Raw genomic sequence first — 115,343 nt, 5'->3', positions numbered from 1 at the left:
AAGAATCACATTTTCAGCCGTTTCTAAGCTAAACTCCTGCTCAGGAGTTGCTGTTGAAAAAACATGATAAAAATTGGGACTGACGCTGACTTTTGCACCAATACTGGCATTACCTGTTGGCTGGGTATTTAACCTTTTAGCAGTGCCTGCACTATGAAGAAATCCTGTTAAAACGCCATTTTCAATTAGCGAAATCTGACGAGTCGGAGTTCCTTCACCATCAAAAGTTTCTGCACCTACATTAGCTGGGTGCAACGCATCATCATAAACTGAAATTAGAGGGGAAGCAATTTCCTTACCTAAATCATCAGGAGTAGATAGACTTTGGTTGTCTAAAATACTTTGGGCATTGAACAAGTTAGAAAAAGCACCCAATAGACTTAAGAAAGCTTCAGCTGAGAAAACAACTCGATATTTACCAGTTTTGATTTTTTCATAATTCAAGTGGCTGATAGTTTTATCGGCGGTTTCTTTGATGCAACCATTAATATCTAGATTATCTAAACTCTGGTTGATTCTAAAAGCTCCTGCACTGCGCGGTTTTTTCCCTTCTTCCTCAGTTTTACTGTAAAGATAAACTGATGCTAAGGAGTGAGATTCAGTTCTCACCGCGCCGTCACTATTGAGATAAAATCTGTCAATATCTCTTTGTGACAAACCGTTATAAGGTACACCTTTAATTGCTGGATGAGCAGCCAGTAATTCTTTTTCAGCTACCAACAATTTTTCTATGAGTTCAGCAACAGGTGCTTGAGGTGCTTTATCCTGGGGCTTATTTGGAATAGGAATAGTAGCCTCTGGACTAAAATCAGGAACATTTTCTTTAACACCAAAGAAACTGGCTTCGTAAGCAGTTTTTAAAGCTAATTCCAGTCCCTTGGGGTCTACATCTGTAGTGCTGGTGACACCCATTGTATTATCTTCATTCCAGACACGAACAGTAACACCAGAGCGATTTGAAGCTTTGACTTGTTTTGGCTCACCTTGGTCTACTTGCACGCTAGTGTCATCTACTGTTGAGCCATAAATGTCGAATTTCTTAATACCAAGCTTACCAGCATTGTCCTTGGCGGAATTTGCAATCTCATTTATATTGGGCATAGTCAATTTTGGGTTTGGGATTTTCTCACTCCCTGCTTCAGCCTGGGAATGTAATAATGAAGGGCTTCTTCTTTTCTAGATAAAATAAGTGACAGAGCCACGAAGAAGGCGTTTCCAGGTAGAACCTGGAAGTTGACGAGATTATCTTCCACCGACGGTAATAGAATCAACCTTGATGTGGGGTTGTCCGACTGTGGTGTAAATACTGCCACTGACGGAACCACAAAAACCTGGTGCAATTTCCAAATCTTGGGAACACATGGAAATTTTATTCATAATTTCCTTTGCTTCACCAATTAGAATTGCTCCCTTTAACGGTTTGGTGATTTTGCCATTTTCAATTAAATAAGCTTCATCAACACTAAAGTTAAATTGACCTGTAGCACCAACGCTACCACCGCCCATCTTTTTACAGTAAATACCTTTATCAACAGAGGCAAATAATTCATCAATGCTGTATTCGCCAGAATCAATATAAGTATTACGCATCCGGCTAGCGGCGGCATAGGTATAATTTTGGCGGCGTCCACTTCCAGTTCTGGGGTGTCCGGTGCGTGAGGAACCTGTTCTATCTGCTAAGAAGTTTTTCAGAACGCCTTTTTCAATTAATAAGGTTCTTTGAGCCGGCATACCTTCGTCATCCATGTCAATTGTCCCGAAGGCATTTTCAGAGCGCCCTTCATCCCAGGCTGTCAAACTTTCGTGGGCAATTTTTTCGCCTTTTTTGTCAGCAAAGGGGGAGGTATTGCGTTCAATTTGGGTGGTTTCTAGTAGGTGTCCGCAAGCTTCGTGGAAGATTACGCCGCCAAAGTGATTGGCCATAATGATGGGATAAGTACCTGATTCCACGTAATCTGCGTAGAGCATTTTTCCAGCCGATTCTGCTATTTTCTCGGCAGCTTGTTGAGAATCCCAAGTTCTCAAGAAGTTGGCATCGCTAGTATTACCCGCGCGATCGCCAATTGAGCTACGATTAGCACCATCAGCACACAATAGGTTAAATCCTACTGATTGTGTAAGGCGAATATCACGAGCAAAAGTACCGTCACTAGCGGCGATTAAAACTTCTTGCCAATCCCGGAAATAGGTAGCACGGCGCGATTGGACGTGGCTAGCTTTTTGCTTCAGGTGGGCAGTACCATCAAGGAGGATTTCTCCCATTTCGCGGATGGAGCTACACACTGGTAGCCATGCATCTTTGCCTCTTTTGGTGGCGTAATCTCTAAGTAATTCTAGGTTGATTTCTGGGATGAAAGCCTTAGCAGTGGGTAGTTGCAATCCCAAGATAGAAAGACCTTTTTCTAAGGCTGCTTTCAAACCGGGAAACGACAGGTCATTGGTGCTAACGTAGCAGTCAGCTTTACCACGAAATATTCTGACTCCCGCGCCTGTAGACAGACTGGGTGAAATACTCGTGATAGCGTCATCTTCTGCAAGAGAACTAATATAGTTGCGACGCTCTAAAAATAATTCGATGAAGTCAGCACCAGCGGCGCGTCCTAGTCCCAGGAGAGTAGCCAGAGGGGCTTCCCAGGTTTCATCGAAACGCTCTGGTGTGGAGGAATATTGGAGTGTGGGAAGTTGATTCGAGAGAAGTAGCGTACTTGTAAGCATGGATAGCCTCGTCTGCTGGCGTAATTCAGAGATTTGACTGAAAAATTCTGGTGTGTTTAGTCTAACAAATGAGTCAAAGCCACAGTTGGCAGAAAGGCGTGTGGATTTCCCTCCAATTCAGCAAGACCTTGGAAAACTCACCCACAGACTAAAAGTTTGGGACTATATAAACAAAGCCCGCAAAGGCGGGCTGAGGTTTTGAAACTTGAGGGTATCGGTGTAAAAATTTAGTTATCGTCATGAGCTAGGAGTGGAAGGGGATAAACCCCACCTGTACCAGAAGATAGAAGCTTCGTGACGACTAACTCATATTAAATATGCAATCTTGTTTGCTGTTTAGCTTAATTCAATCCAGAGTATCACTCTAAGATTTATTTACGATTTACCATTTTCAATGGAACTCTTGCTGTTCCTTGGTCATTGACAGTCTGACCTAAATTTGAAGCTGGGGGTGTCGATGTTAGATTCTTAAACAGGAGTTTTAAGGTTCGAGTAATAGTTTTGAGAATTTTCATTTTGCTGGCAGTTGGCTTTTGGTCATATCTCAAAACCATTGGAATTTCTGCAATTTTAGGTTTGAGTACTTTAGCTTTCAGCAGTAAATCTATCATGCAAGCAAATCCACTTTCAGTAAATAGATTTTCCCCATAATACATATCTAGTTTACTGACGAAATTACGGTTATACAGCCTGTAACCGCAAGTATAGTCTCTTACACCGGGTACGCGGGCGGCAATTCTAAACAGCCAGCTGGCTCCGTAACTCATTATCTCTCTAAATCTTGATAAACCTATGACTTTAGAGCCTTTTCGATATCTAGATGCGATCGCAATATCATAGCTACCAGCTATCATTGTGTCATACATCTTGATTAAGAGTTCTGGTGGTTGAGTGTTGTCACAATCCATCGCAGCTAAAAAATCACCTTCTTTAGAGATTTCTAAGAAAGTCATGAAACCTGTTTTAATTGCTTGACCTAAACCAGCATTTTTGGGATGTTGGACTAATTTCAGTAATATACCTAGTGATTCAGATTCTTCTAAAGCTGTCTCGGCAGTTGCATCACTACTACCATCATCAACAAGAATCAGTTTTATCTCCATCTTAGAGATTTGCTGTAATGTCTGAAATCTTTTGAACAAGGGTCGGATTGATGCTTGCTCGTTGTATGCGGGTAAAAGAACAAAAAGACTCATAAGTACCTCGTGTAATTTTCAAAATATCATTTTCAAATTTCAAGAATTCAGTAATGTTGATTTCTTGAGAAATTCATCAACTTGTCGCACAACTGCGTTGTTATTGACGCTATCATTAACCAACTGTGAGGTATTGACGACGAAAAAATCATCGTTTTCTGTACTCACTTGTGGAACAAGGCTTGAATAATTTAAAACTTGTAGTGGCTGAACTTTAATAGCTCGATTAATGTGTGCTGCTACAATGTCATCTGCTTTTAGTTCAGGGAACATCAAGCGTATACCCTGGAAGAATACTTGGCGCAATTCATCATCTGGCTGTTTTAATAACGGGTCAGTGGAAAGTATATATTTTGGTAGGAATGTCATGTGATATCCTGCTGTTTCTTGCAAAGAAACTAAATTGCTCATACCGATGACTCCGGTAAAAGGAATATTCTTATCGGCAATATTTACTACGTAATAAGGCACTAGAGCCTTGCGAGTAATCAGTACCATGCATACTACACCCAGGTATTCTACTGTTTCACCAGTATCGGAAACTTTTACCAATTCATTAGCAGCAACCTGTTGCAGAATATTAACTGGGCCAGTAAAAATGACTTTATCAAAATGTTCTTTTTTACCCTGATATTCTACCCACATTCCACCTCCTGGATTAGGTGCAATATATTCCACTGCGACACCTGTGTGGATATGACCTCCAGCCGCATAAATTAATTTTTCTATATGGTCAAAAACAGTTTTGTAACCACCTGAGACATAACCAAGTTGTTCTTTATTTAATGAGGAATCTCGTGCTGAAAATAGTCGTTTGATATAAGCCCAGATAAAAACTGCTGATATTCGCTTATAGTTCTCTCCTAATTTAGATAGCAGCAAAGGTTTCCAGAGCTTTTCATATGTGCTTTTTCCACCGAGTTTTAATAGCCAATCTTCAACTAAAATCTTCTCTAAGCGCCGCCAGTTATTCAGGCGTGAACCATATAGGAGAGTAAAGGCTAATCTGATTTTACCTATAAGTCCAAACAGAGGAAAGCGCAAAAACTCTATAGTGTTACTAATAGAATAGAATTTTTTATTGTCGTAGAAACCTGTTAAACTTCGATGCCAACGCAGTTTATCTCCAAGACCAATATCTCGGAGAAAGTTTATCAAATGAGTATCAGAAGGGAGGATAACGTGATAAAAACGATCCCAGGTAAATAAACCGTAATCATGATAGGTGGTAAGTCCACCAAGCTGCTTGTTATTATCAAATACAGTTACTGTATGTCCTTGATTTGAAAGACGTTGAGCTAATACTAGCCCAGTTATACCCCCGCCAATAATGCCTATATTCATAAATTTAGATTTTTGTAGGAATGTTTTTGATATTTATCTCTCAGAAACTTTTAATTTTTATTATTAATAACCTAGTTTATGACATTTTTAACTATTAGTTAACAACAAGAACCACACCAGCTATGATAATAGAAATTCCTACCCACTGGCTAAATATAACCTGCTCTTTTAGAAGATAGTGAGAAGCAATTGGTATAAGTGCATACATTAATCCTAGAACTGGAAATGCTTGACTCAGAGGGATTATTCGCAATACATAAAGCCACAAGATAGTCATGAATGTATAGCAGACAAACCAAATCAAAAAATAACGAGAAAATAACAGATTTCGGATAGATGTGCTGCCTCCCTTCGTAGGGCTAGAAATGTAAAGTCCATATTTTAGTGAAAGGTTAGCTGTTGTTCCCAATAAAACTACAAACATTAAAAGCAGCCAAGTAATTATGTTCATTTGTCAATACTTTTTGTAGAATTTACCAGAGAAAACTCATATAGACTTTTTAAGTGGAATCACAACTAAAAGAACACCCATAAAAATAGTGATGACTCCCGCTATTCGAGTTAGTGTAATCTCTTCATTAAAAAAGTAGTATGAACCGAAAAGTATACCGACATAATTTAAACTAGTCAGTGGATAAGCAATACTTAATTTTACAGTTCGCAGAGCCAATATCCAATTTACTACTCCCAAGCAATAAACAGTAATAGCTAATGCTAATTTTTGAATAAATTCCCAAGTTAATAGTCCCTCATTTGGATGACTCATAGTATGCTTCATCAGCAATTGTCCAGAAATACTAAATAAAATGCTGATAAACAGGATAGTATAAGGAATTATTTTAAAGCTGGAAATTTGCGAGATAGATTTCATAGTACATTTGCCTCAATCAATATAGTAGGTATGAACCAGACAGTAAACAGCCCGTTGCTTTAAACGTTTTGTTTTGGATTTTGGTCACACCTTCTGTGCAATTCAACCTCTACTTCAGTAAATAGACAACAAAATTAGCAAGGCTATGTTGAAGGGACTGATATCAAAATAACCGTTGAAGCTTATGTCCTAGAGTTAGCAGCTAAATATTATGCGGCTTCCATGATGCTTGCTTGATGATGGCAACATTTGTATGATTCGCAATAGAGCGCCAGTTATGCTTCAAGACTACTTCTTAGTGCGATCGCAATATCTAGGGTATAAAGGATACAGATGTAGTGAAGGTTGAAGGCTTTGCCATAAATTACCTCTGAACAAAGTTTAGCAGTGTGTGTAGGCGTAGCCCGTCGTAGACATTGCTTATGCTTAACTTGAATTCGACCTACATGTGCAACAAATGGAGCTAAACGTATAAAAATGGATTGCCAGAATTTTTGATTAATCCATTTATTAACTTTCATTAGTTGTATCCTGCTGTAGATATCTTGTTGAAGAAGCTACTGAACTTCTCAAGCCATTAACTTAACTGGATTGATAAACGTTCTTAATTGGCTTCAGGAAAGTTTATTAATTTACTGACATACCATAGAACTTATTCTGGCTCACAGATGTATCCATAACCTCGACCGGGAACTAAGCCGATTCATAACAATTTTTCTCAAATCGAGTGTGTATATATGCTCTTTTTAGACATGGATACACAATAAGTAACAGAAGTCTGCTTGGCTGCGTAAATTGTAGACTCGACAAATCACTCTACGGTAATGCGCTTTACAGGTTTCTGGGGAATTTTACTGAATGTCTAAATAGAGCTTTTGACAACACTAACAACTAATGCAAACTATCGTTGGCTAATCAACTAGGAGTTGGCCTTGATTGCATTGTATTTGATATAGTTTTAGATTATCGAGTATTAGGTTTGCTTGATTTCTCTTGGTAATTTTAACTAGGTTTTGTTCTCCAAGTTTATTGTTACATATAATCACCTACTAGAATACCACGAGAAAAGCGTGTTGCAAATTTATCGTCATACTTCATCAAAACTTCATTTACCGAAAATATACTTAAACAAAAACTTCATGAAATCAAAACTTTATTTTATATGAATTTTGATTTTGAGGATTTTTACATTTATAAAGAACTTTCTGAATACTAAGAATTTGCAGAATTAGGGAATTAGGGAATTAGTATCAAACTCGATAAGTCTCAAGCTGAGAGTTTCCGAAAGCAAAATTTAAACTCGAACAATAGTGCAAGCCTTGGCAAGGCACAGCACAAAGTTACGCAAGATTACAAAAAAATATAGATGGCAATCAAGAGTATGAATCTTTGTGGTTGTGATTATTCAGTTTCTCTAATTTGTTTTCCTATTATTTGGACTCATTATCCTGCAAAAGTCTGTTGGTAGTAATGAAGACAATGATTAACAATCCAAACTGAATCTGCCAAGGCGCTAATACTAAACTTAAAATCAAGCTAATAGCAGCAAATACACCTGAAAGATATGCAATCTCATCAGTACTCTTTTTGAACAAGTAGCCAGTGGCTAAAGCAGTACACAATGGTATCAAGAAAAACAAAGGCATTTTACTAACCTCTGGACTAAAAGTTGTTGTGCTTATAAAACAAATTGAAATTGTTTTTGTAATTGTGGTTGATCTTACATCCAATCAGGTTTTAGCCACAACAGTCGTTTGAAATAAATATTATAGAAAATAAAGACTATGCAACGTTGTATATTACACCAATGGGAATAATTATTGCGATAGATGAAGCAAACAAAAACTTGGCGAAGAACTCCTTCTTCTGTCGTTGATGGTGTGCCAAGCTTGCTTTAAGTAGTAAGTTAAGAGAGGTTGCGCTAGCTTGCTTAGTCTGTAGAGAGTACACAATGCCTTCCGTGAAACTCCTTGTGGCGCTCTCTCGGCTCAGTTTAGCTGCGCTATGCTATACAAATTCTCATTCATATACACTAAATTGAAAGGTTTGAAAACTTGCGTAGGTGGGTTTTTTCTATTTCGCTAATTCCACTCTTGTGAGTAATCATCTGGTAAATTGACTGAAAACTTGGGCCTTGCGCCAAGATAAGGATCTAGCATATTACCTTTAGAAGTAGCATTTTCATTTTAGACACCTAATGCTGAACATTCCTCAACTACTGGCAACTGAAATAAACCTCAAACCCCATCAGGTGCAAAACGCGCTGGAACTTTTGGCGGAGGGTGCAACAATTCCCTTTATTGCACGTTACCGCAAAGAGCGCACCGATGAGATGAATGAAGTGCAACTACGTGAACTGGCTGATCGATATACTTATTTAACAGAACTGGAAGAACGAAAATCTGTAATTTTAAGTGCGATCGCTGACCAAGGTAAACTGACAGATGAACTTAAAGCCAAAATCTCATCCTGCTTACAAAAAACCGAACTTGAGGATTTATACTTACCTTATCGACCAAAACGACGCACCCGCGCCACCATCGCCAGAGAAAAAGGACTCGAACCACTGGCGGAATTCATCAAGTCGCTAAATGTCAAAAATGCTGCAACTGCTTCCCTGGAAGAAGAAGCGGCTAAGTATATTTCTGAAACCAAGGGAGTAAAAACAGCAGAGGAGGCACTCAAAGGTGCTGCTGACATTTTGGCTGAAGAGGTAGCTGAAAAAGCTGAATTACGCGCATATATCCGCGATTATCTTTTAGACGAAGGGGTATTTGTTTCCCGCATCAAAGATGATTATCCCGAAGGTACAACCAAATTTGAGATGTACCGTAACTATCAAATTAAGGTGAAAAATATTGCACCCCACAATATGCTGGCCTTGTGTCGGGGTGAAACTGAAAAAGTATTAAGTTTTGAAATTGCTTTCGATGAAGATACGGTACTTTACTATCTTGAGTCGAAAGAAATTAAAACCAAAGTACGGACAATTCGCGATTTTTATCAAGCGATGTTGAAGGATGCATTCAACCGTTTGATGAAAGTATCTCTAATGGGAGAGGTAATTTCTGAGAAGAAAGTCTACGCAGATATAGAATCAATCAAGACATTTGAAACTAATCTGCGGGAGTTGCTGCTATCTGCACCAGCAGGGATGAAACCAACACTGGCGATAGACCCTGGATTTAGAACTGGGTGTAAAGTTGCAGTCCTCGACCAAACTGGAAAATTTTTGGAATATCAAGCAGTATTTCCTCACCAAGCGGCTGAACAACGACTCAAAGCAGCACAAACTGTCAAAAATCTGATTGAAAAGTACAAGATTGAGTTAATCGCCATCGGTAACGGTACAGCGTCTCGTGAGACAGAGGAATTTGTCACACAAATATTGCAAACCATAGAGCGCAAACCAGTTAAGGTGATGGTGAATGAATCTGGCGCATCTATATATTCTGCAAGTAAAGTAGCGCTGGAAGAGTTTCCCGATTTAGATATTACCGTGCGCGGTGCTATTAGTATCGGCCGCCGTTTGCAAGACCCCTTGGCGGAACTGGTGAAAATCGATCCCAAATCCATTGGTGTGGGACAATATCAGCACGATGTCGATCAAAAGTTGTTGAAAAAGAAATTAGATGACACTGTAGAAAGTTGCGTTAACTACGTCGGCGTAGACTTAAACACCGCCTCCAAAGAACTTCTAACTTCCGTCTCTGGGATTACGGCAAGTGTTGCCAATAACATTGTCGCCTATCGTAACCAGAATGGAGCCTTTAAAAATCGCCGCCAACTCTTGAAAGTTCCGAAGCTGGGGCCGAAGGCCTTTGAACAAGCAGCGGGTTTTCTGCGGATTCGCGGTGGTGACAACCCATTAGATAATACAGCAGTGCATCCAGAAAGTTATTCTGTAGTAGAAGCGATCGCATCTGATCTAAATGTGCCATTAAATCAGGTAACACAAATCGCCGAAAAACTCAAAAAGACCAACCTGAAGAAATATGTTACCGATAGCGTCGGCGAACCCACACTGCGCGACATCCTCAGTGAACTAGAAAAACCAGGTAGAGATCCTCGTGCTGAGTTTAAGTATGCCACTTTCAAAGAAGGAATTAAGGAAATTAGAGACTTAAAAATGGGAATGGAACTAGAAGGAATCGTGACAAACGTTGCCAACTTCGGTGCCTTCGTCGATATCGGCGTACATCAAGATGGTTTGGTACACATATCCCAACTTGCTGATAGATTTATAGATGATCCCAACAAAGTTGTCAAAGTCGGACAAGTAGTCAAAGTGCAGGTGTTAGAAATCGACGAGAAACTTAAACGGATTAGTCTATCGATGAAAGCAGTTAAACAATAATTAGAAACAGCAGATGGTAGTTTATCAAGTTCGATTCATCAATCCTACACTTGGGTTAGATCGCACCATTCAAGTACCAGACGATCAATATATTTTGGATATAGCAGAAGAAGCTGGTATCCGCCTACCGTCTGGGTGTAAACAAGGCGAATGTTCTGCCTGTGTCGCCAAACTCATTAGTGGTGAAGTTGATCAAAACGAGCAAAAATTTCTGCGCCCAAGTGAAATACAGGCTGGTTATGTTGTTACTTGTGTAACTTACCCTTTGTCTCATTGCACTTTAGAAACCCATCAAGAACAAGTCTTATATAAATCAGCCCTTTACTATAAGCCTGAATCTGGAAAAAGTGATAAGTGTTGATCCGAACTTGATATAACTCCTAACATCTGCTTTCTTCAAATAGCTCTTTGCTGCACATGTCGCCCATCAAACCCTTGCTTAATCCAACTCAAACATTCATATTCAGACTTGAATAATTTTGGAGCTGCAATATTATTCAATAACTCTGGTGGATAATGGTCATAAAAACATTTGTTTCCTTCTTGGAAGATGATAATCAAATTATTTTTGTAAATGTAGCGAGACTTAAAATTATCCGATTGGGCAACAAACTCGGAATTTTGCTCGATATGTTCTTTAGCAATATCAACAATATTACTAACACCACTTCCATAAATTGCGGCTGGATTTTCCGCTTTATGAAATTGGCTTTTATGCCCAATTTCTGATAGCAATTTATATGAATAAATTTCGTAATTATCCGCCTTCCCAAAAACAAATGGAATGATGAGATATCCTTTGTACGAGACTGAATTCTCATAAAGAAAACGACTCATTTCAACCTCCTTTGGTGGAACTACTCTTAAAAACTTCGCTGAAATCACCATAAACTGAGTTGATTGGGGGGATGCTCTAGGTTATTCCAAGGTAGAGGTGGAACTGGTGTATCACTTTGTTCCAATAGCTGTTGGAAGTGACGCGCTATGCTAGGCGATCGCGCTTCTATTGGACAATGAACAAAGAAATAAATTCTCACTCCCATCTGCAACCATTGCTGAATCTGCTTTACCCACTCTTCCATAAATGGCTGATTCACTGATAAATTTGGATGAGAAATAAACCGAATCAGCGTAAAAGGCGCTGTCACGCTCAATTGCAACGGTAATTTTGGTTTACGCCGTTCCGATAGCAACTGGGGGTCATCATCTCCAGTATAAATGGGGCGCGAGTCTAACAGTACCCGTCCCACACCTAGCCTTTCTAAAAGCGCCGTCAAATTACTAGCATGGGGTTCCCTAAACCAGTCGGGATGCCGAACTTCCACCGCTAGGGGTGCTTCTGTACGCGGCCAAGCTTCCAAAAAGTTGGTCAAATCGTCAAGTAATACAGGTGCATAACTGGGTGGTAATTGGGCAAACATTGGGCCAAGATGCTTACCTAAAGGGCGCATCCCGTCCAGAAATTTTAAAGCACCTGAAATATAAGGTTGTAACAACCCTTGATGAGTAATATCTCGCGGTAATTTCAGGCAAAATTCAAAACCTGCTGGTGTTTCGGCAGCCCAACGGGTTACAGTTTCTTCGTTAGGCACGGCATAAAAGGTGGTGTTACCTTCTACAGTCGTCAAACGACGACTATAGAGCTGTAGAAAATCGGCAGTGCGAGTTCCTTGGGGATAGAGTTCGCCTACCCAACCTTTATATGCCCAAACAGCACAACCGATAAAAAAGTTCACAGTGCCTAAAAGCCTTGATGTATCTATTCAATTTTACAGGCAGGTTGTAGAGATAGATCAAGCTAGTACCGCAAGGCGGAATTAAAAATTAAAAATTAAAAATGAATACAGCATAAGGGTTTCGTTGATTTGGAATGATTGGTTTATTTCCGCCGTGTTGTACTAGTTAAGGAGGCAGGTGGCACTTACTCCCACTGCTTCTGCTTGTGCGATCGCTACTGTAAGGTAAAGTTGAAGATTACAGAAACAACCTACGCAAAAAGCCTAATAAGCGGATAGCCAAATCTATGTATACCTGAGTTTTACGTGCAGTCTCAATTTCCTCTAATATTTGCTGCATCTGTGCCCGATTTTTCGGATTGATTCCGATGATACTAACGTTTATAATCGCTGCTCTTACCTTATTGAGAGTAAGCTGGCATTCGCTAACTGCTAACTCAAACTTGTTTACTTCCTCCCAGTTTTTTTGATGTTGTGCGTTGACAAGTTCAAATTGAAGCTGGAACAGAATATTTCGTAATTTTTCTTCTGTATTATTGAGTTGTTCTAAGTCGATTTGTTTGTCAGTAACTTCTTGAAGATGAGAAATTATTTCCGCAAAAGGATCTAATATATTATTGGTGGTCATGATTTATATATTCAGTTAAGTTGTAAACATTGTTCATGACTAGTTTCACCCTAAAAATCATTGACATAATTGAGAGATTGGTGGTTGCACCTGTCTGTTTCTCAGAGATATGTCTTTTAGAAATTCCTTCAAAACTTCATCTTCATTGATCTCTTTTTCAAGAGTGTTAATCTTTGTAAGTATTGAACTATAGTCGTTTCCAGTGAAACTGGTAGCTACCCCAACAATCTGAGTAACTCTAGCAGCAATAACTTCAAAGTTAAGATTAGGGTAGTCATCAATTAGTTCTGAGAGTTTTCGTCCAGTGTCAGCTGCCACCAAAAGTTTAGAGATAGATTCATTCAAACTTTGTTGCTCATAAAAATTAACTTTTCGCCAATTATCTATCTGTTCAACAACTTGGCGCTTAATTTCTTCTGCTTCTGGTTGTGAGGATATATTTAAATTTCTATACTGTTCACCAAGATGCTTTAGCTTGGAACTGATAATCACCCGTTCCGAATCCCTTGGTCTTGGTGGTCTTTCCTGAATTCTTTTAGCTAAAAGTAGCATTTTTACTGTTAAACATCTTGCCGGCTGGGCAGTTTTAGCAACTATCCTTTTACTTTCATAATCAATTGTTTCCAGCTTGTTAAAGACCTCGACTGCTACATCATATTCTGCTTTCAAAGCATCAAGTGTTTCATCGACATCCGATGACTGGGTATTTAGTTGATTTTCTCCGGTGATAATTCTATTTACTTCTCTAGGAATTCCGAATTTAATATTGGTATCAGTTAGTAATCGTTCAATAACTAAATTATCATCTACAGGTAAATTATTCAGTTGATAGATTTCCTTCACCGATGTAATAGCATCAGCCGCTCGATCGCGAAAATTCTCGGCAGTTACTCGCAGCATTGTTCTTTTTTGAGGCGTACAACTGCTGACAGTGAAACTGATAGTACAAGCTACTATACAAAATTTCCATAGGCTGAATTTCTGGGTATGGAAAACTCTCATCAACATACTTAGCTGTGTCCAGATATAGTTAATACTTATTTGCCACTATTCAACAATCCAGTATGAAAATGATTAAAGATACTACTCACTAACCGTAGAGTATCACGGAATGCTCATAGTACTGGTTAAATTAAATACTTGTAACAGATGCTTTTTCGTGTCAGGCAAAAATTTACAAAACTTTTCATCATTGTGTCTTAATGATGGGCGAGGTTTATTTGTTCAAGAATTTTCCTCATCCCAAAGAAAACGTTCTAAAATTTAGCTGGCTTCTACCCAGCTTCTTAAGCTTGTTCCTGTTTGGCTCCACTGTCAAAGCTACTGCGATCGCTAATTGGCATTTTGCTCGCGATCGCAATTATGTAGCACTCTGTTTGCTAGAGTGGCGTGATATTAGATAATTGTGATTTTATTTGCGGCTTTAGTAGCTTTTTCTCTAGCCTCTTGGACAGTTGCACCTTTCGCTAAAGCTACGCCCATTCGCCGATAAGGATGAGCATTCGGTTTTCCAAATAATTTAATATCTACATCTTTTTCTGATAAAGCATCAGCTACACCACCAAAAGCAATAGAATCAGATTTTTCTGATGCTAAAATTACCGCACTAGCTGATGCCCCTAACTGTTCTATATAAGGAATTGGCAAGTCTAAAATAGCTCGCAGATGTAGTTCAAATTCATTGAGATTTTGTGAGATTAATGTCACCATTCCCGTATCGTGTGGTCTGGGAGAAAGTTCCGAAAAAATCACTTCATCTTTGGTAATGAAAAATTCAACACCAAAAATTCCGGCTCCTCCTAATGCGTCAGTGACTTTTATAGCTATTTCTTGCGCTCTTAATATCTTCTCTTCAGAAATTTCTGCGGGTTGCCACGATTCTTGATAATCTCCTCGTTCTTGGCGATGACCAATAGGAAAACAAAAAATTGTCGGTGCATTCCACTGTTTAATTGTCAGTAAAGTTATCTCAATTTCAAAGTTAATAAATTCTTCTACGATGACCTTTTGACTGTCTCCTCTAGAATTAGCGATCGCATAATTCCAAGCCTTCTCAACCTCACTTCTATCCTGCACTACAGACTGACCTTTGCCAGAGGATGACATAACAGGTTTAACAACATTACTAAATCCAATTTCATCAGAAATCGCAATCAATTCTTCTAGAGTTGTCGCATAACCATATTTAGCCGTTCTGATGCCCAATTTTTGATGTGCTAGTTCCCTAATTCTGTCGCGGTTCATTGTATAGTTAGTAGCAGCCGCAGTCGGTATAACTGTAATACCTCGCTGCTCAAATTCGATTAGTTTTTCGGTTCTGATGGCTTCAATTTCTGGTATAATAATATTTGGCTGATGTTTTCTCACTACAGCTTCTAAATCATCAGCACTGAGCATAGAAATAACTTCATAAGCATCAGCAACCTGCATCGCTGGAGCATTGGCATAGCGGTCAACAGCAATTACATAATTACCAAGACGTTGAGCTGCGATCGCGACTTCTTTGCCTAGTTCTCCTGAACCCAGCAACATCAATTTTTGGGGCAACTTAATACTCATTAACTTATCCAGTCAATTTCAATTCAATCATCTTATATTTTTTTGTGTTTTAATTACCATCTACTCAAGAATTAAATCTAGCTCCGCGTAGTTGTAATTCTTGACGTTGCAGATTATTTAAACCAGTACCTACGCCAAGATGACACTTGTCTACTAGAGTCTCCAACCAAATAGTCTCGTTAAGAGTTGCACCTTGTAAATCTGCATTTCTTAAGTCGGCTTTCGTAAAGTTTGCAAATAAAAGGTCTGCATTGATTAAACTACTACCTTGTAGATTTGCCCCTGATAAGTTAGCTCGAATGAAGTTTACACCATCTAAAATTAAACCAGATAAATCGGCTCCGATAAGATTAGGAAACTTTAGCTGACTTGGATCTTTAAAAAACCGCATTATACAGATGATATTTGCTTCATTTAGTCGTATTTTAGTTAAAAACTCATAACGAGCTATGCCCAGTTGCCTAAGAATTTGTAGACGCTGTGGGCGACTTTCTTCTAAAAACTGGATGGCTGTGTAGCGGAGGTCTTGAGTAGAGATATTTAACATGACTTTCAGATGCTTGTAATACTTATACCAATGCTACATGAAAAACAAGATCCCCGACTTCTCAAAGAAGTCGGGGATCTAAGGTGTCTCAACTACTTACTTAACGTCCCGCCAATAATGCTTTTGTCGCAGATTCACCTGCTAACCTCACCTGCCTTGTCAACTGGAAGTTTAACAACGCTAAAACAGTCAACTCGGCTAGAAGTGCCATAAAAATTGTTGTCGCCCCAGAATATTCTATCGCTGCCCAAGGAAAAGTTGAGAATAACCAGACAGTAGGATGTTTCCACGACGACATACCAATAAATTCTAGAATCATCGGTGGTAGGAACGTTACTGCACTTATAGTACCTATTGCCCAGAAAGAACGTTTAGGAGTTTTGAGCAAAAGTATCAATTGGGTGATGGTAGCGTAAATCATCATTAAACTGATAGACAAAGCTATAGTTAACAATACTTTCAGCCTGTCAAAATTATCACCTGCCCAATTTGGGCTATGGTCTGTATCAAAAACAGATGTAAGTGAAATCCAAACTAGCCAGGGAATAGTAATAATTGTCAAATTAATAGCGATCGCTACGAGTGCAGGGCTTTTTTCAGCCCAAATTAGATCCTGCCAAACATTTTTGTGACTAGAAACTCCCTGATGTCGATATCTTGCCCAATCTTGTACATCTTGACGGTGAGGGGAAAGAACTGCAATTAAGCTTAAAACCAACATCAAGTTGTATAGAACCAGAAAAATTAAATTTTGCCCTACCTGATTATACAAGGTGGAATTAATGTTCCAATGTTGTAAGCTAAATCCCCACATCATCACCTGGCAAAAAGCTACTAATAAATAACTTTGTTTCTTGCTGATTATTAAGGCTTGAGAATTACGAAAACAACGTTTAAGAGCTTGGAAAATTCCGTAACTGCACAATCCCAAGTTCAATAAATGAAAGCCAACAGCACTAACAATATTTGCCCCTAATGGTAAATAGAAGAATTCCAAACTTTTCAGAGGAGAAGCCTTGGACAGATTGAACAAATTAGGAAATAGATAATTTGTTGTATCCCAAGGGCTAAAGAGTCTAAACCAAGTAGTTGAATTATTTAAACTATTGCTATAAGACGATGCCAGTACCATCGTTGTGAACAAGAAAAGCAAAACTGCACCACTACCTAGCCAAGGCTGAAAACCGCTAAACCAACGAGTAACTAAGCCAAATAGTAATGCAGCACTGTAGAAGAAAATACAACTAGCAGCAAGAATTGCATAATAGCTAAAAATGTAACTAGATGCAATTCTTGCCGAACTTCCAGACCACAGATGTAAAGGAATTGCTGCTAAAATAACGAGATAAACTAAACTCGGAACTCCTAGTAACTTGCCAGTCAATATACTTGTTTCTGATTGAGGACTGAGACGGATGAAATTCAGTGTGCCGCGAGTTTCTTCTTTAGCTAAATCATTAATCAGCAAATAAGTTCCCGCCACTAAGAGGGTAAATACAAAAATTACACTCAAAGAGAGGAATATATATTCCCAGTGATCTCGCCACCATAGCTGCCAATCAATTTCGTTTTGGGGACAAAAATTCTTTGAGAAAAAATCATTCAAATCATCAATTTGAGGTTGATTTGATTGCTGATAAATCTGGTTTTGTCGTAGTTCATATACTTTGCGCAAACGACAGTATGTAGCAGTTAGCGCGTATTGATCATCAGGAAACTCGCGTAACTGATATAAAAAAACTACCATTTGTAGAAGTAAGGATGTTGCAACTGCGATCGCGACATTAAAAATTTTTAGGCGTCCTTTGAGTTCTCGGAATAGTTGCGGATTCCAATCGCCGATTTTGTCTATTAAATTGAGCATCATAGGAAAAAATTCTCCAAAAATGGAAAAGTGGTATTTATTGACGCATCAAGATGCTTGTTTGTGACCTAAGTTTAAGAAAATAGTTTCTAAGTCTTCTTGTATGCAGTGAAAATCAGTCAGAGGAATGCCCGCTTTAATTAGCGATCGCAACAACTCAGCACTATCTTCATCTTTGCCCGAAAAATTCACCCGCACGCTGTTTTTTCCTGGTATTACCTCCCACTCTTCTACTAAATGATGATGTTTAAGTTCACTCAAAAGTGTCTCTAAGTTTCCCAGAGTTGATATCACAATTTGCTGATGGGCAAGACGTTGGTAAAGTTGCTGTAGGGAAGTACTTTCTACCAAAAAGCCAAGTTCCATGATTCCCACAGATGTACAGAGTTCAGCTAAATCACTGAGAACGTGGGAAGAAATGATGACAGTCATTCCAGCTTCTTGTAAAGCCTTGATGATTTCGCGGAAGTGCATTCTAGCAATGGGGTCAAGTCCAGAAACAGGCTCATCCAGTAGTAGTAAAATCGGTTCGTGGATAATCGTTCGCGCTAAACTTAAGCGCTGTTTCATCCCCCGCGACAGCGTAGAAATCCGACTATTGCGTTTATTACCAAGTTGGATTAGTTCTAAAACTTCATGTAGACGTTGAGTGCGGCGTGGTTCTCGTAAACGATAAAGACGCGCAAAATAATCTAGGTAGTCCCAGACTGTTAAATCTTCATACAATGGGTAGTCATCGGGTAAGTAGCCTAGACGACGCTTGAGTTTGGGATTACTCTTGTCACGGAGTAGGCGATCGCCATTAATATAAATCTCACCCGTAGTTGGTTCTTCAGCAGTTGCCAACATTCGGATGAGAGTTGTTTTACCCGCGCCATTCGGCCCAATCAGTCCATATACTTCCCCCGCCTGGATTTCTAAATCCACATCATTGACAGCAACATGGCGATCAAATTGCTTAGTTAGTCCACGGGTACAAATTGCTAATTCTTTTACCATCGCTGCTGGGGTGCGGCTTGTGATTAACAGTTAACCTAACCTTTTTCTACAGCTTTTGTCAGGCTGGTTTCGGAAATTGAAACTGGCTTTATATAAAGCTGCTTTTAGTCATGGGCATTATTTACCGTTTCTTCACTAAAGTTTTCAATAATACCAATTCTTAAGTTTTGCTACGGGGAATACTAAAGCTAGAAATATCTAGGTCTTTTCAGTGAATCAGGTAAAAGCTGTATGGATTTTGAATCGATTATGAATATGCCTGCGATCGCACAAGCTATTGCTTATGCTATTGAAGATGGTAGGCAATGGGGACTATCTTTTGCCAACAATTTTTATTGGGTAGGTAATAGAGATAATATTGCAAACCTAATGATATTAGAGTCAACCGCTTGGTCAGTAGGCAACGGTATTTTCAGTGGATTCATAGGACTAGCAGGAATACCCACTGATATTATCCCTCTTCTGTCACTCTCCGAAAACATTTGCCTTTTCTAAAATCTAGAGCTTTTGTATAACAAGCGATTGCGCGATTATTTTCTAATAACAAATACAAGTCCTATTTTTTTCTAATAGTATAGCTTGTATTGATTGCCTCATGAGGCTTCTAGCGATCACTTTCCCGGAAAGTGACAGAAGAGGGTTATAGGAATCATATTTGATTTCTGAAAAAAACTACGAGATAATACGGACAGAATATTTGTCTAATAGCTAACAATGATAAACCAGCATCTACAAGCCGCGATCGCAGAACTACAAGAATTTATAGATGATCGCCCAGATGCGCGTGAGGTGAGGAAAGCGTTGGCAGTCAAATTGGTTTATCAAGGCTACAAGTATGAGGAAATTCAAACAATTTTAGATGTGTCACTGGGTTCGATAACAAGCTGGAAGCAAGCTTATGAGGAAGATGGAATTTCGGGACTGCGCCTGAACCACAAGGGAAAAAAAAAGTTACTTAACTGCTCAACAACGAGAAGAAGTTTTAAGTTGGTTGCAAACAAAAGAATGTTGGGAACTTGGTGAACTCGAATATAAATTGGCTTTTGAATATGATGTAACTTATGAGTCAAAGCGGAGCTATTATGACTTATTTGATGCGGCAGGAATTAGTTGGAAGAAAACTACTTCTTTAAATCCAAAAGCTGACGAGGACGCTGTTGCTGCAAAAAAAAAAGAGATTGAAACACTATTGGCAAGGCATCGGCAGGAAATTGAAGAAGGAAAGTTGAGAGTATTGCTGCTTGATGAGTGTCATTTAATGTGGGGAGATTTAAGTGGGTATGTCTGGGGAAAAAACTGACCAAGAAATAGCAGTGAGAGTTGTTAATATACGAGACAAACAGACATACTACGGGGCAGTTGACTATCTGGAGGGAAGCTTACTACTAAAAGCGTATAACGCAGGTAACTCAGAAAATACAATTGATTATCTACGTTATTTATTAGATCAGTCCCCCAATCAAAGATTACTTCTTTTTTGGGATGGTGCTTCTTACCATCGTTCACATCTGGTTCAAAACTTTTTAGGCGAGGTAAACCAAGATTTGTCTCAAGAGGAGTGGAAAATTCACTGCGTCCGCTTTGCTCCTAATTGCCCGTCACAAAATCCAATTGAGGATATTTGGTTACAAGCTAAAACCTGGGTGCGGCGTTTCTGTGCCTTGATTCCTTCGTTCTCACATCTCAAATGGATGTTTGAGTGGTTTATCCGGCACACTACCTTTGATTTTGCGACTCTTCAAATGTACGGAGCTTTTTCAGAAATCAAATATTAGTCCTATACATAGCAGTTTTTTCTACTTCTCGTCTTGCTTGTGCACTTTTTACATAATAGGACTTACGCAAGTGTCACAAAAAATTAAACCTTTTGGTTTGTAGTAAGGGCTACCCTACGGGAATGCTCCGCGAACAGCCCTGATTTTGAGGACTAAAGTCCTCACTACAAACTAAAAATAATATGCCAGTTGCGTAAGTCATGTATAAAAATCTGTTTTTGTGTCTGGTCATCGAAAGAGCGATTCAGACAACACACATCTAAATAAATAATTAAATAAATTAAAAACTCCATCGGTACATTTTGCTAGGTATGATATTTGATCTGTAAGCATTTACCTAGTAATAATCAGCTATGACCCAGAACTACCGCATTACACTACTCCCCGGCGATGGCATTGGCCCTGAAATTATGGCAGTGGCGGTAGATGTGCTGAAAGTCGTAGGCAAGCAATTTGATCTGAAGTTTGAATTTCAAGAAGCCCTCATCGGTGGTGCAGCAATTGATGCCACAGGGGAACCCCTACCATCTGCTACTCTCGAAGCTTGCCGTAACAGTGATGCTGTATTACTAGCTGCCATTGGTGGTTATAAGTGGGATTCCTTACCATCCAATTTACGCCCAGAAGCAGGTTTGTTAGGACTACGTGCCGGTTTAGGATTATTTGCCAATTTACGCCCAGCGAAAATTTTGCCCCAGCTAATCGACGCCTCGACTTTGAAACGCGAAGTTGTGGAAGGCGTGGATATTATGGTGGTGCGCGAACTCACTGGCGGGATTTACTTCGGTAAGCCTAAAGGGATTTTTGCCGCAGAAAATGGTGAAAAACGCGGTGTAAATACAATGGTTTACACCGAATCGGAAATTGAACGCATTGGGCGGGTAGCCTTTGAAGCAGCCCGGAAACGCGGTGGAAAACTTTGTTCGGTAGATAAAGCGAACGTATTAGAAGTCTCTCAGTTGTGGCGCGATCGCATCACCCAACTTTCACAAGAATATCCAGATATCGAACTCTCTCATTTATATGTAGATAATGCTGCTATGCAGTTAGTACGCGCTCCCAAGCAATTTGACACTATAGTTACAGGCAACTTGTTTGGTGATATTCTCTCTGATGCTGCTGCCATGCTCACAGGTAGTATTGGAATGTTACCCTCAGCTAGTTTGGGCGCTTCTGGGCCTGGTGTGTTTGAACCAGTTCATGGTTCCGCCCCAGATATTGCCGGACAGGATAAGGCAAATCCTTTAGCACAGGTTTTGAGTGCGGCGATGATGTTGCGCTACGGTTTAGACCAACCCAAAGCGGCAGATCACATCGAACAAGCCGTATTGCAAGTTTTAGAACAAGGCGATCGCACAGGGGACATAATTTCCCCAGGAAAAAATCTCCTTGGTTGCCGCGCTATGGGAGACTCACTCATTAAGGCTATTGAACAAAAATAATTTTGTCGAGCAACTTGGGCAATTTGGCAACCTTTGCTATAAGTTTCGGGTAGACTAAAGGGAAATCTAGCAATCAAATAACAGTCGATAGTGTACGCATTACGACAAGGACAAGCAAATTTTACCGCCCCGAAGAACCAATCGCCTCTGATTGATCCCGCCGTAATCAGAGCCGCTGGGCAGATTTACTACACTCACTGTGAAGTACATCCCGAAATAGCTGGGCAACCTTCCGGTGTAGCAATTAATCGAATGACTCATCGAGGTAAGGTTATTTTTACTAACCAACCAGTTCTCCTACCTCAAGAATGTTTTGTGCCCTTGAGCCAAATTGAATCGCACATTTATTAGTCATTGTCATTGGTCATTAGTCATTAGTCATTGGTCATTAGTCATTAGTCATTGACAAAGGACGAATGAGAAAGGACAAAGGACAAAGGACAAATGACAAAGGACTAATGACTGTATGGACATTTTGTTCGCCATTCCGGCGAGTGTAATAGTCTTTGCTTTAGGTGCATCTATTGGTAGTTTTCTCAATGTTATTGTTTATCGGTTACCTGCTGGGTTGTCAATTCTTTGGCCGCCTTCTCGTTGTCCTAAATGCTTAAACCAGCTAAAAGCTTACGACAATGTACCAGTATTCGGCTGGATTTCCTTAAGAGGGCGGTGTCGATATTGCAAAAGCAAAATTTCTGTCCGTTATCCTGTGGTAGAAGGGGTAACGGGCATAATTTTTTTACTGATTTTTTTGGTATTTCAAGTTTCGATTTTAACAATAGGCTATTGGGCTTTTTGCAGTTGGTTATTAGCGCTATCACTTATCGATCTAGATACAATGACCCTACCTAATCCACTTACTCAGTCGGGTTTAGTGCTAGGGATTTTGTTTCAAATGGTGGTTGGTTTTTTACCAGAAGCTAGTTTAGTAGCATTGGTAAATCACCTGATGATGGCCATAGTTGGTGCAGTATTGGGCTTATGGCTGTTTGATGCGATCGCCCTACTGGGTTCAATTGCCTTTGGTAAAACTGCAATGGGTGCAGGTGACGCCAAGTTAGCAGCCATGATGGGAGCCTGGTTAGGCTGGAAATATTTACTCTTGGCTAGTTTTATTGCCTGTGCGCTGGGAGCCTTAATTGGCAGTGGTGTTATTATACGTAGACGCAAAGCCGCAAATCAAGAAACATCGCGACAAAAGTTAGGACAAAAAATGCCTTTTGGCCCTTTTCTGGCTTTAGGATCTGTGATTACCCTCTTTAGCGGCGAAGCTATTTTGTCAAGCTACCTGCGGTTATTTTTTCCAGCGTCTTGAATTGGAGTAGAGAAGAAGCAAGGGGGCAAGAAAGGAGAGTTTTCCCCTCTGCTCCTCAATGCCCAATGCCCAATGCCCCATGCCCCATGCCCAATGCTCCATACCCAATGCCCATTCATAAAAAATATTTATAATTCGTGACTGTAACCAACATTACCCCATCAGCCCTTCACATTTTGATAATATTCAGCTTGTGACTTGTATTACCCTCTTAACGACGATTAACCGTTGGCAAGTACAACTAGTGCAAAAGATGCCGCTTGTTCAGAACCTAGCAATACGAATAATTGATTTGGGTAGGAGGGGGAAAGCATCTTATTTGGAGGTTGGTATTCTCATGGCGTTGTCAGTACGTCCATATAATTAAGTCTGCTGAAAAAAAGAGCAAGAGACTTGTATTGGCATAAGTATTTTCGTTAAGCTGGCAACCAAAGATCAAAATTAAGGTCTGAATTGCTTAAAAGCGTAGTTTAACGATGTAGTCATGAGTCATTAGTAAAGACAAATGACTCTTAACTAAGGACAACCCAATACGGTTTAACATCTTTTCGACCTCATACCCACTTAAAATAAAATAAAAAATGGCTAACAACGAAGAATCACGTGGTTTAAAGTCTCTATTTGATTGGTTTGCAAATCGACGGAAGTCAGGATCTACCAGCCTCGAACGCCAAGAGCGTGAAATTGCTGATGGTTTGTGGCATAAATGTTCTAAGTGCGGCGTGTTGGCATATACAAAAGACCTGAAAGCCAATCAGATGGTTTGTATCGAATGTGGTCACCACAATCGGGTAGACAGCGATGAGCGCATCCGTCAATTGATAGATCACAATACCTGGAAACCGCTGGATGAGCATTTGCGTCCAACTGATCCGCTAGAATTTCGCGATCGCAAACTCTACAGCGATCGCTTGCGGGAAACACAAGATAAAATTGGCTTAATAGACGCAGTTAGAACTGGTTTGGGTCAAATTAATGGTTTGCCCATTGCCCTTGGGGTTATGGACTTCCGCTTCATGGGTGGTAGTATGGGTTCGGTTGTGGGAGAAAGACTCACTCGGATGATTGAGCAAGCCACTCAACGACGCTATCCTGTAGTTATCATCTGTACCTCCGGTGGCGCCAGGATGCAAGAAGGTATGCTCTCTTTGATGCAGATGGCGAAAATCTCCGCAGCCTTACAGCGCCATAAAGACGCCCGATTATTATATATTCCAGTTTTGACCAATCCGACAACGGGCGGCGTTACCGCTAGTTTTGCAATGTTGGGCGATATAATTTTGGCAGAACCCAAGGCAACCATTGGTTTTGCTGGTCGGCGAGTGATTGAGCAAACCCTGCGGGAAAAACTACCCGAAAATTTCCAGACTGCTGAAGATTTGCTCCAGCATGGTTTTGTCGATGATATCGTACCCCGTACCCAATTAAAGAACACCCTAGCCCAGCTGATTGCTCTACACCAGCCTGTATTAACAACACCTCACATGGTGTTGTGGGAAACAATGTCCTTGACTTCTACCGCCGCAGAATAGCATGGGGCATTGGGCATCGGGCATGGGGCATTGGGCAGAGAAAAACTCTGTTCCCTGCTCCCTGCTCCCCTGCTTCTTTCCCTCTCATCCTCTCCCTGGCTCTTGGAGAAACATGAGTGGAACAAGGGCTACTAGTCGGAATAGACCAGAGAGGACAAACAAGGTTAGTAAACCTCCAGACTGGGCAAATTGGACGATGAAACTGCCTATAGTTGTGCCTAAAGCACCACTTACTCCAGCAACGGCAGCTGCGATCGCAAAATAGATAGACTGATTTTGAGTTGGTGCGATCGCTAATTGTATATTGTTGTTGCACAAGTCAATTGCCGCCCAAGTCCCTCCAATCAAGATGTGCAATAGTGGCAACCACAGCCAAATATCAAGGCAATTAACACTAATCCCCAGCCACAGCAGTGGTGTCGCTGCAACCAAAATCCCAATAGAAATGAGGATGGGACGATTACCTATCTTGTCTGCTAATTTTCCCCACAGGATGAGCATCAGCAAAGTTGCCCCCGCCTGGAGGCTGTTGTAGATAGTCACGTAACTTACATCTAAATCCAGCGTATCCAGCATATAGAGGTTAAAAAAAGGACTGCTGAGGTTAACAGCAAGTGTCCAAAAGCTGAAATACAGCAGAAATATCAAAAAGTTAGAGTTTTTCCAAACACTGTTAGCTAATTGGTTTTGTGGTGGATCAATTGATTGAGCGACTTCAGAAGATTCATCTTTTACAACCTCTGATTGAATCTCACTTGTTTGAGTTAACTTGCCATAATAAGTGTTTTGCGATCGCGGATTCATATCCACCTGGAAATATTGACACCCCAATCCCATAATTCCAAAGACAACGCTTACCAGTAGAACTAACCCATAACCTTGTAGAGATCCTCCATACCAATGTGATACAAGTAGACCGGCTATTGGTACGCAAACCAAATTAGTTAGACTAGCGGCGCTACTGCGTAGCCCAAAATACCTACCTCGCAATCGTCGGGGAACTATCATTGCCACCCAACTTAGCCACGATGCAGTTCCTAGTCCTCCCAAAAGATTACTGAATAGAACAATCAAGAGTGTCAATATGACTAGCTGTTGAGTATCAACCACTCCCCAACTGGCGCTGGCAATACCAATTACTAAAATTAGCCATAGCAGCCGACCAATTCCGTGTGTCCGAAGCGAATATTGAAAACGGCTGGTGCTGCGTTCCGACAAATAAGCACCCAACGGCTGAATAAGATTGACCAACATAGGGATAGAGCAAAGCATCCCAAATACCACTGGACTAGCACCTAATTCCACCAATAAATTGCTGAGTAAAATCCCGCCAGTTCCAAGGGAGTAAACCGATGCTAAGACAGAATCCGCAGTAGAAGCTTTTAAACTAGTGCGAATAGTATCCTTGGGAATTCGAGAGTTTGGAGAGATTGCTGTTGGTGGTAAGGCAATCTGGGGAAATTCCAGAGTCAGTGGCGCAGTTGTTTCAACCTGAACAGAATCCATAATCTATGTTTATGGGTGAAGTACCCTGGATAAATCCGGTTGCAGAGGAATTCAGTATGCTTTATAGCATTGCTGATAATTTTTCGTTATTTTAGCTTGCAATTCTCAACAAAAATTTCAAATAAGTAAAATTTCACTCCTTAGCAACAGAAGGTATAAGTAAGAAGAGAGAAACTGTTATCTGTCTGTGATTAAGAAAAGATTATTTAATTTTTTGGGATTGATGATGGCGATCGCGATCGCTATTATTGCTTGTCAAAGCTTACAATTACCAAGCAAACCCTTAACATCTACCGCAGTCACTATTAAACTCAGTGGTTGGGGAGGTTCTCCCGTTGAGCAAAAGCTCTTGAGACAAGTACTGCAAGACTTTGAGGCACAATATCCAACCATTAAGGTCAAATATGAGGTAATTTCCGACCAATACATGGATGTAATCAAAACTCGTTTGGTTGGGGAAGCTGCGCCCGATGTTTTTTATCTAGATGCGCTGGAAGCTCCTTTCTTGATGAGTCAAAATGTCTTGGAACCGTTAGATAGTTATATCACTACCAAATTTGACTTAGTAGACTTCGAGGATACCCTACTCAACAGTTTTAAATATCAGAACCAGATTTACGGTCTTCCCAAAGACTATTCCACCCTTGCTCTGTTTTATAACAAAAAAGCCTTCGCCTTTGCAGGCTTGAGTAATCCACCAGCGACTTGGGATGAATTACGTAACTACTCGAAACAATTGACAGGCAAACTTAACAAATACGGCTTTGGAGAAATTCCAGAATTAGCGCGTCAAGCTTATAAAATTAAAGCCTTTGGTGGACAACTTGTTGATCAAAATGGTTCTGCTACCTTTGCCAGTGAAGCAGGTTTACAGGGTTTAGAGTTGGTAGTAAACCAGTATCAAAAAGACCGCTCCTCTGCCCAAAAATCTGATGTGGGGACAAACTCAGGTAGTGAAATGTTTGGTCAGAGTAAAGTGGCAATGGTGATTGAAGGTAACTGGGCAATTCCCTATTTAACTGAAACCTTTCCGCAAGTAGAGTTTGGTACTGCACCAGTGCCTACTATTAATGACAAAAAAGGCACGATGGTATTTACAGTTGCCTATGTAATGAATAAGCAAGCACAACACAAAGCCGAAGCCTGGGAGTTGATTTCTTATCTCACAGGAAAAGAAGGAATGCAAAAGTGGACAGGAACAGGGTTTGCTTTGCCAACACGTAAATCAGTAGCAAAGAATTTGGGCTATGACCAAGATCCATTGCGATCGCCATTAGTAGCGGGAGTAAATTATGCTACACCGTGGCAGGTAGGGAAATATCCAAGTGCGATCGTTAATAACTTTGATAACCAATTCGTCAGCGCCTTGTTGGGACAACAACCATTAAAGCAGGCGATGCTGAAAGCACAGAATGAAGCTAATCAGCAGATTAAAGCGATGGATTGACTGAAAATCAATGTCTTTGCGGATGTCTATGTTTGCTTTGGTTAGTAGTTTTATCAGAATACGGGCACGAGAGCGATCGCTCTCGTGCCAATGCATCATATCCTTTTTATAGGTCTTTTTTTTTGCAATTCCATCAGCAGATAGGTGTTTAACTGGTAGTAGCGTTGGAGTGAGGCAGAGTAAGCAGCGCGTAGTTCTTCGTTAGCTATTTTGGCGCGTAAATCTTCAAATATTTCAATAGCTGCTTGAATATGTGTTTGGGCTGGTTGTAAATTACCCTGACTGGATTCTAGGAGAGCTATATGAAAGAGCATTTTGGCTTCCTCTTCCCTGTCCCCAACTGCACGGAGTATTGTTAAAGCTTGGTTGTAGTATTTAAGCCCTTCTTGTTTTTCTCCTAAAGAGTAATTGTAGACAGCGCCAATATTACTGAGGATAGTAGCTTCCCTTCTTCTCTCGCCCACTGCACGGAGTAGGGGTAAAGCTTGGTTGAAGTATTTGAGCGCTTCTTGCTCTTCTCCTAATGAGATGTAGACAAAGCCAATATCGTTGAGGGTGCGGGTTTCCACTTTTCTGTCGCCCACTGCACGCCCTATGGGTAAAGCTTGGTTGAGGTATTTGAGCGCTTCTTGCTTTTCTCCTAAATCAGAGTAGACAATGCCAATATTGATGAGGGTGCTGGCTTCCATTCCCTTGTCCCCCACAGCACGGAGTATTGGTAAAGCTTGGTTGAAGTATTTGAGCGCTTCTTGCTTTTCTCCTAAATTGTCGTAAACTTTGCCAATATAGGCAAGGGTGACGGCTTCCACTTTTGTGTCCCCCACAGCACGGCTTATGGGTAAAGCTTGGTTGAGATATTTGAGCGCTTCTTGCTTTTCTCCTAATGAGCCGTAGACACTGCCAATATTGTTGAGGGTGCTGGCTTCCATTCCCTTGTCCCCCACTGCACGGAGTATTGGTAAAGCTTGGTTGTAATATTTGAGCGCTTCTGGCTTTTCTCCTAAATCGTCGTAGACTTTGCCAATATTGTTGAGGGTTTCGGCTTCCCAGGGTTTATCATCAACTTGTTGCCAAAGCTTCAGCGCTTCTTGGTATTTTGCGATCGCTTGTCGCAATGATTCTGCTGTCCCTTGTTGATAAAGTTTCAATCCCTCTTGAAAAACACGTTCAGCAGCAGCACGAGTGGCATTTTGTTGAGTGGTTCCTGGGCGCTGTGCTATCTGCAACCCTATGTTTCTTGGTGTCGCCCCCATAGCATCAGCAAGCATTACCGTACTCAGCAACAAAGTTAAACTGTAGTGGGTCACTTTTGGTAGAAACCACCAGCAAAACCCCTGATTATTTGCACTCCCCATGATTTATCAGCCTCAATAAGTGATTATTTACAGCCTATCCCGTCGGCATCAATTCCGATTATGTTCACACATGCCTCATCTCGAAGAGACATAAAGATTCTTGCAAGTCTTGGACGAATTTTTGAATCGTGTCGAAGGTAATCCCGATGGATCTATTTCTTACTCTTGAGACTCTACCTTTTGGATAAACTTCTGAATTGCCTGTAAATACGAGTTACTTCCAGGTTGATAAATTTGGAAATGTTTTCCTTCTGGAATTAATAAAAGTTGTTTGGGTTCAGAGGCAGCATCATATAACTGCTGACTCATATAGGATGGAACAATGCTGTCATCAGTTCCATGAATAAATAAAACTGGAAGACGTAGAGAACGAACTTTAGAAATAGAATCAAACTTTTGTGTTAGCAGCAAATCGATGGGAAACATCCGTAACCAATCTCTATATTTTATTTCCTCTGCCATTGATGTAAAAGAGCTTTGCACAATTAATCCACTAGCTTCTGGATGTTTTACTGCCAAATCTATAGCAACTGCTCCCCCAAGTGATTCGCCGTAAATGACAATTTGCTCTGGAGGAATTTGTCGTATTTTTACTAAATAATTCCAGGCTATTTGACTATCTTGATAAAGCTGAGACTCACTAGGAAAATTCCCTTTACTACTACCAAAACCTCGGTAGTCAATCACTAACACAGAAAACCCCAACTGTCGCATTGCTTGAAGTCTGGCTATATGAGTGTAGTAACCCTTATTCGCAGCAGCACCACAAAAGTATAAAAATGTTTTAGGTGATTTTAAAATTTTTACAGGCTCATTTGGAATTAAAGAAACTTTCTCTTTTGGTAATGCTGCTGGAATCCACCAGCCATGTATATATTCATTAGAGCTGGTAATAGGTAAACGCACATCTTTGTAAGGAAGAAAAAAGTCGGGTGAACTAGGTAGCGTTAAAATTTGTGGAGTGGGGCGAAATATCAAATAACGCTGCCGAATAAACAAAATTAGACAAGTTGAAATGTAGGCGATCGCTACCACTCCTATACTCCTTAGCAGTATTTTTCGAGGATGAAAATATCGCATATTCCTAAAGTTCTTTTCCAATACTGCCAAAAGGTACGATGTCTACGACGGGCTACGCCTACGCGATTTTTGTTAGCCTACTGCTAATACAATCCCCATTCTAATTTCAGAGTTTCTAACTTAGGATTTTTTACACTCATTCTCCTACACTCTTCTAAAAAGTCTTTGACTTGTCCCTCGTTAAGACTTAAGCCGCCGTCTTGCAGATTGTTGATGTAAGTAATCACATCTGAAGTTGTTAAAGCTGAACTAATTTCTTCTAGAAGAATAGCATTTCTAACTTCCCGACAAACCAACTCAATATCTGATGAAGTAAATCTCCCACTTTTATCTGCCAGAATTTCAAAGTTAACTAGCTGATTCATATCAATTTTGGACAGGTAGTGTTTGAACAAATCCATTCTTTCCACTTGATCGGGTGGAAAAACAGGAATCTTCCAATCCAATCTACCAGAACGCTTCAAAGCACTATCAATGCCACTCAAATAATTAGTAGCAGCAATGACAATTACATCACTATTTTGGAGATTATTTAGTTCTATGAGTAATTGGTTGATAGTTGCTTTTTGGTCTGTATGTGCGTTGTCATTGTTACGATTAAATCCAATACTGTCTAATTCATCAATGAATAAAAGTGAAGGAGACTTTTTCTTAGCTTGAGCAAAGATATCGCGAATATTCTTTTGACTTTGCCCGATCCAAACACTGATAATATCGGCAGGAGAGAACTTAAAGAAATATCTTCCCGACTCATTAGCAAAGGCATTTGCTAGTAAAGTTTTACCACATCCCGGTAAGCCATAAAAAAGAATTCCACCAATTGAACTTTTGTATCCTTTAGATTGCAGCTTCAGGAGTCTAGTTAGTTTTTCTTTTTCTTCCTTTAGCCCTTGTACTTGGCTAAAGTCAAGCTTAAATTCTTTGACGCGGTTAGTAGTTGGATATGCTTGGACTAAACTAGGTTTTTGAGCCACATACTCAAAAGATGGATAGTTGATAGAATCAAATGATACTGGGACTAATTGGTGTTTTTCATAATCAGGAGCCATGATTACAACTTGGAAGCGATCGCCATAATATCCAGAAAATTTATATTCTAATATTTCTTTAGCTTTTTTCAGTTGGTAATAGTTGCGTGCTATCTCAAAACCGGGGATTACTAACCAAATACTTTCGAGTTTATTTGGCCATACTTTTGATTTTCTCAAAACTCTTTTAATTGAATCTAAAAAGAGATTATTATCCTGAAATTCTTGATATTTGAGAGTTTCTATCTCAATCAACACCTGATTTTTTACATAGACTTCTATGATTTCACTTTGGTACTCTTCATCATCATCCGATGTATTTTCATCTATTGTTTCCTCATCTCTGGAGGTAAACTCAACTTCACAGCCGATATTAGACAATCCATATCCGATACTTTCCAATGTTTTAATAGCAAAATATTTGAGATAGATATATTCTTTACTTTCCTGTTGCCACTTCAGGGTGTAAAAATGTTCAGCTTTCATCTTCAGTAATAACTGTGACTCAGCCTGTATCTGGGCTTTTTGTAATTCTAGAAAGTAATCTTGCAAAGATGCATCATCTTCCTCTATTTCATAATACGGAAGTTCCAGCAGGAGACGAAAATGGGCGTATACTTCCTCTTTATGTTCAATAGAGACTTCATTTGGATATTTACACCTGAGAGTAAAAGTAAAAGGAATTTTACTGGCAACTCTATCTACTAAGTATCCTAAAGCATCTTCTTGCTGATGAGCTTGGATTTCTAATACCGATGGACAATGAAATAAAATGAAAAACTGTTCAGAATTATATTTATTTGCATATAGTGATATCTGTTCAAACTGCTGATCAAATTTTTCAGAATCAAGCAATTCTAAACCAGTGTTGCCAAGTATAATACTGGTCATGGTTGAGCGATAAAACTGAAAAATACTAGCATCAGAGATAGGATTTTCTTGTTCATCTTCACAATCTTTATCTTCTGAGGCAATACTGCTAGGAATTTTCCTAGCGACAGCTTTTGGTATACTATTATAGCCGCCATACTGATATTTTCTAATTAATTCATAATTAAAGATTTTGACAACAATATCAGAGAAGAAATCTTCTACTTGTGGAATTAAAAAAATACCTACTGGCTGGTGAGAATCTAAACATGCCTGGAATCGTTCATATTCTTGTTCAGAGCCAAAATCAAACAAGTAGTAGAAAAAATCGTGTTTGACTGAAATTGCCTCTTTTAGTTTGGCTGAAATAGATTGAGATTCAGCAACTTCATTTATTGGTTCTACACCTTTAATAGAAATAGCTATTTTTGTATCTAACGGAATATGCAAATCCAACCGAGGATTTGCACAAAGCCCCAATTCATCAAGAGCAGTATTAAAATCATCTATGAATGATTGACTTCTACGCTGGTAGCCAAACTGTTCTATGATAGTTTTGACCCGTAGGCTTTTTTGAGTTTTACCAGTTCTCTGGAGTTTACTTTTAATTGTACGTAAGTAGTCTGTATATGACATTTTGTGAGCATCCCAAGGAAACTAAATATATAGTTCCCTAACTTACATCTCCAGCTAACTCACACAAGCAATGTCTTTATTTTTGTCCGAGAGTACTAGCGTGGCAAGCTTAAAATAGTGCATTAGACGTAGGTTGGGTGGAGCGGAGCGCAACCCAACATATATTCAGGATGTTGGGTTACGCAAAGCCTTCACCCAACCTACAATTTTTTTGCAACATTTTAGCCTTGCCACGCCAGTACGATAAATAATCATGCGCGACCCATCGCTACAGTCGGGTTAGTGCGAGATTAGATGGAGGTTCAGTAGTGTTTGAAATCAACAGACGGCGGATTAACCCCAGGTGGAATATCACCGAAGACTTGTCTGGGTATATGTTTATGATGCCCACCATTCTAGTTTTAGGAACTTTTGTAGTCCTACCCATTCTCTACGCCGTTTTTCTTTCCTTGCAAAAAGTTCAACTTCTTGGCGGTATTGAGTACGAATTCATTGGTTTTCGGAACTTCACGCGATTAGCTGAAGATGAAAGAGTTTGGATTGCTTTGAGAAACACAGCCGAATATGTAGCTATTGTTGTGCCAACTCAAACTATCCTGGCTTTAATTCTGGCGGTAACTCTGAATTCTGGAATTCGCGGTAAAAACTGGTGGCGTATCCTCTATTTTTTGCCGACAGTCACTTCTTCAGCAGTGCTGACACTCATCTTTATGTGGATTTATAACACTGATGGGCTACTAAATGATTTTCTCGCTTTTGCGGGGCTACCTACTTATAACTGGTTGGGTGATCCAGCAGTTGCGCTCAAAGGCATTATGATCATGAACATTTGGTCAACCGCACCGTTTTTCATGGTGATTTATCTGGCGGCGTTACAGGATATACCCCAAACACTTTACGAGGCCGCGGAACTTGATGGTGCAAATGGATGGCAGCAATTTATCCACATTACTCTTCCCTTACTTAAGCCTGTAACCTTCTTTGTGGCAACAGTGGGGGTAATTGGGACTTTTCAACTTTTTGACCAGTCTTACATCTTCTCTGGCGGTACTGGCGGGCCAAACAACGCTACCTTAACTGTGGTGCTGCTGATTTATCAGGCTGTGTTTCGGAATTTACAAATGGGATATGCAGCTGCGATCGCATTTTTGTTGGCAGCAGTGATTATTGCCATCACTTTGATTCAGCGGCGACTTTTTGGAGGTGAACGAATTTGACTAACATCTCTGGCTTATCCTGGCTCAAAGCCCTGTTGTATGTCTTGCTGACACTCTATGCCATCATTACCCTAATTCCATTTCTCTGGGCACTTTCAGCATCATTTAAGCCGCTAACAGAGATTGTCAGTGGTGAACCCAACTTTCTCCCCAAGAATTTTACTCTCGATAACTACAAGCAAATCTTTCTTCAAGAACCGCTATTTTGGCGCTGGTTGTTCAACAGTGTGGCGATCGCCATTAGCGTCACGCTTTTAAACTTGTTATTAAACTCAATGGCTGGTTATGCCTTGGCAAGACTGCGCTTTGTAGGCAAACGCTTTTGGTTCTTCCTGATTTTGGCTGTGCTGGCAGTACCAGCGCAAATCACCCTGATTCCAACATTTTTGATTTTGAAAGCGATCGGCTGGCTGAATTCTTACCAAGGCATGATTGTACCTAGCATGGTCAATGCCACTTTTATTTTTATGATGCGGCAGTTTTTTGTTAATTTTCCTAAAGAACTAGAAGAAGCAGCGCAACTGGATGGCTTAAATACCTTTGGAATTTTTCGATATATTGTCTTACCTTTGGCAAAACCAGCACTAGCAGCGCAGGCAGTGTTTGTATTCATGGGGAGTTGGAATAATTTTTTGCTGCCTATAGTTATCTTATTTGACCCAGAAATGTTTACCCTTCCCTTGGGGCTGAACACCTTTAAAGGTCAATACATCAGCTATTGGAACTACATTATGGCGGCTTCTATGGTCTTCACTCTGCCCGCTTTAGGTATTTACGCCTTTTTTAACCGTTACTTTATTCAAAGCGTCACCTTTACCGGGGGAAAAGGTTAATAGTCATTAGTCAAGAGTTAAAAATTCTTCCCCTGCCCAATACCCCATGCCCCATGCCCCATTCCCAATGCCCCATGCCCAATGCCCCATTCCCTAAACAGTATTTTGGGCAACAAATTGCACTCCTAACGTGATATTGGTATTACAGAGACTCAATCTCTATCTATTAGTTAACAAGCATTATGGGTTTTGCAGACCTATCGATCGCAGAGATAGCAGCCGACTACAGCATTCCTGTAGAAAAAGTGTTTTCTCTGTGCAACCAACTGGGAATCGCCTACAAACACCAAAAGACCCGTTTGGCGTTAGAAGATGCAAAGGCAATTATTTCCCAAATATCGTCTGAAACACACCCAAAAGGTACTAGCGACTTGGTGGGTGATAACGAGGTCAACTGAAGGGTGATCTCGGCTTTGGCTAATCACTGGTAGCTAATGGCAAAAAACAATGAGTCATTAGCAATTAGCAGCTTGGAGATTGAGAATCGCTTTCTTAGCTGTGTTGAGCGTCAAAATTTTTTTAAGGGGAAACATGTTTAGAAGACTAATTGGCGTTGTTGTGGCCACTGTTTTACTCTCGTTTCAGTTGTTTGTCGGTAGCGCGACAGCAGTGGAACTGGACAAAGCTACCCGAACAGTGCCATTAAATACTGAAGGTGAGGTCACCGTACTCAGCCTTAAACAAGTCAAAGAAGGCAAACGCTTATTTAATTACGCTTGCGCCCAATGTCATGCTGGGGGAGTTACCAAAACAAACCAGAACGTGGGACTAACTCCAGAGGATTTGGCACTGGCAACACCCAACCGTAATAACGTTGAAGGCTTGGTGGATTACCTGAAAAATCCTACTACTTACGACGGCGAAGAAGAAATTTCCGAAATACATCCCAGTATCAAAAGTGCAGATATTTTCACAGCAATGCGAAATCTGACAGATGATGACTTGGAAGCGATCGCTGGTCATATTCTCTTGCAACCCAAAATTGTTGGTACTAAGTGGGGAGGTGGAAAAATCTATTACTAAATCTCGGAATTAGTACTGAGTCATTGGGAATTGGGCATTGGGAATTGGGCATTGGGCATTGGAAATTGAAAAGAGGCAGAGGGGAAAACTCTTCTCCCCATTCCCCATTCCCCATTCCCCATTCCCCATTCCCCATTCCCCATTCCCTAGTTTTCACAACAGCACAAAATGTTCCTTTTTGGCACACAAAAAATTTTGAAAAACCATGATATTCCTAAAGAAAAAATAAAAATCTCTTATTTAACTGTTTACCTTGATTCACGGGCTTTTTGGGCTATGGCAGTCTAGTATTTATTACTGATTGCACAGCTTTTTGCCATAAATTGCTCCCCATTATTAAAAAAAAATTGTATCTATGACAGATTGTCATATTTGGTGTTGATTTTATTTAAAATAGAGAAAGGGAAAAAAATTAGATGTTAGGAGAGAGCTATGAAATTAATTTCGGCAAGCTGGCGACGCCTTAGTTTAGCTGTATTGACAATCCTTTTAGTTGTTAGCAGCGTTGCTGTTTTTACTCCCAGTGCTTCGGCTGAAACCTATCAGGTGAAATTGGGTAGCGATAAAGGAATGCTCGCATTTGAACCGAAAAAGTTGACTATCAAACCAGGTGACACAATTGAATGGGTGAACAATAAAGTTCCTCCCCATAATGTTGTGTTTGATGCTGCCAAAAACCCCGCTAAGAGCGCTGATTTAGCGAAATCTCTGTCTCATAAAAAGATGTTGATGAGTCCTGGTCAAAAGGAAACAACTACCTTCCCCGCAGACGCAACACCTGGTGATTACACCTTCTACTGCGAACCCCACCGTGGTGCTGGCATGGTTGGTACAATCACTGTCGAAGGCTAGAAACATTGTCGTTGGCAAAGATGATTTCTCAGTGAAATTAGCTCATGGCAACACGCCACACTCCTAGAGTGACGCACAAAATGTATAAATGGCGGTAACGAGTCCCATCTTCTCCTAAGACGCTAAACAACCTGTGGCGAGGAGGAGTGAACTAGTTACCGCCAATTTTGATCAAATTTGACTTAATCGGGGATTAATCACGTTTATACTCTTGCTGGAGGCTTGTTGCGAGGAAATTCTGTTGAGAATACTTTTATTAATCTTACTGTCGGCGATCGCTCTATTCAAATTGACATTCATTAGTCCAGCACTCGCTGCCGAACCATCTAATGGGGCTAAAATTTTTGAGGCTAACTGTGCTTCTTGCCATATAGGTGGCGGTAACATCCTTATCAGCCAGAAAACCTTGAAAAAGGAAGCATTGTCAAAGTACTTAGAAAATTATGATAGCGACTCAATCCAGGCAATTATCCACCAAGTACAAAATGGTAAAAATGCCATGCCTGCCTTTAAAGGCAAGTTAAGTCATGAGGATATTCTTGAGGTAGCTGCTTACGTATTTCAAAATGCAGAACAAGGCTGGTAAATTAGCATACCGTCTAGTTCTTGTGGGGTAAGCATCTTGCTAGCTTTAGGCTACGGGCGGGCAAACACTCACCCCACAAGAATTTAGTTGAGTATTCTTTTATATATAAATTCTATTTGATTGCGTAAAAAAACTTAGTACACATCCAATACTACTCGGTTAAGCATTTTGAACCCAAGGTTTGGTTTTGGGAAAGGGTTACTGGGTTTGGGTTAAAGGTTTTAATTTCCCTTTCCCCCCGCCCCTTATCCCTAGAGGGGGCCCCACCTTCCCCTTTCCCCCTTAACCGACAAGTATTGAGTACAAATCTTTTTTCTTTCTTATTTCCTATCCCTCACTACGTAAGTTAGTTCAGGAATCAAATCCCATTTTTATATGACGAACTAGCGATCGCCAGTTCGTCAACTGCTAAAAACGAAACCCTAAAAATGAATGATAAATTTACAATTTTTATCATTCATGGCTTCTAGCTTGTTTATTAATCCAAAACCACCCACTGGTGATTATTTTTCTGGATTAGACTTTTGCCTGTTTTCTTTCACTTCGCGCAACCGTTCTACTAATTTTTGATCAGATTCAGTAGAGGATGTAGCCTGACCACTATTTACTCTCGGCAGCACTAATGGTTCGGAAGTGGTAGATGTTGATGAAGGTGTGGGCTGATTATTTCTGATTCGTAGTTCAGATAATGGTTTGGGAGTAGTTGTGGGTGCTAACTCAGGCTGATTGCTATTAACTCCTGGTGCAGCTAATGGTTTGAGAGTACCTGTCGATGTAGGTTTGGGCTGGTTATTTCTGATTTGCAGATCAGGGAATGGTTTAGAAGTAGCTGCTGGTAAGGGGGTAATAAGCTGATTGTTATTGACTCCCGGTGCAGATAATGACGAGGGCTTTTGCTCTTGAGTAGCCCCAGTGCTATTGCTAGTGTTGTTTTGGAAAACGAGGTTAAAGGGATAGGAACTGATTTGTTTATCTCCCTTGGGGGATTGCTTATTAAAGTATTCTCTTGCTTTTGATTGCAATTCAGGGGAAACTAACTTGTCTTGAAATTTGATATCTAAGACCTTGCCATCAGCATCTACCACTAATACGCCCAAAACAGCACCTTCAAGATTCGGCTTATCTGTGGGTAATATTTGGCGGATGACTGATTTTTGTTCAGCGTTAGGGTATTCTTGCTGGACTTCTTTTCTCAGGTTTGCGTAAGAGTCTAGCTGTGCAATTGTCTGTTGAGTTCCCTTCAACGATAAATTGGCTGTCTGGGATGTGCTTACCCTAGTTCCGATTAAAGTATTCCCACTCCTTGGAGCTTGTTTTAGAGAATTTATCAGCTGATTTTGAGTTATTTTGGACGCATCATTCGCCGATGGCGTCATTTGTGCAGTCGTATTTACCTGTGCTGTTGCAATGGGGGCAGTGTTAGATAAGTTTGGAGATTGGGCATTCCGCAGAATATCATCAGGTACTTGTTGCGACTGCAATTCTGGCAACCTATTTACAGCTAGGGGCTTAGGTGGCTCGTATTTGCTGCCACTGTCACTCACGCTAGGAACCGATGGAGAGAATCTGGCGCCAGTATTGAATTTAGAACTGTCAAATTTAGAGGCGTCAAATCGCAAATTATTACTAGGAATCATCCGCAAAGACTGCCTTGTAGGCAAAGAGGAGACTTGATAGTTATTCGATGATGGGGGTAGCGGAGGCAGTACTAGCTGACTGGATGGCGGTGGCGCTAATGGAGGTAATCCAGTTTGGGCACTAAAGTTTGGAGCAGAAAGTGGCGCTATTGGAGGAAGTTGTTGTAAACCAATTTGGGGAGTGCTTTGGGGCAACCGATTCTGGTCGGCTTGGCTCAATGCCAAAAGTCCGACTGTTTTGGATGATGCTGTTTCTTTGGGCTTGTTAGACTCCATAGGCATCAATGGCACAATCATCGCGATCGCACCGTGAATGCCAAGAGAAGCTATAGCTGCTATCCCAATTGGCTGGCTTAAGATATCTGGTATATTTTTCAGCAGGGAGACGTAAGACATAGCTGTTATCGTTCACTCGACTCAGTTGCAGTTGACTAGCGATTTTCTCTTTCCGACTATATTGCAATATTTTGCAATATATGCATCCATCTAAGGAAATAATAATTTCCTATCTTGGCAATCAAAACGCTAAAATTGCCATTTATTCAAATTTTTAATTGATCAATGACGGTGTATCATATTTTTCAATTCGCTCTTGCTAATAGAGATATTTGAAAAATTACTACCTTTGATTTTTTTTATTGTTATGGCGCACACAATTAAAATTTATTTATATTTGGGATATTTATAAAGTTTAAGTGAACCCACAAGTCTGATTACATCAAAACATTTGCTTAAGTTGCCTGGTTTTTTTACTCAACTACGCTCTTGTAATAGATGGCACACTTGCTTGTCCGAGACTAGTCCCTATGTGAAAATACTATCACATCAGCAGCCCCTAAAACTGTTGCAAACTGTACAATTTTATTGACATTCTCGCCCTAAACCGCACTAAAGCAATTTGGGTTTTTATCAAAGGAGTTAGTCAGACATCGCAATTCTAGCTTCTGAATCATGACGACTTCTTCATCAAAGAAGTTCAAACCCTCAATATTGCATCCAAGATTTAAAATGCCGTTACCGACAGTTATTTTGCCTGGATATCTGGAAAGCGCGATCGCTTACCGCCAACTAGAACAATCTCTACAGCAGTTAGATTTTCCCACAACTACAGTCCCACTGCGACGGCGTGACTGGCTACCCACTATTGTAGGAAGACCTATAACGCCAATTTTGCAACAACTAGATCGCACGATCAACCATACATTGCAGCAATATAATGCTACTCAAGTTAATTTAATTGGTCACTCAGCCGGAGGTTGGATATCCCGAATCTACATGGGAGGAAAGCCCTATTTAGCACGCGGCGATGTCAAGCCATTTCTTTGGGAAGCGCATCCCCTGGTTGCTACTCTCATCACCTTGGGTACACCCCACATTAGCCAAGAACGCTGGACGCGCTTCAATCTTGATTTTGTCACTCATAATTACCCAGGAGCCTTTCACAAAAACGTTCGTTACGTTTGTGTGGCTGGGAAAACTATCTTTGGAGAAAGACGACGCGGTAGTTGGTTAGCTTATAGTAGTTACCAATTAACCTGTGGTAAGGGTAACACTTGGGGAGATGGAATCACACCCATTGAAGCTGCTCATTTAGAAGGAGCAGAAAATCTGGTGATTGAAGGTGTGAGGCATTCTCCGAGAAGTCCTGGGATTTGGTATGGTTCACCAGAACCCTTAAAAGCTTGGGTGCAATATTTAATTTAAAAAACTCATCTTTTTATGAGAAATGCAACATTTATTAATATTTCTTAGCTAAAATATAACAAGAATAAATACCTAGTTAAGAACAGGAGGGGTGAGCTATGCAAAGCACCCAGTTCGATAGGATTTTGCGACGAGTAGCGACGATAATATCGGTCGTGATTCTGACTCTGTGCCTAATTTATATCTCTACCGGAATTTTGCTTTCTTTTTACTATGAACCGACAGCAGGCGGGGCTTATAACTCCTTAAAGATGATTAATACACAACTGCCATACGGCTGGTTGTTTTGGAGAGCGCATGATATTGCTGGTAACGCGGTAATTGCGATCGCTCTCATTCAACTTGTGGTGATGTTTTTAGGTCGGCAATTTCGTAAGAGTTGGCTGGCTGCTTGGATTAGTGGGATTTTGTTGACCTTAAGTGCGATCGGGCTGAATTGGACAGCCATGATCCTAGATTGGACTCAGGAAGGATACTGGCGTTTTAGCATTGAGCTAGGAACCATCGAAGCCATTCCTTTGATTGGTAGCCAACTGCGCGACATCCTGACTGGCGGTGGAGCCATTAACACAATTACCGTCGAACACCTTTACACAATCCACAGTTATCTGATTTCGGTAGCGACGCTAATTCTTGCCATAGTGCATTTGTCTGCCTTACTCTGGCAGGAATCGCAAATGCATCAAGCTGAGTGGGAAGTTGGGAGTTAGAACACCAATGACTTCTGAATTAATTCTTACGAAATAGGTCTATTAAAGATGGCAGATTCACATGACATACTCCATGAAAATGAGGTCAGTGAATTTGCCCACTCTATCAAAGAGACTTTGGGGTAGATGTTCATCTAACTCCAAAAAAACAGCGTTTTCTTCCGATCTTCCCACTGTTGCGCCTCCGTTGGAGGCTCACGTTAATTAATAGCCTCTTTTGTAGACGCTGTATGTTACCTCCCCTATGGGGAAACACTTAGCGATTAAAAATTAATTTTCAAGTAAGATAGATATTTATTCACATTTTACTTATAATTTTGCTGCAATAAATAACTAAAATTCATAATTTATAAAAAACTTTAAATATTTCGCTGTAATTGAAAAATATATAGCATTTTTCTTCATAAACTCTTGATGTTCATATCATTGATTCTGCCATTGTAATAACAGTTGAAGTGATAGATGTTAGAAGGGTGGTTATAAAACATAACTTTTATAACTTGCTAAATAATGGACTGCTAAAAGACTAACAATCAATCTCACGTCAATTATTACGAGAGAACTGACAAAGAAGCTTATGTTGAAAACAATGAAAAGATTCTTAAAATTTTCTATTGCTCTTGCAAGCCTTACCATATCATCATTTCCTGCAAATGCTCAAATTTCAGAATCAGTAAGTAAAAATATCAGGTTTTTTATTACTAGTGAAAAATTATTGATTGCTGCGAATATTCAAAGTGGCTCTGCTTGCTCTTTAAACCAAGGTATTTCAATTACGAAAATGTCTGGGTTTAAAACGATTAATAGAGATAATGGCAATGTAAGAATTTCAGGCAAAGTAGAAAGTTTTCTTTCAATGAAAAAAAATCAGCTATCACCAGTATCTGGTAAATTTCAGACTAATGCTAGAGTCCGCAGCGCTGACTGGTTAATTAGAAATACAGAATATTTTCCAGAATTTCTTAGCCAAATGGAAGACTGCACAACTGAAGGAGGATTAAAAAGAATGCAATTAGACGCTCCTTCACCTTGAAATATATACATACATTTGAATTTTGAATTGTTATTCTCCCCCTGCTCCCGTCTTCCCTTATGCCCCAGGGGTGTCAGTAGTGAAAAGTTGAGATATTTTGGCGAGGGGGACTTCTTCAACTTCTGGTAACTTTTCTAAAGAGAGGCGAGTAGACTGGGTAGCACCAGATAAACGTTTTAAAAGCTTAGGTCTAGGATCATGCAAAAGGTAGATAATGCGATCGCCAACTTCCCAATCGTATTTTACTGGTACTACCTGTAAGCGTTCTTCTCGTTCTACTAATAGCGGTATCAACGCCCCAGTCCTAATCATTTCTTGGATATGCTCATTTTGACTAGAAAATTCTGACTCAGTTAGGGTAGTTGTTCCTAACTTGACTCGTCCATCATTCAAATATTCATTCCAAGTCTTAATTGCTAAGTCTGGGATAAAAGCTTGATTAACTTTATTACTAACAGAAGTACTCGCTTGCGAATTACGTGGGAAAACAGCTAAGACACGTGGCGGATTGAACTCCTCAGATGCTCGTTGAGCCAAAACAAAATTTACCTCGCCATTGCTTGTCATAGCCAAAAAAGTACCCATAGAGGCAAGTCCAGCCTCTTCCAGAACAGCGGCATCCAGCGCACTGCTGGCAATAACCCGAAGATTTTGCGCCTCAGCTTGAACAAGACATTTGGGATCAGTATCAATCATCACTACCTTTTCACCCCGTTCTTGAAAGAACCGAGCAATTAAAAGACTTAAGGGATTACAACCCACAATCACTGCCCCAGTTGCATCTTTTGAAGTGATTTGCAGCCATTTAGCAACCCAGCCAGCTGTTAGACCTTGGCAAACAACAGTCATGATAATTGTCAAGAATACCAGAGCTTTAATGGAATCACCGCCGTTAATGCCGCGCTGTGTCAGCGAAATCGCAAAAAAAGAAGCTACGGAGGCAGCAACAATTCCTCTAGGAGCAACCCAGCTTAAAAATACTTTCTGTCGCCAGTTTAGGTCACTGTTCCAGGTACACAACAGAATATTAATCGGGCGAACGACAAACATTAATACCAAAACAGTGAATAAACTACCCCAACCCAAAGCAAACACACTAGCAATGGATAAATCAGCAGCTAATAAGATAAATAGCACCGAGACGCTGAGAATTGTCAACTGACCCTTAAAGCTCCGTAACAGACGTTCTTCCGGGACTGAGGAGTTAGCAAAAACTGCTCCTGCCATGACTGTTGTCATTACTCCCGATTCACTACGGATCATTTGCGATAAGGTAAACAGGCTCCAAAGTATTGCCAACACCACTAAGTTTTTTAGCTCAAATGACAGAAAACTGGCGCGTTTGAAAATCAAACTCATCAGATAACCGCCAGCACCACCAATTGCCGCACCAACACCCAGGCGCATCAGCAAACCGGCGATCGCATTAATGGGGTCAGCATCGCCGTTTAAAATCGTATCGAGGACAACGAAGGCGAGGATAGCGCCAACAGGGTCAATTAAAACCCCTTCTCCTTCCAAAAGTGTTGCCACTTGCCGATCTACATTTATTTGTTTAAGCAAAGGGCCAACCACGGTTGGGCCTGTCACCACGACTATGGAAGCGTAGAGAAAAGCTATGTTCCAAGGAAATTCACCCAGCCAGTGAGCAGCCATACTCCCACCAAGCAGTGTGATCAGCGTTCCTAGGGTGACGAGCAATTGCAGGCTAACTGAAACTCTACCTAACTCTCGCAGATCCAAGTTAAGTCCGCCTTCAAACAAAATTATTGCCGTTGCTAGGGCAACAATAACTTCCAGCCCAGTGCCCAGCGAATGGGGATGCAATAGCCCTATGCCATCGGAGCCAAAGAGGATGCCCAACAGCAATAACAAGACGATGCTGGGTATGCGAAAATATGCAGCCAGCACTTGGGCGCTAATGCCTGCAAAGACAGCGATCGCCATCTGTAGGGTGATATCAAAAGATGCTTCCATGTTGTAGATTTTGAGCGATTTATTTCAAAATCTTTTGTAAAAAACCGTAGATATTAACTTTACAGGGTACAACATCATACCTTTTGTCCATTGCTGAATTTAGCGTTTTTTCGATCTGTGTATCCCCCAAACTTCTGAGCACAGGATGCCTCAGCATCCTGTGGCTTACCGCAGAAGCTTCTACGGAATTTTTTGTGCGTCTCCATATCTTTGTATCTTTTTGAAGCTTTTACTCCACCCAGTTTACCTGCCACAAACTTTTTTTGGCAAAACCTGTTGACAAAGGCAAGAAAATTGGTTAATTTATAAAAGGTCTGAGTCCGATGCCCCCATCGTCTAGAGGCCTAGGACACCTCCCTTTCACGGAGGTAACGGGGATTCGAATTCCCCTGGGGGTACTAAAAAAGTAGAAGTGTGTATTTCTGCGAGGCTATAAACAAAAACGATCATCCAGAGTTACTCCTGAATGATCGTTTAGTTACACATACGGTTCTTTACTAGCTAACTCTTCTACACGTTGGTGAATAGCCAGAAGATTTAAGCGTAGGTCTTTACTCAGGCGATTTTCAATGATTCCCACTGGCATAGTGAGTTTAGGCCAAACTTGAATTGTGTAGCAAAGATTTGTTCCTACATACTCACCGAGGGAATAAGGCTCTAAGCACCAGCTACCAGAAAAGCCTTTAAAATCTCCCTCTACCATCCGGAAATTAATTTCTTTGGGGAAGCATTCTTCCAAATCCAGAACCACCCGCGCAGAAAAATTGAAATTCAGTAAGCGCTGGGAGCCTACTTGCTCAAGTCTAATTCCACCATTAGGATGCTCGATTAGACGACTCTTGGCGAGGTTGGGGAGAAAGTCAGACAAAGCTTCATAATCTGTCAGAACCTTCCAGATTCGTTCTACTGGTTGGGGAATTTTAACTTTAGCGCTGATTTGCCGCTGTCGTTCTGCTATTTTCTCAATTTGGACTTCTATCTTAGCTGCCAAAGCGATTTTATCAGCAGTCAAATCCCCTTGGAGGTTAATGTCATCACTAGGAGACTGGAAATCAGGGTTCTCTGTTGTGTTCTGTTTTTTAGTCACTTTCAGAATTATGGTTTGCTTTCGTCAGAGAATTGGGGCAGAGTCAGGGTGAAGCAAATTTCGCTCTGTTCAGAATCCGAGATTTGGACACTTTCAACAGCGATCGCTCCATTTAAATGCTGCACTAAAGACTTGACTAGAGCAAGTCCCAAGCCAGTCCCCGGAGTCCAACGCCCTTTTCCGCGACGAAACTTGTCAAAGATATAGGTCGCTTCTTCTTCAGAGATAGCACGTCCTGTATTCGTCACCTTCATGATAACTTGATCAACAAGTTGATCAACTTGGTGAGCAGCTTGCAAGCGGACGATAGTATCATGCTCTGAGTATTTACAGGCATTCGTTAACAATTCTTGCAGGATGCGGTCAAAACTCTCCAGTTCAGTTTGCAGTTTGAGAGATTCTTCTGGTAAATCTACAGAAATTTTTAATCCCTTCTCTGCAAGTTTTTTCTCAAAAGATGCTGCTATATCTAGGATTCTAGTATTTAAATCTATAGATTCTAATTGCGGGGCTTCATGAGGCGACTCTAGTTTCTGGAGTGTCAACAAGTCATTAATCAAGTTGATTTCCTTTGTACATTCCTGCTCTAGGATATCCAGATATCTAACTTGACGCTCTGGTGCTATTCCTGGCAAACGCAAGTTACGAATTGACATCAGCATATTTGTCAGAGGATAGCGCAAGCGATCGCTCATGTTGCTCAAAAATTCATCTTTTAGTTCGTTGAGTTTCCGTAGCTGCTCAACATACTGGCGTGTTCTTTCATGCAATTTCGCTTGTAGTTCCAGACTACTCTGGAGTTTTGCCGTCCGCTCATCTACCAAAGTTTGCACTTGTCGCAATGTCTGTGACTGAATTATGGCGTTACTCACTTGAGCGCAAACCATTTCCACAAGATTTAATTCTGCTGGTTGCCAGCTGCGAATCACAGATTGCTGTAGCACTAAGAAACCCAAGATTTTACCTTGACTCTCTAATGGCACTAAAAGTACCGCTGGCAATTCCCCTATTTCAAATAATGGAGCCGCTGTCAAGGTATCGTTTTGGTCTGTATAGTCATCGAAGATTACTGCTTTTCCAGAATCCATGAAGGCACGCTGGCATAAACCACAGTCTGAAAGCAAGAAAGACTGAGCTAAGGTGCTTGGTTTACTAGTACCGAAATTTTGTGTTTCCCTAGCCCATTCACCAATCACAGTAGCTTTCGCTTTGGGAATTTGTTTTTTAGCTTGAGTCCTAAATAGTGGATCTGTATATTTTAGTGATATGAGTAAACCCCGATCTGCCTGTAGAGATTCGGCAGTTGAGGTGATAACTAACTGGAGCATTTGATTAAGCTCCAAGTTGCTGCGACTCAATATAGTTAATTGCTTGATCAAGTTCTGATGCTGCTCGCTCTTTTGCACATACTGCTTTTGATGAGCAATGAGTTGAGCTTGTGCCACTCTCGAAAAAGCGATCGCGCAAGCCGACTCCACTTCTGTGAGTAATTGTTTTTCTGATTCACTCCATTCATAGGGTTGGAATTTAATCAGATTAATCACTCCATTATTATTGCCACCAAATCTGGTGGGAATTGCCAAAACAGTTTTTATTGGTAGTGGCAAATATTGACACCCAATTACCAGACTGTTCTGAATGATAGAAATGTCTTCGATAGTCAATGCTTGGGCAGCACATTGCAGCACTGGCGAGTGCATGAGTAACTGTTCCATCGAAAACATTTCTTCGGGATGTGGCAACCCTAGATACTCATCAGCACACCAATTAGTAGTAGTTGCTTCGGATGTCTCACCCGTCACGGAAACCAAGCAGCAGCAATCTACTTGAAAAGCAACTCCTAGCAATTGGGCAATATCTTGGAGCATTAATGCCGTCGTCGATCTATTGGCAATGATTTGGTTAATCTTTTGTACCAACTCACGGGCAGGTTCTTCCTGATGCTGCATCAGCTTGACTTGGTAAGGTTGTAGTCGATCTATGTCATCTACGTAATGTGGCGGCGATGATAAAGGCTTTTTCATTATTGGCACGCCCTCGGATAATAACCCAATTGTTCTTGCACCCAACTTCTTGGCATATTTTTCACCGTTAGTTGTGTTGCTACACCCTGATAATTGACAAATATTGTATGAATACTTTCTCTCACCTGTTATAGCCCTTTTCTATCTCAGATGGCCAAATTTCCACTGTATCAAGCAAATTGCTACATTGGTACATAAGTAAATAGAATACTTAAGATATCCTATAAATGCTTCAGTTAGCTTATTTTTTACTGCTTTATGTTGAAATAATTCACTAACTTTATCTTCTCTGTAAGTATACACAAACCGTAATTTCTCTGGAATTCCAGCAAAATTTCCCTTTAGCTCACGTAAAATTACTTAAATTATTTTATAAATTTTTATTACAGTTTGAAAAAACCTAGTAGGTTTAACAAGTTACTCTTTGATCTCCGTAACTCTCAGTAAAATATTAATGAACCTAAAATTTGAATGCAGCCCAATTATTAGTAATAATAACTGGGCTGCATTCATCTGATTATCAGACTATCCAGCCAAGCTCTCGACACTCAGAGGAACCATATCGCCATTCCTCGTCAGTCCTAACAACATCGGTTGTTGGGGTTGAATTAGTTGACCTGTAAGTACACAGCGTTCTTCCTGCTGAGCTGTGGCAGCGATGCTAGCTCGAATGTCCGCTCGCGAAAATCTAGGCTTCCACTCACCTGATTTTTGCTGGACATAATTCCAAAGAATATCTCGGATCAGAGCTTGATATCCCTGATTCCCAGCGATTTCTTTGAGTTTATCTTTGAGTTCCCGCTCTAGGCGGATGCTGGTAACTTCCATGTCGGTGGTTGGGGTGCGAGCGATCGTATGCATTAGTTTTTCTCCTTAAAGGTATAGACAGGATAGTAATACAAGTGTAGTATGTTTAAAGGAATGTTCAATAGGTGAAATTTTCTGTGAAATCCATTTACCCCATATCTACTTCAATTTTGTGTACCACCAATCGCCGATCCGGTTGGGAATCCGCTGTTATGGAAGTGGAGTATTTATTTATGGGCGATGGTAGCCGAGATTATGGGCAAATCACAGAGGGTAATCATGATTTTAGACATCTCAGCATTAGTGCGCTGATTGCAAAACCAGAACTAGATGAACAAGGCGGGGGGTACAGACATAGAAATACTGTACCGATATAAGACCAGAAAATTTTCCGGTCAATTCTAACCCCCGCTTCACCGAAAACTTGAAGCGGGGGTTTTTTTATAAGGAGTTAAGCTGTGACGATATCTTCCATGCGCGGCGCGATCGCAATGCAAGTGTTAGAGCAATCTGTGGTGGTGTTTTCTCAAAATTACTTGCCACTATGTCGGATCAATATCAAGCGGGCAATTGTGCTGTTAGTAACCAACAAAGCCCAACCCCTTGGTTTTACTACAGAAGCCGGATGGCAAGTTCACTCACCCAGTTTGGTAATTGATGTGCCAAAACACATTCGTTTGACAATCACTTCTAATGAGCGGATGTGGAAAGTTCCGCCAGTGAATCGGCGGGAAGTGTTGCGACGAGATCATCACAGTTGCCAATATTGTGGCAGCAGCAAACATCTAACGCTAGATCATGTGATGCCGCGTTCTAAAGGCGGTTCTCACACTTGGGATAACGTAGTCGCAGCTTGTGAAAGATGTAACTCCCGTAAAGGCGATCGCACCTTGTTTGAAGCTGGTATGCAACTGCATACCAAACCAAAAGCGCCAATTCACCCCGCGATTTCTTTTGCTGAACAGTTTTGGATAGATATGCAAGCAAACCTGGAATAACAGGAGAGCATAAGGAATGCTGAAATTAACTTACACTGAAAGCAGTTTTGATTTGGAATGTGTTACTCTGTCGCTAGAAGAATGGGTAGCGCAGCGAGTGATTTTAGCCCTGCGAGTTGGGCAAGGTTTATGCATTGAACCCACTACCGCTTCCTTTTTGCTTCCTGTTGATTTGCCAGGAGTAGAAGTACTCAGGGCTGAGGTAAAAAGAGATGACAGAGAAATCATTGCCCTCTGTGCGTGCGATACCGAATACATGGAAGTCACCCTGCGGGGTTCTTGGCTATCAGATAGTTCTAAGGATGCTGTCGGTGTGTTTGTCACCACTCTGAGCGATCGCGCTGAGTTCTTTTTGCACAAACTTTGGCAGGAAGCTCAAGAAAGCAGTGCTTCTGTCATGAGCGAATAAACGAAATAGTAGGGTGAGCATAACTTCTCACCCTTTATTATCGAACAGAATTTAGGAGTCAGGAGTCAGAATTCAGTTGGGTATTCTGACCGAAAAAGCGAGCCATTATCAATACAACCCAGCAATAACCTTTTCGTTGTTGCTGGGTTGCACCTGATCAAGCATTTTTCCTTGAAATTTAGCTGGGGCTGTCAAGGTAGGGTCTACTACTGGCGCATTAATTTGCCCTTTTGCTGGACGATCTTGAACTTGTGCAGCATGGATTTTGCTTATTGGCTGGTTCATCCCAATTGTGGGGAAGTGCCTGGAGCAATACTACAAGCTGTAATCATAGTGGCGATCGCGACAACACTAATTATCTTTTGTCGGTTGAGGTAGTTATCTGTCACTTCAGGCTTTTAAATAGTCATCCAAACTGTAGTTTGTTTGACTTTTAAGAGGGCTTAATTAACTTCAAATCTAAGTAAAGAAGCTTTTCTAGACAATTTCAAAAAAACTTTCTAAAACCCCTTGACACCTCTTGTAGTATTTTGTAGTATATTTGTAGTGAGGCGAAAGACAAAGCTTCTCAAGAGTCAAAGTTATGTTCTACATACAACTAAAGGACAGGCGTTGGAATAAACCAGAGTCCCCAGTAAACAAAGCTGCTTTTACTTGCAAACCATCGGCAGTAGAGGCAATAAATGAAAAAAGTTCTAAATTTGCACTCATCAAAACCACTGAATACATCCGTAATACACAACAGGCTTGCTACCTAGAGTTTCGGTTGTTTTCCTAACAGTAAAAAGTCAATTATCTGAACCTTGAAAACTAAATAAGAAATGGGCAAGTTCACCAACAAAATCTGTGCCTAAACTTTGAAGTTTTTAGGCACAGATTCCAAAAATCGGGGTGTAGCTCAACTGGCTAGAGCGTTCCGTTGTCTGCGGAAATGTTGCGGGTTCAAATCCCGTCACCCTGGTTGTAGTCCCGTAGGCGAATAGTTTAAGCCGTCAGCCTCTCAAGCTGAAAATTGCGAGTGCGAATCTCGTCGGGACTCCCAAGTGGTCAGGTAGCCAAGTTGGTAAGGCGTTGGTCTGCAAAACCGATTAGCGCGGGTTCAAATCCCGCCTTGACCTCTGTCGCAGCGTAGCTTAACCAGCAAAGCCCCAGGTTCATACCCTGGTATATGCGGGTGCAAATCCCGCCGCTGCCACCAAATGCAGGGATGGTGTAACGGCAACACCTCGTGACTCCAAATCCGATATTCTAGGTTCAAATCCTAGTCCCTGTGTCAGACAATTTTGGATTTTAGGTTTTAAATTTTTTAATCTAACAATTCTGCAAATTATGCCCTCGTGGACGAATGGTTAAGTCAGTGTTCTTTCAAAGCACAGATGCGAGTTCAATTCTCGTCGAGGGAATGATTTATGGGTCGGTGGCCGAGTCTGGCTGAAGGCGACAGTCTGTAAAACTGTTCTTTTTTGCACGCAGGTTCAAATCCTGCTCGACCCACTATGGAGAGGTGGCTGAGTGGCTAAAAGCGTCCTCCTGCTAAGAGGAAGCGGGCGTTAATACCCGTCGCAGGTTCAAATCCTGTTCTCTCCGTTTTGAGAGTGTGGTGTAACTGGATAACATCTCAGTCTACGAAACTGAAGATTTGAGGGTTCAATTCCCTCCGCTCTCGTTACATGATCTCTTCTCCTATCCCCCGGTAGCTCAGTCGGTAGTTAGCGCCTGTTTGAAAAACAGGAGGTCGTCGGTTCGATTCCGACCTGGGGGGCTTCGTTGCCTCATAGCTCAATGGTAGAGCAAGCGGCTGTTAACCGCGAGGTTGTAGGTTCGAGTCCTACTGAGGCAGCCATTCATTGCTGGGTGGACGAATTGGTAAGTCGCATCGCTCTGAACGATGAGGTCGCAGGTTCAAACCCTACCCTGGCAATAAAGCCCTGTGGTGTAATTGGCAACATAGCGCCCTTTGAAGGCGAAGATTCCAGGTTCGACCCCTGGTGGGGCTGCCAAACTCTGCTCCTGTAGCCCAATTGGAAGAGGTGGCAGACTTAAAATCTGTTTTGTTGTGGGTTCGACTCCCACCAGGAGTACCAACGGGATGTAATTCAGTGGCCAGAAGCCATGCTTTGGGAGCATGGAGTCGCAGGTTCAAATCCTGCCATCCCGATATGCCCCTGTGACGGAACTGGCATACGTGCTGGAATCAGAGTCCAGGTTTTGCAGCTACCCTTCGGAAAGCCGCTTCACGTCTACAAATTCTGTCAGGGGCACTAAGCTCTCGTGGCGGAACGGAAGACGCACGCTTACCGAGGATCTAGTTTTTTGTAGGTTCAAATCCTGTCGGGAGTACCAAAATATCTGAGTGTGGCGTAGGTGGGAGCGCGGAAGTTTTGGAAACTCCAGGTCGTAGGTTCATCCCTACCACTCAGACTTTGCCCTTGTAGCCCAACGGAAGAGGCGCTTCGCTTAGAACGAAGAGGTTACTGGTTCAAATCCAGTCAGGGGTATTGGTGAATATGCGGGGATGAAGCAAGAGTGGCTTGGAAGTCTCATAAGCCTCACATCAGCAGGTGCAATTCCTGCCCCCGTCACCAGCTCAATTGGCAGAGCAACTGACTTGTAATCAGTAGGTTGCAGGTTCAATTCCTGTTACCAGCTTGATGCGGGTGTGATGTAATCGGTAGCATCTGAGTGCGCCATACTCAGTGCGTGTGTACTCTTCGAGAACGCTACGCGAACAAGTCCCTCCACTCGCTTGCTTAGTCCTGTAGCTTCAACGGTAGAGCAAGTGCCTTACAAGCAAGAGGTTGCAGGTTCAAATCCTGCCAGGACTACCAAATATTGGGAGTGTAGCTCAATGGAATAGAGCTTCGAGCTTCTACCTCGAAAGTTGTGGGTTCAAGTCCTACCACTCCCGCCTAAACAAGTCAAAAGTCAAAAGAATGAATTTAATATTTCTCTTTCTTTTTGTTTTTACTTTGATCTTTTTACTTAATTTAATGGGGTCATAGCTCAAATGGCTAGAGCGCCTGCCTTGCAAGCAGGAGGTTATGGGTTCAATTCCCATTGATTCCACTGATGGTGTCTGAAGCCAAAGTGGTAGAGGCGCTGGTTTGTGGAACCAGTAATAGCGGGTTCAAGTCCCGTCAGACACCCTTGAATGGAAGATGCCGCTGAATGGACGGCAACTGGTCTTGAAAACCAGGGTATGGGCAACTGTAGGGGTTCGATTCCTTCATCTTCCTCTTTTTCCACCTGAAGCCGAAAAGCGAGGCACTGTGCTGATAACACAGAAATAGGAGGGGCAGTACCTCCCCGGTGGATTTATATCTAGTGTTCGTGTTAACAACGTTTGCGATGTAAGTATACGATCGCACTTGCTCATTTCTTTATCTAAACTCACCAGGGTGGTTGGCATACCGGCTGTGCAGCGGGCTTTTAACCCGCAGAAATAGGTTCGACCCCTATACCACCCACTAAACAATTAAAAATTTAAAATTAAGAATTAAAAATTAAGAATTGCAATTTTAGCTAGACTTTTGGCAATTGCTAATATGCAATTTGAATGCACATTGGGTTATGAATAGCAACTAGCGATCGCTAGTTGAGCATGTTGCAATAATATATCTTTATCCAAAGCATGTATGGGATATTGCGGTGTTACTGCCAGTAGTTTTTCAATTCTTTCTCTGGCTGCCTCCACTACTGATTCGTCTAAGCTACCCTTGGTAAGGGAATTGACGAAATCTTCAGCAATCTTATATGTTCTTTCAATAGATGATGAATTAATATTACGCGAAACAATAAACAGGTCGCAGCCTGCATGAAATGACTGCGCCACAGTACCAGCTTTCATAAATATCTCTGAGATAGCTTTCATATCTAAGTCGTCAGATACAACAACTCCCTTAAAGCCAAGTTCTTCTCTGAGTATGGTTTTGAGAATAGCTTGGGAAAGGGTTGCTGGCACTTCAGCATCTATCCTGGGAAATAAGATATGAGCAGTCATAATCAAAGGAATCTGTACTTCGATTAAAGCTCTGAAAGGTATAAGTTCTCGAAGTCGCAGGTCTTCTAGAGTTAAATTCAGTATTGGTAGCTCAATATGAGAGTCTTTGCTGGTGTCTCCATGTCCAGGGAAGTGTTTAGCGCATCCCAAAATTCCTGAATCTCGAAGTCCAAGGTAGTAGTCACGCGCACCTTGAGTAGCAGTTTCGGGAGTGTTACCAAAGGCGCGAGGCCCAATCACGGGGTTGTCGGGATGGGAAAAAATATCTGCTATAGGTGCCCAAGATAAATTGATGCCCAGTGATTTTAACTCTACAGATGTGGCTTTTGCTACTTCATAAGCGTGCGATCGCAACAACATCCCATGAGGAAAACGGGTAATTGGCGGTGGTGTACGAATTACACGACCTCCTTCATGATCCAGAGTCATGAACATTGAGTCACGTTCAGCATATTCTCGTATTTGGCTGTTCAAATCCTTGAAACTTTCCAGCCAAACCTGATATGGAGTGCCATCCAAAAAATTCTTAGCGAAAAAGATCACCCCAATCGGTTTTAATTCATTGAGTGCGCGTTTATCGTCATCGCTTAATGTAGTGCCAGAAATACCTAGAATCAGGTGATGTCCAAAGCGCTTTAGCTCCTGCGATACACTCATAATCTTTTACCTATAAGTTGTGAGGTAAACAACTGGGTTGTTCAACCTAGAGGACATAAACATTTATCCTACACCCTGAGGGGGAGAATAAAGTTTTCAAAGCAGTCTTTAACCAATACCCAGACATTTCCTCAAAGCAAATACACGAATTAGCAAAGAAATCAACTACTTTAAGACAACATTTGGGATTACCTTATTTTCAGTCAAAGGAAATACTTTTGTTTCCCTAAATCTTCTGCATGTTAATCATGTAAATATAGATGAAATGCACGCCGCAAAGCTATTACCAACAATGGTATTGGCAATTTACTTGGGCAGGTGCGCGTAGATAAAATTTCCTTTGCAAAAAGTTTTTTGGGGAAGCGATCGCACAATAACTGCCAAATGTAACGGATTGCAACGTATAATGAGAACGATAAAACGGTTAAGAAATATTGAAGAGCAGTAGGGTTACATGCGAGTAGCGATCGCGGGAGCGGGACTAGCAGGACTTTCCTGCGCGAAATATATTGCGGACGCAGGTCACACACCCATTGTCTTGGAACGTCGCGACGTTCTGGGCGGTAAAGTGGCCGCGTGGAAAGATGCTGATGGAGACTGGTACGAAACAGGACTGCACATCTTTTTTGGGGCATATCCCAACATGTTGCAGTTATTCAAAGAACTGGATATTGAAGATCGGTTGCAGTGGAAAGAACACACAATGATCTTCAACCAGCCGGATGCACCAGGTACTTACAGTCGCTTTGATTTTCCAGATTTGCCGGCACCGATTAATGGTATAGTGGCAATTCTGCGAAACAACGACATGCTGACATGGCCAGAAAAAATCCGCTTTGGCATCGGGTTATTGCCGGTCATGATTCAGGGGCAAAAGTACGTTGAAGAAATGGACAAATATTCCTGGACAGATTGGCTGCGTAAACACAACATTCCAGAACGGGTCAATAAAGAAGTTTTTATTGCCATGGCCAAGTCGCTGAATTTCATTGGCCCAGATGAAATTTCGGCAACCATTCTTTTAACTGCCCTCAATCGTTTCCTCCAGGAAAAAAATGGCTCGAAAATGGCCTTTCTGGATGGTTCGCCAACAGAGCGGTTGTGTCAGCCCCTAGTAGATTACATCACCGAACGCGGCGGAGAAGTCCGCTTGAATGCCCCTTTGAAAGAGATTTTGCTAAACGCCGATGGCACTGTGAAGGGATACTTGATTAGGGGGTTGAATGGGGACGAAGATGAAGTTTTCACGGCGGATTTGTATGTATCTGCCATGCCAGTTGACCCTCTAAAGGTCATCTTGCCAACACCTTGGAAGCAAATGGAGTTTTTCCAAAAGCTAGAAGGCTTGGAAGGCGTGCCTGTAATTAACGTGCATCTATGGTTTGATCGTAAACTTACGCAAATTGATCACTTGCTATTTTCGCGATCGCCCCTCCTAAGCGTTTATGCTGATATGAGCAATACCTGCCGTGAATACGCCAACCCCGATCGCTCGATGCTGGAATTAGTTCTAGCCCCGGCAAAAGATTGGATTGCCAAATCCGATGAGGAGATTGTGGCTGCAACTATCGCCGAGTTAGAAAAACTCTTCCCTGACCACTTTGGAGGAGACAATCCAGCAACTTTGCTGAAATCTCATGTGGTGAAAACGCCCCGTTCAGTTTACCAAGCGACCCCTGGTCGTCAACAGTACCGTCCCTCGCAAACAACCCCCATTGCTAACTTCTATCTCAGCGGGGATTACACCATGCAACGCTATTTAGCCAGTATGGAAGGTGCCGTACTTTCTGGTAAGCTGACAGCGCAGGCGATTTCAGAGGCCCTCCCGGTAGCAAATTCCTCAAACCTGCAAACGCTCACCCGACCGCCCGCAACGAATGCTGCAACTGCCTGAATCCCCACCGCGCATGAAAACGCTGGTCTCTCTGGACGAGTCCTACGAACTTTGTCGTCACCTCATAGCCAAGTATTCCACGACTTTTTACCTCAGTACTTTGCTCCTGAGCAAAGAAAAACGTCCTGCTATTTGGGCAATTTATGCTTGGTGTCGCCGTTTAGATGAACTGGTGGATGGGCCCGCATCTGCTATCACCACGCCAGAAACCCTAGACCTATGGGAACAGCAGCTCGAATCGATGTTTGCTGGACACCCATTGGACAACTTCGATGTAGCCTTGGTAGATACCATTCAACGTTTCCCGATGGACATTCAACCCTTTAGGGATATGATTGCCGGTCAACGCATGGACTTATATCGCAGTCGTTATGAAACCTTCGAGGAGTTATACCTCTACTGTTACCGTGTTGCTGGCACTGTCGGCTTGATGTCAACAGCAGTAATGGGGTTGGATACTACCAGAAATATAGCTCCCTGGAACCGTGAAAAACAGCTATATATTCCCATCGAAGAAGAAATTGCCTTAGGAATTGCCAAGCAACTCACCAACATCTTGCGCGATGTGGGCGAGGATGCCCGAAGGGGAAGGATCTATATTCCCCTAGAAGATTTAGCAAGATTCAACTACACCGAACAAGACTTGTTCGAGGGTGTAGTGGATGAACGCTGGCGTTCCCTAATGCGCTTTCAAATTGATCGAGCACGACAGTTTTATAAAAAAGCAGAAAAGGGAATTTCCCACTTATCTTCTGATGGTCGTTGGCCTGTGTGGGCGGCTCTGATGCATTACAGTGGAATATTAAGCGTAATTGAACGTAACGATTATAATGCCTTCACTCGACGCGCCTACGTCCCCCAGTGGCAAAAGTTACGCTCTTTGCCCGTAGCTTGGATGCGATCGCAAGTCCTTTAAAAAATTAGTCATTTGTCCCTAGTCTTTAGTCCTTAGTGTTTTGTAAATAACCAATGACCAATGACCAATGACAAATGACTATTGACTCTTCCCAACAAACCTGCTAACATTGATATTCGTGAGTCAGGAGAGGTGGCTGAGTGGTCGAAAGCGGCAGATTGCTAATCTGTTGTACGGCAGGCAACTCCGTACCGAGGGTTCGAATCCCTCCCTCTCCGTTTTCCAGCCTGTGATACACGGTATACATTCTGTGTACAAAAACAAGTACTAATGTCGGGGTAAATACCTCTACTCCTGAAGATGGATGATATGATTTATCCTTTGGAGTCTTGATTAAGATACAACTAATTTATAAATCTAGTTTGAATCTTATTTTAGACTCCTAAATATCTGAGGAGTTAAAGTTATTTATGAGAAAAATTAGCGCCGCCTTAACCTTCGGTATCGCTACCCTAGCAACTGGGTTCCTAGTTGGGGCTTGTGGCGATAGTAGTACTCCCAATGGCACAGCTAACAGCGGAAGTACTGCAACCCCAGCGGCAAACTCAACTACCACAAGCAGTTCTAAAGGGCTAAAAATTGGTTCCCTGCTACCGACAACAGGCGACTTGGCTTCTGTAGGACAGCAGATGCTAGGTTCTGTCCCTTTGCTCGTTGATACAGTCAACGCTTGTGATGGAGTGAATGGCGAACCAGTTACCTTGGTGCAAGTAGACGACCAAACCGACCCCAAAGCTGGTGCTGCTGGTATGACCAAACTAGCAACCTTAGATAAAGTAGCTGGTGTAGTTGGTTCCTTTGCCAGTAGCGTTTCTAGTGCAGCAGTTTCCATTGCCACGCCGAATAAAGTGATGCTGGTTTCCCCTGGTAGTACCAGTCCTGTCTTTACTGAAAAAGCTCAAAAAGGCGACTTTAAAGGCTTTTGGGCACGTACTGCTCCCCCCGATACCTACCAAGCACTAGCTTTAGCCCAACTTGCCAATAAAAAAGGTTTCAAGCGAATTTCTACAGTCGTGATTAATAACGACTATGGCGTTGGCTTTGAAAAAGCATTTGTGCAAACTTTTGAAAAATTGGGTGGAACTATCGTTAATAAAGATAAGCCTGTCCGCTATGATCCGAAAGCCCAGACATTTGATACAGAAGCGGCGGCGGCATTTGCTGGTAAGCCAGATGCAGTACTGGCTGTACTCTATGCGGAAACCGGTAGTTTGTTTCTAAAAGCCGCCTATCAGCAAGGTGTGTCCAAGGGAGTACAGATTTTGTTGACAGATGGAGTAAAATCACCTACTTTCCCAGAACAAGTTGGCAAAGGTAGTGATGGTAAATATATTTTAACTGGAGCGATCGGTACAGTACCAGGTTCCGATGGTAAAGCACTAGAAAGTTTCAACAAACTGTGGAAGGATAAAAAGGGTGGTGCGCCAGGGGAATACGCTCCTCAAGCTTGGGATGCGGCTGCCTTATTGACGTTGGCAGCACAAGCTGCTAAGGAAAATACAGGCGTTGGTGTAGCTAGCAAAATCCGTGAAGTGGCTAATGCCCCTGGAACAGAAGTTACCGATGTCTGCGAGGGGCTGAAGTTGCTTAAACAGGGTCAAGATATCAATTATCAAGGAGCCAGCGGCAACGTAGATGTTGATGCTAATGGTGATGTGGTCGGTGTTTACGATGTCTGGACGGTAGGAGACGACGGACAAATCAAGGTGATTGACAAAGTTACCCCTAAGTAGAAAGTGAGGAGTTAGGAGTTATTAGTTATGAATTTAATCTTAATTACTCCTAACTCCTAACTCCTAACTCTTAAAACCCACTGAAGTTGTAACCAACTCCTAACAATAAGCCCACATCAGTTTGGTTGAAAAATCCTGCATTCACAGCGGCCGTTGCTGTGAATTGAGGAGTTAAAGGCACATCAATGCCACCAGATACTAAAAAGGCAAATTGCGAATCATCACCAGTTTTGTAAGCTGCACCCACTCCTACATAAGGTGCAATAGGTAAAGGCTCACTAAAAGCATCTGCTGACCGGAAATTAAAATCGTAGGTAATAGGGAGTAGAACTGTAGTATTGTCCCCAATTACAGCTGAGGGTCGCACAGATATAGAATTTGTTAGTCCGATTTTGCTGACTATTGCGAAGTTACCGTCGCCTAAAGATGAGTCCCCACCGCTCAAACCAATGTTAGCAGCGATGCCAACATAGCTGCTGCCGCCACGGGTACGTCTACCTAAATCAATATCCGATTGCGCCACTCTGGTATCAGATGGTTGAGCAGTAGTTTGAGAAGTCGATTCTACAAACTTAGATGTCAGTGTTACAGATGAGGTTGCCACTGTGCCTGGAATGGGTGTAGACGTTACACTGGCGTTTTCCTGTATCGGAGTGTTGGGTAACTGCTGTACCTCAGTTAAATTTGTTACTGTAAATTGCTCAGTTGTTTCTGTAGAGAGATTTTGCTTTGTAGTGTCTAGTTCTGCACTAAACTCGTTGGGAGATGCTACGGTTGCGGAAGGCTCAGTTAATGGCTGAGTGTTCAACGTGTCCACTGTCTGAGCAGTTGCAGATAAGCCGCTACTCAGAAATGCAAGAGCAGCTATACTCGGCAACCAAAAAACACCTTTACGAAGAAAAATAGTATTCACATTCACTCCTAAAACAATATTGCCACGAAAAATAAAGGTTTTTGTTGATTGAAGTCAACAAATTCGGGCAATACTCAAAATTTAACACCAAAAAATCGGTTTTACATCCTGCACTTTACTTGATTTCTCTAGTTAATATTTACTAGCAAAAAATTAAATACTATAACAATCCTGAATCATTCCTGAAAAACAATATCCCTCACAACTTTTACAAGTCGGAGATATGTGAGTTGCAATTTTCACAAAATTAAATAGGATTGCTATATATTGTGAATATCCTGAATTTGGCAGATGACAAAATCTGTCTTGGCTGAAAGATAAAGAGAGTATTTGTTGAAGAGGTCATCAGGATTGCGACCTTTCCCATATTCGCAGAGAAGGGGAGAAGTTTTTTCAGCATAGCTGCCTTGTCGCCTTTTAGCAGCTTGATTGTGAAGTGATATTACAAAGCTTGCAAAAATATTTAGAAATTGTCCACAAGGCAAACATAGTTCTAACGTAGAACCTATTAGGAGAGACTTGAGGCCAATATGATGAGCGAAAATAATATTCAAAAGTATCGGTTTGTCTGTACCCTGACTTTTGGTGATATCTACGGCCAAATAATTGTTTGGTTAATTACGATTACTCTAAGTTTGGCATCAGCTTTGGCGTTGATGGGTGCCAAGCGACCTGTGTACGCTTTAGCAACGGCGGGTCTTGTCGTTCTGCTATCGCTACCTTTCTTGTTGTTTGCGTTTGTCACTACCTTGTTAAATCATATTGAAGTCACTCCTGTAGGCCCGGGAACCAAAATGGAACCCATGCCAGGTAATGTGTCTCAGCAACAACCTGTACAAGCAACTAGCTAAAGAGTTAGGAGTTATCAGTTATCAGTTATGAGTTACTTTATCTGTCTCATAACTCTTCATTTTTAACTTTTCACTCCTAATTTCACATATTTGTCATAATGTCCCTGTCTATAGGCAGGGAATTTTTTTTGTAGAGATGCCGCTGTTGCAACGCACTACCTGATTAATCACATCTCTACAATAGAACAGCAGTGGTTTGCAGTCGGGGGCTAAATATGCTTGAACATGATGTGATTATTGTTGGTGGTGGATTGGCAGGGTGTCGCGCTGCTGTGGAAATTGCCCGCACTGATCCTAGTTTAAATATTGCTGTGGTTGCTAAAACCCATCCAATTCGTTCCCATTCAGTTGCGGCTCAAGGTGGTATGGCTGCGTCACTGAAAAATGTTGATTCAGAAGATAGTTGGGAAGCACACGCTTTTGATACTGTCAAGGGTTCTGATTACTTGGCAGACCAAGATGCTGTAGCAATTCTCACCCAAGAAGCGCCGGGTGTGGTGATTGACTTGGAACACATGGGGGTTTTGTTCTCTCGCTTATCCGATGGGCGCATTGCCCAACGGGCTTTTGGCGGACATTCCCACAATCGCACTTGCTACGCCGCTGACAAAACTGGTCACGCGATTTTGCACGAATTGGTTAATAATTTGCGGCGTTATGGGGTGCAAGTTTATGAAGAGTGGTACGTGATGCGTCTCATTTTGGAAGAAAATGAGGCGAAGGGTGTGGTAATGTTCCATCTTTTGGATGGACGTATTGAGGTGGTGCGGGCTAAGGCAGTGATGTTCGCTACAGGGGGCTATGGTCGCGTTTATAACACTACCTCTAATGATTACGCTTCTTCGGGTGATGGTTTGGCGATGACTGCGATCGCAGGTTTGCCCCTGGAAGATATGGAATTTGTCCAGTTTCATCCCACTGGCTTGTATCCGGTAGGGGTGCTGATTTCAGAAGCGGTACGTGGAGAAGGGGCGTATCTAATTAATAGTGAAGGCGATCGCTTTATGGCGAATTATGCACCTAGTCGCATGGAACTGGCTCCTCGTGATATTACCTCACGAGCGATCGCTTACGAAATTCGCGCCGGACGTGGTATTCATCTTGATGGCAGTGCTGGTGGCCCCTTTGTCTATCTGGATCTGCGCCATCTGGGCAAAGAAAAAATTATGAGTCGCGTTCCCTTCTGTTGGGAAGAAGCGCACCGCCTAGTAGGCGTTGACGCGGTAACTCAACCGATGCCAGTCCGTCCGACAATTCACTATTGTATGGGTGGTATCCCAGTGAACACCGATGGTCAAGTTCGTAGTAGTGGTGATGGCTTAGTTGATGCTTTCTTTGCTGCGGGTGAAACATCTTGTGTTTCTGTACATGGTGCTAATCGTCTGGGGAGTAATTCACTACTGGAGTGTGTGGTTTATGGTAAGCGGACTGGGGCTGCGATCGCCAAATTTGTACAAAAACGTAAGTTGCCGTCTGTAGATGAGCAACGGTATGTAACAGAAGCCCAGCAACAAATTCAAGCTTTGCTAGAACAACCAGGACAGTATCGAATTAACCAAGTCCGTGAAGCTTTTCAGGATTGTATGACTGAGTTCTGCGGTGTTTTCCGCACTGAGGCATTAATGAGTGAAGGGTTGCACAAATTAGAAGAAATACAACAGCAATATCCGCAAATTTATTTAGATGACAAAGGTAGTTGCTGGAATACCGAACTTGTGGAAGCTTTGGAATTGCGAAGCTTGATGGTAGTGGGACAGACTATTTTGGCATCTGCTCTAAATCGTCAAGAAAGTCGTGGTGCTCATTTCCGCGAAGACTATTCTCAGCGAGATGATACAAACTTCCTCAAACATACAATGGCTTACTATTCACCAGTGGGAATTGACATTCAATATCGACCGGTGGCAATTACTATGTTTGAGCCAAAAGAGCGGAGGTATTAAATTTTAGCTAAAGGGTGAAATAGAAAATTTCATCCTTCTATAACTTTCTAATTTTTATATATGGATGGCTGGATTTAAAGTATGAACGAACCACAAACTTGGTATATTGTCAAACGTTCTGGTGGAAACTGTGAAATCATCCCCAGCGAACAAGTTGGTGACGATAATCTAGAAATTATAGAAGAGTGGGGGCCTTTTAGTTCACAAGAAGAAGCGATCGCTCGGCGTGTCGGACTTATTCGGGCCGGGAAGTGCCAACCAATTTAAGTTAGGAGTTTTGAGTTAGAAGTTATGAGTTGACAATGACAGTCTTTATTCCTAACTCCTGACTATTCCCTCCTAACTTTATTCCTGCCTCTTCATTTTTCTGCTGTGGTTGTGCTCTTAACAGCAATTTTTTTACCTATCACTTCTACTGCTTTAGCGAATTGAGGATCTGCTAAAGTAGCAAGTTTGTCACGTTCGTTGAGCCACAAATCTTGTCGCTGGGCATCGGTCAAATCCACCTTCACATCTGGATCAATACCATGCTTATTAATATCTCTATCATTGGGCGTGTGGTATTTGGCAATTGTCACCGCTAATCCTGAGCCATCTTCTAGTGGACGTACTGATTGCACTAATCCCTTACCAAAGGTTTGAGTACCCACCAAAGTTGCACGTTTGTTGTCCTGCAACGCTCCTGAAAGGATTTCGCTGGCACTGGCTGAACCTTTATCCACTAATATCACCAACGGTTTATTTGTCAAAGCACGTCCGTTTGCTACTTCTCGCTCTCGTTCACCTTTGCGGTCAATGGTAGAAACAATTGTGCCTTTATTCAGCCACATTCGGGCAATATCTATACTGGAGTAAAGTAAGCCGCCTGGATTACCACGCAGATCAAGGATATATCCAGCTACCCGTTTGCTTTCTAAATCTTTGATGGCGCTTTGCATTTCTTTACTAGCACCAGCGCTGAATTGGTTTAAGCGAATATAACCAAGATTCCCTGCTGGAGTTTTCTTTTGAGAATACTTAACCGGATGGATTTCAATTCGCGCTCGTTTGATGTCAAACTTTCTTGTCTGACCATTGCGCTGAATAGTTAAGCTGACTTGGGTTCCTGCTTCACCTCTAATCAAGGATACTGCTTGATTAGTATCCATTCCCTTGGTGCTTTTGCCGTCGATTTGGAGGATGACATCTTTTGCCAAAACACCAGCTTTAAAAGCTGGCGTATCTTCGATTGGCGCAATTACAACCAATTGCTTTGTTTTTTCATCCTGACTGATCGTGATCCCAATCCCTGTAAGTTCCCCAGAGGTATCCACTTGCATATTCTTGAATTCCTGTGGGTCCATAAACCGGGTATATGGATCTTCTAGCTTTTTCAGCATTTCCCGAATGGACTTATACGCTTCCTGGGGATTACTGTAGGACTTGCTCAAGTACTCCTTACGAACAGCCTGCCAATCTACCTGATTAAAAGTACCGTCTACATATTGGCGCTGAACAATTTGCCAAACTTCATCTACCAATTCTTTGGGACTTGCTTTAAATAAAGCCTGACCTCGCGAATGAATGCCAAGGCTAGTAACAGCGATCGTGGAGAGTGTCACTGCCGTAGCACCCAAAACAAGCCTACTTTTTGTAATCACCATAATGACAGTTGCGTCAGAGGGAAAATTTATAGTCAGTATGCTCAATCTAACACAGGCTACCACTGTACAGACCAAGCATGTATTCCTAATTTAAACAAAATACTTGACAATCCGGCGAACTTGGTATTTAAAAGATACAAAATTTTTAGGGAATGGTTAATGGCTTTTAAGGGTAAGTATTTAAGAAAGGCATAAGATAAGCAGGTAAAATATTTATCTAATGTCTTGAAAGATGGCAAACAGGGCAGTTTTTATGGGCATCAAACCCAGATTATTCAGCCAAAATCTGCCGAAATACATCTGTGTGCTATGGTGATCGCTAGTGGCAAGTTGAGTGTTGGTGTTTCTATATTATGCCTATATTCCCATTAGGCTTCACTCGACAACTGAATGTCTCTCAAATCACCCTCTCTACTGCGTGATGATTAAATACCTACTCTTGAATGCCACTCCTCATTCCCTAATCCTTCAATAAATTTTCTAGCCCCCTAAACAATTGCTGGAAAAATCCGATATGTCGCCTACAATAGAGATAGCGGAGACGCATGTTTCCGTTCACTCCTCACACCACACTCCGCCCGGACTATTGTTCGGGCGGTTCCTTATGTTTGTAAATAAATTCTAGAGCTTCTTTGCAAATGTACATCCTCGCACTCCCAAGCTGAGGTTTTTGCTATGGTAGAATTTTCACCAAGCTCAGATATTATTGGCGAAGGTTTTAGGCATGTCAGCAGCCGCACAAGTTACCGATTCTAGTTTCAAGCAAGAAGTACTCGACAGCGATGTACCCGTTTTAGTTGACTTTTGGGCACCCTGGTGCGGACCATGCCGTATGGTAGCTCCTGTTGTCGATGAAATCTCCGAACAGTACAAAGGTCAAATAAAGGTCGTAAAAGTCAATACTGATGAAAATCCTAATGTTGCTAGTCAGTACGGCATCCGCAGCATTCCTACATTAATGATTTTTAAGGGTGGACAAAAAGTCGATATGGTGGTTGGCGCCGTGCCTAAAACTACATTAGCTTCCACTCTCGAAAAGTATCTTTGAAACTCAATAGGCAATAAAATCCTTTTGAGTTATCCATTTTCTTCTAACTTGAGGTTAATTTTTATAAACAAGTTTGAGAGGCGTAATTTATCGTTTTTCAAACTTGTTTACATTTGTATACAGTTTGATAATATCTTTAGGGATTTTCTACCTCAAAAACAACTCATTAGGGAATGGGGCATGGGGAAGATGTTATGTTAGCAATGCCCAATGTCCAAGCGACGGGGCGACTATCCCTCTCCACAAGGGGATGGGATTTCCCGTCGCTTTCAATAACTAAATTTATACCAATTTGAAAACAGAATAATTCACACCAGGCCAGATGCGCCAAGGCGATTCCCAATCCAAAATTCAAAATGGTATTAGTTGCTATGTAAATACAGAAATTTTCATATCAGACAGCTTTTATCAGGGTTTGATCACAACCTAATTGCGATCTTGCTTAGTTTGTTAGAACCCAGAGGAAGATTAAGAGCAACAATAAAACAAGTCTCTTAGAAGAAAATCTTAGCTGATGTATTTCTAATTAAGTTCCACAAATGTTGAAGTAGCGATATATTTTGATAATCTATCTTCCATAAATCAACTGTTCGTTGTTGAATCTATGAAGTCTTATTTAGCCGCCGCTATTCAATTGACCAGTGTGCCCGATTTACAGAAAAATTTGGCACAGGCAGAAGAATTAATAGAGCTTGCCGTGCGTCAAGGTGCTGAATTGGTGGGTTTGCCAGAAAACTTTTCCTATATGGGAGAAGAAAAAGATAAACTCGCACAAGGGGATGCGATCGCTCTTGAAAGTGAAAAATTTCTCAAAAAAATGGCTCAACGCTTTCAAATTACGATCTTGGGCGGCAGCTTTCCACTTCCCGTAGACAATACAGGCAAAGTTTATAACACAACTCTACTCATTGACCAAAACGGTCAAGAACTTGCCCGCTACTACAAAGTACACCTATTTGATGTTGATGTCCCCGACGGCAACACCTACCGTGAATCCAGCACGGTTGTGGCTGGTACGCAACTCCCCCCCGTCTATTTCTCAGAAAAACTCGGTAATCTAGGACTTTCTATTTGTTATGATGTCCGCTTCCCTGAACTGTATCGTCACCTGGCAGATAAGGGAGCTGATGTTATCTTTATTCCCGCCGCTTTTACCGCCTTTACTGGCAAAGACCACTGGCAAGTACTACTACAAGCCAGAGCCATCGAAAATACCGCCTACGTCATTGCTCCTGCCCAAACAGGTAACAACTACAGCCGCCGTCTAACCCACGGACATGCCGTTATTATTGACCCTTGGGGTGTAATTTTAGCCGATGCTGGGGAAAAGCCGGGAATTGCGATCGCAGAAATCAAGCCTACTAGGCTTGAACAAGTCCGCCGTCAAATGCCCTCTTTACAGCATCGGGTGTTTTAGGGATTGGGGATTGGGGAAGAAGCAAGGGAGCAGGGAGCAGGGTGAAAATTCCTCTCCTCAGTACCCCGCCCCTCTGTCTTTTTTCAATGCCCCATGCTCCATTCCTAATCCTTAATAGATCAACAAAAAACCGGGTGTTTACCCGGTTTCTGACAACATTAAAATTCTCAGTTTTTTAGGGGCATAGTTTTGCTATGCTCCTAACTTAGTTGTCAAAATTAAACTTTAGCAGCAGCTTTGGTAACAACGTTAAGTTCACCCTTAGCATACTTAGCAGCAAAATCTTCCAAAGAAATTTGCTTAATCTTGCTAGCGTTGCCAGCTGTGCCAAATTGCTGATAGCGTTCAGCACAAACCTTCTGCATATATGTGATAGAAGGCTTGAGGAAGTGACGGGGGTCAAATTCTTCTGGTTTTTTAGCCAAAGCTTCACGTACAGCAGCAGTAATAGCCAAACGGTTGTCGGTGTCGATGTTTACTTTACGTACACCACTCTTAATACCTTTTTGGATTTCTTCTACAGGTACACCGTAGGTTTCAGGAATTGCACCACCATACTGGTTAATCAGTGCAAGCAAATCTTCAGGTACAGAAGAAGAACCGTGCATTACCAAGTGGGTGTTGGGCAAACGGCGGTGAATTTCTTCAATGCGGCTGATTGCCAAAATTTCACCAGTCGGCTTGCGGGTAAACTTGTAAGCACCGTGGCTTGTGCCGATGGCAACAGCCAAAGCATCTACTTGGGTTGCTTCTACAAATTCAACAGCTTCATCGGGGTCGGTTAGAAGTTGTGAGTGGTCGAGTGTACCCTCAAACCCGTGACCATCTTCAGCTTCACCAGCACCAGTTTCTAGAGAACCCAAACAACCGAGTTCACCTTCAACGCTGACGCCCAAAGCATGAGCTACATTTACAACTTCGCGGGTAACATTGACGTTGTACTCGAAGCTAGCGGGTGTTTTCGCATCAGCTTCTAAAGAACCATCCATCATCACGCTGGTGAAGTTGTTCTTAATTGCTGAGTAGCAGGTAGCAGGAGCATTGCCATGATCTTGGTGCATGACAATGGGAATGTGAGGATAGGTTTCTACCGCAGCCAAAATCAGGTGGCGGAGAAAGTTTTCTCCTGCATAAGCACGAGCGCCACGAGAAGCTTGCAAAATTACGGGGCTATCTGTCTCGACAGCAGCCTTCAGGATTGCCTGAATCTGCTCCAAATTGTTAACGTTGAAAGCTGGGATGCCGTAACCGTTTTCAGCTGCGTGATCCAACAGCAGCCGCAGTGGTACAAGCGCCATAGATAGTCCTCCTAATGTGGTTGTCAGCTAGTCGGTCTGAGAGAAGCGCAATAATTACGCTAAATCTTAAGAGTTTTTTCAACTTATAGGAAATTATAACTAGTGTCGTGTATCTATGTTGAAAAAGTTTACGCCATAGTTACTATAAATATGTCCTATGCTTACTCATACTGTTGTACGGTGCGCTACCCCAAGACAAGAGGCTTTGGTAGCTTTGTATCCCAAATGCTTTGAAAAAGGCGATCGCACTCCTAACTATTTTGCCAAATCAAGAAGCGATCGCCTCACGCAAAAGGCGCTAATTTATGGACAAATGTTGCGTGTTCGGAAGATTGCCAGCCTGTTTGTAAAACAGTTAACTAGCAACCAGTGTACTTAACCAAAATGTTGAATAATTGCGTCGGCAAATTCAGAACATTTTAAGGGTTCAACTGGCGGTTCAAGCAACCGGGCTAAATCGTAGGTGACTTGACTATTTGCGATCGCATCGCTTAAACCTTTCTTAACTAGGTCTGCGGCTTCTTGCCAACCCAGAAATTCCAGCATCATCACACCAGACAAAATCACTGAACCAGGATTAATCCGATCTAAGCCTGCGTGTTTGGGTGCGGTGCCGTGGGTAGCCTCAAATATTGCACTAGAATCGCCAATATTTGCCCCTGGCCCCATTCCTAATCCGCCAACAATGGCGGCGGCGGCATCAGACAAGTAATCGCCGTTCAAGTTCATCGTCGCCAGAATCGAATACTCATCCGGTCTAGTTTGGATTTGTTGAAAAATACTGTCAGCAATCCGGTCATTCACCAAAACTTTCTCTTTCCATTTGCCATCGCCGTGGGTTGCCCAAATTGAGTTAAGAACAGTTTCAACTTCCTTGACAACTTGCGCTTTCTTGTCTGGGGTAAGATTATCAAACCCAGGCTCAATCTGGCGGGCGTTTTCTTCCAAGGAAATATTCGGATTTTTTTCTTTGTTACTCAAAATCCAAGATTCTTGTTCAGTAACAGTTTCTTGGCGAAATTCACTAGTTGCTAGTTCATAACCCCAATCGCGGAAAGCCCCTTCGGTGTACTTCATGATGTTGCCCTTATGCACCAAAGTCACTTGTTGCTTGTTTTTGGGCAATAACAAAGCGTGTTTGATGGCACGTCTAACTAGACGCTGGGAACCAGTTTTGCTGATGGGTTTGATGCCAATACCAGAATCAAGAGGAATGCGTTTTTTCCCATGTTCTGGGGTGGCGGGGATTAGTTCTTCATTGAGAATTTTAATTAAGCGATCGCCGATTTCGCTACCTTGTCGCCACTCAATGCCTAAATAAATATCTTCCGTATTCTCTCGATAAACAATTACATCCAGCTTTTCGGGATTTTTGTGGGGTGAGGGCGTACCCGCATAGTAACGGCAAGGACGCACGCAGGCATACAAGTCAAAAATTTGCCGCAGCGCCACATTTAAAGAACGAATACCGCCACCAATGGGAGTAGTCAAAGGCCCTTTAATAGCTACACCATACTCTTCAATTGCCGTCAGAGTGTCTTGGGGTAAATACTGGTAAGTACCGTATAAATCACAAGCTTCATCCCCAGCGTAAACCTTGAACCAACTAATTTGACGCTGACCCTTATATGCTTTGGCTACCGCAGCATCTAGCACTTTTTGGGTAGCAGGCCAGATGTCTATACCTGTACCATCGCCGCGAATAAAGGGGATAATTGGATTGTCTGGTACTACTGGTTCACCATTTTTGAAGGTGATTTTTGCTCCGGCTGCGGGGGGGGTAATCTTTTCGTACATTGTTCACACACTCCTAATCGATACGCTGCTATTCAAAAAAACCTTATGTGGCAGGCTTGTATATTTTGCTGTGTCTTGTGTTCACCAAGCCATAAGGCGCAGATTTTCCCCCTATTCCCCTTGTACATTATTTGGGGATTAAGTGTGGGATTCAGTGAAGCGATCGCAATTTTGTACGATCAAAAATAGTAAACTACTTTTCGCTATCAGTGCTTCACCTTGGAGAAGCCCAATAGCTTACCGCTCTTTCACTGACCGCTAAAACGAGAATGGCATGACAGACCCAATGATTTTATCAGGCCCTGCAAATGACATCGACTCCCTCCGACGACCGTTAATCGCTGGGTCTGAAAAAGTCCAACAGCAGATAATCCCACAATTAGCTGAGTTGGGTAATGAGGGATTAGACGTGTTGATGGAATTTTTACTGAAACGACGTGAGAACCCAGCGAATTGGATTGATGGCAAAGCTTACCAAGTCCTCTACAACTCTGATGCACCTCAAGCCAAAGAATTTCTGCGCTCCTCTTTTCCTGAGGGAATTGTACCTCTAAAATCAGAGTGCGGGATTAACTACAATTCTTTGCAACAGCTACTTGCGGTTCAAGACTTCCAAGCAGCTGATCGCGTCACCATCGAAAAAATGTGCGAACTATCAGGGCCAACAGCTGTACAACGAAAATGGTTGTATTTTACTGAGGTAGAAAATACCTCGGCTGTTGACTTGCAAACCATTAACAACCTCTGGTTAGTCCACTCCGAAGGTAAATTTGGCTTTTCAGTGCAGCGAGAAATCTGGTTAAGTTTGGGTAAAAACTGGGAGAATTTCTGGCCAAAAATTGGCTGGAAAGCAGGTAATACGTGGACACGATACCCTAACGAGTTTACCTGGGATTTGAGTGCGCCTAGAGGTCATTTACCCCTTTCTAATCAACTTCGAGGGGTACGAGTCTTCGCTTCTTTACTCTCTCACCCAGCTTGGTCGAAGAATCCAGAAAAATAATGATTTTGAGCTTACGTACAAAGACATTATGATCAATAACACCAACAGAAAATTCTACGTCATCATTGAACGGGATGAAGATGGCTACTATGTTGGAGAAGTCCCTCAGCTAAAAGCTTGTTACAGTCAGGGAGAAACAATTGATGAGTTGATGGCTAATATGAAAGAAGTAATTGAACTTTGTTTAGAGAATATCTGAAAAGTCAAAAATGGCATACTGTAGTCTGCAATCAGAGTATGACTTAAAGAGTCTAAGGGTCAGAAAGTTCGGCCCTGAACGAAAGAGCTTTGGTAAGACAACAATTCTTTTAGAACCTGATGTTGCAGAGGTTTTTCCTAATGCCGATGCTGTCGATGAAGCTCTAAGATTTCTGATTAAAGTTGTGCAGAACAACCAAGTTTCTGCACTTGCAAAGCAGCCTCACAGTTCCTCGGAGGGTGCGGATAAAACCTCCTAGTGCTTAGTTGGAAGTGCCGCAGATCCCAAACTGAAAATATCAAATTAGATAATGGCAAATGTTCGTCTAGAAGATATTAAGCGTAGATTCAATAACGTCACGGCTATTGAGGATATTACCTTTGAAATTCCTGATGGCGAATTTTGGGTTTTAGTTGGGCCATCGGGTTGTGGTAAGTCTACAATTTTGCGAACGATCGCTGGTTTAGAAAGTGCCACATCTGGCAAACTCTTTATTGGCGATCGCTTGGTGAACAATATCCCAGCCAGACAACGCGATGTAGCAATGGTGTTCCAAAACTACGCTCTCTATCCTCACATGAGTGTGGCGGAGAACATCGCTTTTGGCTTGCAAATGCGGAAGGTTGACCGAAAAATCATTCAAGAACGAGTGATGAATGTGGCGCGATCGCTTTCTCTGGATCACCTGCTGGATCGCAAGCCCAAACAACTTTCTGGGGGACAGCAACAACGAGTAGCATTAGGGAGAGCGATCGCTCGTGAACCACAAGTGTTTTTACTTGATGAACCTTTATCTAATTTAGATGCCCAATTGCGCGATGATACCAGGGCAGAATTGAAACAGCTACATCAAGAATTAGGCATTACAACTATTTACGTCACCCACGATCAAGTTGAAGCGATGACTTTGGCTGATAAAATCGTCGTGCTAAATCGAGGGCGAATTCAACAAATCGGCGATCCCCAAACTATTTATGCAAGTCCTGCTAATCAGATGGTGGCAAGTTTTTTAGGCAATCCACCAATGAATATTTTGCCTGCAATCTATGAAAATAACGGTTTTGATGTGAGTGGACAATTATTAGAAATTCCAGCAGATGTGAAAGAAAAATTACATTTGCGTCAGGGACACAGTTTTGATTTGGGGATTCGTCCAGAGCATATAAAAATTAACACGGACGCAGAAGGGGCTGAACGCCCCGCTACCGCTAACAGGACTCAAAATTCAGGACTGTTATCGGTTGAAGTTAAACTGGTGGAACCTCTGGGAAGGGAAACATTGATTCGTGCTGGTTTACCTGGTTCGGCGGTGGTGTTAAATATTCAGGTAGGCGGGGATGTGCGTCCACGTCCAGGCGATCGCCTTTCTCTACAACTAGATTTGAATCAATTGTTTGTGTTTGATCCCAAAACTGGAGACAAAATTTTACCTCATAATTGACTGTAGTTTTAAAGTAATTCAATTAAATTAATTAGCTATCTTCAAGAAGTGGCGGGTTGGAATCCCCACTCCTTGATTCGGACTTCTGAATTCTTCTTCAATTTACAAATAGTTTCTTAAACTGACAGAAATAATTATCAATTCTCAATTTTTTGTAGCCAGAATCTAAGAAAATAAAAACTGCAATAGAGACTTAATGGATTCGCTGCAAAAACTTATATGACTATTAATCGACGCCATTTCTTGTTTTTACTCACAGCAGGTGCGGGTGCTTTTACATTAGATGCTTGTGCATTGGCAGAGAAATCTCCTGACCAAGGAAACACTGCAACTCCCAACACAACACCAAATACAACACCAAATATAACAGGGGCTATCCAATTACCACCTTTAGCTTACGCCTACGAAGCACTGGAACCACACATCGATGCTAAAACGATGCAGTTTCATCATGATAAACACCATGCAACTTATGTGAAAAACCTGAATGCAGCGTTAGAAAAACACCCAGAACTCAAAGGCAAAAGTGTTGAAGAACTGTTGCAAAAACTTGACAGTGTACCACAAGATATTCGCAGAACAGTACGCAATAATGGTGGTGGTCATGTCAACCACTCAATGTTCTGGGAAATTATGAAGCCCAAAGGCGGGGGAGAACCAACAGGAAATATTGCCTCCGCAATTAATCAAAATTTTGGCAGTTTTGCAGCTTTTAAAAAACAGTTTAACGAAGCTGGTGCTGGCCGTTTTGGTAGTGGTTGGGTTTGGCTAGTGCGTAACAAAGATGGCAAGCTGGAAGTCACAACTACAGCTAATCAAGATAGTCCCTTAAGTGAAGGTAAATATCCCATCCTCGGTAATGATGTATGGGAACATGCATATTATCTCAATTACCAAAATCGCCGCGCCGATTATTTAGATGCTTGGTGGAACGTGATTAATTGGGATGAGATTAACAAGCGGTTTGCAGCAGCGAGTAAATTTGCTTAAACAATAAAACAGGAGTCAGAATACAGTATTCAGAATTCAGAATACTCTACCCATAAAGGGATAGAGTTTTAAGGCGAGAATATTTTAATTTTTTCGCCCACTAGGGGCGAGGTTTTAACCAATATTCGTCACCCACTCGTACATAATTCATACTGAATTCTGACTCCTGAGTTCTGAATTTTTCATATAAATAGTTGATCTTCCGCTCTTGTCAAAGAGGTTTTTGAGTAGGTACACCAATAGCACGGGGAAACTGAACTGGTGTGGTAGCTACCTTACGCAAATACACGCAGTGCCGGATGCTGTGACTCAGGGGTGTTATAAATTGTTCGATTGATTCAATAACGCCACCCAACTGCTTCACAGCATTCTGCAAAGCAGTTGTTTCATCCTCTATCCAATTACCACGATAAATTATGGCTAAACCCCCCTGTTTGAGCAGTGGTAGGGTATATTCTGCACAGACAGAGGCTGCCCCAACAGCACGGATCAATGCAATATCGTAAGCTAGTCGATGCTGGGGGTGCTGACCGATTTCTTCAGCTCTACCAACAAGAGTTTTGGCATTGGTAAGGGCAAGTTCAGTTAATATATTGTCGAGAAAATTAATTTTTTTCCGTGTGGAATCCAGAAGAGTAATTTTGCAATTAGGTACAGTAATTGCCACTGGAATACCCGGAAAACCCGCGCCTGTACCAATATCGATGAGAGCAGGGGAAGCAGGGGAGAAATTTGCTGATAGCAGGGGTGTAATTCCTCGTAGAGAATCCCAGAGATGTTTTTCCCAAAACTCTTGGGGGTCAGTGATTCGAGTTAAATTTAGTTGGCGATTACCTTCTAGAATTAACTCATAAAGTTTTTGGAATTGTTCCTGCTGTTGGACAGTTGGCTGCCAATTGAGAGTTTGCTGCCAGATTTCTGCCATCTCAGGCAATAAGTTTGTCATTTGTCATTTGTCATTGGTCATTTGTCATGGGGCATGGTTATTTTCCTGCTCCCCCTGCTCTTTTCTTACACGGATGGTAGAGGTTCTTTAACTTTGGATTCTAGTGTCTTTGGATCTACTGATTGTAGTTCGCCGTGGTTGAGTGTCCAACAACGATCTGCGATCGCTAACAAATCCCCAGGATCGTGTGTCACTATCAACAGTGTCCAATCTTGTTTCAGTTTCGCTAATAAATTTACCAGTTGCCGACGCATTGACCAATCTAATCCTGCTGTGGGTTCATCCAATAACAGTAAATTTGGCTGGCGAATCAATTGCACAGCCAAAGCTAAACGTCGTTGCTGACCACCACTCAAAGCATGGGGGGCGGCGGAAAGCGATAAATGCTCTAATCCCACCTCACTTAGTGCCTGTCTGACTCGTTCTGACCCTAGCTCAGGATGTCCTAAACGCAATTCTTCTAAAATTGAACCACCGCAAAAGTGCCGCTCTGGAAACTGAAATACCAACCCAGCCAATTGTTGTAGCTGTTCGGGCATAAGTTCTTGTTCCCGCCAGAACAGCCCGCCAGTAGTGGGTTCAGCTAGTCCCGACAAAATTTCTAGTAAGGTACTTTTACCGGAACCACTCGGGCCAATAATCAGACCTAGCTGCTGGGGTGCTAATTCCAAGTTGATCGATTTGAGAATCGCTGTTGGGCACGCTGTAGGGTGATAAATTAGATTTCGGAGATAGAGCATTTGTTAAGATTACCAAAAAGTCAGCAAATTACTAATTAGCTACACTGAGAGCGTCTGGAAAATTCTGGAAAAACATCTAGCGCATGACTTGGATTCACACCTTAATTTAGCAGCAAGAATTATCCACTTTTTCTCCATTGTGGCAGAATCACCCTTAAACAATGGCTGGGACAACCCTGGAAACACGGAAAAATGACTAAAGTCAACCTTATATAAGAATCCGCTTTGATTTTTGAACTTACTTGCGTGGGTAGGCAATAGGCAAGAAGGCTTTTTGAGTTGTAGGGTGTTTTTTCAAAAATCAAATAGGAGTCCTATATATAAAAAAATTTGTTTTAAGCAGGGCAAGTTAAGATTAACCATTTTTTGCATTCTAAGTAACACATACAACTATTTCAACCGCAATTATTCTGAGGGTTAAAATGACTAAAAGGTTTTCTTTGCCTCGATTAGTAGTGTCTGCTAAATTCACTACCCTCGCCCAGACTGCTTTTGCTGCTGCGATCGCCTTTGGCGTTGCCCCTTCGATCGCACTTAATTTGTGGGTAAATCCCTCCCCGGCTGGCGATCCGTTTCGCGATCGCGAACCTCATCAAATTGGTGACCAAACAGAAGCAGCTTTTAAAGCAATTTTCCAACAAGGCAACTATCCAGCCGCAGAGCGTTATCTGGAACAAGCAGTATCCAAAGAGCCAAATGAACCTCTAGCTTATGCGATGAAGGCATCTTTAGCATACGGAAATAAAGATTGGGCTAAACTAGGTACTTACAGTCAGAAAACTCTAGAAAACGGACAAAAACTGATTTCTAGCGATCCATTGCGTGGTAATTTATACACCGCTGTTGGTCATTTTTTAGAGGGTGCAGTAGTTCTCACCCGTGAAGGTACAGTCAATGGCGTGCCGCAAGCTTTTAGTCGGTTGCGGCAAGTTTATGAATATTTAGACAAAGCCGAAGCAATTTCTGCCAACGATCCAGAACTGAATTTAATCAAGGGTTATATGGATTTATTATTGGCGGTTAATTTGCCTTTTGCTAGCCCAGATCAGGCAATTAGACGTTTAGAACAAAATGCTGCTCCTGGTTATTTAGTGGATCGGGGTATTGCTATTGCTTACAGGGATTTAAAAAGGTATCCACAGGCACTAGAGTATGTCAACCGGGCGATTAAAACCACATCAGATAATCCAGAAATTTATTATCTCAAAGCCCAAATCCTTAAACAACTGGGTCAAAAAGAAAAAAGCCAGCAGATGATCCAGGAAGCGATCGCTAATTTTGACAAAGCATTGACTAAAAAATCCCAACTCCCAAGCGATTTAGTCAAACAAATTGAGGGTGAACGCAACAGGGCTGCTAGCCTCAATAATCCTGGATAATCGGGTATAGGGACTTGTACTGAGCAGTTCGACAGGCTTCCTGTGAAACTTTGTTGAAGTATTGGGCATTGGCGATTAACTTTTTCCCAATGCCCTATGCCCCATTCCCCATGCCCTACTTTGATATGCTTATTTCCAGAAGAGTAATTGAGAGATTAGACCAAAATGGAGATTCAGTTCCGCGAAATTAATCCTTTTGATATGTGGATTTGGCTAAAATTTAGTACAAATCCTTCTGCGCGTGAGAAGCAATATGTAGAAGAAGTTTTCAATTCCTGGTTTTATCTAGGTAAATTGGGTGCATTTAATGCCGAGAATCTTCAGGTGCAGGACACTGGACTCGATATCAGCTACATGAATTATGATGAACAAGGATATGACAAAAGTCTGCTAGCACTGATGCATAATATCGGTGAGTTTGAATATGAGGGACAGTGGGGGCGTTGTTGGTTTGATTTGGGAACGAGTGATGCGATTGCTCTAGATATTTTAATCAATGCCCTCACTCAGTTAAGTCAGGAATATGTCACCATCGAAGAATTGTACATCGGCGGCGAAAATCCAGATTGGCCGATTGAGGATAGCGAAAGTCGTCCTCAGTCTATTTACGATAATTAGTTACAAAAATGAATAAAGCAGGTGAAATTCGGGTAATAGCCTTGGGGCTAATTCGGGATGACGAACGCATATTTCTTTCTGAAGGCTACGATCCCGTCAAACAAGAAACATTTTATCGTGCTTTGGGCGGTGGGGTTGAATTTGGTGAAACCAGCCACGACGCTTTAAAACGGGAGTTTCAAGAAGAAATTCAAGCAGACTTAACTAATATTAAATATCTAGGTTGTATAGAGAACCTGTTTACATTTAATGGTAGGCAAGGTCATGAAATTATTCAGCTTTATCAATGTGACTTTGCTGATTCAAAATTTTATCAACTGGAAAATTTAATTTTTTCAGAATCAAAAAATCATAAGCATAGAGCTTTATGGATAGATATCTCTCGCTTTCAATCTGGAGAATTAAGATTAGTACCTGAGGTATTTTTTGAATATTTATAAATAATCAAATTATCTCTGGTTGCACTCTCGTCTGATTGAGTGCATTGCAATACTATTCGGGTTTTGCATTTTAAACTTAGAATTTGGTTTGGGAAAAGGTTAAAGGTTTTTTCCTTCCCCTTTTTCCCTTAACGGACAAGTATTGGGGTGCATTAGGGTTGTTAGGGTACGATCGCTCTCAATAGCAGAAATAATTGAGTATTTTTGTATTTGGAAGTCCTAATCAAATGCTGTACTTAGCCGTTCAAGTTGGGCTTCAATGGCTGCCAAAAGTTGGTGTTGCTGCCAATCTTGGCTAAGATGGGCGGCTATACAAGCTGCTCCAGCACCCATACCTTCTTTCACAAAGCCCTGCTCATAAGCTCTCAGTTGAGGATAACGAGAATTAGCAAAACTCAGATGAGTTCCCAATAGAGGAGGGGTTATTCCACTCTGAATGAAGCTGCTTTTTCCTAAGTTGAGAGCTAAGTCAACTGTAGCGCCAGTGGGGTCTTCTGCCACCCAGCGGGTTGTGCCCACAACTACTGCTTCTGGTTGCCATGATAAGGCGTAAGCTTGAGCGATCGCACTGATGAGCGCATAAACCGCCAGCATTTGCGTCCCACCAGCAAGCATTACACCACAACTACGACTAGCTGCGAGCGTCATCCCAGCTACCACCACTTGCATGGGATCACCTACAGCAGCAACAAGTTGTAAGGGGTTAACAGGGGAAGATAAAGGCAAAGTAAAATTTTCTCCCCCTGCTCCCCCTGCTCCCTCATCTCCCTCATCTCCCTCATCTCCCCCTGCTCCCTGCTCCCTGCTCCCCTTCATCTTCTCCAACCCAGCTTGCACTAGTGCAAATTTTTGTGCGTGGTTACAAACAGGGTGGCTACTGTTAACTTTTCCGGCAGCATCTATACCTAAACCAGTTAAGATTGCCAGGGCAGTTGTAGTGCCTCCAACGACACACTCACCGACAATCAGATACCCCTGTTGGATATTAGCAGCAAGGCGTTCTCCCCAAAGTAGCCCTTGTTCAAACAAGTGGTGTACCGTTGTGATTTCCATCGCAGCACCTCCACTTAAACACTTAGCAGGAGCGCCACCCAAATCAATTACTGGCACAGCAGGAGGCTGAGGTAAACCAGCATTAAATAAATGAACTGGTATCTTTAGCGATTCAAAGACAGCGCGAGAAATCAGCACAGGTGAAGCCCCAGCCGCTAATGGTGGTAGGGGATATTGGGCTTTATGTTCCGGGCCATAATACAAAAATTCGGCATCTGCACAAGCAGTATATTTCCGATCCTCTGGAGTGCGACCAGCCGCCGAAATTCCTGGAATTAAACCAGTTTCAGTAAATCCTAAAACACAAGCAAATACGGGTAGACAGCCACGATACCGTTGTAGCCATTCTTCACCCTGTTCTTTTTGGGTATAAATACAAATTTGGGCATTGGGCATTGGGCATTGGGCATTGGGCATGGGGCATTGCTGATTAGTTAAGACTGATCATTTAACCAAAAACTAATGACAAATGACAAATGACAAATGACAAATGACTATACCTCATAATCCATGAGGACTTGTACCCAGCGTGGTGGGCGGGGAATGGGGTTACCCAGACGGTCAAAAAGGAACCAGGCTGCTAGGTGTACCACAAAAAGGTAGATAAAGTTGTTGAGTAGAATTAGAGCGATCGCTCCCACTTGAATCAAAAACACGCTGGGACTCACTAACAAACTCAGCTTCAAAAATACCCACTCAATGAACTCAGTCACTTGGGTAATCACATAAATCCACAGGTCTTCACCCGACAAAATAGACAGCAACCACAGCCGAAAAAAAACTCCCAAAGTACCCAACAGCGTACCCAAGGTGATAGAAACAATCCAGGGAACACGACGACGATACCATGTCGCTCCCAAAAGCACGCCCATGAACCCATAGGGCATGACAAACAGCAAACTGCGGGCTGGCCCCATCAATACTGTCAGCAGTAACCCAGAAGTGAGTGCTGCCATCCAGGCTGCACGTTTGCCCCAACGCAGATAAACTAGAGCGATCGGCACCGGAAAAAATATCCGCAAAACTGGGCCCAAGGGAAAGTAGAAATTAATAAACCAAATTAGGCTAGCGGTACTGGCTAAAAATGCCGTTTCCACCATCCTCAAGGGCGCAACAGCCTTGATTTGAGGAGGCATTAACTGCTGTTCTTTGTCTAACCAATGATTCTGAGGAGTTGGAGATTCAGGCGATGGATCTTTCTCCGGCTCATCTGGCAGAGAATCTAAAATACTCATATCTGACAAGTTCTTAAACTGGGGATTGGGGATTGGGGACTGGTTCTACTGGGGATTGGGAAGATTTATATGGGGATTCATAGCCCAACCAAATCTTACTCATAATTTCTCCCCAGTACCCAGTACCCAGTCCCAGAGCGCCCATTCATCGCCAACTTTTCTTAGCTGTTCGCGTAGCGTCTCGTAGAGAAGTTGAGGAATCTTGGGCGCGATCGGTTAAACTATCATTCTTTCTAAGGCTGACAAATCGGGAATACAAATAGTATCTTGATCCCGTTTAATCAAGCCTTTTTTTTCTAGCCTTGTCAACACTCGTGTTACTGTTTCCCGCGCCAGTCCGCTCAAACTACTCAATTCCCGATGAGGTAAATTGGGTATTTCGGTTCCTGTCTGCCCTTTTTTTCCCTGTCCTTCTGCCAAAAATAGCAATGTATCTGCTACTCGTGACTGGCTATCAGATTCGCGCAACCGCAATCGGCGATTTACTTGCCGCAATCGTCGTGCCATGAGTTGCGCCAATCTAACCCCCGCCAAGGGTTCTATTTGAAGTAATTTGACAAAATCCTGAGCAGGCATACTGCCAATTACCGTCGGGGCTAAGGTAATCACATCTGTGGAACGAGGTACTTCATCTAGCGCCGCCATTTCACCAAATAATTCCCCTTTGCCAAGAATATTCAGTGTTACCTCTTTTCCTTCCAGATTGTAGGTGCGGATTTTTACCCAACCGTCCATAATAAAATACACAGACCCCCCCCAGTCATTTTCCAGCAGAATTACCTGATTGGCTGGGTGAGTGCGGGTGACAAGATGGATGAGGGCTGATTCCACAGCGGGTTCTGGCAACCCTTGAAAAAAGGGAGCGGAGGTGATCATCCAGGGATTAGCCTGTGCTTGCAAGCTATATCGGTCTTCCATTACCACATTTTTATTGAAGCTGCTATATAAACACAACAAACAAGAGCGCCATTTTTAGCCTAAGCCATCATTGCACAGCTCCCTTTCAAAGAGAAAACTAAACTATGCTACATAAGAAAGCGACAAGAACGTTTTTCTAAATAATCTTTACCTATAAGTTTAAACGGGGTAAAAGTTTTGCAAAAAGTAGTTTATAGCCGGCGGTTGTATTGCTTAAGGGCTAGCTGCACTGCAAACTCGATTAGTTAAGAATATAGGCAAACAACATCAATGATACTAAAGGGAGTAAATTATTGCTCAGGTATTTTAGCGATTTCCAAAAATAGGCAACCAATGACCTGCAAGACTAAGCTTCTCACACAAACGCTGACTGAAGATTGCCACGACTCCCAGTAATCCATAACATAATGACAGTCACAAGTTCAAGTAGCGGCTTTTGCCACTCAAAATTTCTCCTATGGTCGATGCTGCGTATAGCAAAATACCCATAGGGTACGGTGATTGTAAGGTAATCGTCACATTAGTTGACATAATTTTCTACGTAAGGTAATAAAAGTGACTTCCAGTGCAGATGAAATTCAAAAGTTGATTGCAGACATTGACAACTTGCTTGCCAGCGGTGGCAAGCGCCTGTCTAGATTTCTGTCTGGTCAGGCGCAAGAGCCTAAAGAAGTTTTAGAAAGAATTCGGGACTTCTTGGTGAAGTTGCAAGAAAAAGAAGCATTAGAGAGCGGCATCCCAAATCAGTCTTCTGAAGAACCGCGTTCGCCCTTGGTAACAAAATTTATTGATCGTGATTATAACCAGTATTCCTTGCCGCAGATTGAACCCAGTCAAGAACAGAATACTGTTGGCGTCGGACAATTAAAAAATGAATTTTCGAGATTGATTCAGCCGTTGCGATCGGAATTAGAATCGCTTTTGCAAGAGCGAGCCACTCTCATACAGGAAATTCGACAGTTAGAACAAAAGCGTTTGCAAAACTACTCCCTAGCGCAACAGTTGACAAACCAGGAGCAGATGATTACCGAGTTTTTACAGGTACTCATGAGTCGTCTTGTGCCAACTTTAACGCCACTGGTAGGACAGACGGGGGAAAATTCCGCCAGTTCTTCAAGAGCATCTAATCACACAAACTCTGCAACTCAAACTTTTTTAGAATCACCAGATAGTGTGGAGCGATTAACCCATCTAGCCAGGGAGTTGGATCAACGCCTATTATCCCTAGATGGGACGGTGAATGTAGTCTTTGAGGCACTACAGCGCAACATTAATACTTATTACGAATCCCTCTCGCAAGCATTAGCAAGAATGCATAGCAAGGGGATGCAAGGCGAGCAGCTGATGGCCAGCTTTCTCAATAATTTGACCCAGCATTTGCAGCAAGAATCCCCTAGTTCTCAGTTATCTTTTTTGGGGGTAGAATCTGAGACACTATCTTCACCAGCATCATTAGTTGAACCAACCGCGATCGCTGCTGAAGTTGCGCCCCAACCCTTGGAGCTTATACAGCCAGAAACTTCATCTCCACTCACTATTATTTCTGAGGAACAGGAGACTACCCTCACAGAAGATTTAGATGCAGTGCTGTTGCAGCTTGGTTTAGACTCGTCTGAATCTTCTGAAACCCCGACCGAATTATCGCAAGATATTTCTGCATTAATTGGTGATGAAGTAGACCAACTTTACGCCAGTTTATTCGGCGTTGGTGATGTTAGTAATCCAAGCCTCGATATTGCCACAAATGACTTATCTACCTCTACAGCCTCTCCATCACCGTTGAATATTGCTGAGGCTCCACCTGTTCCTCCAACTGTGGATTCTGCGGTTGTGACACCAGAGACGAGCCAAGAGACTGAGACTTTAGGAGAAACCACAGATTCATCATCAGAACCACAGGAAGAACTATTTTTTGAAGAAGAGACTAACCTAGACTCGCCTCTTAGCTTCTCTACCCCACAAACAGACAGTTTCCCGGTGCAACTCGACACTCAGCCAGCTAGTGTTGATACAATTAATACCCTAACTGACCTATTGCCTGATACTGATAGTGAGCAACAACTGCTGGAAGTAACATCTTCTGTGGAAGATGTCACAACTACAGCACCAGTTACTCCAGAAGTAACAGAAATTGAGTTGGCAAAGCCTGCTGTTAGCTTAGTGTCTGTCTACGACACGCCGCGCGATCGCAAAGAAGATATTGCCACATCGGAAGCATTAATTCGCGATGATCAGCCAGAACCGTCTTCAGATAACTACATTGCTGCTTCACCACAAGAAAACTTGCTTTCTATTGAGTCAAACCAGGCTCCAGCCGTACCTGATATTTCTTTAGATGAAGAACAGTTGCAGCAATTAGATCGGGATTTGGCTAATTTTGATCAGCAGCTAAATTCTGAGTCGCAGCCAGCTACTAACCTGGATCTTTTCTCGGAACTACTTGATAACATTCAAGACACAATCCCCACAACTTCCCCTGAAAATCTCCAAGTAGTAGAGAATACCTCAACTGCTGCTTTACCCAGTTTGGCAGTTCCCCTGGTAGAAACTGAAAAAAAAAAGGAAGTCACAACTCCTGTTCAAGAAACTTCTTTACCATCAATTTCCAACTCCATAAATAATCCAGAAGTTTCGCCCAATGTTCTAAAATCAGTCTGGTATTTAGGAATTGATTTAGGTACAACAGGAATTTCCGCCGCATTGTTAAATCGCTCGACTTTTGTTGTACATCCTATCTATTGGTCGGCAGAAAATCCGCCGGGAACAAGTTCATTCCAGCAATCGTTTCGTTTACCAACAGAGGTTTATCTGCCTACAGCTTCTATACCTCACGGTGAAAACGAAAGTGTAGAAACACATGAACAGTCGGCACCTGCGGCTGTTGCCCAAGATAAAGATCGCTCGGCCACCACTTCTGCAACACCGAGAGCAACAGCAGATTCGACAACAAACAATCTCTACTCGGCCCAGTTGAAACCCTATTTACAAGTAGCCATTCCCTACAAGAGTGAACGACAAAAATGGGAACCTGTTTTGCAATTAAATGAATTTTCGGCAGGGCCTTTGATTTGGGTTGTGCGATCGCTCTCTAAGCTACTATTAACCCTCAAATCCGAAAAAACAAGTACCACCCCTAGTTTAGTGGCTGCGGCTGTTGGAATCAGCGAACAAAATTTTCCCAAGATTATCAATAATATTGCTGGTGTAATTTGCACCTGTCCATCTAGTTGCTCGGAACAATACCGCTTTAACGTGCGGGAAGCTTTACTCACTAGCAAACTTATCCAACATCCACAGCAAGTCTTTTTTGTCGAAGAAGCGATCGCTAGTTTACTCCCAGAACTTGATGCTGCTAACGGTGAGCAAATAAAATTAAGCGATACTCAAGGTTCTCATCCAGCCAAAACCAGCGAACATCCCATTGTTGGCAACACCCTTGTGATTAACATTGGGACAACTGCCACAGAAATGTTGCTGGTGAATGTACCAGAAAGCTTGCAGCAATTGACATACAATGATTTCATGCTCCACAGTTTTGCTTATGCTGGCAAGGGAATTGAGCAAGATATTATTTGCCAGCTGCTATTGCCACCGAAATCTCGGCAATCACGCTCAGAAACACCAAGCGATAGCAAAACTACCACGAGTAATCCTTGGCAATGGCAACCCTCAATTCCTGGTTTAGACCAAATGCGTTGGCAGACTTTAGGGTTAGAAGAATTAGAATTACCCAGAGTCGGAGAGCCAGATATCACCGCTCGGATTCGCCTCCAGCAGCGTCTAGAAAGTTCTCTTCTAGGACAGGCGGTATTAGATGCGGCACTAGCCTTAAAGCTGATTTTGCAACACCAAGACTCTTTTACTCTGGAATTAGCCGATCAGCGGTGGATTTTGCAGCGACGAGACTTAGAAAGCCAGGTATTTATCCCCTTTGTACGCCGCCTAAACCGAGAACTCAACAAGTTATTGGTAGCTCGTGGCATTCCTACAGAATCCATTAATCAAGCGATCCTGACTGGTGGGGTGGCTTGTGTCGGGACGGTGAACCGCTGGCTACGGCAAAAACTCCCCAGTGCCAAGATTATGCAAGATTTATATCTCGGCGAAAACGGCGCTCCTAATTGCAGTCGGGTTGCTTATGGTTTGGCGATGCTGCCTCTGCATCCCCAAATATTAGATATACCCAGGCAACAATACACTGATTATTTCTTGTTTACAGAATTGCTACGGTTGTTACCAGAGCGATCCTTATCTTTCGGTGAAGTTATCCAGTTATTTGAGGGGCGCGGGATTAATACTCGCACTTGTCAGCAACGCCTGCTGGCTTTTTTGGAAGGTGAATTGCCTTCCGGTTTGATACCTTCAGTCACAGAATCAACCTGGCTCACCCAGAGTTCGCAAGAAAATCCTGACTATCAGGCGATCGCCATAGCACCACTTTTTGAAAAACAAGGGAGTCTCACTTATCGTCCCAATTCCCAACAACTGTTGTCTTTGCGTCGCTATCTAAATGCAATCAAGGCTAGTAATCAGCAATCACTTGAGGAACCATACACGGTGAATTTTGCCTTAGAGGTTCATCATTGAGACTAGTACCTGGACTTTGGACTAAAAGGCTAGAGAAAAGCAGTCAGTGTTACTGCTGACTGCCGTAAAGTCAATGAAAGTAATCGATAAATCATTGACGTGATGATCCTGACACAACTAGAAAAATTCCGCCAAGCTATCTACGATAGTTTGGGGAAGGCCAAAGATGCAGTATTTGAATTGATGGATGCAGTATTAACAAGTCCGAGTATCCCATCATTTGTAAGCTTGTCACAAAGCCCAGTATTTCGACGGCAATGGTCGAGCATTTATGCAGCACTGCATGATAGTCGCCCACCGAAGAGGAAGTTGATGAAACTGCTGGTACAGGAGGTAGCGACGGATGAACAGCCATTTCTAGCAGGGGATCATAGTTTTTGGGCAAGACCAGAAGCGAAGACACTAAAAGAAAGAACTTTTCATGGGGACTCCAGGGGAAGTATAGGCATCGGACAAAGTTACAGCACGCTAGCGTGGATACCAGAGGCGGATGGGAGTTGGGCATTGCCGTTGAAACATGAACGGCTCACCAGCTTTGAAACGCCAAACAGTAAAGCAGCATTCCAACTTAAACAAATCACTCGTGAGTTAGGAAAAAGGCCGCTTGCCGCTTATGACCGAGGTTATGGCAACGCCAAGTTTGTCCAAGCTACGGAGAAAATTGACGCAGACCTGTTGTTACGTTTAGCATCTAACCGATGTGTATGGGGTACACCCAGTACTTACAAAGGACGAGGCGCACCTTGTAAACATGGTCATAAGTTTAAGCTCAATGACCCGGAAACTTGGCCTGTGGCAACTGAAACTCTAGAAGTTGAAGACCCGAAAATTGGTCGAGTTAAAGTAATGCGTTGGAGTGGGTTTCATTTTCTTCAATCCCCAAACCGGGCAATGGAAATTATTCGCGTCGAGGTCATCAAACCAGTAGGACGTAATCGTAAGTTCCAACCCTTATGGCTAGCTTGGTTGGGTCAGACAATGCCTGCATTAGAGGATCTCTGGCACAAATACTTACGCCGTTTTGCCCTTGAGCATTGGTATCTATTTGCGAAGCAGAGGTTGTATTGGACACACCCTCAACTTAGTTCTACTCAGGCAGCAGAGCGATGGAGTGACCTGATGCCCCTGTTAACTTGGCAACTCTGGCTAGCTAGAGTTGCCTGTATCGACTCCCCCATTGCCTTGGCAATCGAATCAGGATACACTGTCTCCAGGACGTGTGGCACAAGCCTTTCCACTAATTTTAGCCGCAATTGGTACTCCTGCTCAACCCCCTAAAACTCGCGGTAAATCACCTGGTCGCGCCCAAGGGCATCAGCCACCTCTACGTCCCCGTTATCCCACTGTCAAAAAACACGCATCTAAAAAACCTAAAACCGAAGAATCACTTAAAAATGCTAATCTAACTGCTGCTTAGTTTCTGCTTTTTTTCAACGATTCAACTCAACTCAGCCTCTGAAAGATGTTGGGTAACTTTCTCTTAGCTTCTATTTATTGCCGCTAAATGCCAATTAGTCCAAACTCAAGAAGTTCTATCCGCGATGGTTGGTATTTTAAGCATTCTGGTAGTCCCATCCTTTTTGGGGATGGGGATTTCCCTTAGTCCTTGATGTTTCCAATTTCCACTATTCATTTTCAGTAGTTCTTCAAGGTTGAAGCGTTCTTCAAATGAGAGCGATTTCTTCCCATCAATACCAGCCGTCTTTTTGCCAGCGTTTAGCTGAGATACAAGTCTAATTGCAAGAAATCGAGCCGAGGTAGATTTTAGAATAAGCTTTTGGAGCGACCGAGCTTTCCGCTTGTCTCCAACAAGAACCGCTTTAAATACGCGCTTTTGAAGGCGGAAAAGATTTCGGCGGAATTTCTTCCACGGTAAAGCTCTCCAAGATTCACTAGTTTTGTAACTGTGTCTAATCATTTTCTCTTCTAGAGTTTGTATTTTCTGAACACCTCAGACCAATTACGGTCTGTCCTGCCCGAATTGTGGGGATTCCTCCGCTCGTCTGGGCTACTTGGGGAACGAAAGCCCCTAGACCCACAACTCGTTTTTATTCGTTCCCTCGGAGAGATTGATTGTTCCGTTAGATGTAGCCATTTCAACTACTGGATTCCCTGGACTCTTGCCGTTGTTAAGTACATACTCGGCGGGAATTATCTCCAGTGAGGTCAGGGGTTTTTTGTTACGCCTTGCCTTTCCATAAGTTGCTTTTCTAGGCTCTGTTTCATCATAGGAACTCCCTATTAGCGCCAGTGTCAACCCGCAACGGTCGTCTGATTGCGCCCTGTTCCCAGCTTCACTCTACAAGAACCGAGCTTGTTCGGTGTGGGCAGATAAGGAGTCAATTCTGAGTCTGAATGGCAAGGCTTACACTTGCATCTGACCGAGAGTTCAGCCTTTTGGTGACAGTAATCTGCTGTCGGGCTGGATTAGTTATTTACGGACTGATTGCCGTGATTCACTAATCAACGAATCGCACGTACTTCAGGAAAGTAACTGTTTGGATGTGTACCGTAGTAGGATCTCTTTTATTGATGGAGAAAAATACTGTAGATTTACAATCTCTCACTTTAATTGAAAGATTCTGTAAATTTTGGTTTTTTGGTTTTTTTATTGGTTAAAATCTGTGTATATTAACACTCAGTAGTGGCGACAATCAACAGTAATAAAAATCGCCTAAAAATCATGTCCATGTCTACACTACTGATGCAAAAATTCCTGTTATAAAATAAGTTAGCCCTCGTGAATAATCTTTATCTTTATTCAGTTAATTGTTCGCAACAGCCTTCACACCCGTCAACTTTAAGTGTGAGAAAACGATTAATTGACATTATTGGAGCCATTGTAGGGCTGATTATTACATTTATGGTAGCAATTCCTGTGGCAATTGCTACCTCTATTCATGAGCCAAGTCCAATATTCTATTCCCAAATTCGGTGTGGTTTGAACGGAAAAACTTTCCGCATTTGGAAATTCCGTTCCATGATCGTCGATGCTGATAAACTCAAGCATTTGGTTGAAAACCAAGCTAAAGGTCACATCTTTAAATCCGTTGACGATCCTCGCATTACTCGTGTGGGTAAATTTTTGCGGCGTACTAGCTTGGACGAATTACCCCAATTTTGGAATGTTTTATTAGGGGATATGAGTTTAGTTGGTACTCGTCCACCGACTCTTGATGAAGTTAGCCATTACGATCCACACCACTGGGATAGATTGCGAGTCAAACCAGGCATTACCGGAGAATGGCAGGCTAATGGACGTTCCAGCATCACAGACTTTGAAACCATTGTCAAGATGGATATAGATTATCAGCGCAAGTGGTCTGTAACTTATGACCTGAGTCTGATTGTTAAAACTATCTGGGTGGTATTTAAAAAGACTGGTGCTTATTGAATTGGGGATTGGGGATTGGGCAAAGTTTTTTCTCCCCTGCTCCCTGCCTCCTTCCCCCTGCCTCCTGCCCCCTGCCTCCTGCCCCCCTGCCTCCTGCCCCCTACCCCCTTCAACCCTTGACGCCGCTACCGGTTTCCGTAGGTACAATATAACGTTGTAAAAACAGAAATAGTAATAAGACTGGGGCGATCGCAATTACTGAGCCAGCAGCTACCAAACGCCAGTCAAGGGAAAATGTCCCTGCTAGCTTCGCGACGCCCAAAGGAAGAGTGTATAAACTTTCGTCTTGGATGACAATTAAAGGCCACAAAAAGTCACTCCAAGCACCAATAAATACGAAAATAGCTAAAGTTACTAGTGCAGGGCGAACTGCTGGTAACATAATATGCCACCACAAACCTAATTCTGAACTGCCGTCCATCCGAGCCGCTTCTTCGATTTCTTTGGGGACACCCATAAAAGCTTGGCGCAACAGAAAAATCCCAAATGCAGAAGCTAAACTTGGAAAAATCATCCCTAAATAAGTATTTCTCAAACCCAACTGGACTGTCAAAATATAGAGGGGAATCATCACGATTTGGAAGGGAATCATAATCGTAGAGACGATCGCCACAAAAATCCAGTCTCGCCCCACAAACGACAATCTTGCCAACGGATAGGCGGCTAAAGCGCAAAACAGCAGATTTAAACCCACAGTCAGCACTGACACCAAAGTACTGTTATACAGATATTGTCCAAAAGGTAGAGAGTTCCACACACTAAAGAAGTTATTTAGTGTTGGTTGACTAGGCAACAACTGTGGCGGTGACTGAAAAATATTTTCAGTAGGCGATTTTAAGGCTGTACTAATTAGCCATAGTAAAGGAAAGAGCATCACCAGTGCGATCGCTCCCAATAGCGCATACATTAGCAGAATCTGCGATCGTGATTTTTTCCAGTTCAGCATTTGATTAATAACTTTCCTAGTTCTCTAAATATTTATTACAACTTGCTTTCAATATTTTGCACTTGATCAAATATTTGGTGGATGCTCACCCATTTTCACCCACATTTTCCGCACACGAGTTAATTGCAGACGATTCATTAAATATTTAAGGTATATTTACATTCAACTTTTATCTGTAAATGTAGAGACGTAAAATTTTACATCTCTACAAGAGTTTTGGTTGCACAACTAATAACTTTTATACATCAAATCAGCAACGCCAAAAATCGGATCTAATCAAGTAGGCTTATAGCCTATCATCCTACAGTTTTAAGTCAAACTAGAGTGGTTAATCTTCAACCGCTACATAAGGTTGTGGTTCCTGCAAGCGTTTGGTGATTTCTTCTCGTCGATACTTTGCAAGTTCGCTGTAAAGCCTCTTGCGAGAGAGATTCACACTTCCAACAGGTTCATGTTCGAGCAGTGTATGCCAAGGGGAAAACAGCAAACCTTCATCTAAGCGTTTGCGTTCTTCAAAGTCAAATTTCTGGCTGGGAATGCGGACAGTAGCAACTTTAATAAATGGTGAATCTGCTTCTTGCCATTCCTGAATGTGGTCTTCAATCGGCGTTTTTTCATCGTCTACATAAAACTGAATTAAGAAGTCAAAAGACGCTTCTTGACCTTCTTCTGTCAAATATTTTACCAGCGTTTCTCGAAGGTAATTTTCTGATTCTGGAAGTGTTTCTGGTGGTTGTTCAGGCTGTTGAGATTTGACAGATAATTTTACAATGCGACTACCAAACTTAAAGGGAGCCATACTCCAATATTGAATCAAAAGTGGATTTCCTACCTTTTTGCTACCAATTTTTTGCAAAATAGCAAAGGCATAGCCAAGTTCTTCCAGCCGTTCTGGGCTAAGTTGTCCACTACCTGCTTGGGAAAGATCAGCGTAATCACGAACGTCTTTTGTCAAGAAAATCGGATAATTGTTAAGTATAAAATCTTGAGTTTTTTCTTCATCATCGAGGACTTTTTGCCCCTCCACATTCATCACCTTGATGGCGATACCACGAACATCAGGTTGGCTATCGGAGTGGAATTTCCCACGTTTTTGAGGTGAACCACCACTAGAGAAACGAATCCACGCAGGATAGGTTTGAGGCGTTTTGAACAAACCTACTCTCAGGTCTTCAGGAAGATTGGGTTCAAGAATAAACTCTCCCCAAAGGAGTCCATGACTTTTGCTATGAATTTGGCGGAGGTCTGGGCCCGTTTTTTGTTGAGCTTGGCGACTACTTGCGATAATCTCGTCAATTATTGCTTCTTGCTCAGTGGTAGATGACGTTGGGTTATTCATAAAACATTTGATGAGATGTCTTCATTATCCTGAATCCTTCAACCTTTTCGAGTCAATCCGGTTTCCGTACAAATAGCTTGTAGTGGTTTATCCCAAGGCTCAATCGGTATTTGGGACAAATAGGCAAAATCAAAGACAATTCCGATAGTCGGCTTTGTCTGCCACTGCGGTAAACTGAGCAAGCGATCATAATATCCCCCGCCATAACCCAAACGATATCCTTGATAGTCGCAAGCTACACTGGGTACAAGAATCAAATCTACTTCAGTAGCATCTAAGATTGGAGCGTCGGGGTGAGGTTCAGTCATGCCATAAGCGCCACTTTGGACAGAATCATCAGGTGTCCAAATATGCCAACACAGGGATTTATCAACGCAACGAGGAAATCCCCAACGATATGTGGTATTTGCAAATAAGGGACTGAGGTCAGGTTCTTGGCGAAAGCTGAAATAAGCGAGTATTGTTTTTGCTTGGGTAAACAAAGTAGAGTTTTGTAAATGAGAGCATAAGCGATCGCTTTTTTCTCTCCATTCTCCAACGGACATTGATTGACGTGTTTTGAGTAGAGTGCGGCGCAGTTCTGCTTTATTTAGTTGATGATTAACTTTGTCCATAAAATTTATATCGTCAAAAAAATAAGCTGGACATTGCCCAGCTTGTATCAATCTACATTCAGCAGTACATAGTTATATAGCGTGTTGACGATACCACTCAATGGTATTCCTTAGCCCTTCTTCAAAGCTCACTTGAGCCGTGAAATTAAAGGCAAGCTTTGCTCGTTCAGTATCTAAACAACGGCGGGGTTGACCATTAGGCTTGTCAGTTTGCCACACAATTTCACCCTTAAACTCCATCAATTCACAGATTAGAGTTACTAAATCAAGGATGGAAATTTCATAACCTGTTCCCAAGTTAACTGGTTCCGATTCGTTATAGAATTGAGTTCCCATAACAATCCCCCGCGCTGCATCTTCTGAATACAGAAACTCACGGGTGGGACTGCCATCACCCCAAACAGGGAGTTGTTTTTCCGCTTTAATTTGGGCTTCGTGAACTTTGCGAACTAATGCTGGAATAACGTGGGAACTTCCTGTATCAAAGTTATCTTCTGGGCCATATAAATTTACTGGCAGTAGGTAAACCCCATTAAAACCGTACTGTTGGCGGTAAGATTGCAATTGGACTAAAAGTGCTTTTTTTGCAATTCCGTAAGGGGCATTAGTTTCCTCTGGGTAGCCATTCCAAATATCATCTTCTTTGAATGGCACTGGAGTGAATTTAGGATAGGCACAGATTGTGCCAACACAGACAAATTTTTCTACTCCAGCTTGATAGGCAGCATGAATTAGCTGGGTTCCCATGATCAAGTTATCGTAGAACAACTCTGCGGGTTTTTCGCGGTTTAAACCGATACCACCGACATGAGCTGCTAGATGGATGATTATGTCTTGCTGGTCAACTGCACGTTGGCTATTTTCCCAGACACGCAAATCGGAATCGTGCGATCGCGGTATCGTAATTTTCTCACGATCAGCCCCTGCTTTACACAGTTGATCTATAACCTGACGACCTAGAAACCCCGACCCACCAGTGACGAGAATGCGTTTATTTTTTAGTTCTAAGGCTGTCATATTTTTATCCTCTGTGATGCAAATCAGAAGTGCAAAGCGCCCAGTGTTTGACGAATAGTCGCAATATCATCTGGAAATTGGGAACCATTTCCATTGGGTGAAGTGTGGCCCAATGCTTGTAAGTCTGCTTCTACCATTAGGGAAACTAATTCTTCAAAGGTTACTGATGGTGTCCAGCCCAACTTTTGCCGTGCTTTGGTAGAATCACCAATCAACAACTCTACCTCAGATGGACGCAGGTAACGCTCATCAAACTCGACATAATCTTGCCAATTGAGATTCACATAACTAAATGCCAGTTCCAAAAACTCTCGCACTGAGTGAGTTTCACCAGTCGAAATTACGTAATCGTCTGGCTGGTCTTTCTGCAACATCAACCACATTGCTTTGACGTAATCCTTGGCATAGCCCCAATCTCGCTTGGCGTCTAGATTACCCATGTAAATCTTTTTTTGCTTACCAGCAACGATACCTGCCACCGCTCTAGTAATTTTGCGGGTTACAAAGGTTTCACCCCGCCGCGGTGACTCGTGGTTAAAAAGTATGCCGTTACAAGCAAACAAATCATAAGACTCACGATAATTTATAGTTTGCCAATGGGCGTAAACTTTCGCACAGGCATAGGGACTGCGGGGATAAAAGGGCGTTGTCTCAGTTTGAGGTATTGCTTGTACTAAACCGTACATTTCTGAAGAACCCGCCTGGTAAAATCGCACCTGAATTCCGGTACGATGTTGGTAGTCTCGAATTGCTTCTAACAGACGCAACGTTCCCATTCCTACAGCATCCACTGTATATTCTGGTGAATCAAAGCTGACTCTGACATGAGATTGAGCGCCGAGGTTGTAAATTTCTACTGGTTTGACTTCTTCTAAAATGCGCCGCAACGTCGTACCGTCTGTCAAGTCACCGTAGTGAAGAAACAACCGCACTCCCTCTTTGTGGGGGTCTTCGTAAATGTGATCGATGCGGTCTGTGTTGAAGGTAGAAGTCCGGCGAATAATGCCATGAACCTCATAACCTTGTTCCAGTAAAAACTCACTTAGATATGAACCATCTTGTCCAGTAATACCAGTAATCAACGCTCGCTTCTGTTGCGTCATGCTCAATTATCCCTTATTGTCTTTGATTAAAAAGTTACAGCCAATCTGATACAACCTAGCAACTAATTGCTGAATTGCCTAATGGGAAACTACGAGTTCTTGTTGTTAGAAGACTTTTTCCGTAAATAAATATACTTAGTAAAAAATAATTGAACACGTAAGCTAAGTACTAGATAGATCAAGATTTTTGAATTATGTATATTTCTTCTTGTAGCAGATAGATCAAGATTATTTTTATGTAAGTTGTTTTTTTGTCAAAACTTTATATATTTATAGTTTTGTGAAGAATTAATAAAATAGGCATATTAAATTTAGACTTCTGGCAAAAAGGCGAATCAGGGCAAAATAGAAAAAGATTCACACTTAGAGAAGTCTGAGTTAAGTATAAAAGCACAAATTTATAGAAAGCAAAGATAAGTAATTCTTTAGTCTTAGGGTAAGAATCGGTACTTAGGGGCATTAACTGCCCCACAGAATCCGCTCTAAGTAGTTACTCAGTATGCCCCGTTATTTTTGGGTAGAATTACCACATCAACAGTTTTCAAGATGATCCATAAATCAAGCCAGAAATTCCTAAATTTGACATAATGCAGGTCTATTTGGACTCTCCGAGGGTAGGGTATGTCATTACGCCCAGATACCTGCCACAAACCAGTAATTCCTGGACGGATTGTTAAAATCTCGTCAATGTGACAACCGTATTTTGGCAGTTCTTCTGCTACCAAAGGTCGGGGGCCGACTACACTCATGTCCCCTTTTAAAACGTTCCAGAACTGGGGAAATTCATCTAAGCTAGTAATTCGCAAAAATCGACCAATTTTGGTAATCCGAGGGTCTTGTTTCAGCTTAAAACTGCTCTCAAATTCTTGCCGCAACTCAGGCGATGTTTCCATCATTTGCATGAGGATTTCGTCTGCATTGCTTACCATTGTTCGGAATTTAATACAACTAAACGCTTTGTAATTTTTCCCTACCCGTTCCTGGACATAAAAAATTGGACCTTCTGAACTGAAGGCAATCAGCAAGGTCAAAATTAAGTAGACGGGGAAGAACAAAATTAACACCGACAGCGAAAACACTATATCGAACAGTCGTTTGGCAAACTCTCCGTTTAAACCCTGAAAAGATAAACCTTTGGGTTTAACTTTTGGCGTCTTTGTTTTTTGACCGCGTTTTAAGAAAGTACGCGTAGACGCTCTAGTGTCTTGCCGTACGCCTCGCTTGCCGGAGAGGAGTGAGCTCTGGGCAGTCATCATACTCCTTAATAATCCACACCACACATAGTCCCAATATTAAAGCCAAAATGATCTGCTTCTGGGGGAAATTGCCAAAAGCCTAAAAAAATAAGACATTAACCAAGACCATTATTCTGAAAACGGTCTTTTTCGTTGCACTTGTTTACAAAATCTAGATAACGATTTGCAAATATTTGCGGTGAAAACTGCGCGGCGTGCGATCGCATATACTCGGAACTGAACGAACCCTGATACACTTCAAACTTTTCTACTGCCTCTACCAAAGCCGCCTCTGTTTGCGTCCTGAAAAATAGACCTGTCGCTGTATCCGCACAAGAGCGGATGTCTCGCACTGTTTCTAGAGCACCCCCTGCACCATAGGCAATTACTGGCGTGCCGCAGGCCTGTGCTTCCACTAGGGCGATACCAAAATCTTCACAAGCTGCATACACAAACGCTTTAGCCCTAGACATATATTTTTTTACCACATTATCGGGTTGCCAACCGAGTATTTGGATATTCGAGTTTGCCATCTCGCGAATCTTGTTCATTTCATCTCCTGTACCAATGACTACTAATGGTCGTTTTAGTTGATTAAAAGCGTTGACAATCAACGATATTTGCTTGTAACTCACTAATCGGGAAACTGTCAGGTAAAAGTCCTCTTTCTCAGACAAAAACGGAAATTCCGCAATATTCACTGGTGGGTAAATGACTGTTGCTTCTCGTCGATAGCAACGCCAAATCCGCCGAGCTGTATGCTGCGAGTTGGCAATGAAGTAATCAACGCGATTGGCACTCAATACATCCCATTGGCGCAAACGATGTAATAAATATCGCGTCACCCACCCAGGTAAACCACTACCTAGTTTGCTGTGGCGCAGATAATCAAAGGTCAAGTCCCAGGCATAGCGCATAGGGCTGTGACAGTAGCAAATATGCATCTGTTCGGGAGTGGTAAGAATTCCTTTGGCAACAGCATGGGATGAAGACAGAATTACATCATAATGCCGCAAATCAAATTGTTCAATTGCCAAAGGCCACAAAGGTAAGTATTTTTGTATACCGTTGCGGGCATAGGGAAAGTTCTGGAGAAACGTCTTGCCAATCTGACGCTTGTATAAATAACTTTCTCTGTTGCTAGATTCAAAATCTATGAGGGCATACAAATCAGCATCAATGTGATTCAAAATTTCTCGTACAACGAGTTCTGAACCACCGGTGGCTTTAGGTGTCAGCCACTCATGAACTAGAGCATATTTCAAGGGCACAGCTAACTTGAATAAATGGAAAATACAAAGGCCAACTTGATGACGTTAACTGAAAAGTTTCCCCTTGTGATTAATTAACGGGAAGCGCCCCAGATTAGCACATAAGACGGAATCTTTCCTTCATAGGTTCCAGATGGATGCTGCAACCTGATAATCTCAGATTGGGCGTTGGGCATGGGGCATTGGGCATTGGGCATTGGGCATGGGTTATTTCTCCCTCATCTCTCTCCTCTCCCTCATCTTCCCCACCTCCCTATTCCCTTAACGAAAACTGATATAGAAAGGGCGAATTTATGCGAATTCTGATTATGGGTGGTACTCGGTTCATTGGTGTTTATTTGACTCAACTACTAGTGGAACAAGGACACGAGGTGGTGCTTTTCAATCGTGGGAATCGGCCAGCACCTTCTTTACAGGGAGTAGGACAAATTATAGGCGATCGCACAGATGCTACTCAATTAAAAGCAAAGTTATCACAAGAAAACTTCGATGTCATTTTTGACAATAATGGGCGGGAACTTACTGATACTCAACCACTAGCAGAGATTTTTCAAGACCGAGTGCAACAATTTGTGTATATGAGTTCTGCGGGAGTGTATCTCAAATCTGACCAATTGCCTCATGTAGAAGGTGATCCGGTAGATCCCAAAAGCCGCCATAAAGGTAAACATGAAACAGAAGCTTACCTGACTCAATTGGGATTACCCTTTACTTCTATTCGTCCTACTTATATTTACGGGCCTCGTAATTATAATGAGTTGGAAGGCTGGTTTTTTGACAGAATTGTACGCGATCGCCCCATTCCTATCCCCGGAAATGGCTTGCATATCACCCAGCTAGGGCATGTAAAAGACTTGGCACTAGCAATGACTAAGGTTTTGGGTAATAAACAAGCCATAGGGCAGATTTATAATATCTCTGGCGATCGCTTTGTCACTTTTGATGGTTTAGCCCGTGCTAGTGCTGTAGCGGCTGGCAAATCACCTGACGCTGTAAAAATCGTCCATTACGACCCGAAAAAGTTTGATTTCGGCAAACGCAAAGCTTTTCCGATGCGGGTGCAGCATTTCTTTGCTTCGGTGAATAAAGCGCAAACAGAATTAAACTGGCATCCTGAATATGATTTGATTTCTGGTTTACAAGACTCTCTAGAAAATGACTATTTGGCTAATGGAAAAGACAAAGCTGATGTTGATTTTTCTGTAGATGAGGAGATTTTACAAGCGTTGTGAGCCAGGGCGAATAGAATTGCCTGCGGCACACTGCGTGAACGCGGCTACACAGGCAAAGTCCGCCTCCGCGGACTAAGAGAAATTGTGGGTTTGAAACCCAGGATCGGTAGCTTTTGTTTGTGTAGACGCGGTTTCTAACCATCGGTTTCGCTGATGCGATCGCATTTTCATAACTCATCAGGGTCAACGCCTAACTCTCGCAGTTGTGCTGCTAATCTTTTAGCACGTTGACTTTCTCGTTCTAGTTTTTCTAGCGGCGTGGGAAGCCAATTCCCGGATGCATCATACCAACGTAGCCACAATCGCTCAATTCCTTGGTAAGAACCTTGCCAGAGTCCTAAGCCTAGTTCCAAACCCGGCATCCACAGCCGTGGGGTACTCAAGTCCAATTCGCTGTAACGGTCTGCAACTAATTGGAATGCTTGGAGTTTATCAGTGTAGCGGTCAAACACTATGTAGTAAGGTACTCGCAAAATCCGCTCATAAACTTCCCATTTGGTCGGCGGTTGGTTAATCTCCCGTAGAGTTTGTCCTAAGTCTTCTTTTTCAGTGCCAGGAGAAAGCAATTCTACCACTACAAAAGGAGCAACCCCTTCTTGCCAGATTACATAACTCAGACGCAAGTTTTGTTGTTCGTAGAGACGCGAAACTCCCACAGCAGCAAACCAGTCTGGGCGTTTGTACCACAGTGTATGCCGGAGGTCATAGTAAAGGTTTAAGTCACTGGCAACAAATACTTCCTCTGCTGGATAGTTAGGTGGATAGAAGGTTTCGCGCAGAAGTTGGGGTTGAAAAAGGTGAAATTCGTCAGGCAAACCAGAGTCCTCCGGGTATTCACTGGGAAGATCATACATGGTGGGTAGGGTTTCTTTTGCAGGGCGAGGCGGGTCTGTTTGGTACATAAGGCGAATCCTGACCGACTAATTTTAAGTTAACGGATCACGGCAAAGGTTTGCTCAACGCAAAATCAAATATATTTTCTTCTACCTGGGGAAGACGCAATTTATCGCGTCTTTAGTCTTTACTGAAACAGGAATGAAAATTTCCTTTATTAGTTAGGCAAACGTTTTTTAGAATTGCCTGAAGGCTACTGAAACTAGTTTCTGTAAATACTATTGTTGGTTGATAAAATGATCCAGGTTTTGCAATATCCACTCCACAATGTTCTAGAGTCTCGTGCCCGCTTGGGTGAAGGCCCCATCTGGGATTCTACCCAAAACCTAGTGTACTGGCTCGATATTTACAACCATCGAGTACATCAGTTCAATCCTGCTACGGGGAAAGACTTGTTTTTTGATGTGGGAGATGTGGTAGGTGCGATCGCAACAGCAGGGAAAGATAGATTAATTATGGCACTGCGTCATCACTTGGCATTTCTCAACACCAAAACAGGTGAAGTTACTCCCATTTTGGAGATTGAAGGAAATCTGCCAGATAACCGTCTGAATGATGGCAAATGTGACCCTCAAGGTCGCTTTTGGATTGGTTCAATGTCTTCTTTAGAAAAACCCCAGGCTAGCCTCTATCGCTACGATCGTGACGGTTCATTGCATCTGATGGAAACGGGTTTGACTATCTCTAATGGTCTGGGGTGGAGTCCCGATCAAAAAACGTTTTACTTGAGTGATTCTCCTCAACAAAAAATATATGCTTATGACTTTGATTCAGTAACAGGTAGCATTAGTAATCGCCGGATTTTTATTGATTTAACTCATGAATCTTTCTACCCAGATGGGTTGGCAATAGATAGCCAAGGAAATATTTGGTCAGCTATGTGGGATGGCTGGTGTGTGATTCGTTTCAACTATAAGGGTGAAGAAATATTGCGGATAAAACTGCCTGTTCCACTCGTAACGAGTTGCACCTTTGGCGGCGAAGATTTGCAAACACTCTACATCACCACTGGCTCAGTTGGACTCAGCCAAGGGGAGATTGATAAAAGTTTCTACTCAGGTGATTTGTTTGCTCTCCAGACTGATGTTAGTGGATTACCTAGCTATGATTTTTGAAGATTATACAAACTGAAAGGAAACATTTGCAGTCAAAGGCTCTGGCAGTGGTTTTCCTTGTGCTTGGTAATCTTCAATCAAAAGTTCTAGCACTTCCTCACCATTATTGAGAGCATCTGCGTAGGTATTTCCATGAGTGTGTGCATAGGGGCCAAACTCAGGTAGGCTGACGATGTATTTTTTATCTTCTATCGACCACTGAATTACAATACTATATTGTGGTTTCACTCCTGTTCTCCTTTGTCTTCTTCCTCTAATTGTTTTATTTCTATAAGCGCATTTCTAACATCTTTTTCTTGGTAACGATCTGCATCTGCTCCGTCTTTGCCAGACAAAGTGAGGCTGTAAACTAATAAAGGATGACTCCATACTGTGTGACTGCCTTTACCGCTTCTATAAGTAAATCCAGTTTTTAGGAGCATTGCTTTTAGTTCCCGAATTTTCTTAGGCACTATTAGAAATTTCTAACGTAGCTAAAAATATTTTGTCATGATTATCTGGAAAAATCCCAGACCTATTAGCCCTCTTCTGTCACTTTCCGGGAAAGTGATCGCTAGAAGCCTCATGAGGCAATCAATACAAGCTATACTATTAGAAAAAAATAGGACTTGTATTTGTTATTAGAAAATAATCGCGCAATCGCTTGTTATACAAAAGCTCTAGATTTTAGAAAAGGCAAATGTTTTCGGAGAGTGACAGAAGAGGGTTAGGAACGATACAGTAGATATTTTCAATCAGCCATGCTAGCTTTTTGTGGCAAAAGATAAATACCCCCAGAGATTAAAGTAAAGGCTACAGAAACCCAAAAAGCAATCAGAGAGGGAGTTTGCCATACTTCAGGTAGGGGTGCAATTAGAAGTGCGATCGCAACTATTTGACTAACAGTTTTGAGTTTACCCCAAATGTTCGCCCCGGTAATTGTTGTTTGATTCACTCGCCAACCAGCGATCGCTAATTCTCGCGCTAAAATCAAAAACACTCCCCAAGCTGGGACTTTTCCTAGTTCAATAAAAACCAGCAACGGCGCAAGTACCAGAAGTTTATCCACTAAAGGATCAAGAAATTTGCCCAACTCACTAATTTGGTTGAGTTTCCGCGCCAAATAGCCGTCTAACCAATCAGTCAATGCAGCAACAAGAAAAATCACCAAACATATCCACTGAGCTTCAGGTGTGGGATTATATAAACCGTAAAGCAGAAATGGTATCCCCAATAGGCGAGAGAAGGTAATCCAGTTGGGTATGGTCATAATAATTCGTAATTCGTAATTCGTAATTCGTAATTCATAAATCAAACTTCAAAATTAACGACTGTAAAGCAACAAGCAGCGAGGCAAATATGCAAAATATATGCAGATTAGTGTATCTGAGTGTGGCTGCGTGGGAAAATCTGTTTTCTGTAGCTCTCTTAAAACAATACTATGACTGAACACACAGACTCTCAATTCCGCATCGAACGCGATTCGATGGGCGATCGCCAAATTGCTAGTAGCGTTTATTACGGCATTCAAACGTTACGAGCTATCGAAAACTTTCCTATTAGCGGCATTAAGCCTCTATATACTTACGTAGATGCTGGATTAATCATTAAAAAAGCTACAGCAATTGTCAATGGGGAACTGAATTGCATTCCCCAAGATATTAGTCAGGCGATTGTGCAAGCAACTGATGAAATCCTGGCTGGGAAGTTCCGAGATCAATTTGTCGTGGATGTTTATCAGGCGGGTGCTGGAACGTCCCACCACATGAACATCAACGAAGTTTTAGCAAATCGCGCCTTAGAAATTCTGGGTGAAGAAAAGGGCAATTATAAACGTGTTAGTCCTAACGATCACGTTAATTATGGGCAGTCTACCAATGATGTGATTCCTACGGCAATTAGGATTGGTGGATTATTGGCATTATCTAAGACATTACACCCAGCAATAGATAGTGCGATCGCATCTTTAGAAAACAAAGCTGTAGAATTTCAAGATATCGTCAAATCTGGCAGAACCCATTTACAAGATGCCGTCCCCGTGCGTTTGGGTGAGAATTTCCAGGCTTGGGCACAAATTCTTACAGAACACCAAAATCGGATTTACACCGCCTCTGGTGATTTGATGGTGTTGGGTTTGGGAGGTAGTGCAGCCGGAACGGGGTTAAATACTCATCCTCTATATCGCGCCCGTGTGGTGGAAGTTCTTTCAAAATTGATTGAAACTCCTTTAGAACCTGCGCCCCATCTCATGGCAGCTATGCAGAGTATGGCCCCATTTGTAAATGTTTCCGGTGCTTTACGCAACTTAGCCCAGGATTTAGTCAAAATATCTCACGATTTGCGGCTGATGGATTCGGGGCCAAAAACTGGTTTGAAAGAAATTCAACTCCCACCAGTGCAACCCGGTTCTTCGATTATGCCGGGGAAATATAACCCAGTCATGGCAGAGATGACATCAATGGTGTGTTTTCAGGTGATGGGTTACGATAGTGCGATCGCATTAGCCGCCCAAGCCGGACAATTAGAATTAAATGTGATGATGCCGCTAATAGCCTATAACTTGATTCACAGCATCGAAATTCTAGGTAATACCATCGCTGCACTCACTGAACGCTGCATTGAAGGAATCACAGCAAACCAGGAACGTTGTTTAGCTTATGCCGAAGGTAGTTTAGCCTTAGTAACCGCACTAAATACCCACATTGGTTATTTAAATGCCGCAGCTGTCGCCAAAGAATCTTTAGAAACTGGTAAATCTTTAAGGCAGATTGTTTTAGAACGCGGATTGATGAATGAGGCAGAATTAGCCACAGTGTTAAATCTAGAACAGATGAGTGCTATCTTACCTCTGAGTCGAGAATCAAAGCAGATTGATTAGTGTCGATTTTTTTAATGAACCACAGAGGCGCAGAGTACACAGAGAGAAAAAACCTCTCATAACTCTGTGTTCTCTGCGTTCTCTGCGGTTCGTTTTTGGCTGGATTTAATTTGGCGGATCAAAACGATTCACTACTGTAGCCCACAAAATCATTGGTGAACCAACTGCTAAACAAAATAACCACTGTTGCAAGTTTAATGGTGCTGTTTCAAAAACTTCATTAATTAATGGCACATGAGCAAAAATAATTTGCAAAATAATTGCCCCTAAAATCCCAAAGCCAATAGCAGGTATATCAACGTTCTCTTTAATTGTGCCGTCCATCTTGGCTATCAAATTCGGGATTAATTGACTAATACTCAATAAATAGAATATCCGTCCAGCAATGAGAGCGTTAATCGCCATTGTTCTCGCTAAATCAACATTACCTGTAGTTTGGCGGATATATTCAAATACTCCAAATATGACAATCCAATTAAATAGAGAAATTGCTAAGATTCGTTGTAACCGACTCTTTGAAATTAATGGTTCATTAGGATGACGAGGCGCTTGTTGCATGATGTTTTGCGCTTTTGGCTCAAAGGCTAAAGGCACTGTCATAGTAATGGAGTTGAGCATATTGAGCCACAGAACTTGTAAAGATAAAATTGGTAAATCCCTGGCTAGCAATGTGCTAATTAAAATTGTCATTGACTCACCACCATTGACAGGCAAAATAAAGCAAATTGCCTTGAGCAGATTTTTATAAACTGCCCGTCCTTCTTCTATAGCAGCTTCAATGGAGGCAAAATTATCATCGGTAAGCAGCATATCTGCGGCTTCTTTGGCAACTTCTGTACCAGCACCACCCATCGCAATACCAATATCTGCTTGTTTTAAGGCTGGTGCATCATTGACACCATCTCCTGTCATGGCAACGATTTCACCTTTTGATTGCAAAGCTTCGACTAAACGTAGCTTTTGTTCTGGGGCGACACGGGCAAAGACTGCGCCTTCTTGGGCAACTTCGGCAAGTTCTGTTTTATCCATTTTTGCTAGTTCTGCACCTGTGAAAGCCAGAACTGAGCCATTTTTGTTGATGCCCATGCGATAAGCGATCGCCTGCGCTGTGATAGCATGATCGCCAGTGATCATTTTGACCTCAATTCCCGCTTCCTGGCAGGCTTGGACTGCTTTAATAGCACTCTCACGCGGCGGATCGATCATTCCCTGCAAGCCGATGAAAATTAACCCGGTATCAATATCTGGATGATCTAGGGTATTTTGCCCATCGGGTACTATTTTTTTCGCTAAAGCTAATACCCGTAAGCCTTGCCGTGCCATAATATTGACTTCGCGCTCGATGCTGCTTTGCCGTAATGTTTCTACACAATCTAAGGGGCGGGTTTGTCCATCAGTGTTCAACATCAGAGTGCAACGCTGAATAATTGCCTCGACTGAACCCTTAATATAAATAGTCTTACCTTGGGGTGTGGCGTGCAAAGTCGCCATGTATTGAAAGTCTGATTCAAAGGGAATCGCATCCACCTTTAGCATTTGCTGAAGTAAGGTAGGCTGACTAAAACCTGCTTTATTTGCTGATGCGATTAGTGCCCCTTCTGTAGGATCTCCCATTACTACCCACCTACCATTCTTCTTTTCTAAATGGGAATCGTTACACAATAAACCTGCGATTAAACATTCTTGCAAACCTTTATGGCTGTTGAGGTTCACGGGTTTGTCATCTATCAGGATTTCGCCTTCCGGTGTGTAACCGATACCAGTGAGAGTATATTGATATCCCCCCGCATAAATTGCCTGTACTGTCATCTGGTTTTCTGTCAAAGTCCCAGTTTTATCAGAGCAAACAACAGTTGCACTTCCCAAGGTTTCAACGGCTGGTAATTTGCGGATAATGGCGTTGCGTCGCGCCATCCGGGAAACACCTATGGCTAGGGTAACTGTCACGACTGCTGGTAATCCTTCAGGAATCGCACTGACTGTTAAAGCGACTGCTGCTTCTAAAGCTTCTTGAAAACCTCGAAAGCTTAATCCCACTACAAAGCAGAGGGCTGCTAATCCTAACACCATATACAGCCAATTTTGGCTAAATTTATTGAATTTTCTAGTTAAAGGAGTAGAAATATCTGTATGTTGCTCCATTAACTGAGAAATTCGCCCTGTTTCTGTGGTGTTCCCTGTGGCAACTACAACACCAGTACCTTGCCCAAAGGTAACGAAGCCACCCGCATAAGCCATATTTTTGCGCTCGGCTAGAGCAATATCTGGTTTTAAAGTTTGAGTCTTCTTTTCTACTGCTAGAGATTCACCAGTCAGGGCAGATTCATCTATTTGTAAATTTTTAACCTTAATTAACCGTAAATCTGCTGGGACTTTATCACCAGAAGTTAGCAGCACAATATCTCCAGGTACTAGCTCACCAGAAGCAATGCGTAATTTTTGACCATCACGGATAATGGTTGCTTCGGTGGTAATTGCTTTGGCGAGGGCTGCGATCGCACTTTCGGCTTTCGATTCTTGAATAAATCCAATGATGGCGTTAGTTGTAGTCACTCCCCAAATAACACCAGCATTCACCAAGCTGCCACTTAACGCCTTTACTAAACCCGCACACAACAAAATAATCAGCAGTGGTTGGTTAAATTGCAGTAAAAATTTTAACCACCAAGGTTTGCTTTTCTTGCCTGTGAGTTCGTTTGCTCCCACTTCAGACAATAAGTGTTTGGCTACTACACTACTCAAACCATTCTCAGCATCACTATGCAAGTGAGCGATCGCTTCAGAAATTTCCAAAGTATGCCAAACGGTGAATTGCTTTTCTTGGGGTGCGATGGGAGATGCTGCCTGTACCATATTTATTCCCTAAATCCAGTGTTGAATAAAATTTAGCACTAAAAATAGGTGCTAAATATAAGCAGGCACTAATAAAAATTGACTATTATCATCATTACTTTCAATGCTTGCTCAGTAGTCACGCAAGTGAGTATGCTTGCCGTTAGGTGAAGATTAAAACCAAGGGCAAAAACTAGGTGAATTTGGATTTGTCTACTCCTTTACAATTAGTTGGGCGATCGCTAGAATTTCAGCGAATTGTCGAAGTACTAGCCCAAGATGGAGACTTGCTGATTACTGGCGTACCTGGTAGTGGGCGACGAACTTTAGTGCGAGGGGCTGCCCAAGAAGTTGGTGCGATCGTCTTGGAGATAGACTGTATCCGCGCTACAGATGGAGAGCGATTTATCCTCCTGCTAACAGAGACAATTAGCCAAAACTGGGAAGCAGCACAAATTCAAGACTGGGTAAGCAACTTTGGCAAAGAGTTTTTTGTCTTTCATCCAGAAGGCAAACTTAAGTCATTGCGTTCCCTAAACCAAAAGCAGTTGTGGCAAGCATTTGAAATTTTGCTCAATTTGCTTCAAATTATGGCTATTGGTTTAAATAAGCGGGTAGTGCTGATTTTGCAGAGTTTTCCGCACATTCGCTCTTGGGATCGTAATGGTTTGTGGGAAGCTACATTCAGACGAGAAATCAATGTACAAACTCATGTCAGCTACGTTTTAGTAGCAACCATAGCTGAGATCAGCCATCATCCAGATGAGACAAACTATCCGCTAGAAACTATACAGTTAGCCCCCTTAGCTAATGACGTTTTGGCATTGTGGGCTAGGGAGATATTGCATATACAAGGAATGAAATTTGATTCTCGCTCACTCGCACTACAATTATTTTTAGATGCTGTCCAAGGACACATTGGCGACGCAATGGCAATAATTCGCCGCCTGCAAACTTTTTCTTATCCTGATGGGTTAATTAGTGAAGCAGCAGTGCAGCAAGCAATAGAAGGATTGCTCAAAGACTTGTCCTTAGTTTTTGAATCTTTACTCATGTTATTGCCAGCCAATCAGGTGCATCTTTTAGAATCTTTGGCTTTAGATCCTACAGATAAACCACAAAGTAAAGAATATATTCAAAAACATGGTCTTTCAAGAGGTGGTAGCCTTCAGGGATCGCTGACTGGATTACAGAACAAAGGTTTAATTTATAGTGCTGAACAGGGTTATCAACTAGCGTTACCTTTATTGGCCTTGTGGTTACGGCAGAGGTTAAGCTAGTGCCGCAAGGCGGAATTAAAAATTAAAAATTAAAAATTAAAAATTATGAATGAATACAGCGTAAGCGTTTCGTTGATTTGGAATGTGTGGCTTATTTACGGCGTGGTGTAATAGTACGCGAGATTTTAGAGAATTGGTATAAATAGGAAGATAGAAGAATATCTTCATTACTGGTAATTTATTATCCATGCAGACTCAAAAATCATCTGTCAGTCTCATTCGGGCTACGTCCTATGAACGAGAGGCTTTACGAGAATCTTTAGTTATACTGCTGGAACCTTTTGGAGGAATGGCAGCATTTGTAAAAAAAGGCGATCGCGTTTTACTCAAACCTAATTTACTTACAGGCTCACGTCCTGGTAAAGAGTGTATCACCCGTGCTGAACTAGTTTACGAAGTTGCCCAGATGGTAATTGAGGTTGGCGGTAAGCCATTTTTGGGCGATAGTCCTGCTTTTGGCAGTGCCAAGGGCGTAGCAATAGCAAACGGCTATCTGCCTATTTTAGAAGAACTCAATCTTCCCATCATCGATTTTCACGGTCAGCGTTACCAAACCATTAGCGACAATTTTAACCATCTGCGGCTGTCTAAAGAAGTAATGGAAGCAGACGTAGTGATTAACTTACCTAAAGTGAAATCTCACGCCCAGTTGACATTAACACTGGGCGTAAAAAACCTGTTTGGTTGTGTCCCCGGCAAAATGAAAGCTTGGTGGCACATGGAAGCTGGAAAAGATGCAAATAGATTTGGTGAAATGTTAGTAGAAACTGCCAGGGCAATTAACCCTAACTTAACCATATTAGATGGCATCATCGGTCATGAAGGTAATGGCCCCAGTAATGGGGAACCTCGCCAACTAGGTATTTTAGCAGCCGCATCAGATATATTTGCTTTAGATCGGGCAATGGTAGAAATCCTCAATGTTCCTCCTGAACAAGTGCCCACAGTTGCAGCTTCTCAAAGGCTAGGAGTTTGTCCAGAACTAGCTGACATAGAGTTTCCACATTTAAATCCCGACTTATTAAAAATAGAAGATTGGCGGCTACCAGACAATTTAATACCCATTGATTTTGGTATGCCCCGCGTAATTAAATCTACGTTTAAGCATCTTTACACCCGATTTATCAAGGAACCAATGAGTGTTTACGGAAGAGAGTAGGGAAATGAAGGAAGAAGAGGAATAATCCATACCCAATCCCCAATTTAATGCAAACTTCGTTACAGCAATTTCATTTATTAGCAGAGTAATCTGTAATTACCCTCCGATTGCTTAACCAGACCGCCCTATCATATTTAGTGGCGGTTTTTTTAGTTAACTAATTTTTTATACCAATCTGGTTTTAGATTTTGATTTATCCAAAAAGTTATTGTAATAGGAATTTTAGCTTTAATAGTAATTGTCTCTTTTATCTAACTATCTTGTTTATAGAACAATACGCTTGCGTTAAGGGCTAATTGTACAAAATCGTGGGTTTTAAAGACGCGATAAATCGCCGTCTCTACAAGTGTTTTGGTCTTATCTGAACTGTATTGGTTTATAGAAAATACTGCGAGTAGAGACGCGATTTATTACATCTCTACTCAACTTTTTCTAATGAGATGCAATATCACTGGGGAATAGACAATACCCAATCGCGAAAAAGTGGGTTTACTCTATCAGGTATTTCATCATGAGGACAATGACCTGCTGTTAAGAAATGCTCTGTCAATTCAGGACAATATTGACGAAATTTTTGAGAACGTTCTCTAGCATTCATCCAAGGATCAGCTTCTCCCCATAACATCAATAAAGAACAAGTTAATTGCTTTAACAGCACATCAACTTTTTCCCCTTGAGGACTGCTAAAAACTGAAACAAATACATCCAATGCACCCGGATCAAAAGCAGGACGAGCAATTTCTTCTATCAATTGGTCTGTAACTGCACTTTTATCAAGATATACCTTTTCTAAAGTTTGGCGAATTACCCAACGTTGTCGCACGTATTGAAATAACACAAACTGAGCTAAAGGTTGTTGAAACATCCATTTAACTGAGTCACCCAGTAATTTTTGTAAAGAAGAAGGTTGTTTGGGTGGCTGAATTTCACTTTGCAAAGCTTCCGGTTCAGATGTGGGCTGGCTTTCGCTAAAAGGCCCGGCACTATTGAGCAAAACTAAACCAGCTGCGCTGTCAGGACGTTGTGCTGCAACACACAAACAAGCATAGCCACCAAGGGAGTTACCTGCTAATACTGCTTTTTGACCAATCACTTCACTGATAAAATCATGAAGTTGATCGCGCCACAAGTCGCCACTGTACTGCAATTTTGGTTTTGCCGATCGCCCGAATCCCAAAAGGTCGATCGCAAATACTTCAAAATCTTGGCACAATCCTGTGATATTCTTGCGCCAGTGGTCTGTGGAAGCACCAAATCCATGTACCAAAAGCAAGGGCGGACGTTGCAGTTGTTTCTCTCCCGCACGCACGTAGTAAACGTTGTGCCCGCGCCACTGCCAATATTTACCAGGAATTGGAATTGTAGAGGGGGCTGTAGTTGCCTGCATGATTTAAAGAAGTGTTAAGTAGCTTTTAATAATTGTAGGCTAGGTGAGGGAAATGGGATTGGGGATTGGGGACTGGGGATTGGGACAAGGAGTATGAGTTATGACAAATGACAAATGACTAAAGAAATTACAGGTAAAACTAAACTACTAGGAGTCATTGGACATCCGGTGGAACATTCGCTGTCACCAGTGATGCATAATGCTGCAATCGCACAATTAGGATTAGATTACATTTATCTCCCTTTTCCGATCGAACCACAAAATTTAGAAGTTGCGATCGCAGGTTTCGCTGCTGTTGGGGTTGTCGGCTTTAGTGTGACAATACCTCACAAACAAGCGATCATACCGCTACTCTCAGAAATTACCCCCCTGGCCCAAACTATCGGAGCAGTAAATACTGTTAGCCGCCAAAATAACAAATGGGTGGGAACAAATACGGATATAGAAGGATTTATCGCTCCTTTGCAGACAACATATAAACAAGATTGGAGTCAGAAAGTAGCGGTAATTTTGGGCAATGGTGGTGCAGCAAGAGCAGTTGTAGCAGGTTGTACCCAGCTAGGTTTTGCCCAAATTCATGTTGTTGGACGCAATCTGCAAAGATTACAGGAATTTCGCAATAGTTGGAGCAATTCACCCCTAGCTGATAAATTCCAGGTTCATCAATGGGAGGAATTGCCAAAGCTGATTCCCCAAGCAAATCTGCTAGTAAATACAACTCCTATTGGGATGTATCCCAAAGTTGATCAGTCGCCTTTGAGTGTCGAAGAAATAGCGAATTTGCCAACGGGTGCGATCGCTTACGATTTGATATATATTCCTAAACCGACGCAATTTCTAGAACAGGCTCAAAAACAAGGTGCAATTGCGATCGATGGTTTAGAAATGCTAGTCCAACAAGGGGCAGCAGCATTAAAAATCTGGTTGCAGCAGGAAACTGTGCCTGTAGAAGTGATGCGCCAAGCGTTACAAAATCATCTGGGTTTGGTGGAGTGATGAAACTTAATTACCTCCCTTAATCCCCCCTTGCAAAGCCAGAAAATTGGATCTCCGGTTCCCTCCCCTTTGCAAGGGGAGGGTTAGGGTGGGGTAACATTTAGCGTAAATTCAACCATTAACTAGATTCTCTACAGTATCAGCATCATTTGGCAATGCGGCTGTTAAAACTTCCCTACCTTCTTTTATAACTAAAACATCATCTTCAATGCGGATTCCACGCACATCAGCAAATTCAGATAAACGCTGCCAATTCACCACATTCTGATATTTTGAACGGACATTGGCATCATTTAAAATTGCTGGTACTTGATAAAAACCAGGTTCAATTGTGACTAACATTCCTGGATGCAGGGGACGATTTAAACGAAGGTAGCCTAAACCAAAGCGATCGCTCCTTTGGCGTCCCTCTTCATACCCTGCTAAATCGCCCAAATCTTCCATATCATGGACATCTAAACCCAGTAGATGACCGATACCATGAGGGAAAAACAGCGCGTGGGCATCCATCTCTACTAAATCTTGGGGATTTCCTTGTAAAATTCCTAACTCTACTAAACCTTCAGCTATGACCGTAGCAGCTAGCAGATGAATGTCCCCATATTCTACACCAGGGTGTATTTTGGCAATGCAAGCATCATGGGCTGCCAGCACAACATTATAAATATCTCTCTGGGTAGATGAAAATTTGCCGGAAACTGGCCAAGTGCGAGTAACATCACCGGCCCAACCCATCTCGGTTTCAGCACCAACATCAGCAAGTAGTAAGTCACCTGGTTGTAGAGGGTGGTGATACTGCTCGTTATGCAAAACTTCACCGTGAACAGTGACAATACTGTTGTAAGAGGTGGTCATATTGTGGGCAATAATTACCCCTTCCATCGCTGCACGAACTTCTGCTTCTAGCTTGGCTTGAGGTGTTGCTGCCATCCCAACTTTATGAACCTCAACAGTCACAGCAGCAGCTTTTCGCAACTGAGTTAATGCAGCTTCATCGTGGGTGAGACGGAGAGAAACGATCGCCTTAGCTAACTCCAAATCAATTCCTTGGGGAGGACTTTGTGGTAAAACCCATCTATTTAATAGCTGCGATTGCTGCGTCCAAGTAGCTGCATCTTGTACAGCAAGTGTGGCGGCATCTTCTATCCAAGACTCTAATTCTGCCATTGGTCGAGCCACATCCGCCCCAATATGCAGGGCTATTTCCTCGCGCGTTGGCATTTCTCCATGCCAAAGGGCGCTGCCGGATGATGGATCGTCCATGAATAGTTCTAGCTTACCCGCTTCTAAACGAATTGCCGCCTTTGATAATGGTAGTCCGGCAAAATAGAGAAAATGACTGCTAGCGCGAAACGGAAAGGGATTTGCTGGAAAGTTGCGCGGACTATTGCTACCTGACCACAAAATTGCTGGAAAATTAATCAGGTTGGCTAGTCGTTGCCGTCGGAGGCGTAAAGTATCGACGAGGGAAGTAGAAGTTTCTTGGATAAGCATAAATGTAAACTCAAAAAAGGATAAAGGTAACAGTTTTGCCTTTATTTAGTCGTTATCGTCTTTATCGTCATCATCTTTATCATCATTGCGATCGCCATCTTTCTCGTCACCATCTTTGTCGTCATCATCTCTGTCGTTCTGGTTAGGTTGTAGGACTGGTTTTTGTTGCTCAGTTGGAGCAAGTGGCTGCGGTACTTCAACAGCACAACTAATTAATCCTCCAGAAATTAGCGCTAAGTTGACAGCAGCAAAGATGCTTCTGAAGATTTTTATCCTCATGTTTCCGTTTTGCTTTAACATTGACCCTAGTTTTTGGAGATTGTATTCCTAACTTATAAGGTACTGTAAATGGTTGTTCTCATTTGGGAACGGCTGTAAAACTGAACCATACGCCACTTCAAAAGAATGGTAACAGTCTGCATAAATGTTTAACGCACTCCTGATAAATATATTGCTGTCCACTTTTCAAGGTGAATCTAATGGGACAAATCATTACCCAGGTTGATGCTTTTACCAATACAGTATTCGCAGGTAATCCTGCTGCTGTCTGTGTTTTGCTCACTCCCCAAGACGATCGCTGGATGCAGAATGTAGCGCAGGAGATGAATTTATCTGAGACGGCTTTTCTCGTTAGACAGGATGATGGCTTCAATTTGCGTTGGTTTACGCCCACAGTAGAAGTACCACTTTGTGGTCATGCAACTTTAGCTAGTGCCCATGTACTTTGGTCAGAGGGGCATCTGTCACCAAATGAAGTTGCGCGTTTCTACACCAAAAGTGGAGTGCTGATTGCTAAGTTGCAAGGTGAGTGGATTGAGTTAGATTTTCCTGTGAATCACTCACAAGCAACAGTCGCCCCGCGAGAACTCAAGCAAGCTTTGGGTGTACCGTACAAATCTGTTTTCTTAAATTCCTTTGGCTATTTAGTGGAATTGGAATCTGAGGATTTGGTACGCCAAATGCAGCCAAATTTCCAAATACTGAAAACTTTGCCGATTTCTGAGATCATTGTCACCAGCCTCACTCACCCTGATTCTCAATATGATTTCGTCTCTCGCTTATTTGCCCCAGGTTTGGGAATTGATGAAGATCCGGTGACTGGGGCTACTCATTGCTGTCTCGCCCCCTTCTGGCGCGATCGCTTGCACAAAAATGAGCTATTGGCTTATCAGGCATCCAGGCGCGGTGGGGTGGTGAAGGTATATTATGACGGCGGCGATCGCGTCTTTCTCGCCGGACAAGCGGTAACTGTTCTGCGAGGCGAATTATCAAGAAAGGCTGATAGCGCGGCGTTAGCGAGTCCGCTAGCGTCGGGCAGAGGGCAGGAAGCAGAAGGGAATTCTGATTGAGCAATCTAACACTGTCCTAACCTATGTGACTACGGCTATACCCCTCTTCTGTCACTTTCCGGGAAAGTGATCGCTAGAAGCCTCATGAGGCAATCAATACAAGCTATACTATTAGAAAAAAATAGGACTTGTATTTGTTATTAGAAAATAATCGCGCAATCGCTTGTTATACAAAAGCTCTAGATTTTAGAAAAGGCAAATGTTTTCGGAGAGTGACAGAAGAGGGATACTTTCAGTTAAAAAGTTCAGATTCATTTATTCACTTTCAACCCGCACTGAATTATCCATAGAATGACTGATTAAAAATCAAACTTAACGCGATGTGCGACTTAATATTCTGTAACAAGATCGTCGAACTGAAGAGGGTCACAATTGTGGCGATTAAGCCAGAAACAGACAGTATGAGCTAAAATCTTGCGATTGAGACGACTGGTAAGATGCCACATATCTCGCTTCTCGAATCTTCTCTATATGAAATCTCTCAACTAATTGACCAATTACTGTTTCAATTAGGCGACGAAAGCGTTGCATTAATCGAACCGAAGATTGGCTACGAGAGTCAGACATATTAGAACGCAGAGGGGTTTGTAAATTAATACCCATTCCTTCAAGTTCTCCTGACAAAAACTGACTTAAGTATCCCTTATCTCCGATTAATAAACCTTTAACTCGCGTGATTAAATCCCAAAGTGCTTCTCGTTCACTGCCATTTGCCGGAGTGAGAGTAAACCCACTAATAACTCCTGTGCCACTAATGATTAAATGCCCATGAAACCCATAATACGTCTGTTTCTTGGCAGCACAAAAGCCATAATCTGCTTGGGATTTAAAACTCCGGCAGTTGGGAGCGCGACTGAAGCCACACAAAGGTATTGGTAATCCATCAATTAAATGAAGTTGCTCAGAAAATGCCCCTAAAACCTGTGCTAATTTTTGTTGTAACAGTTCTTTGTACTGCCAACAATTAGCTGCTTGACGAATAAAAGCATAGCGACTCTTTAACTGAGGAAATAGCCCTAACCAATGACGGTGAAAGTATTTCCAAATGTCTTTGTCAGCATCTATTCCCAAAAACTCTGCAACTACTTCCATTGTTAAAACTTCACTCTCCCTTAAACTTGGAGCAAAACCTCGTCTCTTAATTGGGTATATCTGGGTGATTTCAATCAGTACATCGTCAACACAGCAAAATACAGCAATTGATTTACTCTTCTATAGAAAACATTTTTCCCTCATTCCACTCACTGGTAACGATTTTCTCGCTCCAGTGCGGATTGTGGGAATTTTCTTTTCAATCGTTTATATACCCGACTTGTGTAACGAAACAATAAGTCGCACATCGCGTAACTTAGTCAATTTCTATGAATCCGCAATCCTTTTTGATTTTCACAAACAGCGATCGCTCTGGAGAACCAAAAATTTTTGGATGAGCGATCGCATTCACAAAAATTGCCTCTGCTTTCACCTCAAAAACAGAGGCAAGTTTTTCTTAAACTTTTATATGGGTCGCCCGGGATTCGAACCCGGAACTAATCGGTTAAAAGCCGAGTACTCTACCGTTGAGTTAGCGACCCTTTCGCTGCATTTCGCAACTTTGCCATCATAGCACAAACATCTGTAGATATGTAAAGGGGTTTAGAAAAAATTAGCCGTCAACCTTATAGATGCTGTGTGACTAGCTCCTGGTGCTAACACAGTCAGGTTATCACCAGTATTGAGGGAGTTACGGGTGGCACTCCACGGTTCTAGACAGTAGAATTCTTTGCCTTTGACAGTCCAAAATACCAGGTAGGTAGAGAAATCATCATAATCCAAGGTGAGTTTTAACTTCCGGCTGCGATCTATCGCAGTAGCCGATTGACTCGTTAGCTGTCCAAAGGCGAAATCAATTTCATCACGGCTAAAGTCAAAATTGCCGTCAAAAGAGTGAATTTCCTTAGTTTGATTGTCTTGATACTGATTAGAGGGAATTTCCAACTCTAACTGAGTTTTATCACCACACAAAAAGTAGGGATGGAAACCAGCCGAAAAAGGCATTGGTGTGGATGATAAGTTTTTATACTGCTGGCGGACTTCTAGAGTATTACCTTGAAGTTCATAGGTGAAAGCCAGTTGAAAATCAAAAGGATAAACAGCCTTGGTTTGCTCATTGCTATTAAGAACGACAGTCAGACTGGCTTGATCTTTAGTATTTTGTTCTGTTGCTGACCACGGCAATTCACGAGCAAAACCGTGTTGCTTAAGAGTATATTTTTGACCGTCATGAGTGTAAGTATTATCTGGTAGATTGCCACAAATAGGAAACAAAATTGGATTCCCACCTCTGACACTCAACTCAGGATGAGTAAAGCGTTCAGCATCCAGATAGAAAATTTCTTGCCCTTGAATACGCCAACGGGTGATGATACCGCCGCGTTCTGGTACGACTTCTAACTGAGAACCAGCGGCTTCATCAGAAAGAATATAGGTCT

Annotated in this window: 101 protein-coding genes, 24 tRNA genes and 4 pseudogenes (2 of these 129 cut by a window edge); 74 read left to right on the top strand and 55 right to left on the bottom strand. The window is 42.1% G+C overall.

From position 1 onward, the window contains the following. The 7 genes from HUN01_RS16615 to HUN01_RS16585 form a co-directional block, all read right to left on the bottom strand. Positions 1-1,101, bottom strand: partial view of a TldD/PmbA family protein gene (locus HUN01_RS16615; RefSeq protein ID WP_181932181.1) — the 5' portion only. It extends 240 nt beyond the left edge of the window; 1,101 of the gene's 1,341 nt are visible here — the first part of the coding sequence; its start codon is at positions 1,099-1,101; its stop codon lies off the left edge, out of view. Positions 1,102-1,242: 141 nt separating this feature from the next. Further along, positions 1,243-2,715 carry a TldD/PmbA family protein gene (locus HUN01_RS16610; RefSeq protein WP_181932180.1) on the bottom strand — a complete coding sequence of 491 codons (1,473 nt, stop codon included), beginning with the start codon at positions 2,713-2,715 and terminating at the stop codon, positions 1,243-1,245. Positions 2,716-3,086: 371 nt separating this feature from the next. Beyond that, a complete protein-coding gene (locus tag HUN01_RS16605) occupies positions 3,087-3,911 on the bottom strand; it encodes a glycosyltransferase family 2 protein (protein ID WP_181932179.1) in 825 nt (274 codons plus the stop codon). Positions 3,912-3,950: 39 nt separating this feature from the next. After that, positions 3,951-5,255: an NAD(P)/FAD-dependent oxidoreductase gene (locus tag HUN01_RS16600; protein WP_181932178.1), complete on the bottom strand. Its 1,305-nt coding sequence runs from the start codon at positions 5,253-5,255 to the stop codon at positions 3,951-3,953. A 94-nt stretch (positions 5,256-5,349) separates the two neighbouring features. Continuing rightward, positions 5,350-5,706, bottom strand: a complete 357-nt coding sequence (locus HUN01_RS16595) for an EamA family transporter (protein ID WP_181932177.1) — start codon at positions 5,704-5,706, stop codon at positions 5,350-5,352. Between the two features lie 36 nt (positions 5,707-5,742). Further along, positions 5,743-6,126: an EamA family transporter gene (locus HUN01_RS16590; RefSeq protein WP_181932176.1), complete on the bottom strand. Its 384-nt coding sequence runs from the start codon at positions 6,124-6,126 to the stop codon at positions 5,743-5,745. A 275-nt stretch (positions 6,127-6,401) separates the two neighbouring features. Next, positions 6,402-6,647 carry a hypothetical protein gene (locus HUN01_RS16585; protein ID WP_181932175.1) on the bottom strand — a complete coding sequence of 82 codons (246 nt, stop codon included), beginning with the start codon at positions 6,645-6,647 and terminating at the stop codon, positions 6,402-6,404. 1,081 nt (positions 6,648-7,728) lie between these two features. On the opposite strand from HUN01_RS16585, the gene HUN01_RS16580 reads away from it, so the two are divergent. The 3 genes from HUN01_RS16580 to HUN01_RS16570 all read left to right on the top strand — a co-directional run bounded on the left by HUN01_RS16580 (position 7,729) and on the right by HUN01_RS16570 (position 10,844). Continuing rightward, positions 7,729-7,884 (top strand): hypothetical protein, encoded by a 156-nt coding sequence (locus tag HUN01_RS16580; protein WP_181932174.1) that lies wholly within the window; start codon positions 7,729-7,731, stop codon positions 7,882-7,884. A 439-nt stretch (positions 7,885-8,323) separates the two neighbouring features. Beyond that, a complete protein-coding gene (locus HUN01_RS16575; protein ID WP_181932173.1) occupies positions 8,324-10,483 on the top strand; it encodes a Tex family protein in 2,160 nt (719 codons plus the stop codon). A 13-nt stretch (positions 10,484-10,496) separates the two neighbouring features. Then, positions 10,497-10,844 (top strand): 2Fe-2S iron-sulfur cluster-binding protein, encoded by a 348-nt coding sequence (locus HUN01_RS16570; protein WP_181932172.1) that lies wholly within the window; start codon positions 10,497-10,499, stop codon positions 10,842-10,844. 35 nt (positions 10,845-10,879) lie between these two features. Here HUN01_RS16570 and HUN01_RS16565 read toward each other — a convergent pair whose 3' ends face one another. From HUN01_RS16565 to HUN01_RS16550, 4 genes are all read right to left on the bottom strand, one after another. Beyond that, positions 10,880-11,320, bottom strand: a complete 441-nt coding sequence (locus tag HUN01_RS16565; RefSeq protein WP_181932171.1) for a hypothetical protein — start codon at positions 11,318-11,320, stop codon at positions 10,880-10,882. Positions 11,321-11,364: 44 nt separating this feature from the next. Beyond that, positions 11,365-12,219, bottom strand: coding sequence for a DUF72 domain-containing protein (locus tag HUN01_RS16560; RefSeq protein WP_181932170.1), 855 nt, complete (start codon positions 12,217-12,219; stop codon positions 11,365-11,367). 238 nt (positions 12,220-12,457) lie between these two features. Further along, complete coding sequence (locus HUN01_RS16555) at positions 12,458-12,847, bottom strand: hypothetical protein (protein ID WP_181932169.1); 390 nt, start codon at positions 12,845-12,847, stop codon at positions 12,458-12,460. Positions 12,848-12,904: 57 nt separating this feature from the next. After that, positions 12,905-13,747, bottom strand: a complete 843-nt coding sequence (locus HUN01_RS16550) for a hypothetical protein (protein ID WP_181932168.1) — start codon at positions 13,745-13,747, stop codon at positions 12,905-12,907. 320 nt (positions 13,748-14,067) lie between these two features. Between HUN01_RS16550 and HUN01_RS16545 the strand changes: the two genes are divergently transcribed. After that, positions 14,068-14,250, top strand: a complete 183-nt coding sequence (locus HUN01_RS16545) for a hypothetical protein (RefSeq protein WP_181932972.1) — start codon at positions 14,068-14,070, stop codon at positions 14,248-14,250. Here the strand turns inward: HUN01_RS16545 and purT are convergent. The 4 genes from purT to HUN01_RS16525 form a co-directional block, all read right to left on the bottom strand. After that, the gene (gene purT / locus HUN01_RS16540) at positions 14,243-15,406 is read right to left on the bottom strand and encodes a formate-dependent phosphoribosylglycinamide formyltransferase (RefSeq protein WP_181932167.1); all 1,164 of its coding nucleotides are present in this window, start codon (positions 15,404-15,406) and stop codon (positions 14,243-14,245) included. The genes HUN01_RS16545 and purT overlap by 8 nt on opposite strands. Before the next feature lie 64 nt (positions 15,407-15,470). After that, positions 15,471-15,953, bottom strand: a complete 483-nt coding sequence (locus HUN01_RS16535) for a pentapeptide repeat-containing protein (protein ID WP_181932166.1) — start codon at positions 15,951-15,953, stop codon at positions 15,471-15,473. Positions 15,954-16,053: 100 nt separating this feature from the next. Continuing rightward, positions 16,054-17,820: an ABC transporter permease subunit gene (locus HUN01_RS16530; RefSeq protein WP_181932165.1), complete on the bottom strand. Its 1,767-nt coding sequence runs from the start codon at positions 17,818-17,820 to the stop codon at positions 16,054-16,056. Between the two features lie 45 nt (positions 17,821-17,865). Then, positions 17,866-18,816 carry an ABC transporter ATP-binding protein gene (locus HUN01_RS16525; protein ID WP_181932164.1) on the bottom strand — a complete coding sequence of 317 codons (951 nt, stop codon included), beginning with the start codon at positions 18,814-18,816 and terminating at the stop codon, positions 17,866-17,868. Positions 18,817-19,047: 231 nt separating this feature from the next. Here HUN01_RS16525 and HUN01_RS16520 point away from each other — a divergent pair, with 231 nt between their 5' ends. The 6 genes and pseudogenes from HUN01_RS16520 to accD all read left to right on the top strand — a co-directional run bounded on the left by HUN01_RS16520 (position 19,048) and on the right by accD (position 24,880). Continuing rightward, positions 19,048-19,311, top strand: coding sequence for a hypothetical protein (locus tag HUN01_RS16520; protein WP_181932163.1), 264 nt, complete (start codon positions 19,048-19,050; stop codon positions 19,309-19,311). 243 nt (positions 19,312-19,554) lie between these two features. Continuing rightward, positions 19,555-20,591: pseudogene (locus tag HUN01_RS16515) on the top strand (IS630 family transposase); the annotation flags it as partial. A 353-nt stretch (positions 20,592-20,944) separates the two neighbouring features. Further along, entirely contained in the window at positions 20,945-22,033 is a 1,089-nt protein-coding gene (leuB, locus tag HUN01_RS16510) for a 3-isopropylmalate dehydrogenase (RefSeq protein WP_181932162.1), read from the top strand. Between the two features lie 90 nt (positions 22,034-22,123). Further along, a complete protein-coding gene (locus HUN01_RS16505; protein WP_181932161.1) occupies positions 22,124-22,384 on the top strand; it encodes a hypothetical protein in 261 nt (86 codons plus the stop codon). A gap of 115 nt (positions 22,385-22,499) precedes the next feature. Further along, complete coding sequence (locus tag HUN01_RS16500; protein WP_181932160.1) at positions 22,500-23,348, top strand: prepilin peptidase; 849 nt, start codon at positions 22,500-22,502, stop codon at positions 23,346-23,348. Positions 23,349-23,929: 581 nt separating this feature from the next. After that, positions 23,930-24,880 carry an acetyl-CoA carboxylase, carboxyltransferase subunit beta gene (gene accD, locus HUN01_RS16495; RefSeq protein ID WP_181932159.1) on the top strand — a complete coding sequence of 317 codons (951 nt, stop codon included), beginning with the start codon at positions 23,930-23,932 and terminating at the stop codon, positions 24,878-24,880. 84 nt (positions 24,881-24,964) lie between these two features. Here the strand turns inward: accD and HUN01_RS16490 are convergent, their stop codons facing one another. Then, a complete protein-coding gene (locus tag HUN01_RS16490) occupies positions 24,965-26,386 on the bottom strand; it encodes an MFS transporter (RefSeq protein WP_181932158.1) in 1,422 nt (473 codons plus the stop codon). Between the two features lie 226 nt (positions 26,387-26,612). Here HUN01_RS16490 and HUN01_RS16485 point away from each other — a divergent pair, with 226 nt between their 5' ends. Further along, positions 26,613-27,833: an ABC transporter substrate-binding protein gene (locus HUN01_RS16485; protein WP_181932714.1), complete on the top strand. Its 1,221-nt coding sequence runs from the start codon at positions 26,613-26,615 to the stop codon at positions 27,831-27,833. A gap of 95 nt (positions 27,834-27,928) precedes the next feature. Here HUN01_RS16485 and HUN01_RS16480 read toward each other — a convergent pair whose 3' ends face one another. From HUN01_RS16480 to HUN01_RS16470, 3 genes are all read right to left on the bottom strand, one after another. Next, on the bottom strand, positions 27,929-29,188 hold the full coding sequence (locus HUN01_RS16480; RefSeq protein WP_181932157.1) for a tetratricopeptide repeat protein: 1,260 nt from the start codon (positions 29,186-29,188) through the stop codon (positions 27,929-27,931). 159 nt (positions 29,189-29,347) lie between these two features. After that, positions 29,348-30,268 carry an alpha/beta hydrolase gene (locus HUN01_RS16475; RefSeq protein ID WP_181932156.1) on the bottom strand — a complete coding sequence of 307 codons (921 nt, stop codon included), beginning with the start codon at positions 30,266-30,268 and terminating at the stop codon, positions 29,348-29,350. Positions 30,269-30,351: 83 nt separating this feature from the next. Beyond that, positions 30,352-32,802 carry an ATP-binding protein gene (locus tag HUN01_RS16470; RefSeq protein ID WP_181932155.1) on the bottom strand — a complete coding sequence of 817 codons (2,451 nt, stop codon included), beginning with the start codon at positions 32,800-32,802 and terminating at the stop codon, positions 30,352-30,354. Between the two features lie 308 nt (positions 32,803-33,110). On the opposite strand from HUN01_RS16470, the gene HUN01_RS16465 reads away from it, so the two are divergent. The 6 genes from HUN01_RS16465 (at position 33,111) to petJ (ending at position 37,313) form a co-directional block, all read left to right on the top strand. After that, positions 33,111-34,019, top strand: coding sequence for a carbohydrate ABC transporter permease (locus HUN01_RS16465; RefSeq protein ID WP_181932154.1), 909 nt, complete (start codon positions 33,111-33,113; stop codon positions 34,017-34,019). Then, positions 34,016-34,852 carry a carbohydrate ABC transporter permease gene (locus HUN01_RS16460; RefSeq protein ID WP_181932153.1) on the top strand — a complete coding sequence of 279 codons (837 nt, stop codon included), beginning with the start codon at positions 34,016-34,018 and terminating at the stop codon, positions 34,850-34,852. Before HUN01_RS16465 ends, HUN01_RS16460 begins: the two co-directional genes overlap by 4 nt. A gap of 182 nt (positions 34,853-35,034) precedes the next feature. After that, positions 35,035-35,250 (top strand): hypothetical protein, encoded by a 216-nt coding sequence (locus HUN01_RS16455; RefSeq protein ID WP_181932152.1) that lies wholly within the window; start codon positions 35,035-35,037, stop codon positions 35,248-35,250. A gap of 133 nt (positions 35,251-35,383) precedes the next feature. Beyond that, entirely contained in the window at positions 35,384-35,875 is a 492-nt protein-coding gene (psbV, locus tag HUN01_RS16450) for a photosystem II cytochrome c-550 (RefSeq protein ID WP_181932151.1), read from the top strand. Positions 35,876-36,307: 432 nt separating this feature from the next. Continuing rightward, the gene (gene petE / locus HUN01_RS16445) at positions 36,308-36,727 is read left to right on the top strand and encodes a plastocyanin (protein ID WP_181932150.1); all 420 of its coding nucleotides are present in this window, start codon (positions 36,308-36,310) and stop codon (positions 36,725-36,727) included. A 241-nt stretch (positions 36,728-36,968) separates the two neighbouring features. After that, positions 36,969-37,313 (top strand): cytochrome c6 PetJ, encoded by a 345-nt coding sequence (petJ, locus tag HUN01_RS16440; protein ID WP_181932149.1) that lies wholly within the window; start codon positions 36,969-36,971, stop codon positions 37,311-37,313. A 503-nt stretch (positions 37,314-37,816) separates the two neighbouring features. On the opposite strand, the gene HUN01_RS16435 is transcribed toward petJ, so the two are convergent. Beyond that, positions 37,817-39,346 (bottom strand): hypothetical protein, encoded by a 1,530-nt coding sequence (locus HUN01_RS16435; protein WP_181932148.1) that lies wholly within the window; start codon positions 39,344-39,346, stop codon positions 37,817-37,819. 612 nt (positions 39,347-39,958) lie between these two features. On the opposite strand from HUN01_RS16435, the gene HUN01_RS16430 reads away from it, so the two are divergent. The 3 genes from HUN01_RS16430 to HUN01_RS16420 all read left to right on the top strand — a co-directional run bounded on the left by HUN01_RS16430 (position 39,959) and on the right by HUN01_RS16420 (position 42,397). Continuing rightward, positions 39,959-40,654, top strand: a complete 696-nt coding sequence (locus HUN01_RS16430; protein WP_181932147.1) for an esterase/lipase family protein — start codon at positions 39,959-39,961, stop codon at positions 40,652-40,654. A 98-nt stretch (positions 40,655-40,752) separates the two neighbouring features. Beyond that, positions 40,753-41,364, top strand: coding sequence for a cytochrome b N-terminal domain-containing protein (locus HUN01_RS16425; RefSeq protein ID WP_181932146.1), 612 nt, complete (start codon positions 40,753-40,755; stop codon positions 41,362-41,364). Positions 41,365-41,941: 577 nt separating this feature from the next. Further along, entirely contained in the window at positions 41,942-42,397 is a 456-nt protein-coding gene (locus tag HUN01_RS16420; protein WP_238846292.1) for a hypothetical protein, read from the top strand. A gap of 57 nt (positions 42,398-42,454) precedes the next feature. On the opposite strand, the gene HUN01_RS16415 is transcribed toward HUN01_RS16420, so the two are convergent. Then, positions 42,455-44,374, bottom strand: coding sequence for a cation:proton antiporter (locus HUN01_RS16415; protein ID WP_181932145.1), 1,920 nt, complete (start codon positions 44,372-44,374; stop codon positions 42,455-42,457). 325 nt (positions 44,375-44,699) lie between these two features. On the opposite strand from HUN01_RS16415, the gene HUN01_RS16410 reads away from it, so the two are divergent. Continuing rightward, positions 44,700-44,772 (top strand) — tRNA-Glu (locus HUN01_RS16410). A gap of 80 nt (positions 44,773-44,852) precedes the next feature. Here the strand turns inward: HUN01_RS16410 and HUN01_RS16405 are convergent. The 3 genes from HUN01_RS16405 to HUN01_RS16395 form a co-directional block, all read right to left on the bottom strand. After that, complete coding sequence (locus HUN01_RS16405) at positions 44,853-45,461, bottom strand: SRPBCC family protein (protein WP_181932144.1); 609 nt, start codon at positions 45,459-45,461, stop codon at positions 44,853-44,855. An 8-nt stretch (positions 45,462-45,469) separates the two neighbouring features. Next, positions 45,470-47,485: a sensor histidine kinase gene (locus tag HUN01_RS16400; protein WP_181932143.1), complete on the bottom strand. Its 2,016-nt coding sequence runs from the start codon at positions 47,483-47,485 to the stop codon at positions 45,470-45,472. 525 nt (positions 47,486-48,010) lie between these two features. Next, a complete protein-coding gene (locus tag HUN01_RS16395; RefSeq protein ID WP_069070862.1) occupies positions 48,011-48,346 on the bottom strand; it encodes a ribbon-helix-helix domain-containing protein in 336 nt (111 codons plus the stop codon). Positions 48,347-48,429: 83 nt separating this feature from the next. Here HUN01_RS16395 and HUN01_RS16390 point away from each other — a divergent pair, with 83 nt between their 5' ends. From HUN01_RS16390 to HUN01_RS16380, 3 genes are all read left to right on the top strand, one after another. After that, positions 48,430-48,669, top strand: coding sequence for a hypothetical protein (locus tag HUN01_RS16390; protein ID WP_420832801.1), 240 nt, complete (start codon positions 48,430-48,432; stop codon positions 48,667-48,669). A 114-nt stretch (positions 48,670-48,783) separates the two neighbouring features. Continuing rightward, complete coding sequence (locus tag HUN01_RS16385) at positions 48,784-49,290, top strand: HNH endonuclease (protein WP_181932712.1); 507 nt, start codon at positions 48,784-48,786, stop codon at positions 49,288-49,290. A 16-nt stretch (positions 49,291-49,306) separates the two neighbouring features. Continuing rightward, complete coding sequence (locus HUN01_RS16380; protein WP_181932141.1) at positions 49,307-49,699, top strand: alr0857 family protein; 393 nt, start codon at positions 49,307-49,309, stop codon at positions 49,697-49,699. 108 nt (positions 49,700-49,807) lie between these two features. Here HUN01_RS16380 and HUN01_RS16375 read toward each other — a convergent pair whose 3' ends face one another. Beyond that, complete coding sequence (locus HUN01_RS16375) at positions 49,808-49,984, bottom strand: hypothetical protein (RefSeq protein WP_181932140.1); 177 nt, start codon at positions 49,982-49,984, stop codon at positions 49,808-49,810. A gap of 298 nt (positions 49,985-50,282) precedes the next feature. Here HUN01_RS16375 and HUN01_RS16370 point away from each other — a divergent pair, with 298 nt between their 5' ends. The 22 genes from HUN01_RS16370 (at position 50,283) to HUN01_RS16265 (ending at position 53,166) form a co-directional block, all read left to right on the top strand. Further along, on the top strand, positions 50,283-50,477 hold the full coding sequence (locus HUN01_RS16370; protein WP_181932139.1) for a hypothetical protein: 195 nt from the start codon (positions 50,283-50,285) through the stop codon (positions 50,475-50,477). A gap of 109 nt (positions 50,478-50,586) precedes the next feature. Further along, positions 50,587-50,660 (top strand) — tRNA-Asp (locus HUN01_RS16365). A 4-nt stretch (positions 50,661-50,664) separates the two neighbouring features. Beyond that, positions 50,665-50,741 (top strand) — tRNA-Glu (locus HUN01_RS16360). Positions 50,742-50,744: 3 nt separating this feature from the next. Next, positions 50,745-50,817 (top strand) — tRNA-Cys (locus tag HUN01_RS16355). A gap of 4 nt (positions 50,818-50,821) precedes the next feature. Continuing rightward, a tRNA-Met gene (locus HUN01_RS16350) sits at positions 50,822-50,897 on the top strand. 3 nt (positions 50,898-50,900) lie between these two features. Next, positions 50,901-50,972 (top strand) — tRNA-Trp (locus tag HUN01_RS16345). Between the two features lie 59 nt (positions 50,973-51,031). Continuing rightward, a tRNA-Glu gene (locus HUN01_RS16340) sits at positions 51,032-51,102 on the top strand. Between the two features lie 8 nt (positions 51,103-51,110). Next, positions 51,111-51,193, top strand: a tRNA-Tyr gene (locus HUN01_RS16335). Positions 51,194-51,197: 4 nt separating this feature from the next. After that, a tRNA-Ser gene (locus tag HUN01_RS16330) sits at positions 51,198-51,286 on the top strand. Between the two features lie 4 nt (positions 51,287-51,290). Continuing rightward, a tRNA-Arg gene (locus HUN01_RS16325) sits at positions 51,291-51,365 on the top strand. Positions 51,366-51,386: 21 nt separating this feature from the next. Further along, a tRNA-Phe gene (locus tag HUN01_RS16320) sits at positions 51,387-51,461 on the top strand. Positions 51,462-51,467: 6 nt separating this feature from the next. Beyond that, positions 51,468-51,542 (top strand) — tRNA-Asn (locus HUN01_RS16315). 5 nt (positions 51,543-51,547) lie between these two features. Then, positions 51,548-51,620: transfer RNA gene (locus HUN01_RS16310), tRNA-Gln, on the top strand. A 3-nt stretch (positions 51,621-51,623) separates the two neighbouring features. Next, a tRNA-Gln gene (locus tag HUN01_RS16305) sits at positions 51,624-51,699 on the top strand. 6 nt (positions 51,700-51,705) lie between these two features. Then, a tRNA-Leu gene (locus tag HUN01_RS16300) sits at positions 51,706-51,783 on the top strand. 1 nt (position 51,784) lies between these two features. Beyond that, positions 51,785-51,857, top strand: a tRNA-Pro gene (locus tag HUN01_RS16295). A 267-nt stretch (positions 51,858-52,124) separates the two neighbouring features. Beyond that, positions 52,125-52,197: transfer RNA gene (locus HUN01_RS16290), tRNA-Leu, on the top strand. Positions 52,198-52,451: 254 nt separating this feature from the next. Further along, positions 52,452-52,527 (top strand) — tRNA-Val (locus tag HUN01_RS16285). Positions 52,528-52,533: 6 nt separating this feature from the next. Beyond that, positions 52,534-52,607 (top strand) — tRNA-Arg (locus HUN01_RS16280). Positions 52,608-52,691: 84 nt separating this feature from the next. Then, positions 52,692-52,765, top strand: a tRNA-Ala gene (locus HUN01_RS16275). A 6-nt stretch (positions 52,766-52,771) separates the two neighbouring features. Then, positions 52,772-52,845, top strand: a tRNA-His gene (locus tag HUN01_RS16270). A gap of 250 nt (positions 52,846-53,095) precedes the next feature. Next, positions 53,096-53,166: transfer RNA gene (locus HUN01_RS16265), tRNA-Lys, on the top strand. 101 nt (positions 53,167-53,267) lie between these two features. Here the strand turns inward: HUN01_RS16265 and HUN01_RS16260 are convergent. Continuing rightward, positions 53,268-54,356 (bottom strand): glycoside hydrolase family 3 N-terminal domain-containing protein, encoded by a 1,089-nt coding sequence (locus HUN01_RS16260; protein WP_181932138.1) that lies wholly within the window; start codon positions 54,354-54,356, stop codon positions 53,268-53,270. Between the two features lie 454 nt (positions 54,357-54,810). Here HUN01_RS16260 and pds point away from each other — a divergent pair, with 454 nt between their 5' ends. The 4 genes from pds to HUN01_RS16240 all read left to right on the top strand — a co-directional run bounded on the left by pds (position 54,811) and on the right by HUN01_RS16240 (position 58,899). Beyond that, positions 54,811-56,250 (top strand): 15-cis-phytoene desaturase, encoded by a 1,440-nt coding sequence (pds, locus tag HUN01_RS16255; protein ID WP_181932137.1) that lies wholly within the window; start codon positions 54,811-54,813, stop codon positions 56,248-56,250. After that, positions 56,234-57,166: a 15-cis-phytoene synthase CrtB gene (gene crtB, locus HUN01_RS16250; protein ID WP_069070856.1), complete on the top strand. Its 933-nt coding sequence runs from the start codon at positions 56,234-56,236 to the stop codon at positions 57,164-57,166. The genes pds and crtB overlap by 17 nt, the downstream gene beginning before the upstream one ends. A gap of 126 nt (positions 57,167-57,292) precedes the next feature. After that, positions 57,293-57,384 (top strand) — tRNA-Ser (locus HUN01_RS16245). Positions 57,385-57,576: 192 nt separating this feature from the next. After that, positions 57,577-58,899 carry an ABC transporter substrate-binding protein gene (locus tag HUN01_RS16240; RefSeq protein ID WP_181932136.1) on the top strand — a complete coding sequence of 441 codons (1,323 nt, stop codon included), beginning with the start codon at positions 57,577-57,579 and terminating at the stop codon, positions 58,897-58,899. Positions 58,900-58,969: 70 nt separating this feature from the next. On the opposite strand, the gene HUN01_RS16235 is transcribed toward HUN01_RS16240, so the two are convergent. Then, positions 58,970-59,812, bottom strand: coding sequence for a hypothetical protein (locus HUN01_RS16235; RefSeq protein ID WP_181932135.1), 843 nt, complete (start codon positions 59,810-59,812; stop codon positions 58,970-58,972). 533 nt (positions 59,813-60,345) lie between these two features. Between HUN01_RS16235 and HUN01_RS16230 the strand changes: the two genes are divergently transcribed. The 3 genes from HUN01_RS16230 (at position 60,346) to HUN01_RS16220 (ending at position 62,873) form a co-directional block, all read left to right on the top strand. Continuing rightward, positions 60,346-60,663, top strand: coding sequence for a hypothetical protein (locus HUN01_RS16230; RefSeq protein WP_069070853.1), 318 nt, complete (start codon positions 60,346-60,348; stop codon positions 60,661-60,663). Between the two features lie 215 nt (positions 60,664-60,878). Continuing rightward, on the top strand, positions 60,879-62,606 hold the full coding sequence (locus tag HUN01_RS16225; protein WP_181932134.1) for a succinate dehydrogenase/fumarate reductase flavoprotein subunit: 1,728 nt from the start codon (positions 60,879-60,881) through the stop codon (positions 62,604-62,606). A gap of 81 nt (positions 62,607-62,687) precedes the next feature. Then, entirely contained in the window at positions 62,688-62,873 is a 186-nt protein-coding gene (locus HUN01_RS16220) for a transposase (protein ID WP_181932133.1), read from the top strand. Positions 62,874-62,965: 92 nt separating this feature from the next. On the opposite strand, the gene ctpC is transcribed toward HUN01_RS16220, so the two are convergent. Then, positions 62,966-64,249, bottom strand: a complete 1,284-nt coding sequence (gene ctpC / locus HUN01_RS16215) for a carboxyl-terminal processing protease CtpC (RefSeq protein ID WP_181932132.1) — start codon at positions 64,247-64,249, stop codon at positions 62,966-62,968. 724 nt (positions 64,250-64,973) lie between these two features. Between ctpC and trxA the strand changes: the two genes are divergently transcribed. Beyond that, the gene (gene trxA / locus HUN01_RS16210; protein WP_181932131.1) at positions 64,974-65,297 is read left to right on the top strand and encodes a thioredoxin; all 324 of its coding nucleotides are present in this window, start codon (positions 64,974-64,976) and stop codon (positions 65,295-65,297) included. Positions 65,298-65,901: 604 nt separating this feature from the next. After that, positions 65,902-66,714 (top strand): carbon-nitrogen hydrolase family protein, encoded by an 813-nt coding sequence (locus HUN01_RS16205; protein ID WP_181932130.1) that lies wholly within the window; start codon positions 65,902-65,904, stop codon positions 66,712-66,714. Positions 66,715-66,932: 218 nt separating this feature from the next. On the opposite strand, the gene fba is transcribed toward HUN01_RS16205, so the two are convergent. Beyond that, positions 66,933-68,012, bottom strand: a complete 1,080-nt coding sequence (gene fba, locus HUN01_RS16200; protein ID WP_094348068.1) for a class II fructose-bisphosphate aldolase — start codon at positions 68,010-68,012, stop codon at positions 66,933-66,935. A gap of 157 nt (positions 68,013-68,169) precedes the next feature. Here fba and HUN01_RS16195 point away from each other — a divergent pair, with 157 nt between their 5' ends. Further along, complete coding sequence (locus tag HUN01_RS16195; protein WP_181932129.1) at positions 68,170-68,391, top strand: hypothetical protein; 222 nt, start codon at positions 68,170-68,172, stop codon at positions 68,389-68,391. Here HUN01_RS16195 and HUN01_RS16190 read toward each other — a convergent pair. Continuing rightward, complete coding sequence (locus HUN01_RS16190; RefSeq protein ID WP_181932128.1) at positions 68,388-69,809, bottom strand: NADP-dependent isocitrate dehydrogenase; 1,422 nt, start codon at positions 69,807-69,809, stop codon at positions 68,388-68,390. The two genes, HUN01_RS16195 and HUN01_RS16190, sit on opposite strands and share 4 nt — an antisense overlap. Before the next feature lie 274 nt (positions 69,810-70,083). On the opposite strand from HUN01_RS16190, the gene HUN01_RS16185 reads away from it, so the two are divergent. From HUN01_RS16185 to HUN01_RS16165, 5 genes are all read left to right on the top strand, one after another. Then, positions 70,084-70,812, top strand: coding sequence for a GUN4 domain-containing protein (locus HUN01_RS16185; protein WP_181932127.1), 729 nt, complete (start codon positions 70,084-70,086; stop codon positions 70,810-70,812). A 28-nt stretch (positions 70,813-70,840) separates the two neighbouring features. Next, complete coding sequence (locus HUN01_RS16180; RefSeq protein WP_181932126.1) at positions 70,841-71,011, top strand: type II toxin-antitoxin system HicB family antitoxin; 171 nt, start codon at positions 70,841-70,843, stop codon at positions 71,009-71,011. 10 nt (positions 71,012-71,021) lie between these two features. Further along, positions 71,022-71,270, top strand: coding sequence for a hypothetical protein (locus HUN01_RS16175; RefSeq protein ID WP_181932125.1), 249 nt, complete (start codon positions 71,022-71,024; stop codon positions 71,268-71,270). A 51-nt stretch (positions 71,271-71,321) separates the two neighbouring features. Continuing rightward, a complete protein-coding gene (locus HUN01_RS16170) occupies positions 71,322-72,452 on the top strand; it encodes an ABC transporter ATP-binding protein (protein ID WP_181932124.1) in 1,131 nt (376 codons plus the stop codon). Positions 72,453-72,671: 219 nt separating this feature from the next. Then, positions 72,672-73,442, top strand: coding sequence for a superoxide dismutase (locus HUN01_RS16165; RefSeq protein WP_238846290.1), 771 nt, complete (start codon positions 72,672-72,674; stop codon positions 73,440-73,442). A 211-nt stretch (positions 73,443-73,653) separates the two neighbouring features. On the opposite strand, the gene rsmG is transcribed toward HUN01_RS16165, so the two are convergent. Beyond that, on the bottom strand, positions 73,654-74,388 hold the full coding sequence (rsmG, locus tag HUN01_RS16160) for a 16S rRNA (guanine(527)-N(7))-methyltransferase RsmG (RefSeq protein ID WP_181932123.1): 735 nt from the start codon (positions 74,386-74,388) through the stop codon (positions 73,654-73,656). A 65-nt stretch (positions 74,389-74,453) separates the two neighbouring features. Then, positions 74,454-75,128, bottom strand: a complete 675-nt coding sequence (locus HUN01_RS16155; protein WP_069070835.1) for an ABC transporter ATP-binding protein — start codon at positions 75,126-75,128, stop codon at positions 74,454-74,456. 422 nt (positions 75,129-75,550) lie between these two features. On the opposite strand from HUN01_RS16155, the gene HUN01_RS16150 reads away from it, so the two are divergent. The 3 genes from HUN01_RS16150 to HUN01_RS16140 all read left to right on the top strand — a co-directional run bounded on the left by HUN01_RS16150 (position 75,551) and on the right by HUN01_RS16140 (position 77,565). Further along, positions 75,551-76,507 carry a Sll0314/Alr1548 family TPR repeat-containing protein gene (locus HUN01_RS16150; protein ID WP_181932122.1) on the top strand — a complete coding sequence of 319 codons (957 nt, stop codon included), beginning with the start codon at positions 75,551-75,553 and terminating at the stop codon, positions 76,505-76,507. Positions 76,508-76,672: 165 nt separating this feature from the next. Further along, entirely contained in the window at positions 76,673-77,125 is a 453-nt protein-coding gene (locus tag HUN01_RS16145) for a DUF3531 family protein (protein WP_069070833.1), read from the top strand. Between the two features lie 8 nt (positions 77,126-77,133). Further along, positions 77,134-77,565, top strand: coding sequence for an NUDIX hydrolase (locus tag HUN01_RS16140; protein ID WP_181932121.1), 432 nt, complete (start codon positions 77,134-77,136; stop codon positions 77,563-77,565). A 219-nt stretch (positions 77,566-77,784) separates the two neighbouring features. Here HUN01_RS16140 and HUN01_RS16135 read toward each other — a convergent pair whose 3' ends face one another. The 3 genes from HUN01_RS16135 to HUN01_RS16125 form a co-directional block, all read right to left on the bottom strand. After that, positions 77,785-79,014, bottom strand: coding sequence for a nicotinate-nucleotide--dimethylbenzimidazole phosphoribosyltransferase (locus HUN01_RS16135; protein ID WP_181932710.1), 1,230 nt, complete (start codon positions 79,012-79,014; stop codon positions 77,785-77,787). Between the two features lie 98 nt (positions 79,015-79,112). After that, entirely contained in the window at positions 79,113-79,853 is a 741-nt protein-coding gene (locus HUN01_RS16130; RefSeq protein WP_069070830.1) for a DUF2232 domain-containing protein, read from the bottom strand. A 216-nt stretch (positions 79,854-80,069) separates the two neighbouring features. Continuing rightward, positions 80,070-80,771: a Crp/Fnr family transcriptional regulator gene (locus tag HUN01_RS16125; RefSeq protein ID WP_012409873.1), complete on the bottom strand. Its 702-nt coding sequence runs from the start codon at positions 80,769-80,771 to the stop codon at positions 80,070-80,072. Positions 80,772-81,326: 555 nt separating this feature from the next. Between HUN01_RS16125 and HUN01_RS16120 the strand changes: the two genes are divergently transcribed. Both HUN01_RS16120 and HUN01_RS16115 read left to right on the top strand, forming a co-directional pair. Beyond that, positions 81,327-85,358 (top strand): hypothetical protein, encoded by a 4,032-nt coding sequence (locus HUN01_RS16120; protein ID WP_181932120.1) that lies wholly within the window; start codon positions 81,327-81,329, stop codon positions 85,356-85,358. Between the two features lie 102 nt (positions 85,359-85,460). Next, positions 85,461-86,775, top strand: a pseudogene (locus HUN01_RS16115) (NF041680 family putative transposase). Between the two features lie 114 nt (positions 86,776-86,889). Here HUN01_RS16115 and HUN01_RS16110 read toward each other — a convergent pair. Further along, a pseudogene (locus HUN01_RS16110) lies at positions 86,890-87,276 on the bottom strand (reverse transcriptase N-terminal domain-containing protein); the annotation flags it as partial. Positions 87,277-88,098: 822 nt separating this feature from the next. Between HUN01_RS16110 and HUN01_RS16105 the strand changes: the two are divergent. After that, complete coding sequence (locus HUN01_RS16105; RefSeq protein ID WP_181932119.1) at positions 88,099-88,752, top strand: sugar transferase; 654 nt, start codon at positions 88,099-88,101, stop codon at positions 88,750-88,752. A gap of 109 nt (positions 88,753-88,861) precedes the next feature. Here the strand turns inward: HUN01_RS16105 and HUN01_RS16100 are convergent, their stop codons facing one another. The 8 genes from HUN01_RS16100 to HUN01_RS36110 all read right to left on the bottom strand — a co-directional run bounded on the left by HUN01_RS16100 (position 88,862) and on the right by HUN01_RS36110 (position 96,474). After that, on the bottom strand, positions 88,862-89,698 hold the full coding sequence (locus tag HUN01_RS16100) for a carbohydrate ABC transporter permease (RefSeq protein WP_181932118.1): 837 nt from the start codon (positions 89,696-89,698) through the stop codon (positions 88,862-88,864). Positions 89,699-90,026: 328 nt separating this feature from the next. Beyond that, entirely contained in the window at positions 90,027-91,037 is a 1,011-nt protein-coding gene (locus HUN01_RS16095; protein WP_181932117.1) for a catalase family protein, read from the bottom strand. A gap of 38 nt (positions 91,038-91,075) precedes the next feature. Further along, complete coding sequence (locus HUN01_RS16090) at positions 91,076-91,651, bottom strand: 5-formyltetrahydrofolate cyclo-ligase (RefSeq protein WP_181932116.1); 576 nt, start codon at positions 91,649-91,651, stop codon at positions 91,076-91,078. Positions 91,652-91,723: 72 nt separating this feature from the next. Next, positions 91,724-92,668: a GDP-L-fucose synthase family protein gene (locus HUN01_RS16085; RefSeq protein ID WP_181932115.1), complete on the bottom strand. Its 945-nt coding sequence runs from the start codon at positions 92,666-92,668 to the stop codon at positions 91,724-91,726. Between the two features lie 23 nt (positions 92,669-92,691). After that, entirely contained in the window at positions 92,692-93,771 is a 1,080-nt protein-coding gene (gene gmd / locus HUN01_RS16080) for a GDP-mannose 4,6-dehydratase (RefSeq protein WP_181932114.1), read from the bottom strand. Between the two features lie 494 nt (positions 93,772-94,265). Next, on the bottom strand, positions 94,266-95,024 hold the full coding sequence (locus HUN01_RS16075; RefSeq protein ID WP_181932709.1) for an undecaprenyl-phosphate galactose phosphotransferase family protein: 759 nt from the start codon (positions 95,022-95,024) through the stop codon (positions 94,266-94,268). Between the two features lie 98 nt (positions 95,025-95,122). Continuing rightward, complete coding sequence (locus HUN01_RS16070; protein WP_181932113.1) at positions 95,123-96,277, bottom strand: glycosyltransferase; 1,155 nt, start codon at positions 96,275-96,277, stop codon at positions 95,123-95,125. Positions 96,278-96,351: 74 nt separating this feature from the next. Beyond that, positions 96,352-96,474: a hypothetical protein gene (locus HUN01_RS36110; RefSeq protein ID WP_257798352.1), complete on the bottom strand. Its 123-nt coding sequence runs from the start codon at positions 96,472-96,474 to the stop codon at positions 96,352-96,354. Between the two features lie 96 nt (positions 96,475-96,570). On the opposite strand from HUN01_RS36110, the gene HUN01_RS16065 reads away from it, so the two are divergent. Beyond that, positions 96,571-97,509, top strand: coding sequence for an NAD-dependent epimerase/dehydratase family protein (locus tag HUN01_RS16065; RefSeq protein ID WP_181932112.1), 939 nt, complete (start codon positions 96,571-96,573; stop codon positions 97,507-97,509). A gap of 167 nt (positions 97,510-97,676) precedes the next feature. Here HUN01_RS16065 and HUN01_RS16060 read toward each other — a convergent pair whose 3' ends face one another. Next, on the bottom strand, positions 97,677-98,411 hold the full coding sequence (locus HUN01_RS16060; RefSeq protein ID WP_181932111.1) for a Uma2 family endonuclease: 735 nt from the start codon (positions 98,409-98,411) through the stop codon (positions 97,677-97,679). A 228-nt stretch (positions 98,412-98,639) separates the two neighbouring features. On the opposite strand from HUN01_RS16060, the gene HUN01_RS16055 reads away from it, so the two are divergent. Then, on the top strand, positions 98,640-99,518 hold the full coding sequence (locus HUN01_RS16055; RefSeq protein ID WP_181932110.1) for an SMP-30/gluconolactonase/LRE family protein: 879 nt from the start codon (positions 98,640-98,642) through the stop codon (positions 99,516-99,518). 3 nt (positions 99,519-99,521) lie between these two features. Here the strand turns inward: HUN01_RS16055 and HUN01_RS16050 are convergent, their stop codons facing one another. From HUN01_RS16050 to pgsA, 3 genes are all read right to left on the bottom strand, one after another. Continuing rightward, the gene (locus tag HUN01_RS16050) at positions 99,522-99,746 is read right to left on the bottom strand and encodes a type II toxin-antitoxin system HicB family antitoxin (RefSeq protein WP_181932109.1); all 225 of its coding nucleotides are present in this window, start codon (positions 99,744-99,746) and stop codon (positions 99,522-99,524) included. Beyond that, the gene (locus HUN01_RS16045) at positions 99,743-99,970 is read right to left on the bottom strand and encodes a type II toxin-antitoxin system HicA family toxin (RefSeq protein ID WP_181932108.1); all 228 of its coding nucleotides are present in this window, start codon (positions 99,968-99,970) and stop codon (positions 99,743-99,745) included. The genes HUN01_RS16050 and HUN01_RS16045 overlap by 4 nt, the downstream gene beginning before the upstream one ends. A 278-nt stretch (positions 99,971-100,248) precedes the next feature. Continuing rightward, positions 100,249-100,767 carry a CDP-diacylglycerol--glycerol-3-phosphate 3-phosphatidyltransferase gene (gene pgsA / locus HUN01_RS16040; RefSeq protein ID WP_181932107.1) on the bottom strand — a complete coding sequence of 173 codons (519 nt, stop codon included), beginning with the start codon at positions 100,765-100,767 and terminating at the stop codon, positions 100,249-100,251. Between the two features lie 171 nt (positions 100,768-100,938). Here pgsA and HUN01_RS16035 point away from each other — a divergent pair, with 171 nt between their 5' ends. After that, the gene (locus HUN01_RS16035) at positions 100,939-102,375 is read left to right on the top strand and encodes an aspartate ammonia-lyase (RefSeq protein WP_181932106.1); all 1,437 of its coding nucleotides are present in this window, start codon (positions 100,939-100,941) and stop codon (positions 102,373-102,375) included. Positions 102,376-102,480: 105 nt separating this feature from the next. On the opposite strand, the gene HUN01_RS16030 is transcribed toward HUN01_RS16035, so the two are convergent. Beyond that, a complete protein-coding gene (locus HUN01_RS16030; RefSeq protein WP_181932105.1) occupies positions 102,481-105,228 on the bottom strand; it encodes a cation-translocating P-type ATPase in 2,748 nt (915 codons plus the stop codon). 176 nt (positions 105,229-105,404) lie between these two features. Here HUN01_RS16030 and HUN01_RS16025 point away from each other — a divergent pair, with 176 nt between their 5' ends. Then, positions 105,405-106,487 (top strand): DNA polymerase III subunit delta, encoded by a 1,083-nt coding sequence (locus HUN01_RS16025; RefSeq protein WP_181932104.1) that lies wholly within the window; start codon positions 105,405-105,407, stop codon positions 106,485-106,487. A gap of 187 nt (positions 106,488-106,674) precedes the next feature. Then, entirely contained in the window at positions 106,675-107,646 is a 972-nt protein-coding gene (locus HUN01_RS16020; RefSeq protein WP_181932103.1) for an Npun_F2552 family protein, read from the top strand. Between the two features lie 448 nt (positions 107,647-108,094). Here the strand turns inward: HUN01_RS16020 and HUN01_RS16015 are convergent, their stop codons facing one another. Then, positions 108,095-109,033: an alpha/beta fold hydrolase gene (locus tag HUN01_RS16015; RefSeq protein WP_181932102.1), complete on the bottom strand. Its 939-nt coding sequence runs from the start codon at positions 109,031-109,033 to the stop codon at positions 108,095-108,097. A 114-nt stretch (positions 109,034-109,147) separates the two neighbouring features. On the opposite strand from HUN01_RS16015, the gene HUN01_RS16010 reads away from it, so the two are divergent. Then, the gene (locus HUN01_RS16010) at positions 109,148-110,029 is read left to right on the top strand and encodes a shikimate dehydrogenase (RefSeq protein ID WP_181932101.1); all 882 of its coding nucleotides are present in this window, start codon (positions 109,148-109,150) and stop codon (positions 110,027-110,029) included. A gap of 111 nt (positions 110,030-110,140) precedes the next feature. On the opposite strand, the gene HUN01_RS16005 is transcribed toward HUN01_RS16010, so the two are convergent. Both HUN01_RS16005 and HUN01_RS16000 read right to left on the bottom strand, forming a co-directional pair. Beyond that, complete coding sequence (locus HUN01_RS16005) at positions 110,141-111,523, bottom strand: aminopeptidase P family protein (RefSeq protein ID WP_181932100.1); 1,383 nt, start codon at positions 111,521-111,523, stop codon at positions 110,141-110,143. 45 nt (positions 111,524-111,568) lie between these two features. Then, a complete protein-coding gene (locus HUN01_RS16000; RefSeq protein ID WP_181932099.1) occupies positions 111,569-111,802 on the bottom strand; it encodes a hypothetical protein in 234 nt (77 codons plus the stop codon). Between the two features lie 200 nt (positions 111,803-112,002). Between HUN01_RS16000 and HUN01_RS15995 the strand changes: the two genes are divergently transcribed. Beyond that, positions 112,003-112,872 (top strand): PhzF family phenazine biosynthesis protein, encoded by an 870-nt coding sequence (locus HUN01_RS15995; RefSeq protein ID WP_238846284.1) that lies wholly within the window; start codon positions 112,003-112,005, stop codon positions 112,870-112,872. A gap of 329 nt (positions 112,873-113,201) precedes the next feature. On the opposite strand, the pseudogene HUN01_RS15990 reads toward HUN01_RS15995, so the two are convergent. From HUN01_RS15990 to HUN01_RS15980, 3 genes and pseudogenes are all read right to left on the bottom strand, one after another. After that, positions 113,202-114,097: pseudogene (locus HUN01_RS15990) on the bottom strand (IS982 family transposase). Between the two features lie 277 nt (positions 114,098-114,374). Beyond that, positions 114,375-114,446: transfer RNA gene (locus tag HUN01_RS15985), tRNA-Lys, on the bottom strand. A 61-nt stretch (positions 114,447-114,507) separates the two neighbouring features. Beyond that, a protein-coding gene (locus HUN01_RS15980; RefSeq protein ID WP_181932098.1) for an aldose epimerase family protein crosses the window boundary here: on the bottom strand, positions 114,508-115,343 show its 3' portion. 34 nt of this gene lie beyond the right edge of the window; the window shows 836 of its 870 coding nt (coding positions 35-870); the start codon falls outside the window, past its right edge — the gene reads right to left on this strand; it ends in the stop codon at positions 114,508-114,510.

Source organism: Nostoc edaphicum CCNP1411 (genome assembly GCF_014023275.1).
Taxonomy (GTDB): domain Bacteria; phylum Cyanobacteriota; class Cyanobacteriia; order Cyanobacteriales; family Nostocaceae; genus Nostoc; species Nostoc edaphicum_A.
This window is presented reverse-complemented; position numbering and strand designations above follow the sequence as displayed.

Excerpts from the sequence above, each read along its gene's own strand:
- HUN01_RS16100 (WP_181932118.1), bottom strand. The coding sequence starts at position 89,698 with ATGCTGAACTGGAAAAAATCACGATCGCAGATTCTGCTAATGTATGCG.
- HUN01_RS16535 (WP_181932166.1), bottom strand. The coding sequence starts at position 15,953 with ATGTTAAATATCTCTACTCAAGACCTCCGCTACACAGCCATCCAGTTT.
- HUN01_RS16550 (WP_181932168.1), bottom strand. The coding sequence starts at position 13,747 with ATGCTGCGAGTAACTGCCGAGAATTTTCGCGATCGAGCGGCTGATGCT.
- HUN01_RS16240 (WP_181932136.1), top strand. The coding sequence starts at position 57,577 with ATGAGAAAAATTAGCGCCGCCTTAACCTTCGGTATCGCTACCCTAGCA.
- HUN01_RS16555 (WP_181932169.1), bottom strand. The coding sequence starts at position 12,847 with ATGACCACCAATAATATATTAGATCCTTTTGCGGAAATAATTTCTCAT.
- HUN01_RS16595 (WP_181932177.1), bottom strand. The coding sequence starts at position 5,706 with ATGAACATAATTACTTGGCTGCTTTTAATGTTTGTAGTTTTATTGGGA.
- HUN01_RS16455 (WP_181932152.1), top strand. The coding sequence starts at position 35,035 with ATGGGTTTTGCAGACCTATCGATCGCAGAGATAGCAGCCGACTACAGC.
- HUN01_RS16415 (WP_181932145.1), bottom strand. The coding sequence starts at position 44,374 with ATGGAAGCATCTTTTGATATCACCCTACAGATGGCGATCGCTGTCTTT.
- HUN01_RS16175 (WP_181932125.1), top strand. The coding sequence starts at position 71,022 with ATGGCATACTGTAGTCTGCAATCAGAGTATGACTTAAAGAGTCTAAGG.
- HUN01_RS16425 (WP_181932146.1), top strand. The coding sequence starts at position 40,753 with ATGCAAAGCACCCAGTTCGATAGGATTTTGCGACGAGTAGCGACGATA.
- HUN01_RS16370 (WP_181932139.1), top strand. The coding sequence starts at position 50,283 with ATGTTCTACATACAACTAAAGGACAGGCGTTGGAATAAACCAGAGTCC.
- HUN01_RS16420 (WP_238846292.1), top strand. The coding sequence starts at position 41,942 with ATGTTGAAAACAATGAAAAGATTCTTAAAATTTTCTATTGCTCTTGCA.
- HUN01_RS16170 (WP_181932124.1), top strand. The coding sequence starts at position 71,322 with ATGGCAAATGTTCGTCTAGAAGATATTAAGCGTAGATTCAATAACGTC.
- fba (WP_094348068.1), bottom strand. The coding sequence starts at position 68,012 with ATGGCGCTTGTACCACTGCGGCTGCTGTTGGATCACGCAGCTGAAAAC.
- HUN01_RS16400 (WP_181932143.1), bottom strand. The coding sequence starts at position 47,485 with ATGAAAAAGCCTTTATCATCGCCGCCACATTACGTAGATGACATAGAT.
- HUN01_RS16530 (WP_181932165.1), bottom strand. The coding sequence starts at position 17,820 with ATGATGCTCAATTTAATAGACAAAATCGGCGATTGGAATCCGCAACTA.
- HUN01_RS16485 (WP_181932714.1), top strand. The coding sequence starts at position 26,613 with ATGGCGATCGCGATCGCTATTATTGCTTGTCAAAGCTTACAATTACCA.
- HUN01_RS16590 (WP_181932176.1), bottom strand. The coding sequence starts at position 6,126 with ATGAAATCTATCTCGCAAATTTCCAGCTTTAAAATAATTCCTTATACT.
- HUN01_RS16585 (WP_181932175.1), bottom strand. The coding sequence starts at position 6,647 with ATGAAAGTTAATAAATGGATTAATCAAAAATTCTGGCAATCCATTTTT.
- pds (WP_181932137.1), top strand. The coding sequence starts at position 54,811 with ATGCGAGTAGCGATCGCGGGAGCGGGACTAGCAGGACTTTCCTGCGCG.
- ctpC (WP_181932132.1), bottom strand. The coding sequence starts at position 64,249 with ATGGTGATTACAAAAAGTAGGCTTGTTTTGGGTGCTACGGCAGTGACA.
- HUN01_RS16395 (WP_069070862.1), bottom strand. The coding sequence starts at position 48,346 with ATGCATACGATCGCTCGCACCCCAACCACCGACATGGAAGTTACCAGC.
- HUN01_RS16020 (WP_181932103.1), top strand. The coding sequence starts at position 106,675 with ATGCAGACTCAAAAATCATCTGTCAGTCTCATTCGGGCTACGTCCTAT.
- HUN01_RS16435 (WP_181932148.1), bottom strand. The coding sequence starts at position 39,346 with ATGTCTTACGTCTCCCTGCTGAAAAATATACCAGATATCTTAAGCCAG.
- HUN01_RS16490 (WP_181932158.1), bottom strand. The coding sequence starts at position 26,386 with ATGGATTCTGTTCAGGTTGAAACAACTGCGCCACTGACTCTGGAATTT.
- HUN01_RS16610 (WP_181932180.1), bottom strand. The coding sequence starts at position 2,715 with ATGCTTACAAGTACGCTACTTCTCTCGAATCAACTTCCCACACTCCAA.
- HUN01_RS16480 (WP_181932157.1), bottom strand. The coding sequence starts at position 29,188 with ATGGGGAGTGCAAATAATCAGGGGTTTTGCTGGTGGTTTCTACCAAAA.
- HUN01_RS16130 (WP_069070830.1), bottom strand. The coding sequence starts at position 79,853 with ATGAGTATTTTAGATTCTCTGCCAGATGAGCCGGAGAAAGATCCATCG.
- HUN01_RS16000 (WP_181932099.1), bottom strand. The coding sequence starts at position 111,802 with ATGAGGATAAAAATCTTCAGAAGCATCTTTGCTGCTGTCAACTTAGCG.
- HUN01_RS16085 (WP_181932115.1), bottom strand. The coding sequence starts at position 92,668 with ATGACAGCCTTAGAACTAAAAAATAAACGCATTCTCGTCACTGGTGGG.
- HUN01_RS16155 (WP_069070835.1), bottom strand. The coding sequence starts at position 75,128 with ATGCTCTATCTCCGAAATCTAATTTATCACCCTACAGCGTGCCCAACA.
- HUN01_RS16185 (WP_181932127.1), top strand. The coding sequence starts at position 70,084 with ATGACAGACCCAATGATTTTATCAGGCCCTGCAAATGACATCGACTCC.
- HUN01_RS16220 (WP_181932133.1), top strand. The coding sequence starts at position 62,688 with ATGAACGAACCACAAACTTGGTATATTGTCAAACGTTCTGGTGGAAAC.
- HUN01_RS16605 (WP_181932179.1), bottom strand. The coding sequence starts at position 3,911 with ATGAGTCTTTTTGTTCTTTTACCCGCATACAACGAGCAAGCATCAATC.
- HUN01_RS16030 (WP_181932105.1), bottom strand. The coding sequence starts at position 105,228 with ATGGTACAGGCAGCATCTCCCATCGCACCCCAAGAAAAGCAATTCACC.
- HUN01_RS36110 (WP_257798352.1), bottom strand. The coding sequence starts at position 96,474 with ATGCCCAATGCCCAATGCCCCATGCCCAACGCCCAATCTGAGATTATC.
- HUN01_RS16600 (WP_181932178.1), bottom strand. The coding sequence starts at position 5,255 with ATGAATATAGGCATTATTGGCGGGGGTATAACTGGGCTAGTATTAGCT.
- HUN01_RS16475 (WP_181932156.1), bottom strand. The coding sequence starts at position 30,268 with ATGCGATATTTTCATCCTCGAAAAATACTGCTAAGGAGTATAGGAGTG.
- pgsA (WP_181932107.1), bottom strand. The coding sequence starts at position 100,767 with ATGACCATACCCAACTGGATTACCTTCTCTCGCCTATTGGGGATACCA.
- HUN01_RS16125 (WP_012409873.1), bottom strand. The coding sequence starts at position 80,771 with ATGGAAGACCGATATAGCTTGCAAGCACAGGCTAATCCCTGGATGATC.
- HUN01_RS16165 (WP_238846290.1), top strand. The coding sequence starts at position 72,672 with ATGACTATTAATCGACGCCATTTCTTGTTTTTACTCACAGCAGGTGCG.
- HUN01_RS16005 (WP_181932100.1), bottom strand. The coding sequence starts at position 111,523 with ATGCTTATCCAAGAAACTTCTACTTCCCTCGTCGATACTTTACGCCTC.
- purT (WP_181932167.1), bottom strand. The coding sequence starts at position 15,406 with ATGAGTATTAAGTTGCCCCAAAAATTGATGTTGCTGGGTTCAGGAGAA.
- petE (WP_181932150.1), top strand. The coding sequence starts at position 36,308 with ATGAAATTAATTTCGGCAAGCTGGCGACGCCTTAGTTTAGCTGTATTG.
- HUN01_RS16015 (WP_181932102.1), bottom strand. The coding sequence starts at position 109,033 with ATGCAGGCAACTACAGCCCCCTCTACAATTCCAATTCCTGGTAAATAT.
- HUN01_RS16190 (WP_181932128.1), bottom strand. The coding sequence starts at position 69,809 with ATGTACGAAAAGATTACCCCCCCCGCAGCCGGAGCAAAAATCACCTTC.
- HUN01_RS16430 (WP_181932147.1), top strand. The coding sequence starts at position 39,959 with ATGCCGTTACCGACAGTTATTTTGCCTGGATATCTGGAAAGCGCGATC.
- HUN01_RS16090 (WP_181932116.1), bottom strand. The coding sequence starts at position 91,651 with ATGGACAAAGTTAATCATCAACTAAATAAAGCAGAACTGCGCCGCACT.
- HUN01_RS16145 (WP_069070833.1), top strand. The coding sequence starts at position 76,673 with ATGGAGATTCAGTTCCGCGAAATTAATCCTTTTGATATGTGGATTTGG.
- HUN01_RS16520 (WP_181932163.1), top strand. The coding sequence starts at position 19,048 with ATGGATTTTGAATCGATTATGAATATGCCTGCGATCGCACAAGCTATT.
- accD (WP_181932159.1), top strand. The coding sequence starts at position 23,930 with ATGGCTAACAACGAAGAATCACGTGGTTTAAAGTCTCTATTTGATTGG.
- HUN01_RS16150 (WP_181932122.1), top strand. The coding sequence starts at position 75,551 with ATGACTAAAAGGTTTTCTTTGCCTCGATTAGTAGTGTCTGCTAAATTC.
- HUN01_RS16180 (WP_181932126.1), top strand. The coding sequence starts at position 70,841 with ATGATCAATAACACCAACAGAAAATTCTACGTCATCATTGAACGGGAT.
- HUN01_RS16385 (WP_181932712.1), top strand. The coding sequence starts at position 48,784 with ATGCAAGTGTTAGAGCAATCTGTGGTGGTGTTTTCTCAAAATTACTTG.
- HUN01_RS16575 (WP_181932173.1), top strand. The coding sequence starts at position 8,324 with ATGCTGAACATTCCTCAACTACTGGCAACTGAAATAAACCTCAAACCC.
- HUN01_RS16500 (WP_181932160.1), top strand. The coding sequence starts at position 22,500 with ATGGACATTTTGTTCGCCATTCCGGCGAGTGTAATAGTCTTTGCTTTA.
- HUN01_RS16205 (WP_181932130.1), top strand. The coding sequence starts at position 65,902 with ATGAAGTCTTATTTAGCCGCCGCTATTCAATTGACCAGTGTGCCCGAT.
- HUN01_RS16525 (WP_181932164.1), bottom strand. The coding sequence starts at position 18,816 with ATGGTAAAAGAATTAGCAATTTGTACCCGTGGACTAACTAAGCAATTT.
- HUN01_RS16135 (WP_181932710.1), bottom strand. The coding sequence starts at position 79,014 with ATGCCCAATGCCCAAATTTGTATTTATACCCAAAAAGAACAGGGTGAA.
- HUN01_RS16375 (WP_181932140.1), bottom strand. The coding sequence starts at position 49,984 with ATGAACCAGCCAATAAGCAAAATCCATGCTGCACAAGTTCAAGATCGT.
- HUN01_RS16230 (WP_069070853.1), top strand. The coding sequence starts at position 60,346 with ATGAGCGAAAATAATATTCAAAAGTATCGGTTTGTCTGTACCCTGACT.
- leuB (WP_181932162.1), top strand. The coding sequence starts at position 20,945 with ATGACCCAGAACTACCGCATTACACTACTCCCCGGCGATGGCATTGGC.
- HUN01_RS16010 (WP_181932101.1), top strand. The coding sequence starts at position 109,148 with ATGACTAAAGAAATTACAGGTAAAACTAAACTACTAGGAGTCATTGGA.
- HUN01_RS16060 (WP_181932111.1), bottom strand. The coding sequence starts at position 98,411 with ATGTACCAAACAGACCCGCCTCGCCCTGCAAAAGAAACCCTACCCACC.
- HUN01_RS15995 (WP_238846284.1), top strand. The coding sequence starts at position 112,003 with ATGGGACAAATCATTACCCAGGTTGATGCTTTTACCAATACAGTATTC.
- HUN01_RS16470 (WP_181932155.1), bottom strand. The coding sequence starts at position 32,802 with ATGTCATATACAGACTACTTACGTACAATTAAAAGTAAACTCCAGAGA.
- HUN01_RS16095 (WP_181932117.1), bottom strand. The coding sequence starts at position 91,037 with ATGAATAACCCAACGTCATCTACCACTGAGCAAGAAGCAATAATTGAC.
- HUN01_RS16380 (WP_181932141.1), top strand. The coding sequence starts at position 49,307 with ATGCTGAAATTAACTTACACTGAAAGCAGTTTTGATTTGGAATGTGTT.
- trxA (WP_181932131.1), top strand. The coding sequence starts at position 64,974 with ATGTCAGCAGCCGCACAAGTTACCGATTCTAGTTTCAAGCAAGAAGTA.
- HUN01_RS16195 (WP_181932129.1), top strand. The coding sequence starts at position 68,170 with ATGCTTACTCATACTGTTGTACGGTGCGCTACCCCAAGACAAGAGGCT.
- gmd (WP_181932114.1), bottom strand. The coding sequence starts at position 93,771 with ATGACGCAACAGAAGCGAGCGTTGATTACTGGTATTACTGGACAAGAT.
- rsmG (WP_181932123.1), bottom strand. The coding sequence starts at position 74,388 with ATGACAAACTTATTGCCTGAGATGGCAGAAATCTGGCAGCAAACTCTC.
- crtB (WP_069070856.1), top strand. The coding sequence starts at position 56,234 with ATGCTGCAACTGCCTGAATCCCCACCGCGCATGAAAACGCTGGTCTCT.
- psbV (WP_181932151.1), top strand. The coding sequence starts at position 35,384 with ATGTTTAGAAGACTAATTGGCGTTGTTGTGGCCACTGTTTTACTCTCG.
- HUN01_RS16065 (WP_181932112.1), top strand. The coding sequence starts at position 96,571 with ATGCGAATTCTGATTATGGGTGGTACTCGGTTCATTGGTGTTTATTTG.
- HUN01_RS16055 (WP_181932110.1), top strand. The coding sequence starts at position 98,640 with ATGATCCAGGTTTTGCAATATCCACTCCACAATGTTCTAGAGTCTCGT.
- HUN01_RS16565 (WP_181932171.1), bottom strand. The coding sequence starts at position 11,320 with ATGAGTCGTTTTCTTTATGAGAATTCAGTCTCGTACAAAGGATATCTC.
- HUN01_RS16570 (WP_181932172.1), top strand. The coding sequence starts at position 10,497 with ATGGTAGTTTATCAAGTTCGATTCATCAATCCTACACTTGGGTTAGAT.
- HUN01_RS16035 (WP_181932106.1), top strand. The coding sequence starts at position 100,939 with ATGACTGAACACACAGACTCTCAATTCCGCATCGAACGCGATTCGATG.
- HUN01_RS16075 (WP_181932709.1), bottom strand. The coding sequence starts at position 95,024 with ATGACTGCCCAGAGCTCACTCCTCTCCGGCAAGCGAGGCGTACGGCAA.
- HUN01_RS16225 (WP_181932134.1), top strand. The coding sequence starts at position 60,879 with ATGCTTGAACATGATGTGATTATTGTTGGTGGTGGATTGGCAGGGTGT.
- HUN01_RS16140 (WP_181932121.1), top strand. The coding sequence starts at position 77,134 with ATGAATAAAGCAGGTGAAATTCGGGTAATAGCCTTGGGGCTAATTCGG.
- HUN01_RS16260 (WP_181932138.1), bottom strand. The coding sequence starts at position 54,356 with ATGAGTGTATCGCAGGAGCTAAAGCGCTTTGGACATCACCTGATTCTA.